Raw genomic sequence first — 115,343 nt, 5'->3', positions numbered from 1 at the left:
GCGCTGCTGCTGGCCGCCGGAGAGGTTCGACGGATAATAGTCCAGGCGATCGCCTAAGCCCACTTTCTCCAGCATCTGCTGCGCCAGCTCCCGGCATTCGGCAGCGCTTTTCTTCAGCACCCGACGCGGGGCGAGCATCACGTTTTCCAGCGCGGTCATGTGCGGGAACAGGTTGAAGTTCTGGAACACCATCCCGACCGATCGGCTGATTTCACGCGCCTGAGAGTCCCGGTCGGTGATGGTCATACCGCCGAGCTTGATGCTGCCATCCTGATACCCTTCCAGGCCGTTGATGCAGCGTAGCAGCGTGCTCTTGCCGGACCCGCTGCGCCCGATTATCGAAATCACCTGGCCCATGTCGATATCCAGATCCACGCCCTTGAGCACGTGGTTATTGCCGTAGAACTTCTGCACCTGATTAATGGTGATGAGAGGCATTGAATTGAGTCTCCAGATAACGGCTGTAGCGCGACAGCGGATAACACAAAATAAAGTAGCCCAGCGCCACCAGCGCAAAGACTTTAAACGGCTGATAGGTCACGTTGGTGAGCATCGTTCCGGCTTTAGTCAACTCGATAAAACCGATAATCGACGCCAGCGCCGTACCCTTGATGACCTGCACGGCAAAACCAACCGTCGGCGCGATGGCGATGCGTAACGCCTGCGGAGCGACCACCCGGAACAGCGTCTGACCAAAGCTCAGCCCCAGACAGCGCGAGGCTTCCCACTGTCCTTTTGGCAGTGCCCGAATGCTGCCAAACCAGATATCGAGTAAAAAGGCGCTGGTGTAGAACGTCAGTGCCAGCGACGCGGCCGTCCACGGCGAAACGTCGATGCCAAACAGCGCCACGCCGAAGAAGGCCAGGAACAGCTGCATCAGCAGCGGTGTGCCCTGAAACAGCTCAATATAGCCGCGGATCAGACGTTTTACCGTGCGCCCGCCCGTCAGCCGCAGCAGCAACAGCGGCAGCGTCACCAGCGCTCCGCCGACAAACGCCACCAGCGACAGCAGCACCGTCCAGCGCCCGGCGAGCAGCAGGTTGCGAATAATGTCCCAGTCGGTAAAGGTGGTCATCATGCCTGCACCCCCAGCCATTTCCGTCCTGCCGCCATCATCAGCTGGCGCAGGGTAATCGACAGTACTAAGTAAATCCCGGTCGTCACCAGATACACCTCAAAGCTCAGAAATGTTCTGGACTGGATGAGGCTGGCGGCAAAGGTCAGCTCTTCATACGAGACCTGAGACACGACCGATGAACCCAGCATCACGATGATGCACTGGCTTACCAGCGCCGGATAAATACGCTGCAGCGCGGGTGGCAGTACCACGCGGATAAAGGTCTGTAAGCGGGTTAGCCCCAGCACGCGCCCGGCTTCCCACTGCCCTTTTGGCGTGACCTGAATACCCGCGCGGATGATTTCGGTGCTGTAGGCCCCAAGATTCACCACCATCGCCAGCAGCGCCGCTTCACCCGCCGTCATTTTCAGCCCCATGTTAGGCAGGCCAAAAACAATAAAGAACAGCTGCACCACAAACGGCGTATTGCGGATAACCTCCACGTAACCGCCCCAAATCCGGCTGAACCACGTCGCCCGCCCGCTGCGAATGGCCGCCCCGAAAATACCGATCGCCAGCCCGCCGATAGTCGCCATCACCGTCAGTTGAATGGTGATCCAAAGTCCTGCCAGCAGCTCCGGCCAGTACGGCCAGAGCGCAGAAAAATGAAGTTGTTCTGTCATTCACAGGCCTTATGCGCCAAGGCTTGCCGGTAACGGTGCTTTCAGCCACTGCTCAGAGAGTCCATTCAGCGTGCCGTCCTTGATACCCTGCTCAATCAGCGCATCCACTTTCGCTTTCAGGGCTGGTTCGTTTTTCTTCAGACCGATAAAACACGGCGAGTCTTTCAGCATAAAACTCGGGACCGGGGCTTTATCCGCGTTCTGCCGTGAAATCGCTGCCACCACAAGGTTGCCGGTAGCCACATACTGCACCTGACCGGAGAGATACGCCGACAGCGTGGTGTTGTTGTCTTCGTAGCGTTTCACCTCGGCATCTTTCGGAGCCAGGCTGGTCAACACCATGTCTTCCACCGCACCGCGCGTCACGCCAATGGTTTTCCCGCTCAGCGCGGTGGCATCTTTCAGCTCCGCCCCTTTCGGGCCAAATACGCCGAGGAAGAATGGCGCATAGGCGCGGCTAAAATCGATCACCTTTTCGCGTTCAGCGTTTTTACCGAGGCTTGAGATAACCAGATCCACCTTATCGGTTTGCAGATACGGTACGCGGTTAGCGCTGGTTACCGGCACCAGTTGCAGCCTGAGCTTCATCTGCTTTGCCAGATAGCGCGCCATGTCGATGTCGTAGCCCTGCGGCTGGAGGTCGGTTCCCACTGAGCCAAACGGCGGAAAATCCTGCGGGACGGCAATGCGGATGGTGCCGCGTTTCTCAATATCCTGGAGCTGGTCAGCTTTTGCTGGCAGTTGTGTGAACAGACAAGCGGCCCCGGCCAGTGCAATCAACAGTTTTTTCATGGTGTTTACCCGTTACGTTAACATGAAACAAAAGATTCTTTAATTTAACTTTTGCAACTAATGTGCCATACACGGCAAAACCATAAAATTTGTTTGAATGGCAGGTAAATAGCGGAGAAAAAGAAAACGGGGTGAAAACACAAACTGTTTTCACCCCCGTTTTTTTGCACTGATTTAATGCAAAGCACCAGCCTGATGCCCCATTATCGTTGCTCCAGCTCATCCAGTTGCTGGTACAGTGAGGCAATCTCATGAATGCGCGGACGTCCTTTATCAAGAATTTCATGCAGGAAAGCGTTGGCCAGCAGGTTAATCAGGCTATTGACTGAGGAATAGCTGTCATAGGCCGAGACGCTGTCCAGCGGGGCGCACAGCTGCCAGTTTGCCAGCGGAAACAGACTGTGAGCCTGTGGCTCACACATCAGCAAAACCGGAATACCGCTGTCCTGAAGCTGCTGTAGCAGCGGGCGAATAATGCGCGGACGGCGACGAAAGGCCATCATCACCACCAGATCGTCGGCGGTTAAATCCACCAGCTCTTCACTCAGGCTTTGCCCCGGCTGCGGCAATACCAGGACCTGGCCGCGCGCCTGCAACAGCTGCTGACGCAGGTGTAGCGCCGCAGGATAAGCATTTCGCATTCCGATTATCACAATCCGCCGCGCCTTAACCATACAGGCCATCGCGTCGGCAAACTGCTGTGCATCCAGGGCATTCACCCACTGGGTCAGGTTCGCCATCTCCTGCTTATAGTGACGCGCCAGTAGCGTGTTGCCCTGCACTGCATCCCGGTTATCGGTCAACGGCATACCGCTCTGGCGCAGCGTGCGCAGCTCGTCACGCATGTCCTTATACTTCTCATAGCCCAGACGCTTAAACAGACGGCTTACCGTGGCTTTCGACACCCCACTCAGCTGCGCCAGCTCAGCGCTGTTGTAGCTAATAAGGTCGTCAAAGTGATCGAAAATAAAATCAGCCACGCGCTGCTCCTGCGGTGACAATGACGCATACTGCCCTTTCAGACGTTCATCAAGCTGTTCCATAAAGCCTCTGTAACTTTTGTTTCACCCAACTATACCTTTCATTATGCATGCCAGCTTATTAAAAAGATGCGTGATGACTGACATGAAACTTTTCATTCATAACTGGAACAGCTTTTGCAATGCCTTGTGACTCTTTGGGTTACGAGGACTCTCCATGCAAAGTAATGTCTGTACACACGGAATGGCCGTTGCTCCCCATCATCTTGCCAGCCAGAGCGCGCTGGCTGTCCTGCGTGAAGGCGGGAGTGCAATTGAAGCAATGGTGGCTGCCGCTGCCACCATTGCCGTGGTTTACCCTCATATGAACGGCCTCGGGGGAGATGGCTTCTGGCTCATCGTGCCGCCAGACGGTGAACCGATTGCCATTGACGCCAGCGGTGCGGCAGGTTCACTGGCCACGCTTGCCGCCTATAGCGACCTGACGCAGATCCCCCATCGCGGTCCCCGCGCGGCGCTGACCGTGGCCGGAACCGTCAGCGGCTGGGACGATGCGCTGAAGGTTTCACACGCACTGACCGGCAACGCGCTGCCGCTGGCTCGCCTGCTGGCGGACGCCATTGATTATGCGCAGAACGGCACGCCGGTCACGGCATCCCAGGCCAGCGCCACGGCCAGCAAATTCGACGAACTTAAAGACATACCCGGCTTTGCGGAAACCTGGCTGGTAGACGGTAAGCCGCCGCAAGCCGGAAGCCGTTTTTACCAACCGGCTCTCGCCTCGACCCTGAAGCGCCTGGCTGAAGAGGGTCTGGACAGTTTTTATCGCGGTCCGCTGGCCGAATGCCTGGCGCAGGGTATGGCGAAACTGGGTCTTCCCGTTACGCTTGCGGACTTAAACCAGCACGTTGCGCGACGAACCACACCGCTGAAATTGCAACACCAGCAAGGAGAGGTCTGGAACCTGGCTCCTCCGACGCAGGGGCTGGTGTCTCTGGCGATCCTGGGGATAACCGACCGTCTGGCGATGGCCGATGCCGACGAGGCAATGACCGTTCACCGCATAGTGGAAGCCACCAAACTGGCCTTTGGTCTGCGCGATGCCCACATCACCGATCCACGCCAGCTGAAAACCGATATCCAGAGCCTGCTGGAATCCGCTCCCCTTCAGGCGTTCGCTGACAAGATTGACGACAGCCAGACTGCGCCGTGGGGGATGGGCAAAGGCCCTGGTGATACGGTGTGGATGGGCGTAATGGATAACAGCGGTCTTGCCGTTTCGTTTATCCAGAGTATTTACCACGAGTTCGGCAGCGGTGTGGTTCTGCCCGATACCGGGATAGTCTGGCAAAACCGGGGAGCCTCGTTCAGCCTCAACCCCGACCATCTTCTGGCGCTCGCACCAGGCAAGCAACCGTTCCATACCCTGAACCCGGCAGCCGCACGCCTGAACGACGGTCGCGTGATGGTTTACGGATCAATGGGCGGGGACGGACAGCCGCAAACCCAGGCAGCACTGTTTACCCGCTATGTGGTGCAGGGTGTGCCGCTGCAGGAGAGCGTCACCCGCCCGCGCTGGTTGCTGGGGCGCACATGGGGGCAAACCTCCGACACCTTAAAACTCGAAGGTCGCTTCTCATCACACACCCTCGCCCGTTTAAACGCACTGGGCCACGACGTGGAAATATACCCGGACTTTAGCGAAGTCATGGGTCACGCAGGGGCGATAGTCCGCCACGCTGACGGCCTGTTCGAAGGGGCATTTGACCCGCGCAGCAACGGCTCCGCCGCCGGATTCTGAGGAGATCACGATGAATACCACGCAGCCCGACTGGAGTGCATATCTTGCTCAGATGGAGTCCGTTCTTGACATTGAACTGGATGACGCCCGCCGCGCAGAGCTTCAGCTTCAGTTCAACCGCATTGCCAGCATGGCCGCCCCGCTGATGGCGCTGCCGCTCGATGACCGTCTGGAGATAGCAGGAGTATACAAAGCATGACGCTACACGAGATGAGTATCAGCGCTATCCAGCAGGCACTGAGTGCTGGAGACCTGAGCGCCCATGAGATAGCCCGCCATACGCTGGATGCGATAACACGCACTCACCCGCAGCTCAACGCATGGACAACGATCACCGAAGAGCGAATGCTGGCCGAGGCCAACAACATCGATACATTGCGTCGGGAAAAGCGCCCTTTGCCACCGCTGGCGGGTGTCCCCTACGCGGTGAAAAACCTGTTTGACGTTGCCGGACATACCACCCTCGCCGGAGCAGAGCTGTTCAGCCAGCGCCCGGTCGCCGCCACTGACAGTTTTGCAGTGCGCCAGCTGCAGAGCGCGGGAGGGCTACTTTCGGGAATGGTCAATATGGATGCCTACGCCTACGGGTTTACCACCGAAAACAGCCACTACAGCGCAACGCACAACCCGCACGACCTGGCACGCATTGCGGGAGGATCGTCCGGAGGATCTGCCGCCGCGGTTGCCGCCGGGCTGGTCCATTTTTCACTGGGCACCGATACCAACGGATCGATTCGCGTTCCGGCCTCCCTGTGCGGGATATTCGGGTTAAAGCCCACGTTTGGCCGCTTGTCACGTTCCGGTAGCCATCCATTTGTCGCAAGCCTCGATCATATCGGGCCGTTTGCCCGTCGCGCTAGCGATCTGGCGTCCGTGTACGATGCGCTTCAGGGACGTGATACCAGCGACGGTTTTCAGGCCGACAGCTCGCGCGAGCAGACGCGGTCCTTACTTGATCGCGGGCTGGATGGGCTGCGCTGCGCGGTGCTCGGTGGCTATTTCAACACCTGGTGTGATAATGATGCCCGCGAAGCCGTAGCGCGGGTCGCGAAGGCGCTCGAAGTGCAGGATGAGCTGCAGTTCTCCGATGCAGAACTTGCCCGTTCGGCAGCGTTTATCATCAGCGCATCCGAAGGGGGAAATCAGTATCTGCCCCTGCTTCGCAGCCAGCCTGAACGCTTTGAGCCTCACTCCCGGGAACGGCTGTTGGCAGGCTCCATGATCCCTTCGGCCTGGTATATTCAGGCGCAGCGTTTCCGCACCCACGCCAGGCTGGCGTTTAAGGCGTTATTTTCCCGGGCCGACGTGCTGATCGCCCCGGCGACACCGCGCAGCGCCACGCTGATTGGCGAGCAGATGATGGAAATTAACGGACAACCGCTGCCGGTTCGGGCCAGCATGGGGATGCTCACTCAACCGATTTCATTTTTAGGTTTGCCCGTCACCACCGTCCCGTTGCGTACTGCGCAGGGCGCACCCATTGGCCTGCAGCTGATTGCTGCGCCGTTTAATGAACAGGCCTGCCTGCGGGTGGCGCGGGTACTGGAAGAGCGTGGCATAACCGATGCCCGTCCTGCGGAGATTGCATGATGATAAACCACGATGACGTTAATCGCCCGTGGGTGGTTGCTGAAGTCACGGCAGCCTTTTACCGCTATGAAGACGCGCTGGTGAGCAATAACATCGCGGTACTGGATGAACTGTTCTGGCACGATAAAAATACCGTACGCCTGGGGGCAGGAGAAAACCTGTACGGTATTGATGAGATCCGCGCCTTTCGCGCCGCACGTCCGTCCGCCGGGCTACAGCGGACGTTACGCCATACGGTGATCACCACCTTTGGGGAAGATTATGCCGTGTGCAGCACCGAATTTACCCGCGAAGGGACAGAAAGGATTGGTCGCCAGCAGCAAACGTGGGTGCGGTTTCCGTACGGGTGGCGGATTGTGGCCGCGCAGGTGAGTTTGATGTCACAGGCGTAGCCGCTACCCGGCAAAACCCACCGCTATTTGTTAAACGGATGCACGTCCCGCCAGTGATCGGCAATCTGCTGGCGGGTACAGACCCACACCCGATCGTGCTGCTGAATATAATCGAGGAACCGCTGCAGCGCGCGAAAACGCCCCGGACGCCCCAGCAGACGGCAGTGCATGCCGATGGACATCATCTTCGGCGCACTCTCTCCCTCTTCATACAGCACATCAAAACTGTCTTTCAGATAGGTATAAAACTGTTCGGCAGTATTAAACCCCTGTGCGGTCGCAAAGCGCATGTCGTTCGCATCGAGCGTATAAGGCACAATCAGGTGCGGTTTGCGGGTGCCATCGCTGCACGTCACTTCCGTCCAGAAGGGTAAATCGTCGCCATAATAGTCGCTGTCGTAGTCAAAGCCGCCGTGCTCTGCCACCAGCTGACGGGTGTGGGGGCTGTCGCGCCCGGTGTACCAGCCGGTTGGCGGTTTGCCAAACAGATCGGTCAGGACGTGCACCGCCTTTTGCAGATGCTCACGCTCCTGGTGGATATCCATATTCTGATAGTGGATCCAGCGCCAGCCGTGGCTGGCCACGTCGTAATCTGCCGCTTTGATCGCCTCCACGATATCAGGATGACGCGCCAGCGCCATCGCCACGCCAAAGACCGTCAGCGGCAGTCCGCGTTTTTTGAATTCGTTGTGGATCCGCCAGAACCCGGCACGGCTGCCGTATTCGTAGAGGGAGTCCATCGACATATGTTTGTCCGGGTAACTGGCCGCGCCGATGATGTCCGAGAGGAATTGCTCTGACCCGGCATCGCCGTGCAGCACATGGTTTTCTGCACCTTCTTCGTAATTAAGAACAAACTGCACGGCAATTCTCGCCTGCTGCGGCCACTGCGCATGCGGCGGGTTGCCCGCGTATCCACGCAGATCGCGCGGGTAATTCGGTTCAAAAAGCGCCATCACCAGCCCCCTCAAAATTAAAATGAATTCAATGTCTGAAATTTACCGCTTAACGCTTTGTTCTCCGGGAACGCCAGATCGCCGTGCTTGCTGGTTGACAGCCCCAGCGCCACCAGCGATTCGACCATTTTCACCGCCGCACTGACGCCATCGATGACAGGAACATGCAGCTCACGCGTCAGCTCCTGCGCCAGCGTCGCCATGCCACCACAACCCAGCACAATCGCCCCGCAGCCATCCTCTTTCAGTGCCTGAATACAACGGGCCCGCACCTTCTCTTGCGCCAGACCGCTACCGTCTTCCAGTGCCAGCACCGGGAGATCAATGGCGTGCAGGGCAGCACAGTGGTTCTGAAAACCATACTGATGCAGCAGATGGCGGGCGATAATCAGCGTGCGCGGCAGTGTGGTCACAACAGAAAAACGTGTCGCCACCATCGTCGCCATATGCATGGCCGCTTCAGCGATACCGATGACCGGCCCTTGCGCCAGCTCACGCGCCGCCAGCAAACCCGGATCGCCAAAGCAGGCGATAACGTGACCGTCCACACCCTGCTGCCTGCCTTTTTTGATCTGTTCGAGGACGCCCACGGCAGCAATAGCTTCATCGAAGTGGCCTTCGATAGAGGGCACACCTTCCCCCGGGCACACGGCGAGGATCTCCGTTCCCGGTGCAGCCACCGCACGGGCTGCCGCGCCGATGGTTTCCGTCATTCCGGGGCTGGTGTTGGGGTTGATGACTTGTATACAGACAGACGACATTACGACTCCTTGTGGCCGGCAAACAGCCGGGCAAAATCGGGAAGACACTCGCCCGCCCGTTCAAAACAGAGGCTGGCGACGATATGTTCAAAATGGTGCATTAAGGCATCACTGAGCGGCTGGAGCGCTTTCTGGCGCAGCAGTTCCACAAGCTGTTCATGGTCGTTGCAGCGACAACCCTGACGCCACGGCGCACCCCACGTGGCAATCACCAGCGACGAGCGCTGACTCAGGCTGGTGACCATCTCAGTCAGCACCTGGTTGCCGGAAATGGCCTGCAGCTGGATATGGAAATTGGCGGAGTGGCGGATCGCCGCCGGACCGTCGTAAGCCTCATGCGCCTGCTGCTCCTGACGAATGATGGCGTCCAGTGCGGCCAGATGCGGCGGCTGACAATGCGCCATCACGTCCGGCAGGTTAGCCACTTCCAGCAAAGCGCGCGTGCGAAAGATGTGCTGCGCCTCTTCTACCGTCGGGCTGGCAACATGTGCACCACGTTTGGGCGTTAAGGTGACCATTTGCACAGCGGCGAGCCGTTGCAGCACCTTGCGAATACCCGTGCGGCTCACGCCAAACACCCCGGACAGTGCTTCTTCCGGCAATTTACTTCCCGGCAGCAGCTGATGTTCGACAATTGCGGTCATCAGCGCCTGAAAGATGGATTCGTCTTTGTCATGCAGGTCTGGCGCGGCGTGCAGACTTTTTACGTTGTTCATTAACCACTCCATTTTTTACTTTTCATCCGCAAATCGTATACATAAAAATTAAATATTGCATACAATATTTATTATTTTGGCCTGGATCCTGCAACACCGTTCGCACTCCCACTCAACGGGTTTTCATTCACAGGAGCAGGTTTCATGCCAAATACACAAAACGCGCAGCAAGGTAAGGCCGCTGATTCCAGTGCGGTTTACAGCCCACGGCTTTGCAATGAGGATCTGGCACCAACGCGTGACCAGAACTGGAGCTGGTACAACATCTTTTCTTTCTGGATGTCGGACGTCCACAGCATGGGAGGTTATGTCGTTGCCGCGAGCTTCTTTACGCTCGGGCTGGCAAGCTGGCAGGTGTTGCTTTGCCTGCTGGTGGGGATTTGTATTGTGCAGCTGTGCGCTAACCTGGTGGCCAAACCGAGCCAGATGGCGGGCGTGCCCTATGCGGTGATCAGCCGTCAGGCGTTTGGCGTCTTCGGGGCGAACATCCCGGCGGTGATCCGCGGGCTTATTGCTTTCGCGTGGTACGGTATTCAGACCTGGCTGGCTGCCAACGCCCTGATGCTGGTGGTGCTGAAGTTCTGGCCGTCACTTTCTGGCCTTACCACAGCGTCGTTCCTGGGCCTGTCACATCTTGGCTGGATCTGCTTTGCCATTATGTGGGTGTTGCAGGCGATGGTCTTCTGGCACGGCATGAGCGCCATCAAGCGCTTTATTGATATCGCCGGCCCGGCGGTGTACGTGGTGATGCTGGCACTGGCGGGATGGATTGTATACAAGACCGGATTCGACGGGATCTCCTTTACCCTTGCCAGCAAATCCCTGAGCACCGGTGAGCAAACCTGGCAAATGATCACCGCCACGGCGCTGGTCGTCTCCTACTTCTCCGGGCCGCTGCTCAACTTTGGCGACTTCTCCCGCTATGGGAAAAGCATGGGTGAAATCCGTCGCGGTAACCGCTGGGGCTTACCGTTTAACTTCCTGCTGTTCTCCATCGTGACCGTGGTGATTGTTTCCGGTACGCAGTCGCTGTTTGGCCGCATGATCACCGACCCGATTGAAACCGTCAGCCGCGTGGGTAACGATCTGGCCGTCGCTGTGGGTCTGCTGACCATGATCACCGCCACCATCGGGATCAACATCGTGGCGAACTTTGTCTCTCCGGCGTTCGATTTCTCTAACTGCTCACCGCAGAAGATCAGCTTCCGCACCGGAGGAATGATTGCCGCCGTGGGATCTATCCTGTTAACCCCGTGGAACCTGTTCAACTCACCAGAGCTTATCCACTACACCCTGGATGTGCTCGGCGCGTTTATCGGCCCGCTGTTTGGTATCCTGATTGCGGATTTCTACCTGATTAAGCGCGGGAAGGTTTCCGTAAACGATTTGTTCGATGACACGCCAGAAGGCAAATACTGGTATCGCAACGGGTTTAACCCGAAAGCCATCGGCGCACTGGTACCGTCTGTTGTCGCAGGACTGGTGATCGGCTTTATCCCAGACCTGCATGAAGTGGCGAACTTTAGCTGGTTTATCGGCGTCTTCCTCGGTGGCGTGACCTACCGCTGGCTGGCACGTGAAGATCGTGAGGAGGCCGCCGATCCGCAGTTTACCTCCCGCGTGGCAACGCAGAAAGAGTAACCCTTCCCCACCGGCCGCAGTTTTACTGCGGCCGTCCTCAGGCTGGCACCGTTTTTGCTCATTCTCATGACCCCGCTACGCAAACAATAAGGCAGGAACCATGATGAATTACCAGACGGCGATCCGCGGTGCATTTTTTGATATTACCCAGGTCTGCGACAACGCAGATGCTATCGCCCATCACACGCGCCACCTTGTCGACGGGCTGCTGTTTATTCAGAGCGGTAAAATTCTGGCACAGATGACCTGGCAGGAGGGGGAACAATACCTTGATCCCCACAAAGGCTATACCGACCTGCGTGGCAAGCTGCTGCTGCCCGGTTTTGTCGATACCCACGTCCATTACCCGCAAACGGAGATGATCGGCGCGTTTGGTGAGCAATTGCTGGAATGGCTGACCACCTACACCTTCCCGGTGGAGAGCCAGTTTGCCGATGAGAGCTACGCGAAAGAGATAGCGGAATTTTTCGTTAACCAACTGGTGAGCCACGGTACAACCACTGCGCTGGTGTTTTGCACGCTGCATCCTGAATCCGTCGATGCGCTGTTTACCGAGGCACTGCGCCTCAATATGCGTCTTATTGCCGGAAAGGTAATGATGGACCGGAACACGCCTGACTATCTGACGGAAACCGCCAGACAGAGCTACCGGCAAACGCGGGAGCTGATCCAGCGCTGGCACCACCGGGGACGGCTGGGTTATGCCATTACGCCCCGCTTTGCCCCAACCTCATCACCGGAACTGCTCGCGGCAGTCAGCCTGCTCAGGGAGGAGTTCCCGGACACCTGGATGCAGACCCACCTGAGCGAAAACCCTAACGAAGTGGCCTGGGTGAGCGATCTCTGGCCAGAACACGAGCGTTATCTGGATGTGTATCACCACTACGGCCTGACCGGTGAGCGCTGCGTGTTTGCCCACGGTATTCACCTGCACCACAGCGAGTGGGAGTGTCTGCATGACACGGGTTCGGCAGTGGCCTTTTGCCCTACCTCCAACCTGTTTCTTGGCAGCGGGCTGTTTCGCTTACCCGAATGCTGGCAACGCAAGGTTCGAATGGGTATCGGGACTGACGTGGGGGCAGGAACCACCTTCAGCATGCTGCGTACGCTGGGAGAAGCCTATAAGGTAGGTCAGTTGCAGAGCTACCGCCTGCGCGCCAGCGAAGCGTTTTACCATGCCACACTGGGAGGCGCTCACGCCCTGCGGCTGGACGATAAGATTGGCAACTTTGATCCGGGCAAAGAGGCCGATTTTATCGTTATTGACCCGGCCGTCACACCACTACAGCGCCTGCGTAACGGACGCTGTAAGGATGTCTACGAGCAACTGTTTGTGCTGATGACCCTGGGTGACGAGCGCAATATCAGCGAAACCTGGGTCAACGGTGAGCGGGTGTGGTCAACTGCCGCGGTAGGTTGACCACCCGCCAGGTGCAATCACAAACGGCAGATGAAAGTGTTCGTCTGCCGTCTCCCCAATCACAAAATCAATCTGCGCGCAGGGATAGAGCGTATCGCGTCCGGTTTGGGCAAACCAGGCTCCCAGCTCCGCCACCAGCCGGTAACGCCCCGCAGTCAGAAGCGGGACAAACTCCATAATGCGGCCATTGCCGTTGGTCACGCCAGTGGCGACTAACGCCCCTTCCCGTTCAAGATGAACCGTAACGCCCTGCGCGGGGGTACCCGTCGAAATATCGAGAATATGCGTACTTAGCGTACTCATTCGCTAACCACTCCTTCCAGCCGTAGTAACGTAATTTCCCGCAACTGCGCCAGTGCAGCCTGCACCTCCTGCGCATCGCTGTTCTTCAGCCGCGCATCCAGCGCCTGCAAAATATCCTCCCCGCTACGGCCTTTCGCGCGGATCAAAAAGACGCGGCCAAAGCGGGCCTCATAGCGCGCATTGCCTTCCCGCAGCGCCTGGGCAAGCAGCGCATCGCGGTCATTGACGGCTCCCTGCTCCTGGCGCGAAAACGCCGCCTCGGCCTGTACACCTGCGGGTTTCTCACCGATACGCGGATGAGCAAGAAGGGCAAGCGTTAGCGCGTTCTCATCCCAGGTTTGCGCGCATGCATGGGCCGCGCGGAACAATGCGCCCCGACTGGGATAAGGACGTCCGCGCACGAGCTCATCAGCCCAGCCGGGAATTGCCACGCAGGGGAGTAACCGCGCGCGAGCCTCTTCGTGGCTCAGTTGGTTAAAAATGCGCAGTGTGATCATAGCGGCTCCGTTTCAATCATCGTCCTTAAGCATTGCACAAAACACGCCACCCTTGCCGCGGATGTGAAACTGTCGATTCCGAATATCAGAACCGGAAATTATTGATTCATAAAAAAGCACACTCACCGCGATAACGCACCTTAACAGTGCATAATGGCCTGTCACAACGCCCTTTTCCCCACTCTGCAGCCTGGTACGCAAATTGCTCATTCTCATCACCCCCTGCAAAAGGAGAGAAGCATGAAAGCGATCGTCATTGGTGCGGGAATAGGTGGTCTGAGCGCTGCCGTGGCGTTAAAGAACGCCGGAATTGACTGTACCGTGTTTGAGGCAGTGAAAGAGATCAAGCCCGTTGGTGCGGCCATCTCCATCTGGCCAAATGGGGTGAAATGCATGCAGCACCTCGGTATGGGCGACATGATGGAGATCTACGGCGGGCCAATGCGTTTTATGGCCTACAAAGATCACCGGCGCGGCGATACCCTGACCCGCTTTAGCCTTACCCCGCTGGTCGAACGTACCGGAGGACGCCCCTGCCCCGTATCACGTGCTGAGCTGCAGCGCGAGATGCTTAACTTCTGGGGGCGCGACGCCATTCAGTTCGCTAAGCGTGTCGAACACGTCGTTGAAGATGATGCTGGCGTCACCGTCACTTTCACCGATGGCAGCACAGCCACAGGGGATTTTCTGATTGCCGCCGACGGCAGCCATTCTGCAGTACGTCCCTATGTGCTGGGGTACACCCCTGAGCGCCGCTACGCCGGTTATGTCAACTGGAATGGGCTGGTGAAGATTGATGAAGAGATTGCCCCTGCCCACCAGTGGACCACCTTTGTCGGAGAAGGTAAGCGCGTCTCGCTGATGCCCGTCTCTGGCGGACGCTTCTATTTCTTTTTTGATGTCCCGCTCCCTGTCGGTCTGGCGGAGGATCGCAACACCCTGCGTGCCGATCTCACTGGCTACTTCCGCGGCTGGGCAGCCCCGGTGCAGAAACTTATCGAAGCACTTGATCCAGAAACCACTAACCGCATCGAAATTCACGATATCGATCCCTTCAACAGCCTGGTTCGCGGCAAGGTGGCACTCCTGGGAGATGCCGGACACAGCACCACGCCGGATATCGGCCAGGGAGGCTGTGCAGCGCTGGAAGATGCCGTGGTACTGGGGGATTGCGTGCGTGGAACCCACAACATTGAGCTGGCGCTGCGACAGTACGAAGCGCTGCGCCGCGAGCGGGTGCGTGACCTGGTGCTGAAGGCCCGCAAACGCTGCGACATCACGCACGGTAAAGATATGGCGCTAACTCAGGCCTGGTATCAGGAGCTGAGAGAAGAGACCGGAGAGCGCATTATCAACGGTCTGTGCGACACCATTCAGGGCGGGCCATTAGGCTGAACGTAAGAGGGATAACCATGAAAATACAACCGACTCCACCTGCCCATTGTACGTTTGAGCCAGAGGATTGGCTGCGTCTGGCACAATGCTGGCATCCGGTTGCCCGGGCATGCGACATCGGCGCTGCACCGGTCAAGGCAACCCTGCTGGATGAACCGCTGGTCATCTACCGGATTAACGATCAGGTCGTGGTCGCCCGTGACGTCTGCCCGCACCGTGGTGTACCGTTGACGCTGGGATTTCACGATGAACACGGGATTATCTGCCCCTATCATGGCTTGCGCTTTGGTGAGGATGGTCGCTGCAACCGTATTCCGTCCAGCCCCGATCAGCCCGTTCCGGCGAAGCTCAATCTGATTAACTATGCCGTGGAGGAACGTTTTGGGTTGATCTGGACCTGCCTGGCGTTTGACCCGGATAACCCTGCGCCGCTGCCCACAATGCCGCACTGGAATGACGATGGTTTTCAGCAGATCAACTGCCCGGCGTTTGAAGTTAACGGCTTTGCTGGCCGTCAGGTCGAAGGCTTTCTGGATGTCGCTCATTTCGCGTGGATCCACACCGACACCTTTGCCGACCCGGATAACCAGCAGGTACCGACATATCAGCCACAGGAAACAGCATTTGGCTTTGTCGCCGACTACTGGAGTTCAGTAAGCAATTATCCGGCGAATTCGGATACGCAAGCGCCGGAAGGCTTCCAGTGGTTGCGTCATTTTGAAATGCATCTGCCGTTTACCGCGACGCTGACTATCCACTTTCCGGGTGGATCCCGTCTGGTGATCATGAATGCCGCATCGCCCGTATCATCACGCGTCACCCGTATGTTTGCCCCCATTGCGCGCAATGTTGATCTGCATATCCCCGTGGAAGATGTGCATGCCTTCAACCTGCGCATCTTTGAAGAAGACCGCCTGATGGTGGAATCTCAGCGCCCGGAAAGGCTGCCGCTGGATCTCTCCCTTGAAGCTCACATTCCTGCAGATAAAAGCTCCATTGCCTACCGCCGTGGGCTGAAAAAAATGGGTTTTGGCGCGTTTTTCCTGGTATGACGGAGGGGGTGAGATGGGTGACATGTTGAGCGTTATCGTTGACGGGTTATGGCGTCAGGGCAATAAGAGCCTCGCTGTCAGGCTGGTGGCAGAAAACGGTGAAGCGCTGCCTGACTGGCAGCCCGGGGCGCACATTGATGTCCACCTGCCCTGCGGAATTGTCCGCCAGTATTCGCTGACCGGACCCTGCGGGGACGAGGGCTACCTCATTTGCGTGGGGCGAGAAACTGCGTCACGCGGCGGATCGCGCTATATCCACGAGACGCTGCGCCCCGGACAACGGCTGTTGATCTCTTCTCCTCGCAATGTGTTTCCGCTTCATCAGGCGGAGCGCGTTTTACTGCTGGCCGCGGGGATTGGTATTACGCCGTTGTATGCGATGGCGCTTCAGCTTGAGGCTTCAGGAACCCCCTTCACGCTGCACTATTACGTCAAAAGTCGTGAAAGTGCAGCGTTTATCCGCGAGCTATCGCGTTTATTTCACAATGGTGAGTGCGCTGTTCACGCCTCCTGCGAGGGAGAAAGCCCTCGCACGCATCTTGCACAGGATCTGCCTGCACCACATGCGGGATTACATGTGTACACCTGCGGACCCGCGGAATTTATGGCAAAGGTTCGCGAGGTTGCCACGGCTAACGGCTGGGCAGAAACGCACGTTCACAGCGAGGCATTCCAGCCCGTTGCGCCCCCCGCTGGCGGTGAAACCCACAACGTGTTCACGGTCACCCTGGCGTCAACGGGAGAACGCTGGTCAGTGCCTGCAGATAAAACTATCGCCCAGGTGCTGCTGGAAAATGGCGTGGCGGTACCGCTGTCCTGTGAAATGGGGATCTGCGGCGCGTGCCTGACGCCCGTTATCGATGGCGTGGTGGATCACCGGGATACCGTGCAGTCGGAAGCGGAGAAAGGTGCAGTGGATCAGCAGGTGGCACTGTGCTGTTCGCGGAGTCATTCGGGAGAGCTGGTGATTGGGCTGTAAAACGAAAAAACCCTGCGATATTGCTATCACAGGGTTTTCGAATTTGGCGGAAGCGTAGAGATTCGAACTCTAGAACCCTTTCGGGTCGCCGGTTTTCAAGACCGGTGCCTTCAACCGCTCGGCCACGCTTCCAAAGTGAGGCGCACTATAAACATCTATTAGCGCCTTGTAAAGCAGGAATTTTTCTAATTTTACGCTCTTGCGTTTACACGCCGTATAAAAGCAAAAAACCCTGCGATATTGCTATCGCAGGGTTTTCGAATTTGGCGGAAGCGTAGAGATTCGAACTCTAGAACCCTTTCGGGTCGCCGGTTTTCAAGACCGGTGCCTTCAACCGCTCGGCCACGCTTCCTAAGTGAGGCGAACTATAAACACCTCACTGCACGCTGTAAAGTGGGTTTGCATTCGTTCGCTTTAAAAATAGCCAAAACGCGTTTAATCGGTTGAATAGACAACGCATTGGCCATTTTATCAGCACAAAGTCCACCTGACGGCTTAGTGCTTTTTGATGTACATATCTCTGGTGAAGTAGTAACCCAGTTTATCTGGCGCGAATCCCCCTACCCACGGCTTCACCAGGTGCGTACGGACATAGTGGTAGACCGGGATCGCCGGGACATCACGCCCCAACAGATCTTCTGCCTGCTGGTAGAATTTACCGCGCGCTTCCGGCGTTTTCGCTTTCGCAGCGTTAAGCAACGCCTGGTCATAGTCCGGGTTACTGTACTGACTGGTGTTTTCGCTGTCGCCGGTGCGGAAGTTGTTCAGGAAGGTGGCGGCATCATCATAATCAGCAATCCATGCATAGCGCACCGCATCAAAATCATGGGTGTGCATCGTATCCAGCATGGTTTTCCACTCCTGGTTTTGCAGCTTCGCTTCCACGCCGAGGTTTTTCTTCCACATCGAGCTGGCGGCTATCGCAATACGCTGATGCGATTCGGAGGTGTTGTAGAGCAGATTAAAGCTCAGCGGATGGCTGGCGTTAAAACCGGCTTCAGCCAGCAGTTTTTTCGCCTCCGCGATGCGTTTATCCATCGGCCAGCTGGCGTAATCCGGGGCTTGTAGCTTGACGCCACCAATATCCGGCTGGCTGATAAGCCATGCCGGGCGCTGCCCCTGCCCTAAGACTTTCCCGGCAATGATGTCTTTATCCAGCGCCATGTTCAGCGCTTTACGCACGCGGACATCGTTAAACGGCGGCCGGGTGGTGTTGAACTCGTAATAGTAAGTGGCCAGTTGCGGAGAAACATCCAGCTCACTGCCCAGCGTTTTCCTGAGCTGGGCGAACTGGTTGATCGGCACCGTGTAAGCAATATCAATTTCACCCGCTTTGTAGCGGTTAACGTCTGACGCTTCAGAGGTGATTGGCAGGTACGTCACCTTATTGATGACCGTATGGGTGTTATCCCAGTAGCGCGGATTACGCTCGGCCACAATGCGTTCATTCACCACCCACTGCGACAGCTTATACGCACCGCTGGTGACAATATGCTCTGGCTTGGTCCACTTTTCGCCAAAGCGGCTAATCAGCACTTTATCCACCGGCACCAGCGACGGGTGCGCCAGCATCGCCAGGAAAGCCGCGTTAGGCTGCGTCAGCGTCACTTCCAGCGTGGTGTCATTAATGGCTTTTACACCCAGCGTGTCGGGGGCTTTTTTACCCTGGGCAATATCAGTTCCATTGACGATGTGCATGTTGCCGGGATAACTGGCATATGGAGACGCCGTTTTAGGGTCAACCAGGCGCTGCCAGCTCCATACCACATCCTGTGCGGTGATGGCGGTACCGTCGCTCCAGGTGATGCCCGGACGCAGATGGAACGTCCAGACGGTGTTGTCCTTGTTCTCCCATTTTTCTGCCAGCTGTGGCTGGATTTCACCGTCCCGGGAGACGCTGACTAACCCGTCGAATAAATCGCTGATAATATTGAATTCGACGTCGCTTTCGACTTTATGCGGGTCGAGTGACGCCGGTTCGTTACCATTATTCCTGACCAGCTCCTGTTTCTCTGCCAGCACAGTTCCTGCTGGCACGTTAGCCGCCCAGGCCGCCGTGCTGGCGCACAGAATGGCTGCGGTTAACAAAGAGAGTGTAAAGTGGGTGCGTGCTTGTGGTTTCATTTCCTTCGCCTTATTGTCTGTTTTTTGACGATCCGGAAATAACTCTTAGCGTTCATAGAGCAATAACGCAATATTTTTCAGTAACCTATAAGAGGTTGATCTGAATAAATACGTCAAACCACTGTTCATTCTGCTAAACCGAATTTATATAGAAGAAACAACCAGCTCTGGCGCTATCAGACTGAGTAAAGATGGGTAAAACCACTTTGAGACTGGCGTACCATTTCCTATGCTTGCCGTTAATTACATCTGTCATAGAGAGTGACTCATGGATCGTATCATTACATCTTCACGCGACCGCACATCGCTACTCAGTACCCATAAGGTGCTGCGCAATACCTATTTCATGCTCAGCCTGACGCTGGCGTTTTCTGCAATCACCGCCACGGCGAGCACCGTGCTGATGCTGCCGTCTCCGGGCCTGATCCTGACCCTGGTGGGGATGTACGGTCTGATGTTCCTGACCTACAAAACCGCCGACAAACCGGTGGGTATTTTGTCTGCGTTCGCCTTCACAGGCTTCCTGGGCTACATCCTGGGGCCAATGCTGAACGCATACCTGTCTGCCGGAATGGGCGATCTTATCGGCATGGCGCTGGGCGGTACCGCACTGGTGTTCTTCTGCTGCTCGGCCTACGTGCTGACCACCCGCAAGGACATGTCCTTCCTCGGTGGGATGCTGATGGCGGGTATCGTGGTTGTGCTGGTAGGTATGGTGGCGAACATCTTCCTGCAATTGCCCGCACTGCACCTGGCAATTAGCGCCGTGTTTATCCTGATTTCATCTGGCGCAATCCTGATGGAAACCAGCAACATCATTCGCGGCGGCGAGACGAATTACATCCGCGCAACCGTGAGCCTGTATGTGTCGCTGTACAACATCTTCGTCAGCCTGCTGAGCATCCTGGGCTTCGCCAGCCGGGATTAACCAGGACGAACAAGAAAAAGGAGAATGCCGCTGGCATTCTCCTTTTTTTATGCCTTAATTACCCCGGCAAATATAGGTGGGGTAATGCCGGTCCTGAATCAGCCACACCGAGGGCGATAGCTCTGAGATCGTAAGATAATAGCGTGCGGTCGGAGAGGCAAAGCTCCCCCACTGAGCATCGGGGGTATTGTCATTGTGTCGACGCCAGGTTTTGGTGTAGCTCAGGACAATAACCTTATCATCGTCCCTCCGCTTCCACGTAAAATCTACGTCCCTGTCAATGATCAAGTCCCGACCTTCAGTCTTTGCAGCACCTTTGTACGTAGTCAAACCGGTACCGTTGCGATGAAAATAGAACTGGGCAATGGTATTGACCTTCACTTCATTTGCCTTGCCTTCATTGCGCGTAAAGTTAAACTCAGTGCTGCAGGCCAGGGCATCGCGTTTATACGCTCCACCCGTATAGATAAAGAACGCAAGCGCCCCCCCGACTATTGCTCCCCCCAGTCCGAACAGAAGTTTGATTTTCATTATTCTGCCCCGCTTTTGTAGCGAATAGTTTTACACAGGCTGGTTTCACTGACCGGGCAGGAGCCAATAAATACCTCATCGGCAGTGGCAAGTGAAAAACGGGCGCTGAAATAATAAATGTTGTACTCCTCGCGGTCGCACGCGACGTTATTTTTCTTCAGCAGCTCGGCCATTTTGGATAGCACCAGCGGTCGTCCTTGATCGTTAATAAGCCAGAGGCGGCAACCGGCTATTTTTTCCTTAACGGGTTTTAGCGTCGCGGGTACAGTTATCTCAAGCTGTCGACTGAAAAACAGGCTTCCCCCTACTACTGGTGTGGTTAATAAAGCCAGAACCAGCCACCACCTTTTGGATAAGCGCTGATATCTCGACGGCCGTTCCACTAATGGCTGAAGTGTTAGTCGCGGAGCCTCAGCTAGAGCACTCTCTACGGGATGGGAAATAACGTCGGCGTCAAAGCGGAAGCCATACCGGGGCACGGTCACGATAAACTCGTGATCATCGCCCAGCGCGTGGAAGCTTTTACGTAATTCGCTTACCGCTTTATTTAGATTATTTCCCGACGGGGTAAAGCCATACTCCGCCCATACGCGTGTAATCAATTCTTCCCGGCTCAGATCTCGCCCTTTACATCGAATAAATTCCTGTAAAAGACGAACGGCTGGTGTCGAAAGCGTTAATACAGACTCGGGTTGCCCAACAATACTTATTGCACGTACTTCAGGATCAAATAACAACGAATTATTGCATATAAAAAACATCTTTTATTCTCGGTTGTTACCGCATGCTTTTTAATCCCTGATACATCGACAAGAAAACCGCCTCCTGAACTGCTTGCTTTTTCATCAGAAGGAATTTTTCTCCCCATCCTGGGTCACGGTATTTTCGCTTAACTATACAACACTAAATCCAGAAAATCAGGATAAAAAACTGTATATAAAGAGTTAACCAATACAAATTTTCACAACCTGCTGTTCTGGTTAAAGTTTCCCTGCCCTGAAGCGATACGAATGCTGACGGCATCCTGGTGTTAACACGCCGTGAATGAACCCGGAGCAGGCAGACTGAAAGTGAAACAAAAAAATAGTGTGAATAGGACAAGTGCTTTTTATGTCGCCGCGCTGTCACTGTCATTTTTCTCCGAAATGACAATGGCCAATATGAGCGTGTATCCCATGGAACTTAACGTGGACAGTTCCGGTGCGGCGCAAATAAAAGTGGCATCGAAAACGGATGATATTCAGTTCATTCGGGTGAGGCAAAAGAAAATTCTTAATCCCGGCACCCCCCAGGAAAAAGAGATTGACGTGGCATCGTGGAAAGAAGGCGGCGTAGTGGTCACGCCCGAAAAATTCGCCCTGTCTGCAGGCGCAATGCGCGTGGTTCGTCTGGTCTCCCTTACGCCTCCGGCAAAGGAGAGTACCTGGCGGGTCTATTTTGAGGGTGTAAAACAACCTGACAGCATTATTGCAGGCCATTCTGAAGAATCTGGTGCGACGGCAAAATTAGGAGTCAACGTGATTTGGGGAGCGCTCGTGCACCTCGCTCCGGAAAAAAGCGTGGTTTCGCTGTCAATCTCCCCAACACGGGGGACGTTAAAGAACAACGGTACTCTGCGCGTGCCGCTCAGGGAAATTGGTATTTGTCATACAGATGAATCCTGTAAATGGGTGAAAGAAGACGCCACGATTTACCCGGATACCGAGCGGAAATTAAAAACGCTCACACAGGTTAAAGGCCAGAAATATAAATTCCGCTACTTCAATTGGGTGAAAAAAACAACTGAAGAAGCTGACTTACCCGTCGTGCAATAACACGACATCACTGTAAAAAAACCACGTGTGGTTTGTTTAAAGAGCCAAGGTGCTCATTTGTAAATATGGAGATATCAATGCGTAAATTTATTAAACCTCTGATGATTGCTGCCGCGATGACCACGTCCGTTAGCGTTCTGGCGATCCAAAAAGATATTACCGTCAACGCCAGCGTCGATTCACAGCTGGACCTGACCCAGGCCGATAATACGCCGCTGCCAGCCAGCATCGATATGCAGTATCTACCGGGCCGCGGTCTGGAAAGCTACCGCGTGAATACCAAGGTCTGGTCAAACTCCGCCACCAGTAACGTCAAAGTACGTCTGGTAAGCGCTGCACGGTTGACCAATACGGAAGGTGATCAGGCCGTACCGATGACCGTGAAGCTGGGCGAGAAAACCCTGACCACCGCTGATGCCGAATTTACCGGTGCCGAACTGTTCCCGGGCAGCATTGAAAACGGTTCTGCGGTGCTGCCTCTGACGATTTCCCAGACCACCAAAGGCATTCTGAAAACCGGCCAGTACAGCGGTGTTGTCAGCCTGATGCTGACTCAGGCGACGACCACGGAAGGCGGTGCGTAACACCACAGCACCTAAAAGAATAACGTCAGAGGGTACTCACCCTCTGACGTCAGGATGATGTCGAGGCTTGTTCATGGCGTTTCACAGAAATACTCTCCTCTTAGTTGCTTTGTTACCTGCATCTATCCAACTCGCCTGCGCTGAGATGGCCGTTCCGGCAGGGTTTGAAGACCTCGCGAAAACACAGCGCCTTTGGACAGAAGTCAACCTATACGGCGAGTCGCTTGGCCTTTTTGAAACGGATATCAATCTTGAAACGGTGAGCTTCATCGCGCCAGAAACCGTAGTCGCGGCCATCAAGCGCCAGTTTAATGACAACCCTTCCCTGATTGCCACTGTCTCTGCCGCACTGGCCGTTCCGCTTGCCCGTAACGGCAACCTGGCCTGCAGCAGCAACAGCTCAGCAACGGGATGCGATTATATTGACACTCAACACGCGGCCATTATTTATGACGAAAACAATGCCCGTATCAGCCTGTTTTTGGACAAGAAATTCCTGCCTAAACCGACAGCGGAAAACCAGTGGTATCAGCCCACGCAGGGTACAGAAAATGCGTTGATTCATCAGCAAAATATCAATTTTGTCGCCGACCGGGATTACCAGTCGGCAACGGTTCAGGGCAATGGCGCACTGGCCGTTACCCAGGATGGCTACCTGAATCTGGACTGGACCTGGCTGGGTCAACGTTCACGCCACGAGCAACAGCAGGAAATGACCGTCAATAACGCCTGGTTCCGTCAGGATTTACTGCGTCAATATTATGTGCAGTTCGGCGCGATGGATACCCGTGACCTGTTCAGCAATGCCGGGGGAAATATCACGCTCAGCCAGCTTCCACTGGGGAAAATTCGCGGCCTGCGCACGGGCTCAACGAGAGCATGGATCAATCCGGTTCAGCAGTCGAAGGGAACGCCGATCACCGTTCTGCTTTCTCATGATGCCCGCATCGACGCACGCCGGGGCAATGAGCTGCTGGCCAGTTTTTATCTCAATGCCGGGGCGCAAAACCTGGATACCCGCTCGTTCCCGGACGGGAGTTATACCGTGACGCTGTCAGTCTATGAAAATAACCGGCTGACGCGCACCGAACAGGTTCCGTTTACCCGAACGGGTATTACGCCATTTGACCGCGTCGAGTGGTTCATGCAAGCGGGAGAAACGGACAATAACGACTCACACGAACAACGCCGCGCAGTTGCACAGGCGGGTGTACGCCTGCCCGTCACACCGACGCTGGCACTGACCAGTGGCGCAACAATGATGAAAAAGCAGCGCTTTATTGAAAACGCCCTGGACTGGAGCCGTGGCTTCAATACCGGCCCCATTGACGGTGTATTGAGCACCCGGTTTAGCGGCCTCTACGGCAGCGAAGGTCAGCGCGGCAATATTCAGCAAATCAGCTACAACGACGGATTTTCACTGAGCGTCTATCGCAATGCGTTATCGGCGGACAATTGTAATACCCGCAGCACAGGATTCGACGCGGTAAACGGCTGTTATCGCAGCCTCTCGGTGATGCTCTCCGCCCCTGTCGGTGCCTGGTATGCCAGCCTTGGGTATTCGGATAACCGCAATGAAGGACGTCACGTTTCACGCCGGGAGCTGCCGGATAATGACGATCGCCACGACGCCGGTTTGCCGTGGGAGTCTGTCTATATGGCCCGCTCCCGCACGCGGGCCTGGCAGGCTGGTCTGAGCAATGCGTTTAGCGCCCGCAGCCTGAACATCAACAGCAGCATTAACCTGTTCATGCGCCAGGATGACTCCCGCGAAGGCAAGGATACAGGCGGCTACCTGAGCGTGAGTGTTTCGCTGGCGCATAACCGTCAGGGCGATGCCTCAAGCTATACCTCTCTGGGCGCAACCTGGCAGCACCAGCAGCGGGAAAAAAATCAGCTGAGCTATAACGTGGCGCATAACTGGTATACCGACGCACGCGGCGAGAATGAGTATGGTCTGAGCGCCTCGGGCATTAACGGAGATTCGCTCAACACCTCAGCCTATACGCGCCAGGGTGGACGATACGGCAACGGGAGCCTGACGATGAGCGACGCCTGGGATCGTCAGGATCAACGACATACGCTGAGCAGCAGCGGTAATTACAACTCCACCCTCGCCCTGTCGCGTTCAGGCCTGTGGCTTGGCCGCTGGAGCGACGGACGCCCTGCGTCTGCCATCGCCGTGCGGGTCGCCACGCCCGAAGATTCACAGGATCCTCGCGTCGCCGTGTCGCTGGATAACAGCGGTAGCGCGGATATTCCGGCAAACAGCCGCGCCCTCTTCGCGGTGCCGGGATATCAGCAGACCACGCTGACAATTAACGAATCGCTGAATGTCTCCCAGGGCGTCAGCAGTGAAATCACCCAGGGGTCAGGCAGCCGAACACTCTTTATGGTGCCGGGCAAAATACTCCGTCGGGACGTTCAAACGACCGCGAGCTACACCTGGCTCGGCCAACTCACCGACGAGCGTCATTCTCCGTTTATAGGCGGCGTGCCGCTGAATGTGAACGGCTGGAGCGATCTCGGCAACGGTGGGTTTAGCGCCCACAGCGATGCTCTGCTGCATAACCTTTACCTGGTGCGTCAGCAGCAGTTTTATCAGTGCGAGCTGAACGTGAAAAGTATGCGCGACGTGGTGCGTTATGTCGGATCCATCCCCTGTCGGGAATTAACCTTCTCTGCCCTGCCGGATGCCGTCCAGCAACAGGCGCAGCTGATGCTCGCCGGACGTTCGGTGCCGACTGGCCCAACCGCAATGAACGCAGAGAACTTTACCAAAGGGAAATGATGTGAATAAGTGCCTCTTTATTTTACTGTTCTTAAGCCTGTGGACCGGCCAGACGCTGGCGGGTGCCCCTGCAGGAAGAAACACCAGCGCAGAGATAAGCTACGATCGCTCGTCGCCGCCTGCACGTTTTGACATCTGGGTACATGAGCCGAGCGGCTACGACACCGCCGATCCGCAAAAATGGGGCCGCAATACCCTGACCTGCTTATCCCGCACCGACCCCACAAACGGTGCCTGTATGAGCGCCCCGGTATGGTTCTCGGCGAACCCGGCCGCCCCTTATCCCATTACGCTGCGATTTACGCATGCGCTCACCAAAAAAACAGTGGATATCAAGGTGTACGGCGAACACTACATGTTTATCAACAGTAAAGTCTTTACCTTTGCCAGCTTTGTCACGGGGGGAACGGGCGATATCGCCGCATGGAACAGGGAGCCCTACTTTGATTATTACATCGTGAGAAGCGAACTGGATAAGCTCACCCTGCCTGGCATCTGGACTGCCACGCTGAAGCAGAACCTGCGTCAGTGGGGAGGTGGCAACTGCGGCGGGAACTTTAATGACGTGGATGTCGGATGTCCAGGCTATCTAACCCTCGCCAGCTGGCAGGCGACAGTGCGTATCGAGGTGGTCGATCCGGGCAATCAGCAGATTTATCTGCCTGCATTTCCGCACTCGACGCCCATTGTTAACCTCAACCTGACCAACTTTCCGGGGCGGCCCGGCGGGAGTGAGATCCAGGGTGAAAGCACAGTGGACATGTGTCTGTATGACGGCAATAACAGCGCCAGCACCCGCGCATACCTGCGGTTTGAGGACGATGGGCTCACTGCAACAGGGCGAACCGAAGGGGCATTTTCAATCCGACGCCGGGGGGGAAGCCAGACCGATCCGCGCGATCGTCTTGATTATCAGGTTCTTGTGACCAATCCGATCACCGGCGCAACAGAAACCATTGCAAACGGCAAAACGCTGGTGTGGCAAGGCACGAACGATCCGCAGTATCTGCGTCAGGCTGTGCTGCCCGGCGGTCGCGAAAGCGTGCTTTGCATCCCCGCGCCTATCATATTGAAAACGCCTTCATTTGCCGCCAGCAGCAAAAATGCGGGCGACTACACCGGCACGCTGCGCGTTATCTATACACCCAGTACGTTATAATGAGGTCACCGTGAGTTACGCCATTCTCGACAACAACCGATTTTATGCCGAAGGACTGCGCTATGCGCTGCTGCGCCGGGGCGTTCCACGACAGGTGCAAAGCGACTCCGTGCAATGGCAGCCTGGACTGCTAAACAGACGTGTTCTGGTTATTCGCTGTCGTTTTTCCGTTGCGGGAACACATCAGGCGTTGATTAATATTTTGCTCCGGCTGGAAGCTGTTCGCTGGCAAGGCAGTCTTTATCTGGTCTGTAACGAAAAAGGCTGGGCGCTAGCCACGCATCTGCGCAAACGCTTCAGCACGTTAGTGATTTACATCATTGATGACCGGATCTCCGTTGCGGATGCAGCATATTTGCTGGCAAAAGAACCTCGCCGCGTCCGCAGCCTTGACTGCTGCCTGACCGGTATCGAATTCAACGTGCTTGATTTAATGCTCACCGGGCTGACCGTGCGCCATATTGCCATCGTGACGCACATGTCCGAAAAACAGGTTTCAACGCATAAATGCAATGCCCTGAAGAAACTCAATGCCAACAACCTGCTGCAGCTGCTCCTGTAGGTCGCGGTTTATGCTCACGGCGCTTTTTTGCTACACTGCTGCCGATTATTTTCACACGACAGAAGATTATGTTCATTTTTGCAGGTCAGGAAATTGAGACGGATAACGACGGTTATCTGAAAGAGAGCAGCCAGTGGAGCGAACCGCTGGCGGAGAAAATTGCGGAAAACGAAGGCATTACCCTTTCCCCTGAACACTGGGAAGTGGTGCGTTTCGTTCGTGAATTCTATCTTGAATTCAACACCTCTCCGGCTATCCGCATGCTGGTCAAGGCGATGGCGAACAAATTTGGTGAAGAGAAAGGCAACAGCCGCTACCTGTATCGTTTGTTCCCAAAAGGCCCGGCAAAACAGGCGACCAAAATCGCCGGCCTGCCAAAACCGGTGAAATGCATTTAATAGCGAATACCAAAGTTGACGTATTCCCTGCCGGGTTGATACGGTTCGGTTAACACCTTATCAACCCGTGCGCTACGCGGCCCGCCCGCTTTCAGCCACGCCACCAGCTTCTCAAGCTGCTCCGCTTCACCACAGGCGACCACCTCCACGCTGCCGTCATCCATATTACGAGCGTACCCCGTGAGCCCAAGCTGAACCGCCTCACGCTGCGTGCTGTAGCGGAAACCGACGCCCTGAACGTTGCCGTGAACCCAACATCTGACACAATGACAAGGATCTTTTTCCATTATAAGTACCTCAAATCTGATAGCTTAAGTAAGCTTAGTACTCAACCGTTACTCTCTCACAAGCCACGTGCGGACATTATTAACGCAGCGTTTTGGGTAAACAGCCGTAATGCTGTCGGAAACGAGCAGTAAAACGGGAGCTGGAAAGATACCCGCATTGTATTGCGATTTCACCGATGGGCAATCGGGTAGACTGCAACTGCGACAGTGCTACGGACATCCGAACCTCCTCCACGATTTGCCGAAAACTTTGCGATTCCTCGCGTAATCGCCTGCGTAACGTCGGCACGCTTAATGCCAGGCGGCTGGCGACATCCTGTGCGGTCCATGACCTGCCGGGAGACAGCATGATGAACTGCCGCACCTGCTCTGTCAGGTTAACATTTCGCTCAATGAGAAGCGGTCCTGCGACGCCATCATGCATTAACGCCAGCAAGAGGCCGAAAGCCTGATGTTTTTGCAACTCTTCCGGTAAATCATGGCGCACAGCGTGCAGCAAGGTATCCCACATAAAGGCCAACCCTTCGCTCAGCGGCGCACATAAAGAGTTTAGCGTTGTACGCGGCCAGGATTTCAGATGACGCGTTTTAAATTCCGCGATGATCTCGGGTGACAACATCAACAGGTCTGAATGAAATAATCCCTGCGCAGGCTGATTAATAATCTCCATTGGCGTATTTGCCGGAATAATGATTAATTCATCGGACGTTGCAACGTTGCGGCTCTCGTCCTGAATAATGACCTTGCTTCCATGCGTAATATGGCAGATAGCCGGATAAAATAGTTTTACATGATGCAGACGATGCATTTTTCTGGCACTCACCTCACCAGCGGTCAAATGTTTGTGTTGAAAATGAAAGTCCTGCACCGTGCCACCTTTATCTTCCATATGTTGCGGTTAATTGTGCTTTTTCCAGGGCGTGGCTGTTAAGCATAAAGCCGACCAATGCACCACTGGCATTTTTATCGACAGGGAGTTTATCCGCATCCAGGGCCCAGACGGTAAACTGGTAACGGTGAGGTTTGTCTCCTTCAGGTGGACATGCCCCCCCAAATCCAGAATAACCGAAATCATTCCGTCCCTGCACAGCCCCGGCAGGTAATTTCTCGTTATTCTGGTTCCCTGCCCCCGCAGGAAGATTCAGCGTTTGCACCGGAATATTGACCACTGTCCAGTGCCACCAACCGCTTCCGGTGGGCGCATCCGGATCAAATACCGTAATAGCAAAACTTTTCGTACCTGATGGCGGATTTTTCCATTCAAGTTGCGGAGATTCGTTGCCTCCATGACAGCCAAATCCCTCAAAAACCTGATGTTGCGTTAATTGATGGCCGCCGGGAATATCCCGGCTACTGATGCTGAAAGATGATGCGGCTGAAACATTAACACTCATAATGGTCAGGGCACTTACTGCTATTGCAACGCGCTTTTTCATTTGTGTTTCCTTTGGTGAGCGGGAAGCAACAATGTAAAGCCCGTTGCGATTTTGTAGTGTGCCTAAGCGATTTTATTTTGTGCCGAAACGCTCACAGGTATCCGCAGATGATTGCGTCTTACCTTCTGTGCTAATCTACGCGCCATTTCATTGGAATCGACAGAATAGCAAATTATGAGTGTACGTTTAGTGTTAGCCAAAGGGCGTGAGAAGTCATTACTGCGCCGCCATCCCTGGGTCTTCTCCGGCGCGGTTGCCCGTATGGAAGGCAAAGCCAGCCTCGGTGAAACCATCGATATCGTTGACCATCAGGGGAAATGGTTAGCGCGTGGCGCATACTCACCTGCGTCCCAGATCCGCGCTCGCGTCTGGACGTTCGATAAAGATGAAACCATTGACATCGACTTCTTTGTCCGCCGCCTGCAGCAAGCTCAGCAGTGGCGTGAATGGCTGGCAAAACGTGACGGTCTGGACAGCTATCGCCTGATTGCCGGTGAGTCCGACGGCTTGCCTGGCGTGACCATTGACCGCTTTGGCAACTTCCTGGTGCTGCAACTCCTGAGCGCAGGTGCAGAATACCAGCGTGCCGCGCTGATTAGCGCCCTGCAATCGCTGTTCCCGGAATGCGCTATTTACGACCGCAGTGACGTGGCCGTGCGTAAAAAAGAGGGAATGGAGCTGACTCAGGGCCCAGTGACGGGCGAAGTGCCGCCAGCCCTGCTGCCTATCGAAGAACACGGCATGAAGCTGTTGGTCGATATTCAGGGTGGCCATAAAACGGGCTATTACCTCGATCAGCGTGACAGCCGCCTGGCGACCCGCCAGTACGTTGCCGACAAACGCGTGCTGAACTGCTTCTCCTACACTGGCGGTTTTGCGGTATCGGCCCTGATGGGCGGTTGCCGTCAGGTGGTCAGCGTGGATACGTCGCAGGAAGCACTGGATGTGGCGAAACAGAACGTTGAGCTGAACAAGCTGGATCTCAGCAAAGCTGAATTTATTCGCGATGACGTTTTCAAACTGCTGCGCAAATACCGCGATCAGGGAGAGAAATTCGACGTTATCGTTATGGATCCACCAAAATTTGTGGAAAACAAAAGCCAGCTGATGGGCGCGTGCCGTGGATATAAAGACATCAACATGCTGGCTATCCAGCTGCTGAACCCGGGCGGCGTGTTGCTCACCTTCTCCTGCTCTGGCCTGATGACCACAGATTTATTTCAGAAAATCATCGCCGATGCCGCAATAGATGCTGGTCGTGATGTACAATTTATAGAGCAGTTCCGTCAGGCCGCCGATCATCCGGTGATCGCTACCTACCCGGAAGGGCTGTATCTGAAAGGGTTTGCCTGTCGCGTCATGTAACTTGAAAAGAGAAATATTGCCCACACATGGTGTGTAAGTAATGTTTCCCGGGAGGTGACTATGATTGCCAGCAAATTCGGTATCGGCCAACAGGTCCGCCACACCTTGCTTGGATATTTGGGTGTGGTCGTGGATATCGACCCGGAGTATTCCCTTGATGAACCGTCAGCGGATGAGCTGGCGGTTGACGCAGAGCTTCGCGCCGCGCCCTGGTACCATGTGGTCATGGAAGGCGATGATGGACAACCCGTCCATACCTATCTTGCCGAAGCGCAGCTGAGCGGTGAACTGCAGGATGAGCATCCGGAACAACCCACGATGGACGAACTTGCTCAGACTATCCGTAAACAGCTACAGGCTCCTCGCCTGCGGAACTAAGCGTATAAAAAAGCCCGGTAACGGGCTTTTTTTATTGTTATTTTGCCAGCCCCAGTCGGGGGATCTCAATCGCCGGGCATCGGTCCATCACCACCGCCAGCCCAGCCTCACGCGCCAGCACCGCGGCCTGCTCGTTAATGACACCCAGTTGCATCCACAGCGTTTTTGCACCAATGGCAATGGCCTCCTGGGCAACGCCCCATGCAGCCTCGGAATTACGGAAAACATCCACCATATCCACTTTTTCCGGTATGTCATTTAGCGTGGCATATCCCGGCTGGCCCAGTAGCGTTTTACCGGCAACTTTCGGCGAAACAGGGATAACATGGTAGCCCTGATCGAGAAGGTATTTCATCACCCGATAGCTTGGACGATCGGGTTTATCACTCGCCCCCACCAGCGCAATTGTGCGCGTAGACGTCAAAATCCCGGCAATATCGTTCTCTTTCATGGTCTTTCTCCTGGCTTTTTTCAAAGTGTACGTCAAACCGGACATCTCAACCATCCATCCCACACAGATGTATGAGGGCAAAACGGTGGAATATGTCTATATGTTAGTAAACATGATTATCGAAAAATTTAGATACATTATTACGATGAAAGTAATTTCAACAGGAGCACCCTATGAAAATCGGTATTGCCTCTGCTGTGATTGCGTTAGTAATGCCGGTTTGCGTCTTTGCAACCACGCTGCGGCTTTCTACCGACATTGATCTGCTGGTGCTGGACGGTAAAAAAGTTTCCAGTTCATTACTGCGCGGTGCAGACAGCATCGAACTTGATAACGGGCCACATCAGGTGGTATTTCGGGTAGAAAAAACGATCCGCCTTACTAATCATGAACAGAGTACGTACATCTCCCCACCGCTGATTGTCAGCTTTAACACCCAGCGAATCAGCCAGGTTAATTTTAACCTGCCGCGCCTTGAAACCGAAAAAGAGTCTGCGGCCTTTGATTCCTCACCGCGCATTGAGTTGCTGGATGGGGATTCGATGCCGATCCCGGTCAAGCTGGATATTCTGGCGTTAACGAAATCACCGAAGGACACAAATTACGAAGCCGATACGGAAATTTATAACAAAGCTGGTAAACGCGCTTCTCTTCCCCAGTTTGCAACCATGATGGCAGACGACAGTACATTGTTATCCGGGGTATCGGAGCTGGATGTTATTCCTCCTCAGTCCCAGACGCTTACGGAGCAACGTTTAAAATTCTGGTTCCAGCAGGCCGACCCCGATACGCGGGCCCGCTTTTTACAATGGGCGAAGCAACAGCCTTCGTCGTAAGCCACATTTTTTTCTCCTCCCTCTTGCAGCAAAAGGCGGTTCCCGTCATCGTGTAGCCAGTTAACCCGACGGACGAGATTATGGAACTGACAACACGCACGCTCCCGGAACGCAAACACATTGCCCTGGTTGCGCACGATCACTGTAAACAAATGCTGCTCAACTGGGTTCGCCGCCATCAGCCATTGCTGGAAAAGCACGTCCTTTCGGCAACGGGCACCACCGGTAACCTGATTCACCGCGAAACGGGTCTGGAAGTCAATGCCATGCTGAGCGGCCCAATGGGTGGCGATCAACAAGTTGGCGCACAGATTTCGGAAGGAAAAATTGATGTTCTGATTTTCTTCTGGGATCCGCTGAATGCGGTTCCGCACGACCCGGATGTAAAGGCGCTGCTGCGTCTTGCCACGGTGTGGAATATTCCGGTGGCGACAAACCTGTCCACGGCAGATTTCATCATTGAGTCGCCGCAGTTCAACTCACCGGTTGAGATCCTGATCCCGGATTATCCGCGCTATCTGGCTGAAAGATTGAAGTAAACGGTATTGCCGGGTGACGGTTTCGCCTTGCCCGGCCTACAAAAACCCGCCCTTTTGCCTTACGGCTTCCTCGCCAGCGGCACATCAATACTCTTCAGAATATCAACAAACGTTGATGGCTCATCTTTACTGAACAGCAGCCACACGCGATGACGTGCGCGGGTTAGCGCTACATACAGAAGACGGCGCTCCTCCGCATCCGGGAAATCTTCCGGTGCTGGCAGTAACGCCTGCTCCATTACCGATTCGCGGGCCGGGGCCGGAAAACCGTCGCTGCCCTCTTTTAGCCCTGCCACAATCACATAATCGGCCTGCTGTCCTTTGCTGGCGTGGATGGTCATAAAATCGAGCTTCAGCTTCGGCCAGCGGGTGGCGGCTTTTTCCAGCGCGGCCGGTTTAAGATGGTGATAACGCGCCAGTACCAGAATACGTTCATCAGGCTTTGCATAGCCGCTGAGTTTGTCCAGAAGCGACTCCAGCTGGTCGTCTGCCAGCAGGGTGACTGCTTTTTTATCCCCTGGCGTGAGGCTATTAAGCGGCTTGGCCAACTGGTGGGGGTTTTGCTGAATAAAGCGGTTGGCAATTTCACCAATTCGGGAATTGAAACGGTAGGTCGTGTCCAGATCGCTGCGATCGCCTTCACCAAAATAGTGGTGGAATGCCGTCGTAAGTGAGAGCTGTGCGCCGCTGAAGCGATAGATAGCCTGCCAGTCATCGCCCACGGCAAACAGCGACGTATGCTTATTTTGCGCCCGTAACGCCGCCAGTAGTGCGGCACGTTGCGGAGAGATGTCCTGGAATTCATCCACAAGGATATGTTTCCACGGACTCACAAAGCGCCCTTTTTCCAGAATAATAATGGCCTGGTGAATCAAACCAGAGAAATCGACGGCATTTTCGTCTTTTAACGCCGTTTTCCAGGCTTTCAGCAACGGTGCCATTAATTTGACGCGCTTTGAAAACACGGCGCGGATCGCCTCCGGTGCGCTTTCAATCATCTCCGCCTGAGAGCCGCCGTGCATACGCATCAGGCTCACCCAGCGTTCGAGGCGCGAGCCCAGTCGGCGTGCCAGTTTTTCATCCTGCCAGAAGCTGCCCTCCGGGACATCCCAGAGCAGTTCCTCCTCCAGCCACTGACGCCACCCCTTTGCCTGCGCCTTTTTTTCACTGCACTGCTGCCGCCACGTTTTAATAAATAACGCCTGGCGCGCCTGGGCGTCATTTTCCAGTTTGCTGATGGACGGTACTTTTTTGCTGCCCTGCTGGATAATATGCAGCGCAAGGGCATGGAACGTTCTGGCGGTGATATCCTGCGTGTGCAGACGTTCCTGAATACGTTCGTCCATCTCCTGCGCCGCCTTGCGGCCAAATGCCAGGAGTAAAATCTGATCGGCAACGGCTTCACCGGTTGTCAAAAGCCAACCCGCACGTGCCACCAGCACCGACGTTTTGCCGCTCCCGGCTCCTGCCAGTACCAACAACGATTGTTCGCCATTCACCACGGCACGCGCCTGCGCGGGATTGAGCGGTGACGATTCGATGGTGCTGAAGAAATCGGCATACTGGCTGAGCATGGCGTTAGTCCACGCCTGGTTATGCGCCAGCCGGCTTTTATCAATATCGCTCAGCCAGGCCTGACACTGTTGCCAGGCGTCACGGCAATTCTCAAACTCATTGAGACGCGTCACGGGTAACGGCAGCGCCGTGAGCGCCTGCCTGATCTTTTGCTGCAATCCGGCAGTTTGCTGGCGGGTCAGCCACTTTTGTTGCTCGTTACTCTGTGCAATGTCGTCCAGTACCTGTTGCAGCACCTGGGCTGCAATAACGCTCATGTCATGGCTCCACTGCTGCCAGAGCGTATTCAGATGATGGTGGAAGCGCTGGGTTTCTGCCCACTCGGTGCCGTGGAGGCGCACGACTTTATCGGCAGGCAAAACAAACTCCAGCTCCCCCCACACCAGCCCGCGTTTGCAATGGATCGCCAGAAGCTGGTTAAACGGAATGAGATATTCGTGGCGTTCACCGGAGACTTTCACTCCCGCATTCAGGAGGACCACCTTGTCATATGGGTGTTGCGCCAGGCGTTTGCCTAATGAAGTTGCTTTCAGTTCCATGTCCAGCTAAATCCACGAAGAGATAATTTACCTGACAGTTTAACTGCCAGTTTTAAGGTGCTCCAGCCTAAAAAAACGTTACAATCAGTGGGCGTTAATCATATCGAAAGGAACTGAGGGTTTATGCGTACCGTTCTGAATGTTTTGAATTTTGTGCTGGGCGGTTTTGCCACCACCCTTTCCTGGCTTTTTGCCACGCTGGTAAGCATCGTATTTATTTTTACACTCCCGCTGACCCGCTCCTGCTGGGAAATCACCAAACTCTCATTTATTCCTTATGGGAATGAGGCTGTCCACGTAGACGAACTGAACCCGGAGGGGAAAAACGCGCTGATGAACACGGGCGGCACCGTGCTGAACGTTTTGTGGCTGGTTTTCTTCGGCTGGTGGTTATGCCTGATGCATATTTTTGCGGGTATTGCACAGTGCGTGACAATTATTGGTATTCCGGTGGGGATCGCGAACTTTAAGATCGCCGCCATTGCCCTGTGGCCCGTCGGGCGCAGAGTCGTTCCGGTAGAAGTGGCACAAGCAGCGCGTGAAGCGAATGCGCGTCGTCGTTTTCAGTAAATAAGGACTGGCCGCGCTCATGCTAAGCCCACTGCTTCGCCGTTACACCTGGAACAGCACCTGGCTTTACAACGTCAGGATTTTTATCGCGCTCTGTGGCACCGTTGCGCTGCCGTGGTGGCTGAATGACGTAAAGCTCACCATCCCACTCACACTGGGGGTCGTGGCGGGAGCGCTGGCAGACCTTGACGACCGGCTGGCCGGGCGTCTGCGTAACCTGGTTATCACCCTTGTTTGTTTCTTCATTGCCTCCGCCTCCGTTGAACTGCTGTTTCCGTGGCCCTGGCTGTTTGCCTTAGGCCTTACGCTTTCAACCAGTGGGTTTATTTTGCTTGGCGGTCTTGGGCAGCGCTATGCCACTATCGCGTTTGGTGCCTTGCTGATTGCCATTTACACGATGCTGGGTGTTTCACTTTACGAGCAGTGGTACCAGCAACCTATTCTGCTGTTGCTGGGTGCTATCTGGTATAACCTGCTGACATTAACCGGGCATCTCATCTTTCCGGTTCGAGCTCTGCAGGATAATCTCGCCCGCAGCTATGAGCAGTTGGCCCACTACCTCGAACTAAAATCCAGGCTGTTTGACCCGGATATTGAAGAGGAAAGCCAGGCACCGCTTTACGATCTGGCGCTGGCAAACGGCCAACTGGTTGCCACCTTAAACCAGACCAAAGCCTCATTGCTTACCCGCCTGCGCGGCGATCGCGGCCAGCGCGGCACACGAAGAACGCTACACTACTACTTTGCCGCCCAGGATATTCATGAACGTGCCAGTTCCTCACACGTTCAGTATGCCGCCCTGCGCGAGAAGTTCCGCTACAGTGACGTGATGTTCCGCTTCCAGCGCTTACTGTCCATGCAGTCTCAGGCCTGCCAACAGCTGGCGCGCTCCATTTTGCTGCGTACCCCCTATCAGCATGACCCCCGTTTTGAACGTGCGTTTAACCATCTTGATGCAGCAATCGATCGCGTACAGGCCAGCGGAACCTCGCCAGAACATATCAAAGCACTGGGTTTTCTACTCAATAACCTACGGGCAATTGATGCCCAGCTGGCAACCATTGAGTCCGAGCAGGCGATGGCCCTGGCGGGTAATGATGCGGAAAATCAGCTTGCTGATGACAGCGTTCACAGCTTTAGTGACATGTGGTTACGGCTGAGCCGCAACTTTACGCCGGAATCAGCACTCTTTCGCCATGCGGTGAGGATGTCGCTGGTGCTGTGCGTGGGGTATGCGTTTATCCAGATAACCGGGTTACAGCACGGTTACTGGATCCTGCTCACCAGTCTGTTTGTTTGCCAGCCAAACTATAATGCCACCCGACACCGTCTTGCGCTGCGTATTATTGGTACGCTGGTGGGCGTCGCTATCGGGCTGCCGGTGCTGTGGTTCGTGCCTTCCGTTGAGGGGCAGCTTATCCTGATAGTGATCACCGGTGTGCTGTTCTTCGCCTTTCGTAATGTGCAGTACGCCCATGCCACCATGTTCATCACGCTGCTGGTATTACTGTGCTTTAACCTGTTGGGTGAAGGGTTTGAAGTTGCCCTGCCCCGCGTGCTCGATACGCTGATTGGCTGTGCTATCGCCTGGGCGGCGGTCAGCTTTATTTGGCCTGACTGGCGTTTTCGTAATTTACCGCGCGTGTCAGACAGGGCGATGAATGCAAACTGCCGCTACCTCGATGCCATCCTTGAGCAATACCACCAGGGGCGCGATAACCGACTGGCTTACCGTATCGCCCGCCGCGATGCGCATAACAGCGATGCTGAACTCGCCTCGGTGGTCTCTAACATGTCAACGGAACCTCACGCCACGGCAGAAATTCGCGAAACGGCATTCCGCATGCTCTGCCTGAACCATACTTTTACCAGCTACATTTCTACGCTGGGCGCTCACCGCGAGAAACTGACAAACCCGGGTATTCTCGCCCTGCTGGATGATGCCGTCTGCTACGTAGATGATGCACTTCATCATCTACCTGCCGATGAACCACGGGTTCAACAGGCGCTGGATGAACTGTCTCAACGCATTGCGCATCTTGACCCGGGTAGCGACAGCAAAGCACCGCTGGTTCTTCAGCAGATTGGCCTGCTTATTGCCCTGCTGCCTGAAATTTGCCGACTGCAACAGCAAATCGCTACCTGGAGGAGTGATTCTCCTGTGGCTCAGGCAACGCATTAAACCACTCCGTCAGCTCCCGGCGAATGACCGCCGGGAGCGCCGCCTCATGCATACCGGTGATCGCCCCTTCAAGCGCAAACAGGACTTTCACACTCAGATCTTTGTTTTTCATCCGGATCTTCAGCCAGCTGGCTCTGGCTCCCAACGCTCGTAGCGTTTCCTCATTTGTAATACCGGCTTCGAAGAGCAGAACTTCAAGCTGGAACGTCAGGTTTGGCAGATCCTTAAGACGGTGGCGCTGGTGACGCTGGGAGCGCTCTTTTCTTGCCGCATCGAGTGCAAAAGAGGAAAGCTGAAGCAGCCGTTCTCTGTCCTGCCAGAGTCCGTCATCGACACGATAATAGTTGAGAAGCACCGGACGCCCCCGTTTCATTAACGTCAAAAAAGAAGAGGTGTGTTTTACACAGTACTTAGCACTTTGTTCACAGGCCCGAAGGTAAAGCTCACCCTCTGAAACCATCGCGAAGACGGCATCATCCACGGCAAGGGTATACCCACCGAAAAGTGCACGATGATGAATTTCACCTAATGGGGAGAGGTATTCCTGCGATCTATAAATCCGATCATAAGATATCTTTTTCATGATATTTCCCTTAAAAATCATAAAATAACAACGAAATTTCTTACTAGCGGATCCGTTAGCAGAAAAATAGGCAACTTATCGCCGTTGAGCAAGATGATTTTTCCGGACACGCCAAGAATGAATGAATTTTGCGAGTCGCTTTCCGAAAATGAGGTTGATCTTTATGCATACAGGGGTTACTGTATATTCATACAGTAAATACAGGGCTGGAATGAATATGTACACTTCAGGCTACGCAAATCGCTCAACATCTCTTTCTTCTACCGCAGGCAATGTCGCGCAGAATTCCGTCGGGCGCGTTTCGACAGGGCTTATCAGTGAAGTGGTTTATCGTGAAGACCAGCCTTTGTTGACTCAACTGTTGTTACTGCCGTTATTACAACAACTTGGCCAGCAATCACGCTGGCAGCTCTGGCTGACGCCGCAACAAAAACTGAGCCGGGAATGGGTTCAGTCCGCTGGCCTGCCGTTGGCGAAGGTCATGCAAATTAATCAACTCTCCCCTTGTGATACGGTTGAGTCGATGATCCGTGCATTACGCACCGGGAATTACAGCGTCGTGATTGGGTGGTTATCAGACGAATTGACGGAAGAGGAACATTTCCGACTGACTGAAGCGGCAGAAGAAGGGAATGCGATCGGGTTTATCATGCGTCCGGTTCGACCAGATTCTCACCGCAGAGGACAACTTTCCGGGCTAAAAATTCACTCAAATTTGTATCATTGAGTAAATTTAAGAGTTTTCCTGGAATTTTTTTCGACACCCGAATGAGGATTTAGTTCCAGAAGCTAAATCTGCGGAAAGGCTTGTCTGGTGCGGTTCTCCTTAATTTTATTGCACAATATCCGTTCAAAAAATGTTAAATAATGACTACACGGAACTTTTTTTTTCATATGCCTGACGGACTTCACACTTGTAAGTTTTCAGCGACGTTGTAGACTTTACATCGCCAGGGGTGCTCGGCCTAAACCGAAGATATCGGTAGATTTATATTTGACCACGCCCCCCGGTGAAGGATTTAACCGTGATTTCTCGAATGAGATTTACATGGCGAATTTTGGATGATAACGAGGCGCAAAAAATGAAAAAGACAGCTATCGCGATTGCAGTGGCACTGGCTGGCTTCGCTACCGTAGCGCAGGCCGCTCCGAAAGATAATACCTGGTATGCAGGTGGTAAACTGGGCTGGTCTCAGTTCCATGATACTGGCTGGTACAACAGCAAACTGAACAACGATGGCCCGACTCACGAGAGCCAGCTTGGTGCAGGTGCGTTCGGTGGCTATCAGGTTAACCCGTATGTTGGTTTTGAAATGGGTTACGACTGGTTAGGTCGTATGCCATACAAAGGCGACACCGTAAACGGCGCTTTCAAAGCACAGGGCGTACAGCTGACCGCTAAACTGGGTTACCCAGTAACTGACGATCTGGACGTGTACACCCGTCTGGGCGGCATGGTATGGCGCGCTGACTCCAGCAACAACCAGATCGGCAGCGATCACGACACGGGTGTTTCCCCAGTATTCGCTGGTGGTGTTGAGTGGGCTGTTACCCGTGACATCGCTACCCGTCTGGAATACCAGTGGGTTAACAACATCGGCGACGCTAACACCGTTGGTGTTCGTCCTGACAACGGCATGCTGAGCGTAGGTGTTTCCTACCGTTTCGGCCAGCAGGAAGAAGCAGCACCAGTTGTTGCTCCAGCGCCGGCTCCAGCTCCAGAAGTACAGACCAAGCACTTCACTCTGAAGTCTGACGTTCTGTTCAACTTCAACAAAGCGACCCTGAAACCAGAAGGTCAGCAGGCACTGAATCAGCTGTACTCCCAGCTGAGCAACCTGGATCCTAAAGACGGTTCTGTAGTGGTTCTGGGCTTCACCGACCGTATCGGTTCTGACGCTTACAACCAGAAACTGTCTGAGAAACGTGCTCAGTCTGTTGTTGATTACCTGATCTCTAAAGGTATCCCAGCTAACAAGATCTCCCCACGTGGTATGGGCGAATCTCACCCAGTTACTGGCAACACCTGTGACAACGTGAAAGCTCGCGCTGCACTGATCGACTGCCTGGCTCCAGATCGTCGCGTAGAGATCGAAGTTAAAGGCATCAAAGACGTTGTAGCTCAGCCAGCGGCATAAGTTATCGTCTTATAAAAAAACCCCGCAATGCGGGGTTTTTTATTGCCAGAAGAAACGCAAAAAGTTACTTTTTGCCGAGCAGAGCCTGAAGATCACTCTTCAGCGTCGACATTTGGCTGGCATACTTCTCTTTATGCTCTGCATCTTCAATTAGCTGTACTACCGTTTCCGACAATGTTTTTCCACGCCTTTGTGCAAGCCCCGCCAGGCGCTGCCAGACAATGAATTCCAGGTCGATTGATTTTTTGCGGGTGTGCTGGTGCTCAGCATTGAAATGCCGTTTTCGACGCGCACGGATAGTTTGCTTCATCCGGTTTAACAGTGCCGGATTGATGTGTTTCGCTATCCAGCCGTTCACCTGTACCGGTTCATTTTCGAGGGTCAGCAAAATATCCACGGCGTCTTGCGCTGCGCTGGCTTCGATGTAGCAGGTGATCAGCTCCCCTTCACGGTGCTTTTTGACCAGGTACTTCCATTTCCAGCCGCTTTCGAGATTTTCCAGTTGTTGATATTTCATTGCGATCTCAGTGTTACCACGTAACTCTGTTCAGAATATCAGTTTTTTAGCAATCTGCTGAAAAGAAATCATATCCTGTGAATGAATGCCGCGGATCCACCTTTCGAAAAAGCCAATCCTGCTTGGGTAGTTCCAACCGCTACGGTATACTCCACGGTTTTACATCTGACTAAAAAACATCAACTTTGACCATTACGAAACTTGCATGGCGTGACCTTGTTCCGGATACCGAGAGTTATCAGGAACTGTTTGCACAGCCAGATCTCGCAAAAGAGCACGAATTCATACTTAGCGATACGCAACCGCGTTTGCATTATGCGCTGGAGCAGGTGTTAAGCCCGTGGGCAACGTCTCCCTTCATGCTGCTCAAAGCCCCGGAAGAAGCGGAGTATTTGACGCTTCTGGGGGATGCCATGCGTCAGTTGCGGCCGGAAACACACTCTGCCTTTGGCGGCCAATATCACATCTCGGGGCATGATATCGCTTTCGAACCGGCAAAACAGGCCGATGGCCGTTTTGCTGTTGAGGGTGAAGTGGTTACCGCCAACTGGGTCGAAGCTGAGCAACTTTTTGGTTGCCTTCGCCAGTTTAACGGTGAGTTATCGCTGCAACCGGGGCTGGTACACCGCGCAAATGGTGGCGTATTAATCATTTCCCTGCGCACCCTGCTTTCCCAGCCGTTATTGTGGATGCGTCTGAAAACCATCGTTAACCAGCAGCGTTTTGACTGGGTTGGCTATGATGAGTCTCGTCCTCTGCCGGTTTCCATTCCGTCCATGCCGCTGTCGCTTACCGTCGTGCTGACGGGCGATCGCGAGTCTCTGGCTGATTTCCAGGAGATGGAGCCAGAACTGGCTGAGCAGGCGGTTTACAGCGAGTATGAAGACAACATCCAGATAGCTGACGCTGATGATATGGCGCAGTGGTGCCAGTGGGTAATGGCCGTTGCAGAACGTTTTGCATTGCCAACCCCTGCAGCTGATGCCTGGCCGGGTTTAATCCGTGAAGCGGTTCGCTATACCGGTGACCAGGAGACACTGCCACTCTGCCCACTCTGGATCGGCAAACAGCTACGTGAAGTGGGTGTTATTAGTGGTGAAGGGTCATTCACCGGGGAACAGCTCACTCAGATGCTTGCCCAGCGCGAGTGGCGCGAAGGTTATCTTGCTGACCGCATGCAGGATGAAATTCTGCTGGAGCAAATTCTGGTAGAGACCGAAGGCGAACGCATCGGGCAGATCAACGCCCTGTCGGTGATTGAGTTTCCGGGACACCCGCGCGCGTTCGGTGAACCTTCCCGTATCAGCTGCGTTGTGCATATCGGTGACGGTGAGTTCACTGACATCGAGCGTAAAGCCGAGCTGGGTGGAAACATTCACGCCAAAGGCATGATGATTATGCAGGCGTTCCTGATGTCAGAGCTTCAGCTTGAGCAGCAAATCCCCTTCTCCGCCTCGCTGACGTTTGAACAGTCTTACAGTGAGGTTGACGGTGATAGCGCCTCTATGGCAGAGCTGTGCGCCTTAATCAGCGCTCTGGCGGAAGTGCCGATCAACCAGAACATCGCGATTACCGGCTCAGTCGATCAGTTTGGCCGTGCTCAGCCTGTTGGTGGCCTGAACGAGAAAATTGAAGGTTTCTTCTCTATTTGCCAGCAGCGCGGACTAAACGGTAAGCAAGGTGTCATTATTCCGGCCCCTAACGCGCGCCATTTAAGCCTCAGCCAGGCGCTTCTGGATGCGGTAGAACAGGAACAATTCACCCTCTGGGCCATTGAAGGTATTGAGGATGCACTACCCTTACTGACAAACCTGGTATGGGATGGCGAAGGGCAAACTACCCTGATGCAGACTATCCAGGAGCGCATTGCGCAGGCAACACAGCAGGATGCTCGTCACCGTTATCCGTGGCCGTTACGCTGGTTGAGTTGGTTTAGTCCGAACTGATCGGACTTGTTCAGCGTACACGTGTTAGCTATCCTGCGTCCTTCACTAAAATAAGGCTTACTGAGAACATGGTAGATAAACGCGAATTCTATACAAAAGAAGACCTTCTTGCCTCTGGTCGCGGTGAACTGTTTGGCGCGAAAGGCCCACAGTTACCGGCCCCGAACATGCTGATGATGGATCGTGTCGTGAAAATGACCGAAACCGGCGGCAACTTCGATAAGGGTTACGTAGAAGCAGAACTCGATATCAACCCGGACCTGTGGTTCTTCGGTTGCCACTTTATTGGCGATCCGGTAATGCCTGGCTGTCTGGGCCTCGATGCCATGTGGCAGCTGGTTGGTTTCTACCTGGGCTGGCTCGGTGGTGAAGGCAAAGGCCGCGCACTGGGCGTAGGCGAAGTGAAATTCACGGGTCAGGTTCTGCCTTCTGCGAAGAAAGTCACCTACCGTATCCACTTCAAGCGCGTTGTTAACCGTCGTCTGATTATGGGCCTGGCGGATGGTGAAGTGCTGGTAGACGGTCGTCTGATTTACACTGCGAACGACCTGAAAGTGGGTCTGTTCCAGGACACCTCTGCTTTCTGATTAGCGCGTTAGCCGCTTCAGAAAGGCGAAACCTCCGCACTGCGGAGGTTTCTTTTTTTAAAGAGACGCTATCAAGCAAGTACTGCCCTGTCTCCGATGGCTTCTCGCCAGCCCCCTAACCATTGAGACCTTTGATTCAAAGTCTGATAGGGACACATTTCTTTAGAACGTCCGGCGATGCCAGCCTGATAACCACGTTGATGAGCCCTTTCCAGGCGATCTCGTTTCTGTCTCTTCATGCCTCGTTTCCCTCATTCTTTTGTCTGGTGGAAAGAAAACAGTGATTGCAAAGTGTGCAACCACAGATAACGAATACCCTGAATCCGCCCCAGCGTCAATGTTGAAAATTCATACTGGTGTCATATTTGTGAGCTATACGGAAGATCATTTGTACAAAAAATGTGACATGGCACAAGTAACAATCTGAAGGCAAAACGAAAAAAAAGCCGCAATCAGAGAAACCCTGACAGCGGCTTTTGTCGATGAATTTTACTTATGGAAGCCGGGAAATTTCTCGGGCAATGCTGGTCGACTCTTGCGCCCAGCCCTGTGCCAGAACCTTGACCATTTCATCGTAACCATCTTTTTGCTGCTTCATTTCAAGATGGAAAGGACGTTTAATCAGCTGTCCCTGATGGTTCAGCAGCCACTCACCGCTGACCACAACGTTGCCGTCATAGCGACCGTGGAAGCCGGTCACGGTCACATTCAGCGTATCCTGGTCAGTACCGAGCGGCTGTGAAGCAACCACCCAGCCAGGCAGCTGGCTACCCAGATTCGCCACCAGCGTATTACGTAGCTGTTGATCCAGCGGGCTTGCCCACAGGTTATTTGAGGCAATGACATACTGTACATCGCTGGTCTGGTAGACCACACCGTTACCCGCCAGATAATCCGGTACCGCAACCTGTTCAACCCACAGCAGACGGTTTCCCTGGCTGGCCGTGCTTTGCCCCCCGTTCTGCGTAGCAAGAGGCAACTGATAGTAGCTCTTGTTCTCTACACCCGAACTGCACGCCGTCAAAAGCAGAGCGCCAACAATCAATAGCCACTTATTCATTCTTTTGCCCTCTTCGGCTCAGGATCCTTTTTATCTTTCGCTTCAAACACCAGTGCGTTGCTCTTCTCGTTAAGCGTTTTCAGAACGGGCTGCAGTTCACGCAAGACCTGATCAAGACGTTGCATATCTGCCACCATCTTGTTGTATGCCGCCGAACCCGGCTGGAAGCCCTGCATACTGCGGTTAAGTTCACGCAGCGTTTTCTGCATATCCTGCGGCAGCTGCTGCATGGACTGGCTTGCAGTGATCTTGTTGATGTTATCCAGCGTGGTTTGCAGACGGCGCATCGTCGCCTGACTTTCGCTCAGTGAGTTTGTTGCCGCTTCAATCATCGGATTCAATGGCAGATTGTTAATCTTATCCAGTGTTTCCATCAGACGCTGCTGTATCTGCGCCAGACCGCTGCTGACCGTTGGAATGATCTTGTAACCACCAAATTCGCGGATACCCGTCATCGCAGGTGCTTTAGGATAGAAGTCCATATCCACATACAGCGCACCGGTCACCAGGTTGCCAGTCTTCAGCGACCCGCGCAGACCACGTTCCATCAGTTGGGAGATATGCGTACCAATATCCTGATTTTCACCAATCTGATTAACCAGACGCTCAGGCTCAATGCGAATCAGAACCGGAATGCGGTAATCATCATCCAGCATCTGCTGAAGTCCCGGTACGAAGAAGGGGACTTGTCCCACCGTACCCAGACGAATTCCGCGGAACTCAACCGGTGCACCAGGTTGCAGACCACGTACGGAATCTTTGAAGAACATCAGGAAATCAACGTGATCGGTGTATAGCGCATCCTGAATGCTTTTTTGATCGTCAAAGAGTCGGAAGGCCGTATTCTCAGCAACCGGCTGCCCCAGCTCCAGGCCTTCGGGTACGTCAAAACTCACCCCACCACCAAACAGCGTTGTCAGCGACCCCATTTCAACACGCATGCCAGCGGAGGTGAGATCCACTGCGATACCGCTGTCTTTCCAGAAACGAACATTGCTGGTGACCAGCCGATCGTTGGGTGCGTTGATGAACAGCTGATAGCTGATAGCTCTTTTCTGCGGGTCAAAGGTACTTTTCTCAACCGAACCGACGCGATAACCGCGGAACAGCACCGGATCACCCGCCGTTAACTGGCCCGCTTTTTTGCTGTCGAGGATCACGCGGATACCTTTCGCATCAGGCGGTGCAAGTGGTGGAGAATCAAGAAGCTGGTATTTCCCCGGCGCATTCCCTTTAGAGCCCGGCTGCAGTTCAATATAGGCACCAGACAACAGCGTACCTAAGCCGCTGATCCCTTCTCGCCCGACCTGCGGCTTAACCACCCAGAAAACCGAATCACTGTGCAGGAGTTTTTCCATACCCGCATTCAACCGCGCCTTGATTTCAACATGCGTTAAATCGTCGGTCAGGATTGCGCTTTCAACGACACCCACATCCACACTACGGCTCTTGATGGTCGTTTTACCGCCCTCAATCCCCTCAGCATTGGTGGTAATAAGCGTCACTTCCGGTCCCTGATGGCTGTAATGATAAAACAGGATCCATGCACCGATCAGCGCAGTCACGATGGGGAAAATCCACACCGGTGACCAGTTCTTGACCTTCTGCACTTTCGCCTCTCCACTCTTATTTTCCATGCTCTTACTCTTCCTCATGGCTTGATTCAGGCTCACGATCCCACGATAAACGAGGGTCGAAGGTCATGGCCGCAAACATGGTCATAATCACGACCAGTGCAAACATTGATGCCCCCATCGCCGGATAAATACTCATCAATCCGCCCATCCGCACCAGTGCAGAGAGAACGGCAATAACAAACACGTCAATCATTGACCAGCGTCCGACAAACTCGACCACTTCATAGATCAGGTGCATTCGTTCGCTGTCGCGTTTTCCGTGCCCTTTTGCATCCCAGCAGAGCCACGCAATCGCGATCATTTTCAAGGTTGGCACCATAATACTGGCGATGAAGATAACGCCGGCGACAGGATAAGACCCTTCCCCCCACAGCAATATCACCCCGGCCAGGATCGTCGAGGGCATTTTGTCGCCGAGCAAATCAGTTATCATAATCGGCAAAATATTGGCGGGCAGATAAAGCATAATGGACGTCACCAGCAGCGCCATTGTCCACTGCAGGCTATTTTTACGGCGCACATGACCTTTCGTTTCGCAGCGCGGACACACGTCCAGATCTGCCGGCAGCACAGCGGTGCAGCACGGGCAAGAACGAAGCCCCTGACGGATACCTGGCACACCCACTTTCACCGTCTGCGCCAGCGTGGGAGCTGGTGCAATATCGTCCCACGCCCAGCGCCGGTCAACGCACTGGAAAGCGCGTAACTGCAGTACGCAGTACAGGCACCAGGGAATAAAGCTACTGCCAATCCCAACGTCACCGTAAGCCATCAGCTTCACGAAGCTGACCAGAATACCGGCCAGAAAAATCTCGGCCATCCCCCAGCTTTTTAACTGGAACAGGATCCGTGCAAGTTTAATCTTAAGGGAAGATGGCATCCGGACACGGTTGACCAGAAGCAGGATCACCACCAGACAAAACGCCGGGACAATCTGTACGAAGAGCAGGAAAAAGGTGCCAAGACTGCGTAATCTTCTGAGAACATCACGCCCGGGATTTCGAGTAAATCCACCTGGCTGGTGATCCCTCCCACCTTCATATAAATGAAGGGGAAGAGATTGGAGAGCAACAGCATAAACAATGCTGCCAGAGCATAAGCAGTGGGACGCTGCCGTGGCGCGTCCCACTCGGTTGTCAACGTTGCGCCGCAGCGTGGACACAGTGCTTTATGTCCGTGACCAAGCTCTGGCAACGCCACGAGCATATCGCATTGCGAGCATAATATATGCCTGTCGGCGTGGTGCTGGTCACACATATTTTATCCCTGGTTATGCGCCGTTTTTCAGAGACTCAAGGTACTCCCAGCGCTCAAATGCTTCTTCCAGCGCCTGCTCGGCCTGGGAGAGTTCAGCCAATACTTTCTGAGTATAGTCGTGTGGCTGCGTAAAGAATGACGCATCTGCGACCTGGGTTTGCAACGCTTCAACGGAGGCTTCCAGCTCTTCAAGGCGTTGTGGCAACCCTTCCAGTTCGCGCTGCAGGTTATAGCTCATTTTAGCAGGAGATTTTTTAACAGTTTCTGCTTTTGCGACAGCAGGTTCAGGTACATTTCTGGATTTTGCCTGTTTTTGCGCCAGAGATTGCGACTGCTGCCCTTTTGCATCGTGATAACCGCCTACATACTGTCCAATTCGGCCTTCACCTTCGAAGATCCAGCATTCGGTCACGGTGTTATCAACAAACTGACGATCGTGGCTAACCAGCATCACGGTTCCCTGATAGCCGTCAATCAGTTCTTCCAGTAATTCCAGCGTTTCGACATCCAGGTCGTTCGTCGGTTCATCGAGGATCAACAGGTTGCTTGGCTTCAGGAACAGACGCGCCAACAGAAGACGATTTCGCTCACCGCCGGACAGCGCACGCACAGGTGTCATCGCGCGTTTAGGGTGGAACAGGAAATCCTGCAGGTAACCCAGCACGTGGCGCGGCTTACCGTTAACCATGACCTCTTGCTTACCTTCGGCCAGGTTATCCATCACCGTTCTGTCCGGATCCAGTTCTGCACGGTGCTGGTCGAAATAGGCCACTTCAAGCTTCGTACCGCAGTGAATTCGGCCACTGTCGGCCTGCAGTTGCCCCAGCATCAGCTTCAGAAGCGTGGTTTTACCGCAACCGTTCGGACCGATAAGGGCAATTTTGTCCCCACGCTGTACCTGGGCGGAGAAGTCTTTCACCAGCACTTTGCCGTCAACCTGATAATTGACGTTTTCCATTTCAAAGACAATCTTACCGGAACGGGATGCCTCTTCGACCTGCATTTTGGCACTGCCCATCACTTCGCGACGCTCGCTGCGTTCACGACGCATGGCTTTCAGGGCGCGAACGCGACCTTCGTTACGGGTACGGCGGGCTTTGATACCCTGACGGATCCACACCTCTTCCTGCGCCAGCTTGCGGTCAAACTCCGCATTTTGCAGCTCTTCAACACGCAGGTTTTCTTCTTTTTCCAGCAGGTAGGTGTCGTAATCGCCCGGATAGGTGACCAGCTTGCCGCGATCGAGATCGACAATGCGCGTCGCCATATTGCGAATAAATGAACGGTCGTGCGAGATAAAGATGATGGTGCCGCTGAAGGTTTTCAGGAAGCTTTCCAGCCAGTCAATCGCTTCAATATCCAGGTGGTTCGTGGGTTCGTCCAGCAGCAGCACTTTCGGCCCGCTGACCAACGCACGCCCCAGCGCCGCTTTACGCAACCAGCCGCCTGACAGCGACGACAGCTCCATATCCGCTTCAAGACCAAGCTGTGCCAGTACCTCGTTAATGCGGTTTTCCAGCTGCCACAAGCCGTGGTGATCCAGCATCTCCTGGACTTTCGCCAGTTCGTTGAGGTTCTTGTCGCTTGGATCGGTCATCACCAGATGTGAAATCTCGTGATAACGCTTCAGGTATTCAGCCTGTTCAGAAATACCTTCGGCCACGAAATCGTAAACGCTGCCAGTCACATGACGCGGAGGATCCTGTTGCAGGCGGGAAACAATAAGATCCTGCTCGTAAACAATACGTCCGTCATCCAGACCCTGTTCGCGATTAAGAATTTTCATCAGCGTGGATTTGCCTGCGCCATTACGACCGACCAGACAGACACGCTCGTTATCTTCGATATGCAGTTCCGCATTATCAAGAAGCGGTGAATCGCTGAAAGAGAGCCATGCACCGTGCATACTAATTAAAGACATTTATTTTTCCTTTCAGGCCGCGGTAATCAACCAGCAGTTATGGATCTGACGGTTACGGGCGAAGTCCTGAGACAGCGTTTTTTGGCTGATTTCTTGTGCTTTCAGTCCCAGCGCCGCCAGGCCGTCGTGATCCATACGGAAGCCGCGTTTGTTGTTCGAGAACATAATAGTGCCGCCTTTACGCAGCAGGCGTTTCAGGTCCGTCATCAGGCGCAGGTGATCGCGTTGAACGTCAAAGCTATCTTCCATGCGCTTGGAGTTAGAGAACGTTGGCGGATCGATAAAGATCAGGTCGAACTGTTCATCAGTATCACGCAACCAGCCCAGCACGTCGGCCTGCATCAGACGATGCTGACGGCCAGTCAGGCCATTAAGGCGCAGGTTACGCTCTGCCCACTCCAGATAGGTACGGGACATATCCACCGTGGTGGTGCTGCGTGCGCCGCCCAGTCCTGCATGCACGCTGGCGCTGCCGGTATAAGAGAACAGGTTCAGGAAGTCTTTGCCTTTGCTCATCTGGCCCAACATACGACGGGCGATACGGTGGTCAAGGAACAGGCCGGTATCGAGATAATCGGTCAGGTTCACCCACAGGCGTGCGTTATATTCGCCCACTTCGATGAAATCGCCCTTTTCGCCCATCTTCTGGTACTGGTTTTTCCCTTTCTGACGCTCACGGGTTTTCAGCACCAGTTTGTTCGGCGCGATACCCAGCACTGCGATGGTTGCGGCAATCACGTCCAGCATACGCTGACGCGCTTTTTGCGCATCGATAGTTTTTGGCGGCGCATACTCCTGCACCACAACCCAATCGCCGTAACGATCAACCGCCACGTTGTACTCCGGCAGATCGGCGTCATACAGGCGATAGCATTCAATACCTTCCTGCTTCGCCCATTTTTCAAATTTCTTCAGATTCTTGCGCAGGCGGTTGGCGTAATCTTCCGCCACGCCAGATGGTTTACTGTCTGCCGCTTTTTCTGCCAGATGGTAGTTCTTCTGCACACAGTCCAGCGGGCCGTTTTTCGCTTTAAACTGGCGATCGGCACGCAATTGCAGGCAGCTCAACAGCTCTGGCGAGGCGCTGAACAGGGACAGATTCCAGCCGCCAAAATAGTCTTTCATATTTCGGCCCAGCAGGCTGTGCAGGGCAATCAGCGCCGGTTCGCTATCGAGACGCTCGCCGTACGGCGGGTTGCTGATAACCGTACCGTAAGGCCCTTTTGGCAGCGGATTGGTTAAGTTCGCGACGTCTTTCACTTCAAAGGTAACAAGCTCACCAATCCCGGCACGACGGGCGTTGCTGCGCGCACGTTCAATAACGCGAGGGTCGCTGTCAGAGCCGTAGAAATGGGAGGTGTACTCCGCCAGACCTTTACGCGCGCGGGTCTGTGCTTCGGCTTTGACCTCTTGCCAGATAGCTTCATCGTGCTGTGCCCAGCCACCAAAGCCCCAGTGGCCACGGTGTAACCCTGGCGCACGATCGGTTGCCAGCATCGCCGCTTCAATCAGCAGCGTACCGGAACCACACATCGGGTCGAGCAACGGCGTACCCGGCTGCCAGCCGGAACGCATCACAATGGCGGCGGCCAGGGTTTCTTTGATAGGTGCCATACCGGTGCGATCGCGGTAGCCACGCAGGTGCAAGCCCGCCCCGCTCAGATCCAGGGAAATACTGGCAGTATCACCGTTAAGCCACACGTTAATACGCAGATCCGGGTTTTCGCGATCGACGTTCGGACGTTCCTTATTTTTACGCGTGAAGCAGTCAACGATGGCATCTTTCACGCGCAGCGCACCGTACTGGCTGTTGCGGATCTCATCGTTCACGCCGTTGAAATGCACGGCAAAGGTGGCATTCGGGGTGAAGATCTCTGTCCAGTCGATCATCTGTACGCCGGTGTAGAGGTCAAGATCGCTATAGACCTTGCACTCTTTCATCGGCAGCATGATGCGCGACGCCAGACGGCTCCACATCAGGCTCTGGTAAATAAGCCGCGTGTCGCCCTCAAAATGGACACCACCCTGAACCACCTGGCACTCTTGCGCACCCAGGGTTTCCAGTTCAGTTTTTAACAGCTCTTCCAGCCCACGGGCCGTACTGGCAAACAGAGAATTCATATCGTCACTTTTACTCTAAGAAAATTGTCGCGCATTATAGCTAATATGGCGTGTATGTCATAAAGTTGAAGGCTTATTTTCATTCGAGGGACTGTGCAGTGGCGACGTTATCCAGGCTTTTTATCCATCCAGTGAAATCCATGCGCGGTATCGGCGTATCTCACGCGCTGGCCGACATGAGCGGATTTGCCTTCGATCGTATTTTTATGGTCACCGAGCCTGACGGCACGTTCATTACGGCGCGCCAGTTCCCACAAATGGTGCGTTTTACCCCTTCCCCACTTCATGACGGTTTGCACCTGACCGCGCCGGATGGTGAAAGTGTGGTGATTCGCTTTGCTGATTTTGCACCTGTCGATGCGCCAACGGAAGTGTGGGGTAACCATTTCACCGCGCGTATCGCACCCGATGAGATTAACCGTTGGCTAAGCGGGTTTTTCTCCCGTGATGTCCAGCTACGCTGGGTGGGTCCGGAGCTGACACGGCGCGTGAAGCGCCACGATGCGGTCCCGCTCTCATTCGCTGATGGCTTCCCTTTCCTGCTGACCAACGAAGCCTCGCTGCGTGATTTGCAAAGCCGCTGCAACGCCAGTGTCCAGATGGAGCAGTTTCGACCAAACCTGGTGGTGACCGGTACGGAAGCCTGGGAGGAAGACACCTGGAAAGTGATCCGCATCGGCAGCGTGATTTTTGACGTCGTGAAGCCCTGCAGTCGCTGCATTTTTACAACGGTAAGCCCGGAGAAAGGCCAAAAGCACCCTTCCGGTGAACCGCTGAAAACCCTGCAGTCATTCCGTACCGCGCAGGATAATGGCGATGTGGATTTCGGCCAGAACCTCATCCCGCGTTCAAGCGGCGTGATCCGCGTGGGTGATGAAGTGGAAATTCTCGCCCGTGGGTCCGCCAGGGTTTACGGCTCAGGCAATGAAGAAGAATCAACCGACGTTGAAAGCGAAGCCGAGTCTGTGGTGGATATTCACTGGCAGGGTAATGTCATCCGTGGCAACAATCAGCAAGTGTTACTTGAACAACTGGAGCAAGCGGGGATCCGCGTACCTTACTCCTGTCGGGCAGGTATCTGCGGGTGCTGTCGGATCAAACTGGTCGAGGGCGAGGTCAGTGCGCTGAAAAAATCAGCCATTGGCGATGACGGTACCATTTTATGTTGCAGCTGTATCCCGAGAACGTCGGTGCAGCTGGAAGCTTAAACAGCCTGTTCGAGGCTGAACGAATCCACATGAAGCTGCGGCTTCAGTCTGTCGTTCATCACCTTAATCGCATCACCAAGCTGCATCATTCGCCCGGCAATGGTTACGCCGGGCTGTGCCAGCAAACAGAGGGCGGCATTTTCGCCAGGCTCAACCACCAGCAGGTTAACCTCTTCTGCAGTATCACTCAGGCTCACACTGGCCGCATCGCCTGTTGCTGGCGTCCAGCTCATGCCATGTGCCAGAAAATGCCAGCTTTTCGGCATTTGCGGTTTCAGGAAACGGATCGCTACCAGCGCATTTAATACCAGCTCAGCGCGCTGTTCTTTGGACAGCACCAGATCCCGGCATTTTTCTTCAAACGAGAAATAAAGTGCAGCATCGTCAACGCAAAAGCCTGACGGTGAGAAAGCGTCCGGAGTTAACATTCGGCGTGCAAAACGAGAACGAAACAACATGCCATTGGCTAAATCGAGCATCATTCGATCATGCTCGTCGCAAAAATACCAGCGCCAGTTATCGTCAGGTTTAATTCGCATGTGTCTCTCCCGTCCCCAAACACCCTGTTCTAAAAATGTCCTGATTGTTGCTTCATTTATAGCGTCATTTAATAAAAGACCATAATGTCTAAATAAGCAACAATGACGGAATATAAAACAACCAGGGCTGGAAATAAAGCCCTGGTTGTCTGATTAGGAGAAAAGATTAGATGTAAGTAACGATTTCTTTAATCAGAGGCGGCCCTTTAAAAATAAAGCCGGAATAGATTTGCACCAGTGACGCACCCGCCGCCATCTTCTCACGGGCAGCAATCACGGAGTCGATCCCCCCCACACCAATAATCGGCAGACGACCTTTTAATTCGGCGGACAAGGCACGAATAATTTCTGTGCTTTTTAATTGTACCGGACGACCACTTAACCCACCCGCTTCGTCGCAGTTTTTCATTCCCTGAACGAGAGAACGATCGAGTGTCGTATTGGTCGCAATCACACCGTCGATATTATGGCGGACTAAACTATCAGCAACCTGGATCAATTCTTCAGCAGAAAGATCCGGGGCGATCTTAACCGCGACCGGAACATATTTATGGTGGATCGCCTGCAGCTCATTTTGTTTATTTTTTATGGCGGTCAAGAGATCGTCCAGCGCTTCGCCATATTGCAAAGTGCGCAGGCCCGGAGTATTCGGTGATGAAATATTCACCGCAATATAACCAGCATAGGCATAGACTTTTTCCATACAAATCAGGTAGTCATCTTTACCATGCTCAACCGGCGTGTCTTTATTTTTACCAATATTGATGCCTAATACGCCATCAAAATGGGATCTTTTGACGTTCTCAACCAGGTGATCAACGCCGAGGTTATTAAAGCCCATGCGGTTGATCAGCCCCTCTGCTTCAACCAGACGGAACAGACGCGGCTTGTCATTACCCGGTTGCGGGCGTGGGGTGACAGTACCGATTTCAATGGAGCCGAACCCCATTGCACCCAGAGCATCAATACACTCGCCATTTTTGTCCAGACCAGCCGCCAGACCCAGCGGATTCTTAAAGGTCAGGCCCATGCATTGCACAGGTTTTTCCGGCACGCGTTGACGCACCAGTGCAACCAGTGGTGTACCGGTAATACGGCGTAATTGCTGGAATGTAAATTCATGAGCGCGCTCAGGATCGAGCTGGAAAAGGGCTTTACGAACGAAGGGGTAGTACATGAACTCTCCTGGATTCCCGGTGTGCAAACCGGGAGGGGATTATGTGCGATCCTGCCCGGAAAGGGAATTGACCTGCGGCAAAAAATCAACGGAAAACGCAATCGTTTACCTCTGCGTACACTTCTTATGCAATTTTCTGCATTTAAATTTCATATAAATCATTTAGTGGAATAACCCCGCAATGTCACACTCCTGAAAATTGTTATCAATGTTAGATAAAAGCAAACAATTAGTTATAAGGAGCAATCATGCGCGTCATTACCCTGGCAGGAAGTCCTCGCTTTCCTTCTCGTTCCAGCGCACTACTGGAATATGCCCGCGAAAAGCTCAATGCCCTGGATGTGGAAGTGTGCCACTGGAACCTGCATAACTTCGAACCCGAAGATCTGCTCTACGCGCGCTTTGACAGCCCGGCACTCAAAACCCTGACAGAACAGCTCAAAGACGCTGACGGGTTAATCGTGGCGACGCCCATTTATAAAGCCTCTTTTTCCGGCGCGCTGAAAACCCTGCTCGACCTGCTCCCTGAACGCGCCCTGGACGGTAAGGTGGTTTTGCCGCTGGCAACAGGCGGGACAGTTGCCCATTTGCTGGCGGTGGACTACGCCCTGAAGCCGGTACTGAACGCGTTAAAAGCGCAGGAGATCCTGCACGGTGTCTTCGCTGATGACTCGCAGGTTATCGACTACCAGCACAAACCTCACTTTACGCCGAACCTACAAACCCGCCTCGATGGTGCGCTGGAAACCTTCTGGCATGCCCTGCACCGCCGGGATATCCAGGCACCTGCGTTTGGTCTGCCGCAAGGAGTCGCACATGTTTAACACCCTGACACGTATCGGGCTGGCAGGTCTGATTGCCCTCTCGTCGCTGGCTCATGCAGCACCGGAAAGTCTGCGCATCGGCTACCAGAAAGGCAGCATCAGCATGGTGCTGGCAAAAAATCATCAGCTTCTGGAAAAACGCTTCCCGGGCACAACATTTTCCTGGGTTGAGTTCCCGGCAGGGCCGCAGATGCTCGAAGCGCTTAACGTCGGAAGTATCGACCTCGGCAGCACCGGAGATATTCCGCCGATCTTTGCTCAGGCTGCCGGGGCCGATCTGGTTTACGTGGGTGTTGAGCCTGCAAAACCGAAAGCGGAAGTGATACTGGTTCCTGAAAATAGCGCGATTAAGAACGTTGCGGAACTCAAGGGTCACAAAGTGGCATTCCAGAAAGGTTCCAGCTCACACAACCTGCTGCTACGCGCCCTGCAGGAAGCCGGGCTGAAGTTCACCGACATTCAGCCCGTCTATCTGACACCTGCCGATGCGCGCGCCGCATTCCAGCAAGGTAACGTAGATGCCTGGGCTATCTGGGATCCGTACTATTCCGCCGCATTACTGCAGGGTGGTGTCCGGGTGTTAAAGGATGGTACCACGCTGAAACAGACCGGCTCGTTCTACCTCGCCGCGCGTCCGTATGCAGAAAAGAATGGTGCTTTTATCCAGGGCGTCCTCGATACCTTTACGCAGGCCGATGCCCTGACGCAAAGCCAGCGGCAGGAAAGTATAACTCTGCTGGCGAAAAGCATGGGATTACCTGAGCCAGTGATCGCCAGCTATCTTGACCACCGCCCCATCACCACTATCCGCCCTGTGGACGCACATGTTGCTGCACTCCAGCAACAAACCGCCGATCTCTTTTATCAAAATCACCTCGTTCCAAAGCAGGTGAACATTCGCGAACGTATCTGGCAACCCGCTGGCACTGAAGGAACCCAATTATGAGTCTGAATCTTTTCTGGTTTTTACCCGCCCACGGTGATGGACACTATCTTGGCACAGAAGAGGGTTCCCGCCCGGTTGATCACGCTTATCTGCAACAGATTGCCCAGGCAGCGGACAGGATCGGTTTTACCGGCGTGCTGATCCCCACCGGACGCTCCTGCGAGGATGCCTGGCTGGTCGCTGCATCGATGATCCCGGTGACTCAGCGTTTGAAATTCCTGGTCGCGCTGCGTCCTGCCGTGGTCTCCCCTACCGTGGCAGCACGTCAGGCCGCCACGCTCGACCGGCTCTCCAACGGGCGGGCGCTGTTTAACCTGGTCACGGGAAGCGATCCCCAGGAGCTGGCGGGCGACGGTGTGTTCCTCGATCACACGGAACGCTATGAAGCATCCGCCGAGTTCACCCGCGTCTGGCGACGTCTGCTTGAAGGCGAAACCGTCACCTTTGAAGGTAAACATGTGCATGTTCGCGATGCAAAACTCTACTTTCCGCCGGTACAACAGCCGCGCCCACCGCTCTATTTTGGCGGTTCTTCCGATGTGGCGCAGGATCTGGCCGCTGAGCAGGTTGATCTCTATTTGACCTGGGGCGAACCACCTGAACTGGTTAAAGAAAAAATAGCTCAGGTACGCGCCAAAGCAGCAGCTCATGGTCGCACCGTACGTTTTGGTATTCGCCTGCACGTGATTGTGCGTGAAACAAATGCAGAAGCCTGGCTGGCGGCCGACCGGCTTATCTCGCACCTGGATGAGGACACCATTGCCAGGGCGCAGGCAGCCTTCGCCAAAACCGATTCCGTGGGGCAGCACAGGATGGCGTCATTGCATAACGGTAAGCGCGAGGATCTGGAAATCAGCCCCAATCTGTGGGCAGGTGTGGGCCTGGTTCGCGGCGGTGCAGGTACCGCACTGGTGGGCGATGGCCCAACCGTCGCGGCGCGGATTAATGAGTACGCTGAGCTGGGCATCGACAGTTTTATTCTCTCCGGCTATCCGCATCTGGAAGAGGCGTACAACGTGGGCGAGCTGTTGTTCCCACATCTGGATGTCGCCATCCCGGAAATTCCGCAGCCTCGTTCGCTCCAGCTTCAGGGCGAAGCGGTCGCCAACGAGTTTATTCCGCGAAAAGCAGCACAAAGCTAAGGAGCACCTATGTCTGCCACCGCGCAAAAATGGCTGCTGCGTGCTGCCCCCTGGTTTTTACCCGTCGGTATTGTGGTGCTATGGCAACTGGCCTCCTCAACCGGCTGGCTGTCGAGCCGCATTCTGCCCTCTCCGGAGGGCGTTGTAGAAGCGTTTTGGACGCTGAGCATGAGCGGAGAGCTGTGGCAGCACCTGGCCATCAGTTCGTGGCGTGCCGTGATTGGCTTTTCAATTGGCGGAAGTATCGGCCTGATCCTCGGCCTTATCAGCGGCCTTTCCCGCTGGGGAGAACGGTTACTGGACACCTCCATTCAGATGCTGCGTAACGTGCCACATCTGGCATTGATCCCGCTGGTCATTTTGTGGTTTGGCATTGATGAAAGCGCCAAGATTTTTCTTGTGGCGCTGGGGACGCTGTTCCCCATTTATATCAATACCTGGCACGGGATCCGCAGTATCGATCGCGGGCTGGTGGAGATGGCGCGCAGCTACGGTTTATCCGGTTTAGCCCTCTTTATTCATGTGATCCTGCCGGGTGCTCTGCCTTCTGTTATGGTTGGCGTGCGTTTCGCACTCGGCCTGATGTGGCTAACGCTGATCGTGGCTGAAACTATCTCGGCCAACTCCGGTATTGGTTATCTGGCGATGAACGCCCGCGAGTTCCTGCAAACGGACGTGGTGGTGGTCGCCATCATTCTTTATGCCCTGCTCGGCAAACTCGCCGACGTCAGCGCCCAGTGGCTGGAGCGTAGCTGGCTGCGCTGGAACCCGGCTTATACCACTCTGGAGGCCAGAGCATGAATACTGCCCGACTGAATCAGGGGACACCGTTGCTGTTGAATGGCGTCACTAAACGCTACGGTGAAAACACCATTCTTAATGCACTGGATCTGCATATTCCCGCCGGGCAATTTGTGGCCGTTGTCGGTCGTAGCGGCGGCGGAAAAAGCACTTTGCTGCGCCTGCTGGCCGGTCTGGAGACTCCCAACGGCGGGGAGATTCTGGCGGGCACGACACCGCTGGCGAATATTCAGGACGATACCCGCATGATGTTTCAGGACGCACGCCTGCTGCCGTGGAAAACGGTTATCGACAACGTCGGGCTGGGTCTGAAAGGCAACTGGCGGGAAGAGGCCAGGCAGGCGCTGACCACCGTTGGGCTGGAAAATCGCGCGGGTGAATGGCCCGCAGCATTATCAGGCGGACAAAAACAGCGCGTGGCGCTGGCGCGGGCACTGATTCATCGCCCTGGCCTGCTGCTGCTGGATGAACCGCTTGGGGCACTCGACGCCCTGACGCGTATCGACATGCAGGATTTGATTGTCTCTTTATGGCAGGAGCACGGATTTACGGTATTGCTGGTGACACATGATGTCAGCGAAGCCGTGGCGATGGCCGACCGCGTACTGCTGATAGAGGAGGGAAAAATTGGGCTGGATCTGACTGTCGATATTCCGCGCCCACGTCGCGTGGGGTCAGCAAGACTGGCAGAGCTGGAAGCGGAAGTGCTGGATAGAGTGATGAAGCGTGGAGAAACTGAGTTACAGCGAGTGAAAGCTAATGCCTGATGCCCTCTCCCCAGCCCTCTCCCACAGGGAGAGGGCGGGTTAACTTTTATATCAGGCCAGTGCCTTGGTGATCTTCTCAAACAGATCGCCAGACAGGTTTTCCAGCCCTTTCAGTTGCTCAAGCGCGGCACGCATTTTCGCCTGACGCTTCGCATCGTAGCGTTTCAGACGGATCAGCGGCTCAATCAGACGAGACGCCACCTGCGGGTTACGGCTGTTCAGCTCGGTCAGCATCTCTACCATGAACTGATAACCGCTGCCATCTTCTGCGTGGAAAGCTGCCGGGTTGCTGCTGGCAAACGCACCAATCAGGGAACGCACGCGGTTCGGGTTGCTCATGGTGAAGGAGCGGTGCTTTAACAGACTGCGTACGGTACTCAGAACATCGGCAGACGGGCTGGTAGACTGCAGAATGAACCACTTGTCCATTACCAGACCATCCTGGTGCCATTTGTCATCGTACTCCTGCATCAGCGCATCACGGCACGGCAACTCAGCGGCAACGCTTGCAGCCAGAGCCGCCAGGGCATCGGTCATGTTATCGGCTTCGTGGTACTGCTTGCTCACCAGCGTGTTTGCCAGTTCCACTTCACCGAAGGCCAGATAGCGCAGGCAGGTGTTGCGCAGGGAACGTTTGCCGATATCAGCATGTTCCACGCGATACTCATCCAGCTTGTTGGCGTTGTAAATCGCCAGGAATTCGTCTGCCAGCTCGGTCGCCAGCGTACGGGTCAACGCTTCACGCACCGCCACGATAGCAATCGGGTCGATAATTTCGAACAGTTCAGCGATTTCGCTCGCAGAAGGCAACGTCAGAATTTCAGCCGCCAGCGCCGGGTCAATCTTCTCATCCAGCAGAATAGCGCGGAACGCGTCAGCAACATGCACAGGCAGAGACAGCGGCTGACCCTGTTGATGGCGGTTCACGTTCAGCTTGATGTAGGTCGCCAGCAGACTTTGTGCCGCATCCCAGCGAGAGAAGTCGTTGCGCGCGTGACGCATCAGGAACGTCAGTTGTTGATCGCTCCACTTGTACTCCAGTTTCACCGGTGCGGAGAATTCGCACAGCAGCGCTGGCACCGGCTGGAAGTAGACGTTATCAAAGATAAAGGTCTGCTCTGCCTGGGTCACGTTCAGTACATGATGTACCGGATGACCGCCCTTCTGCAGGGGGATCACTTTACCTTCGTTATCGTACAGTTCAATGCTGAACGGGATGTGCAGCGGATGTTTCTCTTCCTGCTCAGCCGTTGGCGGCGTGCGCTGGCTGATAGTCAGGGTGTAATGCTCGGTTTCCGGGTTGTAATCATCTTTGACGGTCACAACGGGCGTACCGGCCTGGCTGTACCAGCGGCGGAAGTGAGAGAGATCGACGTTAGACGCGTCTTCCATCGCCTGCACAAAGTCGTCACAGGTGGCTGCGCTGCCGTCGTGACGCTCGAAATAGAGCTGGATCCCTTTCTGGAAATTCTCTTCGCCGAGCAGGGTGTGGATCATGCGGATAATTTCAGATCCTTTTTCATACACCGTCAGGGTGTAGAAGTTGTTCATCTCGATGACTTTATCCGGGCGGATCGGGTGTGCCATTGGGCTGGCATCTTCCGCAAACTGCAGACCACGCATGGTACGGACGTTGTTAATACGGTTCACCGCACGCGACCCCAGATCGGAGCTGAACTCCTGGTCACGGAAGACGGTTAAGCCCTCTTTCAGGCTCAACTGGAACCAGTCGCGGCAGGTCACACGGTTACCGGTCCAGTTATGGAAATACTCATGGCCGATAACACGTTCGATATCGAGATAATCTTTATCGGTTGCGGTATCGGTACGCGCCAGCACATATTTGGAGTTGAAGATGTTAAGCCCTTTGTTCTCCATCGCGCCCATGTTGAAGAAGTCGACGGCGACGATCATATAGATATCGAGATCGTATTCGAGGCCAAAGCGCTCTTCGTCCCACTTCATGGAATTAATCAGCGACGTCATCGCCCACGGCGCACGGTCGAGGTTACCACGGTCAACAAACAACTCCAGCGCCACATCGCGGCCGGAACGAGTCTTGAAGGTATCGCGCAGCACGTCAAAATCACCGGCCACCAGCGCAAACAGGTAACACGGTTTCGGGAACGGATCCTGCCACTGTACCCAGTGACGACCATTTTCCAGCTCGCCTTCACCTACACGGTTACCGTTGGAGAGCAGGAAGGGATAGAGGGTTTTATCAGCGATAATTTTGGTGGTAAAGCGCGCCAGCACATCCGGACGATCCAGATACCAGGTGATGTGGCGGAAACCTTCCGCTTCACACTGAGTACACAGCGCCACACCGGACTGGTAAAGCCCTTCCAGCGCAGTGTTCGCGGCGGGGCTGATTTCATTCACGATGCGCAGCGTAAAGTGTTCCGGCAAGTTGTTAATAACCAGCTGGTTGCCTTCTTCTTTATAGTCAGACCACGCTTCATCATTAATGTGCAGGGAAACCAACGTCAGATCTTCACCATCAAGACGCAGCGGGACGGCCGTCGCGCTGTGGCGCGTCACCTGGCTTACCGCCGTTACAACGGTTTTTGTGGCATCCAGGTCAAAAGTCAGATCGATATCGCTAATCAGGTAATCCGGCGCACGGTAGTCGTGGCGGTATTTGGCTTGTGGCTGTTGTGTCATAGAAAACCTTATGCATCGTTTGTCGAGTAACGATTCAATATATTCCTGTTGTGTAAAACGCGCTATGCAGAATGTTCATCTTTTCAGGTGCAAGCACCTTTTTTCGCTACATTTTTATAACATGGGGGCACAAAATGCCCTCGACCATAAAGGCAGCTTATGTTGTGATCGGGGTTCAATAAATCACTAAACAAGGTATACTCCGGAGTTGTTTATTGTACTAAACGCTCCTGTGAGAGGATGCTACTGCGCACCTATGACTCAATTCGCTTCTCCTGTTCTGCATACGTTGCTGGATACCGACGCGTATAAACTGCATATGCAGCAAGCCGTTTTCCACCATTATTATCATGTCCATGTCGCGGCGGAATTCCGCTGTCGGGGCGACGACTTGCTGGGTATCTACGCAGACTCTATTCGTGAACAGGTCGATGCTATGCAGCACCTGACGCTGCAGGACGACGAATATCAGTGGCTTTCCGGCCTGCCTTTCTTTAAAGCTGACTATCTGAACTGGCTGCGCGATTTTCGCTATAAGCCGGAGCAGGTCGTCGTCACCAATGATAACGGTAAGCTGAATATTCGCCTTGAAGGTCCGTGGCGTGAAGTGATCATGTGGGAAGTGCCGCTTCTGGCGGTGATCAGTGAGTTGGCTCACCGCTACCGCTCTCCGGAGATGGGTGCTGAGCAGGCGCTCGCCTCGCTGGAGAATAAACTGGTTGAGTTCTCGCAGTTAACCGAAGGGCTGGATATATCCCGGTTCCGGTTGATGGACTTTGGCACGCGCCGCCGCTTCTCGCGCGACGTTCAGCAGGCTATCGTTGAGCGTCTGCAGCAAGAGCCCTGGTTCGTTGGCACCAGTAACTACGATCTTGCCCGCCGCCTGAACCTGACGCCAATGGGTACCCAGGCGCACGAATGGTTCCAGGCCCACCAGCAAATCAGCCCCGATCTGGCTAACAGCCAGCGTGCTGCATTGGCCGCATGGCTGGAAGAGTACCCGAATCAGCTGGGAATTGCCCTCACCGACTGCATTACGATGGATGCTTTCCTGCGGGACTTTGGCCCTGTGTTTGCTGAGCGTTATCAGGGTCTACGCCATGACTCCGGAGACCCGGTTGAATGGGGTGAAAAAGCGATAGCCCACTACAAGAAACTGGGTATTGATCCGATGAGCAAGGTGCTGGTCTTCTCCGATAATCTCGATTTAGCAAAAGCGGTCGACCTCTATCGTCATTTCGCCTCAAGAGTGAACCTGAGTTTCGGGATTGGTACCCGTTTGACCTGTGACATCCCCCAGGTGAAACCTCTGAACATCGTGATAAAACTGGTGGAATGTAACGGCAAGCCTGTCGCGAAGCTCTCCGACAGCCCGGGTAAAACCATCTGCCACGATAAAGCATTTGTGCGTGCTTTGCGTAAAGCCTTCGACTTACCGCAGATAAAAAAAGCCAGTTAATCCCCTCGGGAGCCTTGCAGGCTCCCCTTCTCTTATTTATTTCCGATTTCTTCTCTTTTGACTGCGAAATCTGCTTGTCTGATGGCAGATGCCAGGTAACATAGATATCCCCCCCATGTAAGGGCGGACAAGTGTTTATTTTTTCCGACTATTAACAGAGAGAATATTATGAGCGTTGTGCCTGTAGCCGACGTACTCCAGGGCCGTGTCGCCGTTGACCAAGAAGTCACCGTGCGCGGATGGGTGCGTACTCGTCGAGATTCTAAAGCTGGCATCTCCTTCCTCGCCGTCTATGACGGTTCCTGCTTTGATCCTGTACAGGCCGTCATTAATAATTCTCTGCCCAATTACAATGATGACGTTCTGCACCTGACAACGGGCTGCTCCGTTATTGTCACCGGGGTTGTTGTTGCCTCTCCTGGTCAGGGTCAGAGTTTCGAAATTCAGGCATCTGCGATTGAAGTGACTGGCTGGGTTGAAGATCCGGACACCTACCCGATGGCGGCAAAACGCCACAGTATCGAGTACCTGCGTGAAGTCGCGCACCTGCGTCCGCGTACCAACCTGATTGGTGCGGTTGCTCGCGTCCGCCATACTCTGGCACAAGCGCTGCACCGCTTCTTCGACGAGCAGGGCTACTTCTGGGTGTCGACCCCACTGATCACCGCCTCCGATACCGAAGGTGCTGGCGAAATGTTCCGCGTTTCTACGCTGGATATGGAAAACCTGCCGCGGACACCGGAAGGGAAAGTGGACTATGACAAAGATTTCTTTGGTAAAGAGTCCTTCCTGACGGTCTCCGGCCAGCTCAACGGCGAAACCTATGCCTGTGCGCTGTCGAAGATCTACACCTTCGGCCCAACGTTCCGTGCGGAAAACTCTAACACCAGCCGTCACCTGGCGGAATTCTGGATGCTGGAGCCAGAAGTGGCATTCGCCAACCTGGACGACGTGGCAGGTCTGGCAGAAGCGATGCTGAAATATGTCTTCAAAGCGGTGCTTGAAGAACGCGCTGATGACATGAAATTCTTCGCTGAGCGCGTAGACAGCGATGCGGTTGCTCGTCTGGAACGTTTCGTCTCTGCCGACTTCGCGCAGGTTGATTACACCGACGCGGTGGCAATCCTTGAAAAATGCGGTGAGAAATTTGATAACCCGGTTTACTGGGGTGTTGACCTGGCTTCCGAGCATGAACGCTATCTCGCAGAGAAGCACTTCAAAGCGCCGGTTGTCGTGAAAAACTACCCGAAAGACATCAAAGCCTTCTATATGCGCCTTAACGAAGACGGTAAAACCGTTGCCGCGATGGACGTACTGGCTCCGGGCATTGGTGAAATCATCGGTGGTTCACAGCGTGAAGAGCGTCTGGATGTGCTGGATGCACGTATGGCGGAAATGGGTCTTAATAAAGAAGACTACTGGTGGTACCGCGATCTGCGCCGCTACGGCACCGTTCCACACTCTGGTTTCGGTCTGGGCTTCGAACGTCTGATTGCCTATGTGACTGGTGTTCAGAACGTCCGTGACGTTATTCCGTTCCCACGTACGCCACGCAGCGCGACCTTCTAATCCCCGCGCAATTTAAAATGGCCAGTTTCTACTGGCCATTATTTTATTCTGCATTGTCAATTTTCGTCAGCTCAAAGTCAGCATCTTTAAACCACAACCCCGTCATAACCACTACCTGTTACGTTTTGTTTCCGTGAAATATCTGTGAACAAAAAATAAACCACACTCTTATTGCAGTTAATCCATCTCTGATTCTTTAGCACAAAATTCAACCAAATTCATAGCCATCCAGAAGGCTGAATAAGATCATAAGAAAAAATGAGCCGTTTAGCCTCTGTTTATAGGAATTGCCTTTAGCCAAATTAAATATAAGAAATTCATATAGATAGCAATAAACACGTCGTTTAATTAGCCAACTAGTTCTGAAATTTGAGATGGTTCACAAAGTTCCCTAAAATACACATTTAGTTACACATAATTTCTTTTTGTTACCTAATCTTGAGGGTTGTAGCATTTTCAGGCTAGCGAAACGGTTCTATGAATGGAAAGATGCCTGTCAGATACATAAAGACACCAAACTCTCATCAATAGTTCCGGAAATATTTATTGACAGAATTTATTGACGGCAGTGGCGAGTGTCATAAAAAAACCAATGAGGGTAATAAATAATGATGAAGCGCAATATCCTGGCAGTGGTTATCCCTGCCCTGCTGGTAGCCGGTGCAGCTAACGCTGCAGAAATCTATAACAAAAACGGCAACAAACTGGACTTCTACGGTAAAGTTAACGCCGAGCACGATTTCGTGACCTCTGGTGACAACACCAACAACAACGACGCAACTTATGCGCAGCTTGGTTTCAAAGGCGAAACTCAGATCAACGACCAGTTGACCGGTTATGGCCAGTGGGAATACCGCTTCATGGCGAACCAGGCTGAAGGTACTGCTCAGTCAAACAAAAACCGTCTGGCCTTCGCAGGTCTGAAAGCGGGTGACGCTGGCAGCATCGACTACGGTCGTAACTACGGTATCGTATACGACGTAGAATCTTACACCGATATGGCTCCGTCCTTCTCCGGTATGACCTGGGGCGGTAACTATGTTGATAACTTCATGACCAGCCGTAGCACCGGCCTGCTGACCTACCGTAACAGCGATTTCTTCGGTCTGGTTGACGGTCTGAGCATGGGTATTCAGTACCAGGGTAAAAACGACCGTACTGACGTTAAAACCGCTAACGGTGACGGCGTAGGTTACTCTCTGGGTTACAACTTCGGCGAAGGCTTCGGTGCAATCGCATCTTACAGCAACGCTAACCGTACTCTGAAACAAAAAGCTGACGGTGAAGGCGACAAAGCTGAAGCATGGGGTCTGGGTCTGAAATATGACGCCAACAACATCTACCTGGCAACCACCTATGCTGAAACCCGCAACACCACCCGTACCGGTACTGACGGTGACGCTGGCTTCGCGAACAAAACTCAGAACTTCGAAATCGTTGCTCAGTACCAGTTCGACTTCGGTCTGCGTCCTGCAATCTCCTACGTTCAGACCAAAGGTAAAGACCTGGCTGGCGTGACCAACTCTAAAGGTACCTTCAAAGGTGGTGATGCAGATCTGGCTAAATTCGTCCAGGTTGGCGCAACTTACTACTTCAACAAAAACTTCAACGTGTGGGCTGACTACTACATCAACCTGCTGGACAAAGACACTGCATATGCTGAAACCGTTGGCGGCCTGAACGGCAACGACGACATGGCAGCTGTTGGTGTGACTTACCAGTTCTAATCAGTACACCACTTTGTTATATGCTTAATGAACAGGGCTTCGGCCCTGTTTTTTTTATGCCTGATAGTAAAAAATGGCGACTTTTGAAAAGCCGCACGCTTTTCGTCGCAAACGGTTGGCATTTTGTAAATCTACCGTTAACCTGATAGCGGATTTCACTTCTGTCATCACAATGGAACTTCGTCATGTTTGAGAACATTACCGCCGCTCCTGCCGACCCTATTCTGGGCCTGGCCGATCTGTTTCGTGCCGACGACCGCCCTGGCAAAATCAACCTGGGTATTGGTGTATATAAAGATGAAACCGGCAAAACTCCGGTACTGACCAGCGTTAAAAAAGCTGAGCAGTATTTGCTGGAAAATGAAACCACCAAAAACTACCTCGGTATTGATGGTATCCCTGAATTTGGTCGTTGCACTCAGGAACTGCTGTTCGGTAAAGGCAGCGCAATTGTGAGCAGCAAACGCGCTCGCACAGCACAAACCCCTGGCGGTACCGGTGCACTGCGCGTTGCGGCGGATTTCCTTGCGAAAAACACCGCGGTTAAGCGTGTGTGGGTAAGCAACCCGAGCTGGCCGAACCACAAGAGCGTCTTTAACTCTGCAGGTCTGGAAGTGCGCGAATATGCCTATTACGATGCGGCAAACCACGCTCTGGACTTCGATGGCCTGCTGGCAAGCCTGAGCGAAGCCCAGGCGGGCGACGTGGTACTGTTCCACGGTTGCTGCCATAACCCAACCGGTATCGATCCGACGCTGGCGCAATGGACTCAACTGGCTAAACTGTCCGTTGAAAAAGGCTGGCTGCCACTGTTCGACTTCGCATACCAGGGCTTTGCTCGTGGTCTGGAAGAAGATGCAGAAGGTCTGCGCGCGTTCGCGGCCGTGCATCAGGAGCTGATTGTTGCGAGCTCTTATTCCAAGAACTTTGGCCTGTACAATGAGCGCGTAGGTGCCTGTACGCTGGTCGCCGCTGACGAGCAGACCGTTGACCGTGCGTTCAGCCAGATGAAGTCTGTGATCCGCGCCAACTACTCTAACCCACCGGCACACGGTGCATCTGTCGTTGCAACGATCCTGAGCAATGACGCGCTGCGCGCTATCTGGGAACAAGAGCTGAACGATATGCGTCAACGCATTCAGCGTATGCGCTTGTTGTTCGTGAACACCCTGGCAGAGAAAGGGGCTGACCGTGACTTCAGCTTCATCATCAAACAGAACGGCATGTTCTCTTTCAGCGGCCTGACAAAAGAACAGGTTCTGCGTCTGCGTGAAGAGTTTGGTGTGTATGCTGTGGCCTCTGGTCGTGTGAACGTTGCAGGCATGACGCCGGACAATATGGCACCACTGTGCGAAGCGATTGTCGCAGTGCTGTAATCTGCACCCACAAAAAAGCCTGCATCATGCAGGCTTTTTTTTATCTCATTCAGATTTACCAGACAGGCATTTCATCCTGAAGGAACGGGTTATGTAATCGTTCATAACCCAGCGTCGACATCGGGCCATGCCCAGAGATAAACGTCACGTCGTCACCCAGCGGCAATAACTTCTGTTTAATCGACTGAATCAACTGCCCGTGATCGCCGCGCGGGAAATCACTGCGTCCTACCCCACCTTTGAAAATCACATCGCCGGAAATCAGCAGACGAGACTGGTCATCAAAGAAGACGATATGGCCTGGCGTGTGTCCAGGACAATGCAACACCTGTAAAGTCACATTCCCTACGTTAATGCGATCTCCTTCGTTCAGCCAACGATCGGGCGTCAACGGCAGACACTCATCAAGACCAAACATGCGGCTTTGGGCGGGTAAACCCTGCAGCCAGAACTCATCTTCTTTTTCCGGGCCAATCACCGGCACACCATAGTGCTGCGCCAGCTCTGCCGCTGCGCCAACGTGGTCGAGATGACCATGCGTCAGCAAAATCTGCATCAGCGTTACACCACTGGCGGCGACTTCCTGCTTGATTTTCTCAGCGTCACCGCCGGGATCGACAAGCGCGGCCAGTTTGGTTTGCTCGCACCAGATTAATGAACAATTCTGGGAGAACGCGGTAACCGGAATAATACGATAGTTCATACTGCTCCTGTGTTTCGTTATTACCAGTGCCGAACTGGACCGGTATCAATATGCACAAAGTTGCTGCTAGGGTAATATCCTACACCACCTGCGCGCATAGATAACGCAGCTTTGCGAATATTGGCTAACGAAACGCCTTCAATATGGAAGTCCATTGCCTGTCCCTTCGTGTGATAGCTTTTTTTCGCTACCCCGCGACTGTGGGCGCGCAGTTCGTTATTGGTATCAATGGAACGATAGCCAGAAACGAGCTGTACCGGCTTGCTGGTACCCAGCAGGCCCTGAAGGCGGAACAACTGATCAAATAATCCTGGGTCGATGGCTTTTATTTTATTCGCGCGGAAATCACGGAAAAAATGGTTTAGTCTTGCTAATTCATCCTGAATATAGCCTCTGCCATCGAAGAACTCCGCTTTTAGCGACTCACCGGTATGAAGATTGTTGAGCGTTAAAATACGCGGACGAGGTGTCGAGAGGGTGGCAAATGCTGGCGTCGGCAAGATGGCCGCTGCGCCAAGCGCAACACCACCTAACGCCAGCAGTTTGCGGCGATTAGCGTCAAATTTGTCCATGATAATCAGGTCTACAGGTCAATGTTTATCGTATATATGCTTAGCGCACGAAGGGCACCTTAACTGGCAAAAGCCACTACGTCAAGGCACCCAACCCCAGCAAATACGCGGCCTCCAGCCATATTGCCGCGTATTCGCCATAACTTACGACACCCCATTTTCCCGAACTACTTCATTTACCTGATTAATTGTTCAGCTTTTGACAAAATTTGTGCGCCCGATCGCGCAGTGAGATCATAATTGTAAATATCTGTACGATACTGGGTACGTCCATCTTCGCCAACAAATGCCGTCAGGTAGTAAAGATTGACGGGAATGTTGTGTCGAATATTGACGTAACGTGTATCTCCTTGTTTCAAGGCATCGGAGATACGCGTATCGTTCCAGCCCGCATCCTGCAACAGCATATTCGCCAGTTCCGACGCTTTATTCACGCGCACGCAACCGGAGCTAAGTGCTCGCGTATCTTTCTGGAACAAATTGTGGTTCGGCGTATCGTGCAGATAAATCGCTTCTGAGCTCGGCATGTTGAATTTATAGCGTCCCAGCGAATTGCGCGCGCCAGGAGCCTGCTGGAAACGGAACGGTAGATTAGATGCCGTAATGGTCGACCAGTCTACCATCGATGGATCAATCGCCTCTTTGCTGTTCCAGCCTCGCATCACCGAGTACCCATGACGTTCCAGATACCCCGGGTCGTTCCAGACCTTAGGCAGAATGTCTTTACGCGCCAGCGTTGGCGGCACGTTCCACGGAGGGTTAACCACCACGTTATTCAGCGCGCTGCTCATCAACGGCGTTTTGCGGTCAGGACGCCCGACAATCACCCGCGAGGCCAGCACTTCGCTACCGTTCTGGTAATAAACCAGAGAGTAAGCGGGAATATTGACCATGATGCCTGTAGATAACGTACCCGGCAGCAAACGCAAACGCTGGATATTCAGCGCCAGCACCCCGGCTCGCTGTGCAGGAGAGACATTCAGCCAGTCACGCGTTGACTGACCGATCACACCGTCATCCCCTAATCCCTGAGCGGCCTGGAACTGCTTAACCGCCGCCACCAGTTCGCGGTCGTAAGCCGCCGGTTTATCGCTAAGCGCTACCGTTTTCGTCTCTTTCACCGCTGCGGAGGGGCTGACAACAACGCCTTGCGGGTCATCGCCAGGCAGCGCAATTTTTGGCCCACCGTTCAGAATGCCTGAACGGCGAAGGATCTCGCGCAGTGCCGGAACATCGCTGCTCCACTGCCCCGGACGAAGCGATCCCGTTCCCCGTAACTGCGGCCACGGCCGGGAATCAGCCACCAGCGCAAGTAACGATTGATGCATCGTTGCATATTGTGGATGTGCCGGGGCAAGGCTGGCGATAAAACGCGGCAGCTCGCCATTGTCCAGCGCCAGTTGCCACTGGTTAATGACCGACAGCGCAGGCGTCGCCAGTTTGTACGGTTTGTCACTGTATAACCAGCGGTTGCCATTCACCGGGATCCCCGCCACAAACTGGAGGTAGCCCATCATGGCATCGGAGAGCACAACATCCCGCGCCAGGCCCGTCACGGCAGGGTCGGTCAGGCGTTCAACCCAGGTGGTAAACTGTGGCTGAAAACCGGCAATCGCCACTTCTGCCAGCTGTTGCTGGAAGGCTCGTACCGCCTCGCGATTTTCCCACATCGGTTTCATATCGCGCGCGGCATAAAGCAGCGTGAGCTGGTTAATATAAGCAGGCGTGTAGCCGGATGGCAGCCCGGACTGGAGCTGCTGACGAAGAGATTCTGTGTCGATACCTTCAGGTAGCGGCTTAATACCGGCCATAATGGCCGTCGCGGGCGACTGATCCAGCGGCTGCGACAACGACGTTGGCTGTGCGCCTATCGTCGCAGAACTGTCAGTCGGTACCATTTCAGGCTCGTCGGCCTGTGCGGTGAACAGTGGAGCAAACGTCACTGCCAGGCACAAACTCAGCGCTGACAACTGACGACCACGAATTTTCTTTAGCAACATCCCTTGCCCCCTGTTTTCTCACGACATGCCCATCACATTGGGGCTTTTCTTCATTATAGGTAGGCCAAAAACGGGTTGCCTTACCTTATGTAAAGAAGTTTAAAGATAACGTAGCCGTAAGCACAAGTTAAGTGTACAAAAAAAAGCGGCGCTTATGCGCCGCTCATTGTAACAAAACGCCTCAGGAAGCGTCCGCCGTTCCCGGCAACGACTCCGGTGGTTGCGGTGCAAAACCACGCAACCCGACAACGTGTACATGTTCACTGTTCTGGAACACTTTACGCACCAGCTTATAGGTAGTGCCTTTTTCCGGGCTGATATTTTCTGGCGCGGCAATAATGAGCTGCATATCCAGACGATCGCACAGCTCAAACAGCGTCGCGATGGAGCGGGCGTCAAGACGCGCGGCTTCGTCAAGGAACAGCAGACGGCATGGGGAGATATCTTTACCACGCAGACGACGCGCTTCATCTTCCCAGCTCTGTACCACCATCACCAGAATCGACATACCTGTGCCGATAGCTTCACCGGTAGACAGCGCACCGGACTCCGCACGCAGCCAACCGTCAGAACCACGGTTAACCTCAACTTCCATTTCCAGATAGTTGCGGTAATCCAGCAGCTCTTCGCCGATGGTTTGCGGCGTACGTTGCCCCATATCAATCTGCGGATTCAGGCGTTGATACAGTTTCGCCAGCGCCTCGGAGAAGGTCAGACGGTTGCTGTTGAACAGATCCTGATGCTGTTCATGCTGCTCAGACAACACATCCAGCAGCGTTGCATGCGCTTCGCGTACGTTCACGTTCAGACGCACGCTGTTTACCTGGCCAAACGACACGCTCTGCAGTCCCTGGTTCAGCTGGCGGATACGGTTCTGCTCGCGCTGAATGGTTTTGCGAATGATGTTCGCCACGCTGCGGGAGCTGATAGCCAGTTTCTGCTCGCGGGAGGTCAGCTCTTCCGTCAGGCGGCCCAGTTCGATTTCCATCTGTTCAATGGCTTCAACCGGATCGTCGGTACGGATGATGTCCTGACGAATACGTTCACGCAGATGCTGATAAACGGCAACGAAGAACTGAATTTTACGCTCAGGACGTTTCGGATCTTCTGACATGCGCAACACGTCACGCAGGTGTTCGTTATCCGCCACCGCCAGACGCAGCGCACCCAATGCCTTATCCGACATGGAGCGCAGTTCATCCGCAGAGAGATACGCCAGCTCGCGACGGTGCAGACGACGTTCAACGTTATTGTCTTTCACCATGCGCATCACGGCGCACCAGCCCGCCTTCGCGGACACGACCTGCTCGCGCATTTCGTGATAATCGCGCTCCAGCTTGCGCAGGCGACGGGTCAGGTTATCCATTTCCGCTTCACAGAAGGTCAGCGCTTTTTCCAGCTGGTTGCGGCGCGCACGGTTATTGCTGAGCTGGCTGTGCAGTTCATCACGACGAATACGCGCTCGCTCTTCTGCACCGCTGTCGGCACGCACGCCGATATCCTGCAGCTCTTTTTGCAGATCGTTTAACAGCTCTTTCTTGGTGTCATAAGAACTTTTCAGTGAGGCCAGAACCTGGTTGTACTGACTCAACTGAGCCGCGTGGCTACGCATCGCTTCACGGGCACGGGTACGTTCCGCCTCTGCCTGCTCAAGGCGCTGGCGCAGCTTTTCATTCAGATCGCTGTTGCCGCTCAGCATTTCCGCCGAATCGGAGTAACCGAAGTGAGCACGACGCTGCACGACTTCCGTCAGGGCAAACGCCTGCTGACGCGCTTCGCGCTGCACCTGCTGAGACCAGGCATAATCTTCTTTTAACTGTTCAAACTGCTCCGGATCGCTCTGAAGAACGGAGACAACCGGCTCCAGTTTCGCCAGTTGATTGCCGTGTTGCTGCACGAAACGTGCCGCTTCCTGGGCTTCGTCCAGGCGTTCCTGGATTTCATCCACGCGATCGGCCAGCGTTTCGTCCGCCAGCAGGTTCAGACGCGGCAGAATGCGGTTAAGAGCGGCTACGCCCTCTTTCGCCTGTTCGAACTGAACACGGCTCTGTTGGTTGTCATTTTCATGGTTGGCAATCGCACGCTCCAGCTCACCCCGGCGGGTGTTGAGCTTGCGAATTTCCGCTTCAGGATCAGCGTCAAAGGCCACGGCCAGATGGCTGCCAATAAAGCGGCTGAAGGCCTGGTGCAGACGCTGGGTTTTCTGCACGTCAAACGACAGCGTCGCAAAACGTTCAGACAGCGTTTCACGCTCGGCATGCAGGCTTTCAATGCGGCTTTCACGCGCAGCGCGGCCAAACAGGGGAAGTTCAGGGAAGCGCGAGTAACGCCACTGACGGTCAGCGATTTTCACCACGACCGCTTTTTCCAGCTCGTCAACGCTAAAGACGCTGTCATCGAATGACTGCGGATCTCCTTCGATCAGATAGAGATCTTCCGGGCAATCTTCCAGCCCGGCAAGCTGCTCAGAAATCAGCGACAGATCAGGAACCACAATCGCATTACGCGACGGGCCATACAGCGCAGAGAAGTACGGCGCATCATCCAGACCCACGTCGTCATAAATTTCGGACAGCAGTACGCCGCCAAAACGTTCCGCCAGGGTATTCAGGCGTGCATCTTCTGCGCCACCCGGCTGGCTTAAGCGTTCAATCTCTTCGTCGACGTCACGTTTACGTGCGCCGACTTCGTCACGCTCAACAATCGCTTCACGCTCTCGCTCCAGCAACTGCTGCAGATATTCGGTCACTTCCTGGCTGGATGCAAACTCAGCACTGCACTGCTCGCTGAGCTGGTTCAGGCTACTTTGTGCGGCAAGCCAGACTGGCGCACGCTGCAACAGCGTTTGCGAGCGGGACTGCAGCTGCTCCATCTCCTGGCGCAACGTCATTCGCTGTTCGCTGGCGCTGGAGACGGTGTCAGAAAGTGCCGCAATGCGCGCTTCCAGCTCCTGATGCAGCGCCTCGAGATCGTCGATGTTGTAATGTTTACCCTGGCGCTTGCAGAATTCCGCCAGCAGACGCTCGGCTTCCTGCTGCTCGCGCAGGCGCTGTTCCAGCTCGTTCAGACGCATACGCAGCGGCTGAACCTGCTCGGCCAGATGGCGCTGGTTAACACCGTCGCGCAGCAGTTCACGGGCAACGTCCCACGCTTCGTTACGCGCCAGCGGGCCGTTAATCGCCACCACCAGTTGGTAAGCTTGCTCAAACTGGCTGTGCGCCGTTTGTGCCACGCTCATTTTCTGATCGAGCGACAACAGTTTCTCGGTGGCTTCCTGTTCTTTCGCCTGGAAGGTATCCAGCCATTCGTCGGCGCTGTCCGGCGTTAAATCCGGCAGATGGCACAGCTCTTTCGCACGCTGTAGCGCCTGCAATGCCTGGGTGTACTGAATCGCACGGGTCTGCTGCACGTCCAGCGCCTGCTGGTAATCGGCAAGCTGGCTTTTCAGCTCATCCACTTCCAGCTCAGCGGCTTCGGCGCGGGCTTCGTTCTCTTCCTGCATATCGGCGGCTTCGGCCACCACTTCATTTTGCTCTTCGAGACGAATTTGCAGCTCATCGAGATCTGCTTCGTAGCGCTCGATTTTTTCCTGCTGGCGCAGTGCGGTTTGCACCAGGTTCAGATGATCGCTGGCGGCCTGGTAATCCGCTTCCAGATCGCCCTCGGCACCGTTGTGCTCACCCAGCTCACGCGCCATTTCGACATGCTTATACTGCTCGGCCACCAGCTGTTTGCGCGAGGTAAACAGTTCACGGCGGTACTCTAAGGCCTTATCGAGATGAACCCGGCGCTCATTGGCGTGACGCATATAGTCCGCCGCCACATAGTTGGTGGCTTCGCTGATCAGGTGTTTAAACAGGTCGCGGTCGGACTGGGTAACGCGGATGGCTTCCAGCGTCATGCGGTTTTCACGCAGCGCGGCTTCCATGTCCTGGAACGCCTTACGCACGCCGCTGTTTTCCGGCAACAGGTAGTCACGCAGGGAACGGGTAATGGCGCTGGAGATACCGCCATACAGGGAGGCTTCAATCAGACGGTAGTATTTACTACGGTCAGAGGCGGTACGCAGACGACGAGCCACAATCCCCAGATCGAACATCAGGGAGTGATAGTCGGTAATCGAGTTAAACTGCTTAAACTGTACGCCTTCAATGGTTTCGAGCTTGTCTTTCAGCTCCTGCAGCGTCAGCACGCGCGCCTGACGTTCGTTCAGGGTTTCAGTCAGCAGTGCCGTTGGCTGCATGGACGTTGGCAGCCCCTGGATCGCGAACGGTTTGATATCCACTTTACGGTCGCGACCTGCAACCTGTTGCAGACGCACGCCCACGACCACGCGCTGATGACGGGAGTTGATCACGTCCAGCACCGAATAACAGACGCCCGCTTTCAGCTTACCGTGCAGACCTTTATCGCGGGAGCCGCTTGTCGCCCCCGCTTCGGTGGTGTTACGGAAGTGCAGCAGCGTCAGATCGGGGATCAGCGCCGTAACAAATGCCGCCATTGTGGTGGATTTACCCGCACCGTTACCGCCGGAGAGCGTCGTCACCAGCTCATCCAGATCGAAGGTTCGGGCAAAGAAGCCGTTCCAGTTAATCAGCGTTAGTGAGCGAAATTTACCGCGTTCAATCATTACTCTTCCTCCCCGCTATCCGGCTGATTGTCTTCATGCTCATCATTGAGCTGCAAATGGTTTTCCACCGGCATCGCTTCCCCGTCGCGGATCATGCGCAGCTGCGCTTCACGCGCGTCGTCGCCCGCACGGACATCGGCACCGAAGCGGAAGACAGATTCCGTAATACGAAATTTGCTGCTGTCGTGACCCATAAACCAGACCATACCCAGACGGCGCAGACGGTTCAGAGAAGAGCGAACTTTTTCCTGTAGCTTCTGACGGTCAAGATCCGAGCCCGTTGAACGGTTGTTCACCAGCTTGAGCAACTTGTTCTCATCAGCCAGTGTTAACAGCTCATCGTAAAGCTCCTGCTGGGTGAAAATACCTTCATTCGCCAGACGCTCCGGGCTGAGATAGAGGTAGCACAAGATTTTGCCAACCATCATCTCCAGTTCGGAGAGCACAGAACGCGGAATAAGCGTCGTGGAGCGTGGGCGCAGGTAGAAAAACCCTTCCGGCGCGCGGATAAGCTCAACGTTATAGCGTGCGTAAAACTCTTCCAGGTACTCCTGGAAGTCCATCAAAAAGGCGTGATTATCCAGCTCGTCAAGGCCAATGTGACGACCGGCACGCAGCTGGCTGTCCAGCGCCGGAAATAACGGATTCGCCAGCGCCTGTGCCAGCTTAAGTGGCATCACTTGTTCAATATTTGTCAATGACATGCGCCTGTACCTTGGCTCCGTAATCGTTAATCGGCTGCCACTTCGGCGGCAGTCCGGTGAAATCTGCTTGTGCGACCCCCAGGCGTACCGCCTGGTCTACAACAATGCGGGCAATGTCGAAGTGGCGCGCACGAGGATATTGCGCCAGATAGTCGCGCACCACGAGCCCAAGATCCAGAGGCACTTGTCTGGTTTTATAGACAGCGAGCTGTTCTTCGATCATGGCCGCAAGTTGCTCGCGAATTTCGTTAAATTCTTCGAATTCCAGATCCGGTGGCAGTTCACCGGTAACCTCTTCATCGCGCAGCGCCATCTCTTCGTCACGCATATCGAGCAGACGATCGGCATTGGCGTAGGTGAGCGCCCACGGTGCATCGAAATAGCTTTGTACCGACTGACGCAGACGCTGAGCAAAGACGCGGTTTTTATCCATATCAATCGCGGTACGGATAAATTTGTGCACGTGGCGGTCATAGCCGATCCACAGGTCGATCGACTGCTGACCCCAGCTAATAATGCGATCGAGTTTGCTCTGCAAATCGAAGACCAGACGGTCGATAAAATGCAGGTCATCGTGCGCCAGAGTCGCATCCTGAATGCGCAGCAGGTTAGCCTGAAGCTTATCTCCCGCCGCCTCCAGCGTATCCTGCAGTTCTCGCAGCGTGCCGGAGGTTTCTGACAGTAACAGTTCACAGCTGGAAATGGCCGCACGCCAGTCTTTATTCAGCAGCTGCGCGATATCGTCTTTCACCTGTTGTTGCTGTTCGTCCATCAGACGCTGGGTCAGATCGATACTGTCGAAGATCTCCGCCACCGAGTATTTCAGCGGCGCATAAACATTGCGGTGCCAGTGGAATTCATCACCGTTTTCATCCGCTGCATCGGCGGCACGCTTAAGTTCGCCCGCAACAATAGAGAGCTGCATGGACAGGCGCAGCGTGGAAAACTCGCGCTGGCGGATGTAGTAATCGGTAATGCCGATACCCAGTGGCGTCAGACGATAGATGGCGTTTCCTTCCGCCTGCTCGCTGGTAAAGCGGTTCAGCAGACGTTGACGCACCATATCGTTGATTGCGTTGTTGGCACGCACGCTAATGGTTTCGCTGGTTTGCTCAAACGCATCACTGACATGGCGGAACGCGTCCACCAGTTCACCCTCGCTCATTTCGCCATCCAGCCGTTCGCCGTTCAGCGTGGCAACCGCCAGCAGGAAAGAGAGTCTGTCTACCGGCAGCGAGATGGAGAAATCGTTTTTCCTGGCCCAGGCAACCAGTTCGGGGACTGTCTGGGAAAATTCACTCATAGGTTATCCTTGCATCTGCGGCTTGTGCGCGGTGACGTGAATATAGCGGCCAAGGCTGACAAAAGGCTCCTGACGGCAATACCGCGTTTCTAATTCTGTTAAGGTGTCAAAACAGTCACGCTGTTTGTGTTTTTCACGCAGATAATCATGAAACACCCTGACGCCCGTCTTCCCGGTTACCTGCCAGCCAATCTCTTCCAGCCAGCCATAGACCTGCTGGGGATCGCGCGGGTAGTCCGGGGAAAGCGTGCGCTTTTTCTTTTTTGGCATCCCGACCTGAACATAATCGAAGTTACCCGCGACCATGTTGTGCATCAGGAAGCCGTTAGCATTGTAGAACATCAGCGACAACGTGCCGCCCGGGCGCAACATCGACCAGAGCGTCTGTAACACGCTTTGTGGATCGGCAACCCATTCCAGCACAGCATGAAACAATATCAGATCAACCTGGGTTTCCAAATGCTGTGCAATGTCCTGAGCGGCGCATTGTATAAAATGCATGTTGTCGCTCACACCTTTCTCTGCCGCCGCACGCGTCGCCCGCGCGACCATCTCGGCAGAAAGATCGCAAAGCGTGACGTGATGACCGCGCTGCGCCATTTTTATGGCCGTCTGCCCTTCACCGCCTCCGGCGTCCAGCACACGCAACGTTTGACCACCGAATGTAGCCAGGATTTTGTCCAGATCCTGCCAGAGGATCGTCTGACGTAGCTGCCCTTTCGTGGTGCCATAAATGTTGCGCGAAAATTTTTCCGCGATGTCATCAAAATTGCGATCCCGCATTGGGAGAGTTCCACTCGCTAACTGCAAAACCGCTATTTTGTCACACCCGAGCGGAGAATGAACCTCTCTGGTGTAATATCACTGACAATCGCCTGCTATATGGTTAAAAAAGGAACCAAAAAGGATGCTTTTTACCCTGAAGAAATACATTGGAGGGATGATGCTCCCCCTTCCACTGCTCCTGCTCCTCATCGCGCTGGGGCTGGGGCTGGTGTGGTTCAGTCGCTTTCAGAAAAGTGGCAAAATACTCATTACGCTGGGCTGGCTGGCGCTGTTGTTGCTGAGCCTGCAACCGGTCGCGGATGGCTTATTACGCCCGGTCGAAAATAAGTACCCGACATGGCAGGGAAATCAGAAAGTGGAGTACATTGTGGTGCTGGGCGGCGGGTACACCTGGGATCCGAACTGGGCACCCAGCTCAAACCTGATCGGCAATAGCCTGCCCCGGCTGAACGAAGGCATTCGCCTGTGGCTGGCCAATCCAGGATCAAAAATGATCTTCACTGGCGCGGCAGCAAAAACGAACCCCGTCAGCACGGCTGAAGCGGGTGCAAGAGTGGCTGAATCACTCGGGGTTCCGCGTGCCTCTATCATCACGCTGGATAGCCCAAAAGATACCGAAGAAGAAGCCGCAGCCGTGAAACAGGCGATCGGCGATGTCCCGTTTTTACTGGTAACGTCTGCCTCACACCTGCCAAGGGCAATGATTTTCTTTGAAAAACTTGGGCTTCATCCACTCCCCGCCCCTGCTAATCAGATGGCCATCGACGCACCGCTCAACCCGTGGGAACGGGCGATACCGTCCCCGATGTGGTTGATGCATAGCGATCGCGTCGGCTACGAGACGCTCGGACGCCTCTGGCAGTGGCTCAAAGGCACGTCAGGCGAGCCAGGGCAGGAGTGATTTTTTCGCAAGATCGAAGTTGGCGCGATTGAAACGGCCGGTATTCACCAGTTGCGCCACTTCATCCCAGAGCAGGTAGAGCCAGCGCCGCCAGAGGAACGCTTCCGCGACGGGCGCGCGCTGTAAATAATGCCACAGCAACCCCTCTGCTGACCCGCTGTCGCTCAACCGGAACAACTCATATTCACGCGGTGCCCAGAGCATAACCCCTGGCCCCAGCATTGCCAGCAGTTGGTCACTGCGGGAGTCTTTCAGCATGCTGCGCAGGGTAAAATTACCGTGTATCAGTACGCAGTTGTCGTTAAATCCGTCGAACAACGCCGGTAAACATTCGCGGGTACGAAACAGAATACGTTTGTCCTGCATCGTTAAACCGGTGTTGCTGAACTGATTGAGCGTCCCCCACAGCACTTCGACCCGCTGGCGATACCACAGCGGCCACAGGTTTTCCTGGGTGCTGTCGACTGGGCCAACCAGCCCACGACTGTCCTGCCGGTGCCAGGCGAGTAGTGCTTCAACAATCTGGTCTTTCAGCTGTTCCCAACGTTCTGGCGTACGCGCCGGAGCCTCAACGGACACCCCGCGTAAACGCTCAATCAACAGAACATCCGGACCGGGGTGTTCCTCATGCGTCATCACGCCGTAAACTGTCGGCATGCGGACTGTTCCTTCCCGTGCCAGCATCGAAATTTTCCAGGCGAGTTGTCTGGCGACACCCGGCGAGGTAAAACTTCGGGCCATCAGTGGCATCGGGTTTCCCTGACTGTCATACAACGACCAGAGTGCGGTATCTGCCTTTTCATTGACACACTCAACCCGGCTTAATTTCTCACCAAGTAAATGGCTAAGTTCGGCACGCAACTGTTCCATATGAGATTACCCCCATTAAGACTACTGCTTTTATAATGAGCGTGCAGACGGCAGATGTCACCCGGAAGAGATCAATTATGGATAAGAAAGGGGAAAAATAGCCAGGCGGGAGAACATCCCCCCAAAAGGAGGGATGCAGGCGTTATTAACGCAATTCTGCGCGAACACGCTCGAGATCGTCAGGGGTATCAACGCCCGTGCCAGGAACTTCCTGCGCCACTGCGACGTGGATTTTTTCGCCATACCAGAGCACGCGAAGCTGCTCCAGCATTTCGATATGTTCCAGCGGGCTGGGTGCCCAGGTAACATAACGACGAATAAAGCCTGCGCGATAACCGTAGATCCCAAGATGACGCAGGAACGTGTCGCCAATCGTTTCTTTGGACACGGCAAAGCGATCGCGATCCCACGGAATGGTGGCGCGGGAGAAATAGAGCGCATAACCCTCTGCGTCCATCACCACCTTCACGGCATTCGGGTTAAATGCTTCTTCCGCGTGATGAACAGGTACCGCAAGCGTAGCCATACCGACCTGACGCTGCGCCAGGTTTTCCGCCACCTGACGGATAATGACCGCCGGGATCATCGGCTCGTCGCCCTGCACGTTCACGATGACCGTATCATCGCTGAAACCGCATTTTTCGACCACTTCAGCCAGACGCTCAGTACCGGACTGGTGATCGGCGCGGGTCATGCATACTTCTCCGCCAGCCGCTTCAACCGCACGCGCGACGTCCGGGTGATCGGTTGCCACAATAACGCGGTCAGCACCGGATTCACGGGCACGCTCAAGCACATGCACAATCATCGGCTTACCGTTGATATCCACCAGCGGTTTACCCGGCAGGCGCGTTGACGCATAACGTGCCGGAATAATGACGACAAAACTCATGGTTTGCTCTCTTCTGCCACCAGGGAACGGGCTTCATTTTCCAGCAGGACCGGAATACCGTCACGCAGCGGGAAGGCCAGACTGTCCAGCTTGCAAATCAGCTCTTGTTTATCCTGGCTGTAGTAAAGTTTGCCGTTGCACACCGGGCAGGCAATAATTTCAAGTAAACGGTGATCCATAGTTCCTCCGTATGGGTAATCACTAAAGCTTAACACATTCCCTTTTCAGGGAGTGCCTGTTTCCCAGCCACTTCGACAGGTTGTAAATAACCCGTCTGGAACACGACCCAGCGTCACGTTGCTCGCCCCCTGCCAGAGCGCAAAGTCGCTAATGGCGGACGTTAACCCTTTTTCCAGGGCTGCCGTCACTTTTACCCCGTCTTCAAGATAGAGCGCGATAATTTCAAGCGTGCCGGTTTTACGGTGCATTTTGGCATCCATACGCCCCACCAGTTGCCCTTTATGCAGCAGAGGTAAAACGAAGTAACCGTACTGACGTTTTGGTGCGGGGGTGTAGCACTCCAGCCGGTAGCTGAAATCAAACAGCTGTTCGGCGCGTTTTCTGTCCCATACAACCGGATCGAAAGGCGACAACACCGCGCTGTGGGTAGCCTGAAGTTTTCCTTCCTGAGCCTGCGGCAACAGCGGAAGTAGATCCGTATGCAGCCACATATCACCCAGCGTTTCCACAGAAACGGGAACCACACACTGCTCGCGTTGCCACTTCTCGAGCAACGGCTTCAGCGCAGGCTGGCGAAGGCGATAGTAATCCGCCAGCCATTGTGGCCGGAAAATCCCCAGACTACGGGCACTGTTTTCCAGCATGAGAGCTTCGGCAGAATCCTGGGTGAGCAGATCGCGTCGATCGTCCCAGTGTGGCATTACACGGTGTGTCAGGTCATACACGCGCTGAAAATTACGTCGCTCAACCACCATCACTTTGCCTGATGTAAATAACCCTTCAAGATGACGTTTGTGCGGCTTCCACTCCCACCAGCCGCTCGCACCTTTTCGTGGATGTTCAAAATCAGCGGAGCGTACCGGGCCGTTTTCCTGAATATGCGCGATAAGCTGCTCAATTTCAGCCGCGTGCTCGTGCATCCATTCCTGGCGGTATTTCCAGCCCATCTTGTCCGGGGAGAGCATACGATGGCGAACCAGCGCAAAATCGCTACGCGGCAGGAAGCAGGCCTCGTGCGCCCAGTATTCCATGAGGTCGCCCTGGCTAAGCGCATTGTCCAGCCACTGTGGCTGATAATGTCCCAGACGACTAAACAGCACCAGATAAGGGCTACGCGCCACAATATTAATGGTGTCTATTTGCAGCAATGACATGCGTTGCACGGTAGAGAGGATATCGGCGGGTTGCGCACGGCGACGGGGCTTTTTAAGCAGCCCCTGCGCGGCAAGGTGAAGATTACGTGCAGCTGAAAGCGAGAGTTGCGGTAAAGACATGCGTTTTCCTGTCAGTCAAAGCGCCACCAGAACCGTGTAGGCTGTTAATGCACTAACGCAATCAGTTCCTTAAGCAATTGTTCCGGCTGCTCACCGCTGAGTTCAGCGTCAACCGGCAGATACCACCAGTTTTCTTTCGCAAAGGCGCGGCATTTCACCGCATCTTTTTCTGTCATGATCAGCGTCTGTCCGGGTACCGTCAGCGCATCCACCTGCTCTGCCACCAGCGCCTGATGGTCGGCCAGCGGCACACATTTATCCAGACGAGCACCGCACTGTTCCAGCGTCGAAAAGAAACGTGGTGGATGACCAATACCCGCCATCGCCACCAGCGCAGGCAATTGGGCGACGGCCTGGCGTTCTCCGGTCAACAGGTTCACCGCCATTCCCGGGTGAAGATGCATCGGGATTTCACCCGACTTTGCAACGCCTCCGTTAACAATCACCGCATCAACGGAGCGCAGACGCGAAGCGCGTTCACGCATTGGCCCGGCGGGCAGCCACCAGCCGTTACCGAAACGGCGAACCCCGTCGATCACCACAATCTCTTTATCACGCGCCAGGGCGTAATGCTGCAGGCCATCGTCAGTGATAATTATTTGTACTTCATGTTCAGCAAGAAGCGCCTGAACAGCGTCGCTGCGCAGCGGAGAGACCGCCACCGGCGCGCCGGTACGTTGGTAAATCAATACCGGTTCATCCCCCGCTTCGGCGGTGGTTGTTTCCTCCGCCAGCAGCAGTGGGTATCGCGCCGCTTTACCACCATACCCACGCGAGACAACACCCGGGCGGATACCGCGTTTTTGCAATTGTTCGACGAGCCAGATCACCACCGGCGTTTTACCGTTGCCGCCGGCCGTAAGATTACCCACAACCACAACCGGAACCGGTGCGCGCCAGGCACGCTTGATCCCCAGACGGTAAAGCTGACGAATGATGCCGCTCACCAGGCCGTACAGCCACGAGAGCGGCAAAAGCAGCAGCCACAGCGGGGATTCACCGGACCAGATGCGTGCAATCATTGGCCGAACTGCATCTTGTGAAGCTGGGCGTAAACGCCACGGTGTTCCAGCAAATCAGCATGGCTTCCGCGTTCGACAATCACGCCATCTTCAACCACGACGATTTCATCAGCCTGTTCGATCGTCGACAAACGGTGCGCAATCACCAGCGAGGTACGGTTCTTTTGCAGTTCATCCAGCGCCGACTGAATGGCACGTTCAGATTCCGTATCCAGTGCAGAGGTCGCTTCGTCCAGAATCAGGATTGGGCTATCACGCAGCAGAGCACGGGCAATGGCGATACGCTGACGCTGGCCGCCGGAGAGCAGTACACCGTTCTCACCAATGATCGTATCCAGGCCGTTATCCATCTTATTGATAAAGTCCATCGCATACGCCATGCGAGCGGCATTCTCAATCTGTTCGCGGCTGTACTCTTCGGTACGCGCATAGGCGATGTTGTTCGCGACCGTATCGTTGAACAGATGCACGTTCTGAGATACCAACGCAACCTGGTTACGCAGCGACTGCAGGGTGTACTCCCGCAGGTCGTGACCATCTAACAGGATCTCACCTTCGTTAATGTCGTAGAAACGGGTGATCAGGCTGGCAATGGTGGATTTACCTGAGCCGGAACGCCCCACCAGGGCAACGGTTTTACCCGCCGGAATGGTCAGGTTGATATTACGCAAGGCGGGTGTTTCGCGGCCAGGATAGCTGAAGGTCACATTACAGAACTCAACATCCCCACGGGCACGCTCAATCACACGTTTACCTTCGTCTTTCTCCTGTTCGGAATCCAGAATGCTGAACAGGGTCTGACAAGCTGCCATCCCACGCTGGAACTGGGCGTTAACGTTAGTCAGCGACTTAAGCGGACGCATCAGCGCAATCATGGATGAGAAGACAACGGTGATAGTCCCCGCCGTCAGGGTCTCCATGACGCTCGGGAAGCTCGCCGCATACAGAACAAACGCCAGAGCCAGAGAAGCAATCAGCTGAATCACCGGGTCAGAGATGGAAGAGGCCGAAACCATTTTCATCCCCTGCAGACGCATTTTGTTGCTGACCTTATCAAAGCGGTGGGTTTCGACTTCCTGGCCGCCGAAAATCAACACTTCTTTATGCCCTTTCAGCATCTGTTCAGCGCTGGTGGTCACCTGCCCCATTGTGTTCTGCATATTCTTACTGATGTTGCGAAAACGCTTCGAGACAACGCGAATAGCAATAGAAACAACCGGTGCCAGCACGATAAGGATGATTGACAGCTGCCAGCTGTAATAGAACATCATCGCGAACAAACCGATAATTGATGCCCCTTCACGCACAACGGTAATCAGCGCACTGGAGGACGATGAGGCCACCTGCTCTGAGTCATACGTGATACGAGACAGCAATGTCCCGGTCGATTGCTTATCAAAGAAAGAGACCGGCATGCCCATCATGTGACTGAACAGACGACGGCGCATGGTCATAACCACTTTTCCTGATACCCAGGAGATACAGTAACTGGAAATATAGCTGGTGATACCGCGTAAGATCATCAGTCCGATAACCACCAGAGGCATCCATAGCAACACTGAGCGATCCGTTTTACCAAAACCGTCGTCCAGTAACGGTTTAAGAAGCGATAGCATAAAAGTATCGCTGGCTGCGTTGAGGATTAACGCTACACCCGCCACGATCAAGCCTGGTTTAAAAGGTGCAATCATCGGCCAGAGTCGGCGGAATGTTTGCCACGTGGAGAGATCTTTGTCGTTATGCATTCAAAAAACCAGCATTTGTTGAAATAGCCGCATATTCTACCCGTTATCTACGGGCGCGCCAAACCACTGATGATACCAACGTGGTAAATATTGATCTCGCAAACGTCGGATTTGCCAGTCATGTTGTGAAAAAGTCACAGATATTTGTCCAGATTGGGGTGTATCGTACCAAATATAGCCCTCTTTTCTGTAACGTCTGACCACTTTGCCTGACGGAAATCGCCACGCGTTATAACGTGCTGCCGAGGCCAGCGCGATTTTTCCTTCCACCCGCTGTACCAGGGGGGCTGATGAAGACGTATTACTGCCATGATGGGGTACCTGAATGAGTGTTGATGCAAGATAACGCCAGCGGTGACTAAGCATCGCAAGTTCAGCCTCTGCCTCAATATCACCGGTCAGTAGCACGCTTTGTTCACCATCATCAATTTTAACCACGCAAGAACGCTTATTGCCTTTAGCAGACAGATTTTCAGGTGGCCAGTGGACGGTGAATGTTAACCCCTGCCACTGCCATTGCTGCCCACGAAAACACGGAAGATGCCCCACCCAGCGTAATGAACTTCTTACCCACAAATCGGGCCATGTCTTTTGCAACGACGCCAGCCCTCCAGCGTGGTCGAGATGCTCGTGACTCAGAATGATGCCTTCAGGCCGCAGGTGGTGCCAGCGAAGCCAGGGAACGAGCAGTTGTTGTGCGCTATCACCACCTGGCCAGGCCAGACCGGTATCATATAAAATCGCTTTACCCTGCCGTTCAATAACCATTGCCAGCCCCTGCCCCACATCCAGCATATGCAACGTCCAGCTATCGGTTTTAACCGTTCGCCAGAAAGGGGATGCCAGCATCAGTGTTCCTGCCATGCAAACTGCCTGAACCGTTTTCCAGGCACAAAAACGCCAGCCGATCAGAGCAAGCCAGGGCAGCAATGTCAGGTATTGCCAGCGTTCATCAACATTCTGCCAGCCATCCGGTAAACGCATCAGCAACCAGAACAATCCTTCCAGAGATTTATCTGCCGCAAACCAGATGGCCGTTTCCAGTGACGACAGCGGGAGCAAATGTAGCAACATACCGGCCAGGATCAACGGAACAGAGATAAACGTGACCAGAGGAACGGCAAAGAGATTCGCCACCAGAGAAGAGATGCTGAAACCATGGAAAATCAACACCTGTAATGGCAGGAGCAACAGTAGCATTCCGACCTGTAAATAGATCATATTCACCAGCGGTCGCATATGGCCAAACCGGTGCCAGCGCGGAAGTGGCAGCCACTGATACCAGAAAATCAATGCCGCCACGGCAAAGGCTGACAAGGCCAGGCTTTGCGAAAGTACGGCTAAAGGATCGAAGATCAGAATCGCTGCCACGCAGCAAAACCAGACTTGCCAGGGGGTCCAGCGACGGGCGCTTATCCGCAAGGCCGCCAGCACCGCAAGCGAGATGACGGTGCGCAGTGCAGGTGGTTGCAATCCGGTGAGCCATGCATAAAAGGCCGCAAAGAACAGTCCGCCCAGAACGGGCATCTGCCAGTAAACCCAGTTGCACGGCAAGAAAAACTGGATACCCCGGACAAGTAACCAGGCGATGGATGCCGCCAGCGCAATATGCAGGCCCGAAATCGCCATCAGATGCAGTGTGCCTGTTTCACGCATCAGGTTTTTTATTTCTCGCGGTACATCCAGGCGCTCCCCCATTCCCAGCCCCAGGATCACCGCTCCCCACGGATATGAAGACAACGTATTTTGCAGTGACATCAGATATCGGGCACGCAGGCTGCAGCGATCGTCGACAATTTCAGCCTGAGTAAACCGGCCGCTCAGCGTTTGATGTCGGGCAAAAGCGCTTTGTTGCGCATCATAACCGCCGTCGTTTAGCTCACCGTGTACTGCCCTGAGGTGCAGCGTCATGGCCCAGCGCTGACCAGCACACACCTTTTGCGGCAGGTAATTGCCATACAGCATTACCCCCGTGGAAGCACTCCAGCGTTTGCCGTTGAGAGTCACAATCTTCCCCTGATGCATCATTGCCCCATCGGTGGCCGTAATCTCTACCACTGCCCGCTGTACACCCGTGGTTAAATGCTGCATCGGCCATACGCTTTCTTGCGCAGCAAGAATACCCCAGACGCAAAATAACAACCCAATACCGACAAACCTCAGCTCAACTTTTCGCTGGATAGCCAGCACTATTCCGCCAGCAATCATTATCCAGACGATATGGCGTGCTGGCAGTTCAGGTAGCCAGAGTAACGGTACTATCGCCAGAATGGCGCACACACTAATAACGGGAATTCCCATTGCTACCTCCCTGTTTCAGGGCGGTAGTATGTAAGCAGGCAGGGAAAGCGTCAGTGGGAAAAAATACGGGTTACAGCAGACGCTGTAATGTTTTTAACGGGTTGCAGAAAAGCGAGGCTGAAATTGCGGCGCATCTTCAGAATGAAAGTGAGACAGACAAAAAAAGCACCCGCAGGTGCTTTCTCTTTTAACCCAGTTTACACCTGACGGTTAAACTCAGTTGCCGTAAATATTGGCGCGATCGCGCAGTTCTTTACCCGGCTTAAAGTGTGGAACGTACTTGCCTTCCAGCTCGACTTTATCGCCAGTCTTCGGGTTACGCCCGGTACGTGGAGCACGATAGTGCAAAGAAAAACTACCGAAACCGCGGATTTCAATGCGCTCGCCCTGGGCAAGAGTGGTGGCCATATGCTCCAGCATCTCTTTTACGGCATCTTCCACTGCTTTTGCAGGGATGTGCGGTTGCTGACTGGCAAGTCTTTCAATCAATTCTGACTTGGTCATGATTCCTCCGGTTCCTTTCAAACCAATTAGCTGAACAGCTCATTAAACAAGGGCGGCCGTAGCCGCCCTTTGTTATTGATTACAGGACGAATCCTGCAATCTGTCAAGTCTGCTCCTCATCCTTATCGCTGTAAATGCGTTACAGCTCAAATGATGTTGAGAACTTGATATTACTCGCCTTTAGCTGCTTTGAAAGCTTCAGCCATTGCGTTGTTAGAGAAGTTTGCATCTTCCTGTTTGTTAACAGTTGCGATTGCATCTTTCTCATCAGCTTCGTCTTTAGCACGAACAGACAGGCTGATTGCACGGTTCTTACGGTCAACACCGGTGAACTTAGCTTCAACGTCGTCGCCAACGCTCAGAACCAGAGTTGCATCTTCAACGCGGTCACGTGAAGCTTCAGAAGCGCGCAGGTAACCTTCAACGCCGTCAGCCAGTTCTACGGTTGCGCCTTTAGCGTCAACTGCAGTCACTTTACCGTTTACGATTGCGCCTTTCTTGTTCAGTGCAACCCAGTTGTTGAACGGATCTTCTGCGAGCTGTTTAACGCCCAGGGAGATACGTTCACGCTCTGCGTCAACCTGCAGAACAACTGCAGCGATTTCGTCGCCTTTTTTGTATTCACGAACTGCTTCTTCGCCTGCAACGTTCCAGGAGATGTCAGACAGGTGAACCAGGCCGTCGATGCCGCCGTCCAGGCCGATGAAGATACCGAAGTCAGTGATAGACTTGATTTTACCTTCAACACGGTCACCCTTGTTGTGGGTTTCCGCGAACTGCTGCCATGGGTTGTTTTTGCACTGTTTCAGGCCCAGGGAGATACGACGACGTTCTTCGTCGATATCCAGAACCATCACTTCCACTACATCACCAACGTTAACAACTTTGGATGGGTGGATGTTTTTGTTGGTCCAGTCCATTTCGGAAACGTGTACCAGACCTTCAACGCCTTCTTCGATTTCAACGAAGCAGCCGTAGTCAGTCAGGTTGGTAACGCGACCAGTCAGTTTAGTACCTTCTGGGTAACGCTTAGCGATAGCAACCCATGGATCTTCGCCCAGCTGTTTCAGGCCGAGGGATACACGAGTACGTTCGCGGTCGAACTTCAGCACTTTAACAGTGATTTCGTCGCCAACGTTCACGATTTCGCTTGGGTGCTTAACGCGTTTCCACGCCATGTCGGTGATGTGCAGCAGGCCATCAACGCCACCCAGGTCAACGAATGCGCCGTAGTCAGTGAGGTTCTTAACGATACCTTTGACTTCCATGCCTTCCTGCAGGTTTTCCAGCAGCTGATCGCGTTCTGCGCTGTTTTCGGATTCGATAACGGCACGACGGGATACAACAACGTTGTTACGCTTCTGGTCCAGCTTGATTACTTTGAACTCAAGCTCTTTGCCTTCCAGGTGCAGGGTGTCACGAACTGGACGAACGTCTACCAGTGAACCTGGCAGGAACGCACGAATACCGTTCAGCTCAACAGTGAAGCCGCCTTTAACTTTGCCGTTGATAACACCGACCACAGTTTCAGCTTCTTCGTAAGCTTTTTCCAGCGTGATCCAGGCTTCGTGACGCTTAGCTTTTTCACGGGACAGCAGGGTTTCACCGAAGCCGTCTTCCACTGCATCCAGTGCAACGTCAACTTCGTCACCAACCTGGATTTCCAGCTCGCCCTGGGCGTTTTTGAACTGCTCTGCCGGAATGGCGGACTCAGATTTCAGACCGGCGTCAACCAGTACTACGTCTTTGTCGATAGCAACAACAACACCACGAACGATGGAACCCGGACGGGTTTCGATTTCTTTTAAGGATTCTTCAAACAGTTGAGCAAAAGATTCAGTCATGTTTAATCTTCAGGTTAATATTAACGTCCACCTGGCTCCGTGCCGGATGGGGTTGTTTCACATACCCGCCGTCAATCCATTGCAGCGGGGGTACTGCTAAATCGGTCGCGATTACGCGAGTGCCAGTTTTTGGCGCGCATATTGTAGCGCTTTTTCAATCACTTGCTCAATAGTTAAACTGGTTGAATCCAGCACTAATGCATCTTCAGCAGGAACAAGTGGAGCGACAGCGCGGTTACGGTCGCGATCGTCGCGCTCTTTTATCTCGGACAAAAGGCGATCAAAGTTAACACTAAACCCCTTCTCCTGCAACTGAAGCATGCGGCGTTGAGCACGTTCTTCCGAGGAGGCGTCAAGGAAAATTTTTACTGGTGCATCAGGGAAGACCACGGTTCCCATATCACGTCCGTCGGCGATCAAACCCGGGGCTTCACGGAATCCACGCTGGCGACGTAAAAGTGCCTCACGAACACGCGGGAACGCTGCCACCTGGGAAGCCGCGTTAGCAACTTCCTGGGTACGAATTTCGCCACTGACGTCTTCCCCTTCCAGGATCACTTCGAGGTTACCGTCGGTCGAAACAAAACGCACATCCAGATGCGCAGCCAGCGGTACCAGTGCCTCTTCAGACGCAACATCAACGTGGTGATGCAGCGCAGCCAGAGCCAGCACGCGATAGATTGCTCCCGAATCTAAAAGATGCCATTGCAATGCTTCCGCCATCGCTTTGCACAGAGTACCTTTCCCTGCGCCACTAGGCCCATCAATGGTGATTACCGGGGCAACTGCCGTCATCTTTTTCTCCTTAATTAAGGCATACCGTTAACATGAACGCCGCGCATTATACGCGCCAACGTGTGCAACTGTTACCCTTGCGTGCAAATTACGGAATGATTGAAGCAGAGTGTAGAAGAAACGGGCGAGGATGAACGTCAGAAAGCGTAAGGAAATGCCGCATCGGATGATGCGGCAGGGATCCATCAGGCCAGCGTGCTAATACGCGCCAGCTGCTCGAAATAGTCCGGGAAGGTTTTTGCCGTACATTTCGGATCGAGGATGGTCACTGGCGTGTCGGACAGCGCCACCAGCGAGAAACACATTGCCATACGGTGATCGTTATAAGTGCCGATTTCCGCGAACTGCAGTTTTGTCGGAGGCGTGACGCGAATGTAGTCTTCGCCCTCTTCCACTTCAGCACCAACTTTACGCAACTCGGTTGCCATCGCGAACAGGCGGTCAGTCTCTTTTACGCGCCAGTTGTAAATGTTACGCAACGTCGTGGTCCCTTTCGCGAACAGCGCAGCCGTCGCAATGGTCATCGCCGCATCCGGGATATGGTTCATGTCCATATCGATGGCATTCAGCTCGCCGTGAGTACAGGAGATAAAGTCATCGCCCCAGGTGACGACAGCACCCATTTTCTCCAGCACATCCGCAAAGCGGATATCGCCCTGTACGCTATTACGGCCAATACCGGTCACTTTTACCGTACCGCCTTTAATCGCACCGGCCGCCAGGAAGTAGGACGCCGAAGAGGCATCGCCTTCAACAAGGTAGTGACCCGGAGACTGGTACTGCTGCGCACCGCGAACCACAAAGCGCTGATAAGACTGGTTTTCAACCTCAACACCGAAGGTTTTCATCAGGTGCAGCGTGATATCAATGTACGGCTTAGATACCAGATCACCTTTAATGGTGATGACCGTATCCTGCGGAGCCAGCGGTGCGGTCATCAGCAGTGCGGTCAGGAACTGGCTGGAGACGCTTCCGTCAACCTCAACGTTACCGCCGGTAAAGCCACCACGCAGACGTAACGGTGGATAATTTTCCTGCTCCAGATACGTAATTTGTGCGCCGCCCTGACGCAGGGCATCCACCAGGTGACCGATTGGACGCTCTTTCATGCGCGGCTCGCCGGTCAGCACAATGTTGTTACTGCCCAGACACAAGGCAGCCGCCAGCGGACGCATCGCCGTTCCGGCGTTGCCCAGGAACAGTTCAAGCTCTTCAGCCGAACGCAATGCACCGCCGTTGCCGGTCACTTCGCAACGGGTACGATCGTCAGACAGCGTGTAATGAACTCCCAACGCTTTCAGCGCATTGAGCATATGGCGTACGTCATCACTGTCCAGCAGATTCGTGAGGACGGTGGTGCCGTTTGCCAGAGCTGCCAGCAGCAGAGCGCGGTTCGAGACACTTTTTGAACCAGGCAGATTAATGGTGCCATCTACCCGCGCGATAGGTTGTAACGTCAGGGATTCCATGAAACTTAACTCTCAACTCGACATAATAAAAACCCCGCAGCACAAGCTGCGGGGGTGAAAACAGCGCAATTAACCGTGACGACGTTCGAAGTCGACCATGAAGTCGGTCAGTGCTTTTACGCCTTCCAGCGGCATGGCGTTATAGATAGAGGCGCGCATACCCCCTACCACGCGGTGGCCTTTCAGCGCATGCAGGCCCGCTGCAAACGACTCTTCCAGGAAGACTTTATCCAGATTGCTGTCTGCCAGCTGGAACGGCACGTTCATGCGGGAACGGTTCGTTTTCGCCACGTCGTTGCGGTAGAAATCACTCTTATCAATCACACCGTACAGCAGTTCCGCTTTTTGCTGGTTGATCTTGTCCATCTGCGCCACACCGCCGTTTTGCTTCAGCCATTTAAAGACCAGGCCCGCCAGATACCAGGCAAACGTCGGTGGGGTGTTGAACATGGAGTCGTTATCGTTCAGCACGGTGTAATCCAGAATCGACGGGCACGCAGTGTGTGCTTTGCCCAGCAGATCTTCACGCACAATGACCAGCGTCAAACCCGCCGGACCAATGTTTTTCTGTGCACCGGCGTAGATCACACCGTAGCGGCTCACATCAATTGGCGCGGAGAGAATGGTGGAGGAGAAATCGGCTGCCACCACCACATCTTTGCCAAAATTCGGCGTTTCATCGATGGCAATACCGTCGATGGTTTCGTTCGGGCAATAGTGCAGATAGGCTGCGTTATCAGAAAGCTGCCACTCGCTCATTGGCTTCACGGCACGCAGGCCATCAACGGTAATTTTGCCGTCAATAACATGTGGCGAGCAGTATTTTTTGGCTTCTTTCACTGCGCTTGCAGCCCAGTAGCCAGCGTCAACATAGTCAGCGGTCGTTTTGCCGCCCAGAATATTCAGCGGAACGCCAGCAAACTGACCGCGTCCACCGCCGTGGCAGAACAATACTTTGTAGTTCGAGGGAATATTCAGCAGATCGCGAAAATCCTTTTCTGCCTCTTCCGCCACCTGAATAAACTCTTTACCACGGTGGCTGATTTCCATCACCGATGTACCAAGACCGTTCCAGTCACAAAGTTCCTGTTGAGCCTGTTTAAGCACGTCTGCCGGTAACATCGCCGGACCTGAACTGAAATTAAAGACTTGAGCCATTTCCCCTCACCACGCTAAAAGCCATAAGTTATAACTGTGGATATCGGTTTTATCATTCAGTGACACGCGCCGCAATGTCTAAAACTTATGACCGGCGAAATGTGTCTGTCGTCACACAATACAATCTGCCACCTTGCTGTCACAAAACCGATAAAATGGCTGCCAGGTGATCGATTTGCCCCGGCTAACCTTCGTCCATCCTGGATTCACGCGGCGTGGACATTATTGATTGTTCTTCTGCCCTATAGCCCTGCCTTTTATTTTCGCCGAAGATAGCACCTGTCATGCAAAACCCGTATCATTGCGCGCTTTACGTACGATAAAAGTGAACGCCATGACTCAAACGTTTATCCCCGGCAAAGACGCCGCTCTGGAAGATTCCATCGCTCGCTTCCAGCAGAAACTGACCGACCTGGGCTTTAATATCGAAGAAGCCTCCTGGCTGAACCCGGTGCCTCACGTCTGGTCTGTGCATATCCGCGATAAAGACTGTGCACTGTGCTTTACCAACGGTAAGGGCGCGACGAAAAAAGCGGCTCTGGCCTCTGCGTTGGGTGAGTATTTTGAACGTCTGTCGACCAACTATTTCTTCGCCGACTTCTGGCTGGGTGAAACCGTCGCAAAAGGCCCGTTCGTTCACTATCCAAATGAAAAATGGTTCCCGCTGACCGAAGACGACGAACTGCCAGCAGGCATTCTGGATGCACGTCTGCGCGCGTTCTACGATCCGGAAAACGAACTGACCGCCAGCATGTTGATTGACCTGCAGTCCGGCAATGAGGAACGTGGTATTTGCGCCCTGCCGTTTACCCGCCAGTCCGATGACCAGACCGTCTATATCCCAATGAATATCGTCGGCAACTTGTACGTGTCTAACGGCATGTCCGCCGGTAACACCCGCAACGAAGCGCGCGTGCAGGGTCTGTCTGAAGTCTTCGAACGCCACATTAAAAACCGCATTATTGCCGAGTCTATCAGCCTGCCTGAGATCCCGGCTGACGTCCTGGCACGCTATCCGGGCGTGGTAGAGTCCATCGCTAAGCTGGAAGCGGAAGGTTTCCCAATCTTTGCCTATGACGGCTCTTTGGGCGGTAAATATCCGGTTATCTGTGTGGTGCTGTTCAACCCGGCTAACGGAACCTGCTTTGCTTCCTTCGGTGCACACCCGGACTTCGGCGTAGCGCTGGAGCGTACCGTGACCGAGCTGCTGCAGGGTCGCAGTCTGAAAGATCTCGACGTGTTTACCCCACCAACGTTTGACGACGAAGAAGTGGCCGAGCACACCAACCTCGAGACGCATTTCATCGACTCCAGCGGTTTGATCTCCTGGGATATGTTTAAGCAGGACGCGGACTACCCGTTCGTGGACTGGAGCTTCGCCGGCACCACTGAAGAAGAGTTCGCCACCCTGATGGCTATCTTCGACGCAGAAGATCAGGAAGTCTATATTGCTGACTACGAGCACCTGAGCGTCTACGCATGCCGCATTATTGTTCCAGGCATGTCCGACATTTATCCGGCGGAAGATCTGTGGCTGGCGAACAACAGCATGGGCGCACATCTGCGTGAAACGCTGCTGGCCTTGCCGGGCAGCGAGTGGGAAAAAGAAGATTATCTGAACCTGATCGCCCAGCTGGACGATGAAGGTCACGATGACTTTACCCGCGTACGCGAACTGCTGGGTCTGGCGACCGGTAAAGACAACGGTTGGTATACCCTGCGCATTGGCGAGCTGAAAGCGATGCTGGCGCTGGCTGGTGGCGACCTGGATCAGGCGCTGGCCTGGACCGAGTGGACAATGGAGTTTAACCAGTCCGTCTTCTCTGCCGAGCGCACCAACTACTACCGTTGCCTGCAAACCCTGCTGCTGCTTGCGCAGGAAGAAGATCGTCAGCCACTGCAATATCTGAATGCATTCGTGCGTATGTACGGTGCAGAAGCGGTGGAAGCAGCCAGCGCGGCGCTGAGTGGTGAAGAGCCGTTCTACGGACTTCAGGCTGTTGATAACGATCTGAAAGCCTTCCCGGCGCATCAGTCGCTGTTGAATGCTTATGAGAAACTGCAGAAAGCTAAAGCGACTTACTGGTCAAAATAAGCGCACATAACATGAGTAGCAGTAGGCGTATTCAATCGTCTGGGCTATATTACGGGGCGATTTCATTGCCCCGTTTTTTATTTTCTTCGGCAATGACTGTTAATTGTAATAATAAAGTTAAACACGGGTAAATATAATAATGCTTACCCGGGCTTTGCTGTTACTTTTTATGGTAAATACTCCATTTTAATTAACTGTCCAGGAGATGGTCGAACGAAAAAATTCAACTCTTTTCATAACTTTTAAAATTTATTTTTATACGGATAATCAAATACTTACTCCGCATTTGTTGTAAAACCATACGCATTGCGGGCCTATAAGCCAGGCGAGATATGATCTATATCAATTTCTCTTCTATAATGCTTTGTTAGTATCTCGTCGCCGACTTAATAAAGAGAGAGTTAGTGTGAAAGCTGACAACCCTTTTGATCTATTACTCCCAGCTGCGATGGCCAAAGTTGCCGAAGAAGCGGGTGTCTATAAAGCAACGAAACATCCGATGAAGACGTTCTATCTGGCGATCACGGCCGGTGTGTTCATCTCTATCGCTTTCGTCTTCTACATCACTGCGACCACCGGTACTGCCGCGATGCCTTTCGGCATGGCCAAGCTGGTTGGCGGTATTTGCTTCTCACTGGGTCTGATTCTTTGCGTGATCTGCGGTGCCGACCTCTTCACCTCAACGGTGCTGATTGTGGTGGCGAAAGCCAGCGGAAGAATTACCTGGGGCCAACTGGCGCGCAACTGGCTTAACGTCTATGTTGGTAACCTGATTGGTTGTCTGCTCTTTGTTCTGTTGATGTGGCTCTCTGGCGAGTACATGACCGCCAACGGCGGCTGGGGACTCAACGTCCTGCAAACCGCTGACCACAAAATGCACCATACATTTATCGAAGCTGTTGCTCTCGGCATCCTCGCAAACCTGATGGTCTGCCTGGCGGTCTGGATGAGCTACTCTGGTCGTAGCCTGATGGATAAAGCCATGATTATGGTTCTGCCGGTTGCGATGTTTGTTGCCAGCGGCTTTGAGCACAGTATCGCAAACATGTTTATGATCCCGATGGGTATTGTAATCCGCAACTTTGCGAGCCCGGAGTTCTGGACTGCAGTTGGGTCAACTCCGGAAAGTTTCTCTCACCTGACTATTATGAATTTCATTACTGATAACCTGATCCCTGTCACTATCGGGAACATTATCGGTGGGGGTCTGTTAGTTGGGTTGACATACTGGGTCATTTACCTGCGTGGCGACGACCATCATTGATGGTTATCTCAGGCAGTAAATAAAAAATCCACTTAAGAAGGTAGGTGTTACATGTCCGAGCTTAATGAAAAGTTAGCCACAGCCTGGGAAGGTTTTGCGAAAGGTGACTGGCAGAATGGAGTAAACGTCCGTGACTTCATTCAGAAAAACTATACCCCGTATGAAGGTGACGAATCCTTCCTGGCTGGCGCAACCGACGCGACCACCAAGCTGTGGGACAAGGTAATGGAAGGCGTTAAACTGGAAAACCGCACTCACGCGCCAGTTGATTTTGACACCTCCGTTGCTTCCACCATTACTTCTCACGATGCTGGTTACATCAACAAAGCCCTTGAGAAAATCGTTGGTCTGCAAACTGAAGCGCCACTGAAACGTGCAATCATCCCGTTCGGTGGTATCAAAATGGTTGAAGGTTCCTGCAAAGCGTATAACCGCGAGCTGGACCCAATGCTGAAAAAAATCTTCAGCGAATACCGCAAAACCCACAACCAGGGTGTATTCGATGTTTATACCAAAGACATTCTGAACTGCCGTAAATCTGGCGTTCTGACTGGTCTGCCAGATGCGTATGGCCGTGGCCGTATCATCGGTGACTACCGTCGTGTTGCACTGTACGGTATCGACTTCCTGCTGAAAGACAAATACGCTCAGTTCGTTTCCCTGCAGTCTGACCTGGAAAACGGCGTAAACCTGGAAGCCACTATCCGTCTGCGTGAAGAAATCGCTGAACAGCACCGTGCGCTGGGTCAGATCAAAGAGATGGCTGCTAAATATGGCTGCGATATCTCTGGTCCTGCTACCAACGCTCAGGAAGCTATCCAGTGGACTTACTTCGGCTACCTGGCTGCTGTTAAGTCTCAGAACGGTGCAGCAATGTCCTTCGGTCGCGTATCCACCTTCCTGGACGCTTACATCGAACGTGACATCAAAGCAGGCAAAATCACAGAACAAGACGCTCAGGAAATGATTGACCACCTGGTCATGAAACTGCGTATGGTTCGCTTCCTGCGTACGCCTGAATATGATGAACTGTTCTCTGGTGACCCAATCTGGGCAACTGAGTCTATCGGTGGTATGGGCGTTGATGGCCGTACTCTGGTTACCAAAAACAGCTTCCGCTTCCTGAACACCCTGTACACCATGGGTCCTTCTCCGGAGCCGAACATCACCGTTCTGTGGTCTGAAAAACTGCCTCTGAACTTCAAGAAATTCGCCGCTAAAGTGTCCATCGACACCTCTTCTCTGCAGTACGAGAACGATGACCTGATGCGTCCGGACTTCAACAACGATGACTACGCTATCGCTTGCTGCGTAAGCCCAATGATCGTTGGTAAACAAATGCAGTTCTTCGGTGCGCGTGCAAACCTGGCGAAAACCATGCTGTACGCAATCAACGGCGGCGTTGATGAAAAACTGAAAATGCAGGTTGGTCCTAAGTCTGAACCAATCAAAGGCGACGTGCTGAAGTTCGACGAAGTGATGGACCGTATGGATCACTTCATGGACTGGCTGGCTAAACAGTATGTTACTGCGCTGAACGTTATCCACTACATGCACGACAAGTACAGCTACGAAGCCTCTCTGATGGCGCTGCACGACCGTGACGTTATCCGCACCATGGCGTGTGGTATCGCTGGTCTGTCCGTTGCTGCTGACTCCCTGTCTGCAATCAAATATGCGAAAGTTAAACCAATTCGTGACGAAGACGGCCTGGCTGTTGACTTCGAAATCGAAGGCGAATACCCGCAGTTTGGTAACAACGACTCTCGCGTTGATGACATGGCGGTTGACCTGGTAGAACGTTTCATGAAGAAAATTCAGAAACTGACTACTTACCGTAACGCTATCCCGACTCAGTCTGTTCTGACCATCACCTCTAACGTTGTGTATGGTAAGAAAACCGGTAACACCCCAGACGGTCGTCGTGCCGGCGCGCCATTCGGCCCAGGTGCTAACCCAATGCACGGTCGTGACCAGAAAGGTGCAGTTGCCTCTCTGACCTCCGTTGCTAAACTGCCGTTTGCTTACGCTAAAGATGGTATCTCTTACACCTTCTCTATCGTGCCAAACGCGCTGGGTAAAGACGACGAAGTGCGTAAAACTAACCTCGCAGGTCTGATGGATGGTTACTTCCACCACGAAGCGTCCATCGAAGGTGGTCAGCACCTGAACGTGAACGTCATGAACCGTGAAATGCTGCTCGACGCGATGGAACATCCTGAGAAATATCCTCAGCTGACCATCCGTGTATCTGGCTACGCAGTACGTTTTAACTCCCTGACTAAAGAACAACAGCAGGACGTTATCACCCGTACTTTCACTCAGTCCATGTAAGTGGAATTGACTGAAATCACGCGTTAAAAAGCGTACAATAAAGGCTCCACGCAAGTGGGGCCTTTTTAGCACCCTCTCCACACCAGTCTCTTTTGTCCGCTATCTATACTTTATGGATAACAGCCAAAACAGACTTAAACACAGCCGGTTTTGAGCTGTGCATACACAGGCCCCGGACGGGCCGATGCTGGAGATATCACCGCAATGTCAATTATTGGTCGCATTCACTCCTTTGAATCCTGTGGCACTGTCGATGGCCCGGGTATCCGTTTTATTACCTTCTTCCAGGGCTGCCTGATGCGTTGCCTGTACTGCCATAACCGTGACACATGGGATACCCACGGTGGCAAGGAAGTGACCGTTGAAGATTTGATGAAAGAGGTGGTGACCTACCGCCACTTTATGAACGCGTCCGGCGGCGGCGTGACTGCATCCGGCGGTGAGGCGATCCTTCAGGCTGAATTTGTACGCGACTGGTTCCGCGCCTGCCACAAAGAAGGTATCCATACCTGCCTCGACACCAACGGGTTTGTGCGCCGCTACGATCCGGTCATCGATGAATTGCTTGAAGTGACCGATCTGGTGATGCTCGATCTCAAACAGATGAACGATGAGATCCACCAGAATCTGGTGGGTGTTTCCAACCATCGTACCCTGGAGTTCGCGAAATACATCTCAGGGAAAGGTATCAAAACCTGGATCCGCTATGTTGTTGTACCCGGCTGGTCAGATGATGATGATTCTGCGCATCGTCTGGGCGAATTTACCCGGGATATGGGTAACGTTGAGAAAATAGAACTTCTGCCCTATCACGAGCTGGGTAAACATAAATGGGTGGCGATGGGTGAAGAGTACAAACTCGATGGCGTTAAGCCGCCGAAGAAAGAGACGATGGAACGCGTTAAAGGTATTCTTGAGCAGTACGGCCACAAGGTCATGTATTAATAAAAGGCCCGGTGAGAACCGGGCCTTTTTGTATTCTATTTGAAGACGCCATTGATAATGCTGGTCACAATCGCCGTACTCAATGCAACTAAGACCAGATCATCACCTACCACTCGCCACTCATAACCCGGATACGAAGGAAGCTGATCCAGCATAGAGGCAGGGACAGTTTTCTTAGCAATCCCCGGAGGAAGCGGTTTGCCACGAGCAAGGTTTTTCGCAATGCCCGGAGGCAATGAATCATACCCCGTTAAACCATAGTTCAACGCCAGATGGCGGGCATGATCGAAGCTGACGCGTGCATCAACATCATCGCTGACGTTTTTGCTCGATTTACCATGCACCTGGCTTGCGTTATTTTGTTTATTACTATGATTGCCAGAATTTCCGTTCCCATTATCACCGGAATTCCCGTTTCCATGATTGCCGCCATTGCCTTGTCCACCGCTGTTGCCGTGGCCACCACCATTCCCGTTTCCTGGGTTAGCCATGACCGGCGCAGTTGCGAACGTTAAAGACAACACTACTGCCAGAGCTGTAGTGGAAAAACGACGTATAGACATGATTACTGCCTTTTAGTGGTAGAACGTATTTGAATTATCGCCTCGCGCAATAAACAAACAATACGTAAAACTCTTATATGTGATGAGAACAAAAAAGCCTGTCATTGACAGGCTTTCATTTAATCAGGCATGTGCCACTGGGGTTGGATGCTCACCCGCTTTGCGCAGCAGCATTAAGAGGTATATAAACGACACGCTGGCGATCATAATAAAGAGCAGGTTGTCGGAATAATTCTGCATCAGCATGGCGGTAAACGTCGGCCCCAATAAGCTGCCGATGGTATAGCTTAATAACAGCGCCTGGTTCATCGCCACCAGTTGGTGATGTTCCACCTTCTCACAGGCCCATGCCATTGCGACCGGATAGAGCGTGAAACCCGCGGCTCCCAGAATAAACAACGCGGGAGCCATCGCAGCGTTGCTGAGCATGGCGAGACACCCCATGATCACCACAAAGACCTGCACGCGCAGCACCAGCAGGCGGCCAAAACGGTCCGCCAGACGGCCAACTGGCCACTGCCCGACAATACCTGCACTGACCATCACGGCCATCCAGAACCCGATCCCGGAATCACTAACCCCCTGATGGTTCAGCCAGAGCGGCATCAGGCCATAGAGCGACCCCAGCACAATGCCAGAGATAATACAGCCGTTCACTCCCAGACGCGCCTGACGCAGCTTCAACATCGGCCAGACGTGGGTCGTCGCTTCCTGATGCTCACTGCTCTGGTTCACAATACGCGTGAAGAGCAGTGGCAGGATCGCCGCCAGCGTCATACCCGTGACCCACGGCAGAACACTCATCAAATCAGTTGGCAGTTTGTTGACCATCAACTGCCCGAGCACGGTACCGACATAATAGACCATCATATAAGCCGCCAGCAGGCGGCCACGGTTGCGCGAAGTGCCACTGCACATTAGCGCACTTTCTACGACTACCCAGATCATCGCGCAGCCTACACCGGCAATAAAACGCCAGGCCATCCAGCTCCAGAAGCCAACCATCAGCCCCAGCCCGGCGCACCCGGCGGCGAAAATCAGCGACGCCAGATAATAGCTACGGTTAAAACCAAAACGTTTAATCAGGTTCCCTGTCACCAGGGTTCCCAGCAGGTTTCCCGTAAAAAACGACGAGCTAACCATACCCACCTGCCAGGTCGGTAAGTTTTCATGGGCGAGCCACAGCGGGACGAGCGTGTTTAACACCGCGATCGCCAGGGTCAGCAAAAGCAGGCCACAGAGCAACAGAAGCACTGGCCGGGTATAGGTGGTCATGGATTAAAAACCGTGAGGAAATTCAGATTTCGTGCGCATCATGCCACTGGCAAAAACAAAGTCAATCCACCGGTTCTGGCTGTGCGCACGATAAGTCCCTTGTCGATTTAAAAAACTCATCCTGCTACTGCAATATCTGTCATTAATATTAATTATGTATATGTTTTTATTTATTAATGGTCAGAATCTACACCTGATGACAGTCGAAAAATTTCATGATCGGAAAAAGAAAAGCCGGGCACTAAGTCCCGGCTTTATATAACAAAAACTGGAGTTAACTGGCGACGGCCATCCCAACGGTCATATGCAAACCGTAGAACACCCCACGGCCAATCAATTCACCGACCAGCACCAGCACAAACGCCAGTGACAGCAGCGGCAGCGCGGGTTGATAGCCCTTGATCTGAGGCGTAATCCAGCAGACTAATGCCGCCACCAGCAACACCACGCGCCAGGCCATCAGCGAACCGTAATCCGGCACCAGTGCAGAAGCCTGTTGAATGGAGCTGTGAATGGTTGCCAGTTCTGCCCCCTGCATCAGAGCAACAACCGCACTCACCACCAGCGCCAGCAGCGAAACAACCGGCAGTAAACGCATTGCCCAGCCATCAACACCCGCAACGCGTAACAGCAGGAAGCCGAGAAGCGGCCCGCCGATAAACATCGTCAGGAAGAAGCTCATCGGTGTCCAGACGCTGTACCAGGTCGGTACGGTGTCGATAGTGTTATAAACCCGCACCATCATCCACACGAACACCACGCCCAGCACCATCGTGACCACAAGCCACACGCTACGCAGACCCGCAGGCAGTTTTTTCAGCGCGGCCAACAGCCAGCCCAGACCACCCACAGCAAAGAAGATTGCCCCGCTAGCGATTTCGTTACTGAGCGAAGACGCACCTACGCGGTTCAGGGAGTTGAACGCGCGCATTGGCGAGCCGAGGTGTAACGTAGAGGCGATAAACCCGATCCCCATCAATACCCACAGGCCAAACATGCTCAATACCAGACGTTGCTGTTGTTCGGCATTCAGATTGCCTTTTAACAACGCAAGGGCGAGAACAATGAAACCGCCCGCAACGCACTGTCCAAAGACCGTGAAGATCATCAGCGGCCATTCATGCCATCCACTTCCCATCTCACACCTCCTTCGGGTTTGCCAGATAGCCGGTGGTATCACCCGTCGGGCGGCTGTTGGCGTTAGGTTTAATCACAATGCTCGGCTTCGTGAAGTGCGCCGACGGCAGCGGCGCGACGGCAGCAAGCTGGCCGTGTTTTTTACGCAGCTCTTCTATCGGGCCGAAGTCCAGCGCACGCAGCGGACAGGACTCCACGCAGACGGGCTTTTTGCCGTCTGCGACGCGGGTATAGCAACCGTCGCATTTGGTCATGTGGCCTTTGGCGGCATTGTACTGCGGCGCACCATAAGGACAGGCCATATGGCAGTAGCGACAGCCGATGCAGACATCTTCGTCCACCACCACAAAGCCGTCCTCACGCTTATGCATCGCCCCGCTCGGGCACACTTTGGTACACGCCGGATCTTCGCAGTGGTTGCAGGCAATCGACAGGTAATAAGCAAAGACATTCTGATGCCAGACGCCATTGTCTTCCTGCCAGTCGCCGCCCGCGTATTCGTAAATACGACGGAAGCTGACGTCCGGGGTTAAGTCTTTGTAATCTTTGCAGGCCAGCTCGCAGGTTTTGCACCCGGTGCAACGGCTGGAATCAATATAAAATCCATACTGGGTTGTCATCGGTTACTCCTTACACCTTTTCAACCTGAACAAGGTTCGTGTGGGACGGGTTGCCTTTCGCCAGCGGTGATGGGCGCTGCGTGGTCAGTACGTTAATACTGCCTGCCTGGTCGATACGGTTTGCATCCGGGTTGTACCAGGCCCCTTCCCCCAGCGCGACAACGCCTGGCATCATGCGCGGTGTAACCCTGGCTTCAATGTGTACCTCTCCACGACCGTTAAAGATGCGTACGCGATCGCCATTGCTGATACCGCGCGCTTTCGCATCTATTGGGTTGATCCACATTTCCTGACGGCAGGCGGCTTTCAGTACGTCTACGTTGCCGTAGGTTGAGTGTACGCGTGCCTTATAGTGGAAACCGGTCAACTGCAGCGGGAATTTCGCCGTCAGCGGATCGTTGTAGTTTTCGAAACCAGGCGTATAGATTGGCAGTGGATCGATAACGTCCCCGTCCGGAAGCTCCCAGCTGGAGGCGATTTTCGCCAGCGCTTCCGAATAGATTTCGATTTTGCCTGACGGCGTCGTCAACGGGTTGGCGTGAGGATCTTCCCGGAATGCCTTATACGCCACGTGGTGCCCTTCCGGGTCACGCTGTTTATACATCCCCTGCTTGCGGAAGGTATCGAAGTCCGGCAGGTCAGGGATGGCTTTACGGGAGAGTTCATGCAGATGACGCATCCACCCTTCCTGAGTACGCCCCTCGGTAAACTGCTGCTCAACGCCAAGGCGTTTTGCCAGCTGGGAGGTCATCTCATAGATGGTTTTGCACTCAAAGCGCGGTTTGATGGCCTGATCGGTGAAGATCACATAGGACATGTTGCCGCAGGAGGCATCAAGCGCAAAATCCATCTGCTCAGAGGCGGTGCAGTCCGGCAGCAGAATATCGGCATATTTCGCCGACGAGGTCATGTGGCAGTCGATCACCACAATCATCTCGCACTTCTTGTCATCCTGCAGGATTTCATGGGTACGGTTAATTTCAGAGTGCTGGTTGATAAGACAGTTACCGGCATAGTTCCAGATCATCTTGATCGGCACATCCAGCTTGTCTTTACCCCGCACACCGTCACGCAACGCGGTCATTTCCGGGCCACGTTCAATTGCATCCGTCCACATAAACATGGAGATACTGGTCTGAACCGGGTTATCCAGCGTCGGCATACGCTCAAACGGCACGTCATAAGAGCCTTCGCGCGCACCGGTGTTACCGCCATTAATACCAACGTTGCCGGTCAGAATGGAGAGCATCGAAATGGCGCGGGTCGCGATTTCACCGTTTGCGTGACGCTGCGGCCCCCAGCCCTGGCTGATAAAGGCCGGTTTGGCTAAACCAATTTCACGCGCCAGTTGAACAATACGTTCGACCGGAATACCGGTGATGGTAGAGGCCCACTCTGGGGTTTTCGCCACACCGTCACTGCCCTGACCGAGAATGTACGCTTTGTAATGCCCGTTAGCCGGTGCGCTGGCGGGCAGGGTTTTCTCGTCATAACCAACGCAGTATTTATCAAGGAATGGCTGATCGACAAGGTTTTCGGTGATCATCACCCACGCCAGCGCGCTGACTAATGCGGCATCGGTACCAGGACGGATAGGGATCCACTCATCTTCACGCCCTGCACCGGTATCGGTATAGCGTGGATCGATAATAATCATACGTGCATTGGATTTCGCGCGAGCCTGCTCAAGGTAGTATGTCACCCCGCCGCCGCTCATGCGCGTTTCACCCGGGTTATTACCGAACAGCACCACCAGCTTACTGTTCTCAATATCAGAAGGGCTGTTACCGTCTGCCCAGCCACCATAGGTGTAGTTCAGACCTGCGGCAATCTGTGCAGAAGAGTAGTCACCATAGTGATTGAGATAACCGCCGCAGCAGTTCATCAGACGTGCTACCAGCGTTTTTCCCGGTGGCCAGGAACGCGTCAGCGTACCGCCAAGAGTCCCGGTACCATAGTTCAGGTAGATGGATTCGTTGCCATACTCTTTGATCAGACGCTGCATGTTGGTGGCAATGATATCGTAGGCTTCATCCCAGCTAATGCGTTCGAACTTCCCTTCCCCACGCTGACCGACGCGTTTCATCGGATACTTCAGGCGATCCGGGTTATAGACGCGGCGGCGCATTGAGCGGCCACGCAGGCAGGCACGAACCTGATGTAATCCATCGTAGTTATCGTCGCCAGTATTGTCGGTTTCGACATACTTAATTTCACCATCCACCACATGCATACGCAATGGACAACGACTACCACAGTTTACGGTACAGGCACTCCACACCACTTTTTCCGGGGCTGTCGCCGGGGACAGAGCATCCGCCGCTGATGCCAGTCGGGTAAAGGGGAGCGTGAAGGCACTGCTGGCAACAGCCAGGCCGCCAATTGCCGTGGTTTTCATCAACCCACGGCGAGTGACCTCGGCAGCCATTAACGCATCAGGCGCTTTGATTTTCATAGAGACTCACTTTGGTTGCTCACAAAAAAAAGAGAGGCGGCCCAGGCCGCTATATAGCCTTATATACAACGTATTTCTTCGTTATCAGCGCGTTATGCTGACTTTCATTCGGAGGAGTATTACCACTTTAGAGGGAGGGGTTATTGCTTCGTATCAAATCAGAGGCATAAAAAAAGCGCCCTCAGGCGCTTTTTTGTTTTACGACAAATTAACCGATGTACTGCTGGCCTTTCATGTACGGGCGCAGCACTTCAGGGATCTCAATACGACCATCCGCCTGCTGGTAGTTTTCCAGCACCGCGACCAGCGTACGACCCACTGCCAGACCAGAACCGTTCAGGGTATGCACCAGACGGGTTTTCTTGTCAGACTTGTTACGGCAGCGTGCCTGCATGCGACGCGCCTGGAAATCCCAGACGTTAGAGCAGGAAGAGATTTCACGGTAGGTATTCTGCGCAGGAACCCAGACTTCCAGGTCGAAGGTTTTGCAGGCACCAAAGCCCATGTCACCGGTACACAGCGCCATACGGCGGTACGGCAGACCCAGCAGCTCCAGCACTTTTTCAGCATGGCCGGTCATCTCTTCCAGCGCATCCATAGACTCTTCAGGACGCACGATCTGCACCATCTCCACTTTGTCGAACTGGTGCATACGGATCAGACCACGGGTGTCACGGCCATAAGAGCCCGCCTCTGAACGGAAGCACGGAGAGTGCGCCGTCAGTTTGATTGGCAGGTCATCTTCGTCGATGATCTCATCGCGCACGAGGTTGGTCAGCGGTACTTCTGCCGTTGGGATCAGCGCATAGTTGCTGCTGTCAGCTTCCTCGTCCAGCGGACGGGTATGGAACAGATCGCCAGCAAATTTCGGCAACTGACCTGTACCGTACAGCGTATCGTGGTTCACCAGATACGGTACGTAGGTTTCGCTGTAGCCGTGCTGTTCAGTGTGCAGATCCAGCATGAACTGCGCCAGTGCGCGGTGCAGGTGGGCAATCTGACCTTTCATCACTACAAAGCGAGACCCCGTCAGCTTAACCGCTGCGGCAAAGTCCAGTCCTGAGTGCATTTCACCCAGCGTCACGTGATCGCGAACGTCGAAGTCGAACGCGCGAGGAGTGCCCCAGCGTTTCACTTCAACGTTGTCGTTTTCGTCTTTACCGACAGGCACGCTGTCGTCAGGAATGTTCGGGATCGCCAGAGCAATATCACGAATCTCTGCCTGAAGAACGTCCAGTTCCGCTTTCGCCTGGTCCAGCTCTTCACCCAGTTTGTTCACTTCCAGGCGTAATGGCTCAATGTCTTCCCCGCGCGCTTTCGCCTGGCCGATGGACTTCGATCGAGAGTTACGCTCTGCCTGCAGATTTTCAGTTTGTACCTGCAGAACTTTACGACGCTCTTCAAGAGCGCGCAGCTTATCTACATCCAGCTTAAAGCCCCGGCGTGCCAGTTTGTCAGCGACTGCGTCTGGCTCATTACGCAGCAGATTGGGATCGAGCATGCTTATCCTGTGCTTATCGAATTAAAATAGGGAAATGTAACCACAGCCTGCGGTCACAGGGATACTATGCCAACATTACCGCAACGATTGAACTAACGGTAGCGTTTTATAGGGCTATTTTGATCCTGTCCGGCGAGCCAGGCGAGCTTTTCGCCAATCTTGCCTTCAAGACCTCTGTTTGTAGGGTGATAATAGCGGGTTTGTGCCATCTCCTGAGGGAAATATTCCTCTCCGGCAGCGTAGGCATTGGGTTCATCGTGGGCGTAGCGGTACTCCTGCCCATAACCCATCTCTTTCATCAGTTTGGTCGGTGCATTACGCAGATGAACCGGAACATCATAGTCCGGACGTTCACGCGCGTCAGACATGGCCGCTTTAAATGCAGTGTAAACCGCATTACTTTTCGGTGCACAAGCCAGATACACAATCGCCTGCGCAATGGCGCGCTCACCTTCCGCTGGCCCGACGCGGGTAAAACAGTCCCACGCGGAAAGTGCCACCTGCATGGCGCGCGGATCGGCATTGCCGACATCTTCAGAGGCAATCGCCAGGCAGCGACGCGCAACATACAGAGGATCGCCACCCGCACTGATAATGCGCGCGTACCAGTAGAGCGCCGCATCCGGCGCACTGCCGCGCACGGACTTATGCAGAGCAGAAATCAGATCGTAAAAACGATCGCCTTTATTATCAAAACGCGCGCTGCGTTCACCGGCAATTTCAGTAAGCAACTCCGGTTTCAGCATTCGCTTACCAGCATCGTCAACTTCAGCCATATCGGCCATCATTTCCAGCGTGTTCAGTGCCCGCCGCGCATCACCGTTGACCAGCTCCGCAATTGCCCGCCGCGTCTCGTCCGGCAGAACGATATCCTGCCCGCCGTAGCCGCGCGCTTTGTCGTCCATCGCCTGCGTCAGAACCTTTTCGATATCGTCAGTCGTGAGCGATTTAAGCAGGTACACACGGGCGCGGGAAAGCAGCGCCGAATTCAGTTCAAATGACGGGTTTTCCGTGGTCGCACCGATGAAGAAAATTGTGCCGTCTTCAATGTGCGGCAGGAAAGCATCCTGCTGGCTCTTATTGAAGCGGTGGACTTCGTCCACAAAGAGGATGGTACGACGTCCTGCATTACGGTTCTGCCGCGCTCGCTCGATCGCCTCGCGGATCTCCTTCACGCCAGAAGTGACGGCAGAGATGCGTTCCACATCGGCGTTCGCATATCGGGCGATCACTTCCGCGAGTGTCGTTTTACCGGTTCCGGGTGGGCCCCAGAGGATCATCGAGTGCAGATGCCCGGCCTCAATGGCACGCGGCAATGGCTTGCCCGCAGCCAGCAAGTGCTGCTGGCCGATGTACTGCGCTAAATTTTCTGGCCGCATACGGGCGGCCAGAGGTTGAAACGCATTATCTGAAAAATCGAGCGACAGGTTGCCCACTCACGCCTCTTACTTACGTTGGTCGTCCACCGTTACGCCCTTCGGCGGGGTAAAGGTGAATTTTGATGCATCAACAGCGCCGTTTTGCTGAGATTTAAGCTGATAGCTGCTGCGCTGATCGTCCTGCTCAACAGCACCAAACTGATTGATGGTGCCATTGGTGCTCACGTTAATCGTGAACTGCTTAAGGTTGCCGTTGCTGCCTTTTGGCGTCAGGACAAACTCATCACCGCTTTGTTTGATATTGTACTGCTGCCAGTCGCTGGACTGGTTACGGGCAATCAGCATAAAGGGTGTATTGCTGGTCGCATCTTTCAGCCAGGTGGCGGTCGCCTGCTCAACAAACGGGTTGAAGAACCACAGGGTCTTACCGTCAGACACCAGGATGCTCTCATCCGGCTGGGTCATATGCCAGTTAAACAGATTCGGGCGTTTTACCCACAAATCACCCTGGCCTTCCTGCACCGCGTTGCCGCTGCCGTCAGTCACTTTTTGCGTGAAGCTGGCATGGAAGCTGCTCACTTTATCCAGTCGGCTTTTAAGGTCGCTGGCGGCATCAGCCCAGACGCTGCTGGCAACAAAACTGGTGAGTAATGCACAAGCGATTGCAATTTTTTTCATTGTTATTCCTTAAAATACGTCATCCCGATACGGGGTTCTGTCATCTATTGTGAACCTGCCCGCAGGCAGGTGACAGAAGAAAATGCTTAAATTTTGCTGATTTACCCTTCTTTGCAATCGATGAAAGGTCAATCAAACGGCGGTGGAGCCAGTACCTCACGGTTACCGTTATGCCCCTGCTCGCTCACGATGCCCTGGGCCTCCATCTGCTCGATGATACGCGCCGCACGGTTGTAGCCAATGCGGAACTGACGCTGTACCCCGGAGATAGACGCTTTACGTTTTTCGGTGACGAAGTTAACCGCCTGGTCGAATAACGGATCCAGCTCTTCGCCGCCGTCAAAGCCACCACCACCGCCTTCGCTTTCGCTGTCGGAGGTAATACCGTCAACGTACTGCGGACGGCCACGCGCTTTCCAGTCCTGTACCACCGCATGCACTTCCTGGTCACGAACGAACGCGCCGTGAACACGCACCGGAGAGGTTGAGTTCGGGCCGGAGTAGAGCATATCCCCCATCCCCAGCAGTGACTCTGCACCGCCCTGGTCGAGGATGGTACGCGAGTCAATTTTACTCGATACGGTAAACGCAATACGGGTCGGGATGTTTGCTTTAATCAACCCGGTGATGACGTCTACTGATGGACGCTGCGTCGCCAGAACGAGGTGAATACCGGCCGCACGCGCTTTCTGCGCCAGACGCGCAATCAGCTCTTCCACTTTCTTACCGACGGTCATCATCAGGTCGGCGAATTCATCCACCAGCACAACGATGTAAGGCAGTTTTTCCAGCACCGGATGCTGGGCATCCATGCTGTCACCCGGCTTCCAGTATGGGTCCGGAATCGGACGGCCCATACGCGCCGCCTCAGCGATTTTCTCGTTATAACCGGCCAGGTTACGCACGCCCAGCGCCGACATCAGCTTATAGCGACGTTCCATCTCATTGACGCTCCAGCGCAGGGCGTTGGCGGCGTCCTTCATATCGGTCACAACTTCAGTCAGCAGATGCGGGATGCCTTCATAAACCGACAACTCCAGCATTTTCGGGTCAATCATGATGAAACGCACATCTTCAGGCTGCGCTTTATAGAGCATGCTGAGGATCATGGCGTTCACCCCAACGGACTTACCGGAGCCGGTGGTACCCGCGACCAGCAGGTGAGGCATTTTCGCCAGATCGGCAACCACCGGATCGCCCGCGATATCTTTACCCAGCACCACGGTCAGTGGAGATGGATTATCGCGGAAGCGGGTGTTGTCCAGCACTTCTCGCAAATACACGGTCTGACGTTTCTTATTCGGCAGTTCAAGCCCTACGTACGGCTTACCCGGGATAACTTCTACCACACGCACCGCCACGGTCGACAGGGAACGCGCCAGGTCGCGGGACAGGTTAGAAATACGCGCCGCTTTTACGCCAGGGGCCAGGTTCAGTTCGAAACGGGTGATCACCGGGCCAGGAGAGTAGTTCACCACATCCGCCTTGATGCGGAAATCAGCCAGACGCGCTTCGACCAGACGCGCCATCTGCTCCAGCGCAAAGGTATCAACCGGTTCAACTTCAGACGGTGGCGGCGTTAACAGATCCAGCGACGGCAATGGCGTACTCGGGCGTTGCAGCGGCCGGCTATCACCGTTACGCATCAACAATGGATGAATAAGGCTTTCCTGCGGCTGTGCCGGAGGCTGCTGGAACTGCGGCTGCTGTGCGTGAGTCTGCGGAGTCGGCTGTTGCGGCTGCGCATACGCCTGCTGTGCAGGAGCATGCTTTGCCAGAGGCTGCTGCTGGCGCACCGGTTGCTCAGCTTCCGGCATCACGCTCGGGGTGAATAACGGCTCACCAGGGCCATCATCCACCAGATCTTTCATTGGCGAGAATTCAAAATCTGACAGCGAGAACGGGTTCGCACCGGCAGGTTGTTCACCGGAATAGCGCTGCTGCTGCGTTGCCGCAAACTGGCGCGCTAACTCGGCTTCCGCCGCATCCTCTTCGTCTTCAGGAACATGAGGCGATGGCGCATCGTGCTGATACTCTTCACCGTAGCGCTGATGCTGCTGCGCGGCGAACTGACGTGCCAGCTCATCCTGCTGCAGTTCATCGGCGTCGTCTTCATATTCAGACTCGCGCGCTTTTTCCTCAGCCATACGCTGGGAAGGCAGCTTGATGCCGTAAGAGGCCAGCTCACGACGCGTTGGTACGCGAACACGATTAGGACGAGGCAACTGCGGGCCAATCCCCTCTTTCACCTGAGGACGTGGCGCGCCACCTGCTGCCAGGCTAAAGACTGGCGCAGCAACAGCGGCCGCTGCCGTGGCTTGCTTCACGCTTTCAGCCACCGGAGCAACAACAGGTGTAGGATCAACGGAAGGAGCAGAAACAGCAGGAACCTGTACGGCAGGTTCAGGAACGGGCTGATACCAGGCCGCCAGTTGCTCGCGCTCACGGGCCCGACGCTCTTCAACTTCTTCAAAGTAGTACATTGGCGGACGGGACGGTTTCGTCTCTTCCACCACTTCAGGTTCGGACTGCGGCTCTACATATGGCTGCACAGGTTCGACCGGTTCAGGCACATATGCCTGATACGGCTGGGCGGCAGGTTGCTCGTATTCCGGATACCCCTGCGGTTCATACGCAGGTTCAGGCGGCTGATAAGGTTGTTGCCACTGTTCCTGCTGTACCGGCACATAGCTTTCTGGCTCCGGTGCGATGACCGGCTCCGGCGTATGGACACCCGGCGCACTCTGCCAGTCAACCTGAGGCTGCTGCATAGCCAGCTCTGGTGCAGGAACCGGCGCGGATGGCATGACGGCTTCAGCAGGTGCAGCAAACGCCTGCGCTGCCGTGGTGGCCGCTGCAGCGACCGCAACCTGCCCGGTGACAGAGTGACCATTGAGTAGCGGATCGTACTCGTCAAAATCACCTGGCGTGGCGCGGCTCCCGGAGAAGAGCACATCATCAGGATCGACGGCCTTACCTGCAGCACGATATTCAACCTGCTCCTCTTCATCCATGCGTTTGCCGGAGAAAAGTGCAGCATCGGTTTTACGGCCCAGCGGGTTGGCAAATTTTTCGGCTACGCGCTGACGGCGCGCCAGCGCCCCACGCAGAATACGGGCACGGCGAGATTCGCGACGCTGCACCGGGGCATCGTCGTCCTCATCGTACTCATCTTCATTGTCGTCTTCATCAACCCATGTGTCATCACGACGGGTACGGTTGCTGGCAAAAGTGAGAATATTAAGGATAAAACTGCCGATCTTTTCGGCGATACTCACCCATGACCAGCCCGTGAACAACGTCAACCCAGCGGCCCAGATGCAGAGCAATGCCAGGGTTCCGCCACTACTGTGGAGCATCGGCTGTAGCGCGGTGCTCAGCAAGCTGCCGATCACCCCACCGGAAGCAAAGTACCAGATATCATCGGCGTTAATCGCCGCCAGCCCGCAGGAGGTCAGGATCAGTGCCAGCGCGCCAATCAGGCGCAGCGAAACAGCGAAATAATCGATGTAGTCATCGTTCTGCCGATGACGCCAGGCAAACCAGCATCCGCCAATCATAATGACGGGAAGGGTGTAGGCCATCACACCGAAAATGAAAAAGAGCGTATCCGCAAGCCAGGCTCCGGGAATGCCGCCTAAATTATGAATAGGCTCATGCCATGCGGTTTGTGACCAGCTTGGATCGGAGGGGTTGAAACTGAGTAAGGCTGCCATCAGCCAGACGGCAAAAAGGGCAATAACAATCAGCAACGCCTCAAGGAGACGACGTCCGCTGCTTAGCTTCGATAGTGTGACTTCTTTGTCTTCAGTGTATTCCTGGCTCAAGAAAGGCTCTCCAGGTATCAGGCATATCCTGCCTGTTTGCTAAAACGGACAACAGCGCCGGGTATCCCCGGCACTGTTGCTGTATGGATTAACAGGAGTGTAATCAAACTACGCTGATTTTGCACCTGTTCCGTGTTAGCGCGTCTTAATAACCAGACGATTGCTCTGTTTGACCTCTTCCATCACCACATAGGTACGGGTGTCGTTCACACCAGGCAGTCGCAGCAGGGTTTCACCCAGCAGCTTACGGTAGGCGGACATGTCTGGCACACGGGTTTTCAACAGGTAGTCAAAATCACCGGAAACCAGATGACACTCTTGAATTTCTTCAAGTTTTTGTACAGCGGCGTTAAATTGCTCAAACACATCCGGCGCACCACGATTCAGAGTAATCTCAACAAATACCAGAAGTGAGGCATCCAGATAATGCGGGTTCAGCAGAGCCGTATAGCCCTGAATAAAACCCTGTCTTTCCAGTCGACGTACACGCTCAAGGCACGGCGTCGGGGAAAGTCCCACACGTTTTGAAAGCTCGACGTTGGAAATACGCCCATCCTTTTGCAATTCATTAAGAATGTTACGATCGATACGGTCGAGGTCTTTGCCAGGGCGCTTCTTGCTATCTACCATTATTATTGTCTCTCTGTATTCCTTCCCTACTCCTGCCTGGACCCTGTGCACATCACTGTTCAGAGCCTGTACCCGTTATTCATCACATCGCCTGGTTATGTATTATATCCGTCATACTTCAAGTTGCCTGCGCGTTGGCTTTTCTCACTCACCCCAGTCACGTACTCATGTACGCTCCCGGGGATTCGCTGCGTCGCCGCCTTCATGCAACTCGAATTATTAGGCTATAGACGCGATGCGGATTCGGGTTCTGTTGGTAAGAAGTCCGTTGCCCGAAGGGCAGTCACCGACATCACGTATGGCGTCTGTCCACACCATGCGTAGATTTCACTAACCCGGTAAAAATGGCATTTACGTGCATGCCTATGCGGCACACAGTTAATGCGTTTTTTTTCTTCCTTGAATGTTTTCGCAAAAGCGCAGGTGATTGTCAAAGCAAAACATCGATTTTTAGTACAACATGCCGGATATTCATTGCGGTCGGGTATTAATCCTCATTTTATTGCCTTATAAACAACCGGTTTTCAATAGCACACAGTATGTTATCGCCCGCCATTCATCGTCAGCGTCTATTGCACATATTGATATCAAAATTGCTGTGCTCTTTTTTTACGGCAACAAATTCCCTACAATCCTGCCAAATGTCTGCCAACAACAATGGGGATCTCATGGGCACGGCCAAACACAGTAAGCTGCTAATTCTTGGTTCTGGACCTGCGGGATATACCGCGGCGGTCTACGCTGCACGCGCTAACCTGCAACCGGTGTTAATTACCGGCATGGAAAAAGGCGGTCAGCTGACCACCACCACCGAAGTGGAAAACTGGCCAGGCGACCCGAACGACCTGACCGGGCCGCTGTTGATGGAACGTATGCACGAGCATGCGACCAAGTTCGAAACCGAAATTCTGTTCGACCATATTCACAAGGTCGATCTGCAGAACCGTCCGTTCCGTC

Annotated in this window: 99 protein-coding genes, 2 tRNA genes and 1 pseudogene (2 of these 102 cut by a window edge); 42 read left to right on the top strand and 60 right to left on the bottom strand. The window is 54.1% G+C overall.

Annotation, left to right across the window (positions count from 1 at the left end; genetic code table 11):
- The 5 genes from HV318_RS22135 to hpxU all read right to left on the bottom strand — a co-directional run.
- Positions 1-438, bottom strand: partial view of an amino acid ABC transporter ATP-binding protein gene (locus HV318_RS22135; RefSeq protein WP_182274457.1) — the 5' portion only. Its footprint begins 300 nt before the window's first position; 438 of the gene's 738 nt are visible here — the first part of the coding sequence; the start codon lies at positions 436-438; the stop codon falls past the left edge of the window.
- On the bottom strand, positions 419-1,075 hold the full coding sequence (locus HV318_RS22130) for an amino acid ABC transporter permease (protein WP_182274653.1): 657 nt from the start codon (positions 1,073-1,075) through the stop codon (positions 419-421). Before HV318_RS22130 ends, HV318_RS22135 begins: the two co-directional genes overlap by 20 nt.
- Positions 1,075-1,740, bottom strand: coding sequence for an amino acid ABC transporter permease (locus tag HV318_RS22125; protein ID WP_182274456.1), 666 nt, complete (start codon positions 1,738-1,740; stop codon positions 1,075-1,077). The genes HV318_RS22130 and HV318_RS22125 overlap by 1 nt, the downstream gene beginning before the upstream one ends.
- 9 nt (positions 1,741-1,749) lie before the next feature.
- Entirely contained in the window at positions 1,750-2,532 is a 783-nt protein-coding gene (locus HV318_RS22120) for a transporter substrate-binding domain-containing protein (RefSeq protein WP_182274455.1), read from the bottom strand.
- Positions 2,533-2,735: 203 nt separating this feature from the next.
- On the bottom strand, positions 2,736-3,575 hold the full coding sequence (gene hpxU / locus HV318_RS22115; protein ID WP_182274454.1) for a MurR/RpiR family transcriptional regulator HpxU: 840 nt from the start codon (positions 3,573-3,575) through the stop codon (positions 2,736-2,738).
- A gap of 154 nt (positions 3,576-3,729) precedes the next feature.
- Here hpxU and hpxW point away from each other — a divergent pair, with 154 nt between their 5' ends.
- From hpxW to hpxZ, 4 genes are read left to right on the top strand one after another with little or no spacing between them, the layout of a single operon-like run.
- Entirely contained in the window at positions 3,730-5,313 is a 1,584-nt protein-coding gene (gene hpxW / locus HV318_RS22110; RefSeq protein WP_182274453.1) for an oxamate amidohydrolase, read from the top strand.
- 10 nt (positions 5,314-5,323) lie between these two features.
- Positions 5,324-5,512 (top strand): oxalurate catabolism protein HpxX, encoded by a 189-nt coding sequence (hpxX, locus tag HV318_RS22105; RefSeq protein WP_182274452.1) that lies wholly within the window; start codon positions 5,324-5,326, stop codon positions 5,510-5,512.
- The gene (locus HV318_RS22100) at positions 5,509-6,903 is read left to right on the top strand and encodes an AtzE family amidohydrolase (protein WP_182274451.1); all 1,395 of its coding nucleotides are present in this window, start codon (positions 5,509-5,511) and stop codon (positions 6,901-6,903) included. The genes hpxX and HV318_RS22100 overlap by 4 nt, the downstream gene beginning before the upstream one ends.
- Positions 6,903-7,295 (top strand): oxalurate catabolism protein HpxZ, encoded by a 393-nt coding sequence (hpxZ, locus tag HV318_RS22095; RefSeq protein WP_182274652.1) that lies wholly within the window; start codon positions 6,903-6,905, stop codon positions 7,293-7,295. Before HV318_RS22100 ends, hpxZ begins: the two co-directional genes overlap by 1 nt.
- Positions 7,296-7,318: 23 nt before the next feature.
- Here hpxZ and puuE read toward each other — a convergent pair whose 3' ends face one another.
- The 3 genes from puuE to HV318_RS22080 are packed head-to-tail and all read right to left on the bottom strand — an operon-like array spanning position 7,319 to position 9,728.
- Positions 7,319-8,251 carry an allantoinase PuuE gene (puuE, locus tag HV318_RS22090; RefSeq protein ID WP_182274450.1) on the bottom strand — a complete coding sequence of 311 codons (933 nt, stop codon included), beginning with the start codon at positions 8,249-8,251 and terminating at the stop codon, positions 7,319-7,321.
- A gap of 17 nt (positions 8,252-8,268) precedes the next feature.
- On the bottom strand, positions 8,269-9,012 hold the full coding sequence (gene hpxA, locus HV318_RS22085; protein ID WP_182274449.1) for an allantoin racemase: 744 nt from the start codon (positions 9,010-9,012) through the stop codon (positions 8,269-8,271).
- Positions 9,012-9,728 carry a GntR family transcriptional regulator gene (locus HV318_RS22080; RefSeq protein WP_182274448.1) on the bottom strand — a complete coding sequence of 239 codons (717 nt, stop codon included), beginning with the start codon at positions 9,726-9,728 and terminating at the stop codon, positions 9,012-9,014. The genes hpxA and HV318_RS22080 overlap by 1 nt, the downstream gene beginning before the upstream one ends.
- Positions 9,729-9,872: 144 nt before the next feature.
- Between HV318_RS22080 and HV318_RS22075 the strand changes: the two genes are divergently transcribed.
- Both HV318_RS22075 and guaD read left to right on the top strand, forming a co-directional pair.
- Positions 9,873-11,369 (top strand): NCS1 family nucleobase:cation symporter-1, encoded by a 1,497-nt coding sequence (locus HV318_RS22075; RefSeq protein WP_182274447.1) that lies wholly within the window; start codon positions 9,873-9,875, stop codon positions 11,367-11,369.
- A gap of 103 nt (positions 11,370-11,472) precedes the next feature.
- Positions 11,473-12,789, top strand: coding sequence for a guanine deaminase (gene guaD / locus HV318_RS22070; RefSeq protein ID WP_182274651.1), 1,317 nt, complete (start codon positions 11,473-11,475; stop codon positions 12,787-12,789).
- On the opposite strand, the gene uraH is transcribed toward guaD, so the two are convergent.
- Positions 12,769-13,092, bottom strand: a complete 324-nt coding sequence (gene uraH, locus HV318_RS22065; RefSeq protein ID WP_182274446.1) for a hydroxyisourate hydrolase — start codon at positions 13,090-13,092, stop codon at positions 12,769-12,771. The genes guaD and uraH overlap by 21 nt on opposite strands.
- Positions 13,089-13,589 (bottom strand): 2-oxo-4-hydroxy-4-carboxy-5-ureidoimidazoline decarboxylase, encoded by a 501-nt coding sequence (uraD, locus tag HV318_RS22060; protein ID WP_182274445.1) that lies wholly within the window; start codon positions 13,587-13,589, stop codon positions 13,089-13,091. The genes uraH and uraD overlap by 4 nt, the downstream gene beginning before the upstream one ends.
- 240 nt (positions 13,590-13,829) lie before the next feature.
- Here uraD and hpxO point away from each other — a divergent pair, with 240 nt between their 5' ends.
- Genes hpxO through HV318_RS22045 form a run of 3 tightly spaced genes read left to right on the top strand, consistent with a single transcriptional unit; the run spans position 13,830 to position 17,015 of the window.
- Positions 13,830-14,984 (top strand): FAD-dependent urate hydroxylase HpxO, encoded by a 1,155-nt coding sequence (gene hpxO, locus HV318_RS22055; protein ID WP_182274444.1) that lies wholly within the window; start codon positions 13,830-13,832, stop codon positions 14,982-14,984.
- A 17-nt stretch (positions 14,985-15,001) separates the two neighbouring features.
- On the top strand, positions 15,002-16,036 hold the full coding sequence (gene hpxD / locus HV318_RS22050; RefSeq protein ID WP_182274443.1) for a molybdenum cofactor-independent xanthine hydroxylase subunit HpxD: 1,035 nt from the start codon (positions 15,002-15,004) through the stop codon (positions 16,034-16,036).
- Positions 16,037-16,049: 13 nt separating this feature from the next.
- A complete protein-coding gene (locus HV318_RS22045; RefSeq protein ID WP_182274442.1) occupies positions 16,050-17,015 on the top strand; it encodes a PDR/VanB family oxidoreductase in 966 nt (321 codons plus the stop codon).
- Between the two features lie 44 nt (positions 17,016-17,059).
- Here HV318_RS22045 and HV318_RS22040 read toward each other — a convergent pair.
- The 3 genes from HV318_RS22040 to HV318_RS22030 all read right to left on the bottom strand — a co-directional run bounded on the left by HV318_RS22040 (position 17,060) and on the right by HV318_RS22030 (position 19,139).
- Positions 17,060-17,147, bottom strand: a tRNA-Ser gene (locus tag HV318_RS22040).
- A 132-nt stretch (positions 17,148-17,279) separates the two neighbouring features.
- Positions 17,280-17,367 (bottom strand) — tRNA-Ser (locus tag HV318_RS22035).
- A gap of 143 nt (positions 17,368-17,510) precedes the next feature.
- Positions 17,511-19,139 carry an ABC transporter substrate-binding protein gene (locus HV318_RS22030; protein ID WP_182274441.1) on the bottom strand — a complete coding sequence of 543 codons (1,629 nt, stop codon included), beginning with the start codon at positions 19,137-19,139 and terminating at the stop codon, positions 17,511-17,513.
- A 268-nt stretch (positions 19,140-19,407) separates the two neighbouring features.
- On the opposite strand from HV318_RS22030, the gene yccA reads away from it, so the two are divergent.
- Complete coding sequence (yccA, locus tag HV318_RS22025) at positions 19,408-20,067, top strand: FtsH protease modulator YccA (RefSeq protein ID WP_182274440.1); 660 nt, start codon at positions 19,408-19,410, stop codon at positions 20,065-20,067.
- 54 nt (positions 20,068-20,121) lie between these two features.
- Here yccA and HV318_RS22020 read toward each other — a convergent pair whose 3' ends face one another.
- On the bottom strand, positions 20,122-20,598 hold the full coding sequence (locus HV318_RS22020; protein ID WP_182274439.1) for a hypothetical protein: 477 nt from the start codon (positions 20,596-20,598) through the stop codon (positions 20,122-20,124).
- Entirely contained in the window at positions 20,598-21,359 is a 762-nt protein-coding gene (locus HV318_RS22015) for a winged helix-turn-helix domain-containing protein (protein ID WP_182274438.1), read from the bottom strand. The genes HV318_RS22020 and HV318_RS22015 overlap by 1 nt, the downstream gene beginning before the upstream one ends.
- 309 nt (positions 21,360-21,668) lie before the next feature.
- Here HV318_RS22015 and HV318_RS22010 point away from each other — a divergent pair, with 309 nt between their 5' ends.
- The 6 genes from HV318_RS22010 (at position 21,669) to tusE (ending at position 27,906) form a co-directional block, all read left to right on the top strand.
- Positions 21,669-22,412 (top strand): fimbrial protein, encoded by a 744-nt coding sequence (locus tag HV318_RS22010; RefSeq protein ID WP_182274437.1) that lies wholly within the window; start codon positions 21,669-21,671, stop codon positions 22,410-22,412.
- Between the two features lie 77 nt (positions 22,413-22,489).
- Positions 22,490-22,996, top strand: coding sequence for a CS1 type fimbrial major subunit (locus HV318_RS22005; RefSeq protein ID WP_182274436.1), 507 nt, complete (start codon positions 22,490-22,492; stop codon positions 22,994-22,996).
- A gap of 73 nt (positions 22,997-23,069) precedes the next feature.
- On the top strand, positions 23,070-25,787 hold the full coding sequence (locus HV318_RS22000) for a TcfC E-set like domain-containing protein (protein ID WP_182274435.1): 2,718 nt from the start codon (positions 23,070-23,072) through the stop codon (positions 25,785-25,787).
- 1 nt (position 25,788) lies between these two features.
- Positions 25,789-26,946 (top strand): CblD like pilus biogenesis initiator family protein, encoded by a 1,158-nt coding sequence (locus HV318_RS21995; RefSeq protein WP_182274434.1) that lies wholly within the window; start codon positions 25,789-25,791, stop codon positions 26,944-26,946.
- Between the two features lie 10 nt (positions 26,947-26,956).
- Positions 26,957-27,508 (top strand): LuxR C-terminal-related transcriptional regulator, encoded by a 552-nt coding sequence (locus HV318_RS21990; RefSeq protein ID WP_182274433.1) that lies wholly within the window; start codon positions 26,957-26,959, stop codon positions 27,506-27,508.
- 68 nt (positions 27,509-27,576) lie between these two features.
- A complete protein-coding gene (gene tusE / locus HV318_RS21985; RefSeq protein WP_182274432.1) occupies positions 27,577-27,906 on the top strand; it encodes a sulfurtransferase TusE in 330 nt (109 codons plus the stop codon).
- On the opposite strand, the gene yccX is transcribed toward tusE, so the two are convergent.
- The 3 genes from yccX to HV318_RS21970 all read right to left on the bottom strand — a co-directional run bounded on the left by yccX (position 27,903) and on the right by HV318_RS21970 (position 29,629).
- Positions 27,903-28,193 carry an acylphosphatase gene (yccX, locus tag HV318_RS21980; RefSeq protein WP_182274431.1) on the bottom strand — a complete coding sequence of 97 codons (291 nt, stop codon included), beginning with the start codon at positions 28,191-28,193 and terminating at the stop codon, positions 27,903-27,905. The two genes, tusE and yccX, sit on opposite strands and share 4 nt — an antisense overlap.
- Positions 28,194-28,272: 79 nt before the next feature.
- Positions 28,273-29,082: an AraC family transcriptional regulator gene (locus HV318_RS21975; RefSeq protein WP_411500186.1), complete on the bottom strand. Its 810-nt coding sequence runs from the start codon at positions 29,080-29,082 to the stop codon at positions 28,273-28,275.
- Positions 29,072-29,629, bottom strand: coding sequence for a kinase inhibitor (locus HV318_RS21970; RefSeq protein WP_182274429.1), 558 nt, complete (start codon positions 29,627-29,629; stop codon positions 29,072-29,074). The genes HV318_RS21975 and HV318_RS21970 overlap by 11 nt, the downstream gene beginning before the upstream one ends.
- A gap of 174 nt (positions 29,630-29,803) precedes the next feature.
- On the opposite strand from HV318_RS21970, the gene rlmI reads away from it, so the two are divergent.
- Together rlmI and hspQ are read left to right on the top strand one after the other, a co-directional pair.
- On the top strand, positions 29,804-30,994 hold the full coding sequence (gene rlmI, locus HV318_RS21965) for a 23S rRNA (cytosine(1962)-C(5))-methyltransferase RlmI (RefSeq protein WP_182274428.1): 1,191 nt from the start codon (positions 29,804-29,806) through the stop codon (positions 30,992-30,994).
- Positions 30,995-31,054: 60 nt separating this feature from the next.
- Positions 31,055-31,372: a heat shock protein HspQ gene (hspQ, locus tag HV318_RS21960; RefSeq protein WP_006809336.1), complete on the top strand. Its 318-nt coding sequence runs from the start codon at positions 31,055-31,057 to the stop codon at positions 31,370-31,372.
- 37 nt (positions 31,373-31,409) lie between these two features.
- Here hspQ and HV318_RS21955 read toward each other — a convergent pair whose 3' ends face one another.
- Positions 31,410-31,823, bottom strand: a complete 414-nt coding sequence (locus HV318_RS21955) for a CoA-binding protein (protein WP_182274427.1) — start codon at positions 31,821-31,823, stop codon at positions 31,410-31,412.
- A 173-nt stretch (positions 31,824-31,996) separates the two neighbouring features.
- Between HV318_RS21955 and csgI the strand changes: the two genes are divergently transcribed.
- Positions 31,997-32,659, top strand: a complete 663-nt coding sequence (csgI, locus tag HV318_RS21950) for a curli synthesis inhibitor (RefSeq protein ID WP_182274426.1) — start codon at positions 31,997-31,999, stop codon at positions 32,657-32,659.
- Between the two features lie 80 nt (positions 32,660-32,739).
- Positions 32,740-33,198, top strand: a complete 459-nt coding sequence (mgsA, locus tag HV318_RS21945) for a methylglyoxal synthase (RefSeq protein WP_182274425.1) — start codon at positions 32,740-32,742, stop codon at positions 33,196-33,198.
- 59 nt (positions 33,199-33,257) lie between these two features.
- On the opposite strand, the gene helD is transcribed toward mgsA, so the two are convergent.
- Positions 33,258-35,312, bottom strand: coding sequence for a DNA helicase IV (helD, locus tag HV318_RS21940; RefSeq protein ID WP_182274424.1), 2,055 nt, complete (start codon positions 35,310-35,312; stop codon positions 33,258-33,260).
- A gap of 123 nt (positions 35,313-35,435) precedes the next feature.
- Here helD and HV318_RS21935 point away from each other — a divergent pair, with 123 nt between their 5' ends.
- Positions 35,436-35,882, top strand: a complete 447-nt coding sequence (locus HV318_RS21935) for a YccF domain-containing protein (RefSeq protein WP_182274423.1) — start codon at positions 35,436-35,438, stop codon at positions 35,880-35,882.
- 19 nt (positions 35,883-35,901) lie between these two features.
- Positions 35,902-38,064, top strand: a complete 2,163-nt coding sequence (gene yccS / locus HV318_RS21930) for a YccS family putative transporter (protein WP_182274422.1) — start codon at positions 35,902-35,904, stop codon at positions 38,062-38,064.
- On the opposite strand, the gene HV318_RS21925 is transcribed toward yccS, so the two are convergent.
- The gene (locus HV318_RS21925; protein WP_182274421.1) at positions 38,021-38,647 is read right to left on the bottom strand and encodes a TfoX/Sxy family DNA transformation protein; all 627 of its coding nucleotides are present in this window, start codon (positions 38,645-38,647) and stop codon (positions 38,021-38,023) included. The genes yccS and HV318_RS21925 overlap by 44 nt on opposite strands.
- Positions 38,648-38,864: 217 nt before the next feature.
- Between HV318_RS21925 and sulA the strand changes: the two genes are divergently transcribed.
- Both sulA and ompA read left to right on the top strand, forming a co-directional pair.
- Positions 38,865-39,374 carry an SOS-induced cell division inhibitor SulA gene (gene sulA, locus HV318_RS21920; RefSeq protein ID WP_182274650.1) on the top strand — a complete coding sequence of 170 codons (510 nt, stop codon included), beginning with the start codon at positions 38,865-38,867 and terminating at the stop codon, positions 39,372-39,374.
- 355 nt (positions 39,375-39,729) lie between these two features.
- Positions 39,730-40,785 carry a porin OmpA gene (gene ompA / locus HV318_RS21915; RefSeq protein ID WP_182274420.1) on the top strand — a complete coding sequence of 352 codons (1,056 nt, stop codon included), beginning with the start codon at positions 39,730-39,732 and terminating at the stop codon, positions 40,783-40,785.
- Positions 40,786-40,849: 64 nt separating this feature from the next.
- On the opposite strand, the gene matP is transcribed toward ompA, so the two are convergent.
- Positions 40,850-41,302 carry a macrodomain Ter protein MatP gene (gene matP / locus HV318_RS21910; protein WP_182274419.1) on the bottom strand — a complete coding sequence of 151 codons (453 nt, stop codon included), beginning with the start codon at positions 41,300-41,302 and terminating at the stop codon, positions 40,850-40,852.
- Between the two features lie 185 nt (positions 41,303-41,487).
- On the opposite strand from matP, the gene HV318_RS21905 reads away from it, so the two are divergent.
- Positions 41,488-43,248 carry an AAA family ATPase gene (locus HV318_RS21905; protein WP_182274418.1) on the top strand — a complete coding sequence of 587 codons (1,761 nt, stop codon included), beginning with the start codon at positions 41,488-41,490 and terminating at the stop codon, positions 43,246-43,248.
- A 68-nt stretch (positions 43,249-43,316) separates the two neighbouring features.
- Positions 43,317-43,835: a bifunctional 3-hydroxydecanoyl-ACP dehydratase/trans-2-decenoyl-ACP isomerase gene (gene fabA / locus HV318_RS21900; RefSeq protein WP_182274417.1), complete on the top strand. Its 519-nt coding sequence runs from the start codon at positions 43,317-43,319 to the stop codon at positions 43,833-43,835.
- 71 nt (positions 43,836-43,906) lie between these two features.
- Here fabA and rmf read toward each other — a convergent pair whose 3' ends face one another.
- The 6 genes and pseudogenes from rmf to rlmKL form a co-directional block, all read right to left on the bottom strand.
- Positions 43,907-44,074, bottom strand: coding sequence for a ribosome modulation factor (gene rmf, locus HV318_RS21895; RefSeq protein ID WP_010429337.1), 168 nt, complete (start codon positions 44,072-44,074; stop codon positions 43,907-43,909).
- Between the two features lie 254 nt (positions 44,075-44,328).
- A complete protein-coding gene (gene pqiC / locus HV318_RS21890) occupies positions 44,329-44,895 on the bottom strand; it encodes a membrane integrity-associated transporter subunit PqiC (RefSeq protein ID WP_182274416.1) in 567 nt (188 codons plus the stop codon).
- Entirely contained in the window at positions 44,892-46,532 is a 1,641-nt protein-coding gene (gene pqiB, locus HV318_RS21885) for an intermembrane transport protein PqiB (RefSeq protein WP_182274415.1), read from the bottom strand. Before pqiB ends, pqiC begins: the two co-directional genes overlap by 4 nt.
- 4 nt (positions 46,533-46,536) lie before the next feature.
- A pseudogene (gene pqiA / locus HV318_RS21880) lies at positions 46,537-47,789 on the bottom strand (membrane integrity-associated transporter subunit PqiA).
- Positions 47,790-47,802: 13 nt separating this feature from the next.
- Entirely contained in the window at positions 47,803-49,710 is a 1,908-nt protein-coding gene (locus HV318_RS21875; RefSeq protein WP_182274414.1) for an ABC transporter ATP-binding protein, read from the bottom strand.
- 12 nt (positions 49,711-49,722) lie between these two features.
- On the bottom strand, positions 49,723-51,831 hold the full coding sequence (gene rlmKL / locus HV318_RS21870; RefSeq protein ID WP_182274413.1) for a bifunctional 23S rRNA (guanine(2069)-N(7))-methyltransferase RlmK/23S rRNA (guanine(2445)-N(2))-methyltransferase RlmL: 2,109 nt from the start codon (positions 51,829-51,831) through the stop codon (positions 49,723-49,725).
- Positions 51,832-51,929: 98 nt separating this feature from the next.
- On the opposite strand from rlmKL, the gene HV318_RS21865 reads away from it, so the two are divergent.
- Positions 51,930-53,039 (top strand): YcbX family protein, encoded by a 1,110-nt coding sequence (locus HV318_RS21865; protein WP_182274412.1) that lies wholly within the window; start codon positions 51,930-51,932, stop codon positions 53,037-53,039.
- On the opposite strand, the gene zapC is transcribed toward HV318_RS21865, so the two are convergent.
- The gene (gene zapC / locus HV318_RS21860; protein ID WP_182274411.1) at positions 53,036-53,578 is read right to left on the bottom strand and encodes a cell division protein ZapC; all 543 of its coding nucleotides are present in this window, start codon (positions 53,576-53,578) and stop codon (positions 53,036-53,038) included. The two genes, HV318_RS21865 and zapC, sit on opposite strands and share 4 nt — an antisense overlap.
- A 166-nt stretch (positions 53,579-53,744) precedes the next feature.
- A complete protein-coding gene (pyrD, locus tag HV318_RS21855) occupies positions 53,745-54,755 on the bottom strand; it encodes a quinone-dependent dihydroorotate dehydrogenase (protein ID WP_182274410.1) in 1,011 nt (336 codons plus the stop codon).
- 248 nt (positions 54,756-55,003) lie between these two features.
- Between pyrD and ssuE the strand changes: the two genes are divergently transcribed.
- Genes ssuE through ssuB form a run of 5 tightly spaced genes read left to right on the top strand, consistent with a single transcriptional unit; the run spans position 55,004 to position 59,235 of the window.
- Positions 55,004-55,579, top strand: coding sequence for an NADPH-dependent FMN reductase (gene ssuE, locus HV318_RS21850; protein WP_182274409.1), 576 nt, complete (start codon positions 55,004-55,006; stop codon positions 55,577-55,579).
- Positions 55,572-56,525 carry a sulfonate ABC transporter substrate-binding protein gene (locus HV318_RS21845; RefSeq protein ID WP_182274408.1) on the top strand — a complete coding sequence of 318 codons (954 nt, stop codon included), beginning with the start codon at positions 55,572-55,574 and terminating at the stop codon, positions 56,523-56,525. The genes ssuE and HV318_RS21845 overlap by 8 nt, the downstream gene beginning before the upstream one ends.
- Positions 56,522-57,667 (top strand): FMNH2-dependent alkanesulfonate monooxygenase, encoded by a 1,146-nt coding sequence (gene ssuD, locus HV318_RS21840; protein ID WP_182274407.1) that lies wholly within the window; start codon positions 56,522-56,524, stop codon positions 57,665-57,667. The genes HV318_RS21845 and ssuD overlap by 4 nt, the downstream gene beginning before the upstream one ends.
- Before the next feature lie 9 nt (positions 57,668-57,676).
- Positions 57,677-58,468 carry an aliphatic sulfonate ABC transporter permease SsuC gene (gene ssuC, locus HV318_RS21835; protein WP_182274406.1) on the top strand — a complete coding sequence of 264 codons (792 nt, stop codon included), beginning with the start codon at positions 57,677-57,679 and terminating at the stop codon, positions 58,466-58,468.
- Positions 58,465-59,235, top strand: a complete 771-nt coding sequence (ssuB, locus tag HV318_RS21830) for an aliphatic sulfonates ABC transporter ATP-binding protein (RefSeq protein ID WP_182274405.1) — start codon at positions 58,465-58,467, stop codon at positions 59,233-59,235. Before ssuC ends, ssuB begins: the two co-directional genes overlap by 4 nt.
- A 51-nt stretch (positions 59,236-59,286) precedes the next feature.
- Here the strand turns inward: ssuB and pepN are convergent, their stop codons facing one another.
- On the bottom strand, positions 59,287-61,899 hold the full coding sequence (pepN, locus tag HV318_RS21825) for an aminopeptidase N (protein ID WP_182274404.1): 2,613 nt from the start codon (positions 61,897-61,899) through the stop codon (positions 59,287-59,289).
- Positions 61,900-62,155: 256 nt separating this feature from the next.
- On the opposite strand from pepN, the gene pncB reads away from it, so the two are divergent.
- The 4 genes from pncB to HV318_RS21805 all read left to right on the top strand — a co-directional run bounded on the left by pncB (position 62,156) and on the right by HV318_RS21805 (position 68,030).
- Positions 62,156-63,358, top strand: coding sequence for a nicotinate phosphoribosyltransferase (gene pncB / locus HV318_RS21820; RefSeq protein WP_182274403.1), 1,203 nt, complete (start codon positions 62,156-62,158; stop codon positions 63,356-63,358).
- Positions 63,359-63,526: 168 nt separating this feature from the next.
- The gene (gene asnS, locus HV318_RS21815) at positions 63,527-64,927 is read left to right on the top strand and encodes an asparagine--tRNA ligase (RefSeq protein WP_182274402.1); all 1,401 of its coding nucleotides are present in this window, start codon (positions 63,527-63,529) and stop codon (positions 64,925-64,927) included.
- A 608-nt stretch (positions 64,928-65,535) separates the two neighbouring features.
- Entirely contained in the window at positions 65,536-66,654 is a 1,119-nt protein-coding gene (locus HV318_RS21810; protein WP_269475514.1) for a porin, read from the top strand.
- Positions 66,655-66,839: 185 nt separating this feature from the next.
- Entirely contained in the window at positions 66,840-68,030 is a 1,191-nt protein-coding gene (locus HV318_RS21805; protein WP_182274401.1) for an amino acid aminotransferase, read from the top strand.
- A 55-nt stretch (positions 68,031-68,085) separates the two neighbouring features.
- Here HV318_RS21805 and HV318_RS21800 read toward each other — a convergent pair whose 3' ends face one another.
- From HV318_RS21800 to cmoM, 7 genes are all read right to left on the bottom strand, one after another.
- A complete protein-coding gene (locus tag HV318_RS21800) occupies positions 68,086-68,733 on the bottom strand; it encodes an MBL fold metallo-hydrolase (RefSeq protein WP_182274400.1) in 648 nt (215 codons plus the stop codon).
- A 20-nt stretch (positions 68,734-68,753) separates the two neighbouring features.
- Positions 68,754-69,305, bottom strand: a complete 552-nt coding sequence (mepK, locus tag HV318_RS21795; RefSeq protein ID WP_182274399.1) for a peptidoglycan L,D-endopeptidase MepK — start codon at positions 69,303-69,305, stop codon at positions 68,754-68,756.
- Positions 69,306-69,481: 176 nt separating this feature from the next.
- A complete protein-coding gene (gene ldtD / locus HV318_RS21790; RefSeq protein WP_182274398.1) occupies positions 69,482-71,305 on the bottom strand; it encodes a L,D-transpeptidase LdtD in 1,824 nt (607 codons plus the stop codon).
- A gap of 181 nt (positions 71,306-71,486) precedes the next feature.
- The gene (gene mukB, locus HV318_RS21785; protein ID WP_182274397.1) at positions 71,487-75,935 is read right to left on the bottom strand and encodes a chromosome partition protein MukB; all 4,449 of its coding nucleotides are present in this window, start codon (positions 75,933-75,935) and stop codon (positions 71,487-71,489) included.
- A complete protein-coding gene (gene mukE / locus HV318_RS21780; protein ID WP_182274396.1) occupies positions 75,935-76,639 on the bottom strand; it encodes a chromosome partition protein MukE in 705 nt (234 codons plus the stop codon). The genes mukB and mukE overlap by 1 nt, the downstream gene beginning before the upstream one ends.
- On the bottom strand, positions 76,620-77,942 hold the full coding sequence (mukF, locus tag HV318_RS21775; RefSeq protein WP_182274395.1) for a chromosome partition protein MukF: 1,323 nt from the start codon (positions 77,940-77,942) through the stop codon (positions 76,620-76,622). Before mukF ends, mukE begins: the two co-directional genes overlap by 20 nt.
- A 3-nt stretch (positions 77,943-77,945) precedes the next feature.
- The gene (gene cmoM, locus HV318_RS21770; RefSeq protein ID WP_182274394.1) at positions 77,946-78,725 is read right to left on the bottom strand and encodes a tRNA uridine 5-oxyacetic acid(34) methyltransferase CmoM; all 780 of its coding nucleotides are present in this window, start codon (positions 78,723-78,725) and stop codon (positions 77,946-77,948) included.
- 124 nt (positions 78,726-78,849) lie between these two features.
- On the opposite strand from cmoM, the gene elyC reads away from it, so the two are divergent.
- Positions 78,850-79,629 (top strand): envelope biogenesis factor ElyC, encoded by a 780-nt coding sequence (gene elyC / locus HV318_RS21765; protein ID WP_182274393.1) that lies wholly within the window; start codon positions 78,850-78,852, stop codon positions 79,627-79,629.
- Here the strand turns inward: elyC and HV318_RS21760 are convergent.
- The 12 genes from HV318_RS21760 to serC form a co-directional block, all read right to left on the bottom strand.
- Positions 79,606-80,499 (bottom strand): YcbJ family phosphotransferase, encoded by an 894-nt coding sequence (locus tag HV318_RS21760; RefSeq protein WP_182274392.1) that lies wholly within the window; start codon positions 80,497-80,499, stop codon positions 79,606-79,608. The two genes, elyC and HV318_RS21760, sit on opposite strands and share 24 nt — an antisense overlap.
- Before the next feature lie 145 nt (positions 80,500-80,644).
- A complete protein-coding gene (gene kdsB, locus HV318_RS21755) occupies positions 80,645-81,391 on the bottom strand; it encodes a 3-deoxy-manno-octulosonate cytidylyltransferase (protein ID WP_182274391.1) in 747 nt (248 codons plus the stop codon).
- Positions 81,388-81,570: a protein YcaR gene (gene ycaR / locus HV318_RS21750; RefSeq protein WP_006174474.1), complete on the bottom strand. Its 183-nt coding sequence runs from the start codon at positions 81,568-81,570 to the stop codon at positions 81,388-81,390. The genes kdsB and ycaR overlap by 4 nt, the downstream gene beginning before the upstream one ends.
- A 45-nt stretch (positions 81,571-81,615) precedes the next feature.
- A complete protein-coding gene (locus tag HV318_RS21745) occupies positions 81,616-82,845 on the bottom strand; it encodes a winged helix-turn-helix domain-containing protein (protein ID WP_182274390.1) in 1,230 nt (409 codons plus the stop codon).
- A 44-nt stretch (positions 82,846-82,889) separates the two neighbouring features.
- Entirely contained in the window at positions 82,890-83,867 is a 978-nt protein-coding gene (gene lpxK / locus HV318_RS21740) for a tetraacyldisaccharide 4'-kinase (protein ID WP_182274389.1), read from the bottom strand.
- On the bottom strand, positions 83,864-85,612 hold the full coding sequence (gene msbA, locus HV318_RS21735; protein WP_182274388.1) for a lipid A ABC transporter ATP-binding protein/permease MsbA: 1,749 nt from the start codon (positions 85,610-85,612) through the stop codon (positions 83,864-83,866). The genes lpxK and msbA overlap by 4 nt, the downstream gene beginning before the upstream one ends.
- 36 nt (positions 85,613-85,648) lie before the next feature.
- Positions 85,649-87,913, bottom strand: a complete 2,265-nt coding sequence (locus HV318_RS21730) for a ComEC family protein (RefSeq protein ID WP_182274387.1) — start codon at positions 87,911-87,913, stop codon at positions 85,649-85,651.
- Between the two features lie 216 nt (positions 87,914-88,129).
- A complete protein-coding gene (ihfB, locus tag HV318_RS21725) occupies positions 88,130-88,417 on the bottom strand; it encodes an integration host factor subunit beta (RefSeq protein WP_003858233.1) in 288 nt (95 codons plus the stop codon).
- A 170-nt stretch (positions 88,418-88,587) separates the two neighbouring features.
- Positions 88,588-90,261: a 30S ribosomal protein S1 gene (rpsA, locus tag HV318_RS21720; protein ID WP_003858235.1), complete on the bottom strand. Its 1,674-nt coding sequence runs from the start codon at positions 90,259-90,261 to the stop codon at positions 88,588-88,590.
- A 111-nt stretch (positions 90,262-90,372) separates the two neighbouring features.
- Positions 90,373-91,056: a (d)CMP kinase gene (gene cmk / locus HV318_RS21715; RefSeq protein ID WP_152084089.1), complete on the bottom strand. Its 684-nt coding sequence runs from the start codon at positions 91,054-91,056 to the stop codon at positions 90,373-90,375.
- A gap of 185 nt (positions 91,057-91,241) precedes the next feature.
- Positions 91,242-92,525: a 3-phosphoshikimate 1-carboxyvinyltransferase gene (gene aroA / locus HV318_RS21710; RefSeq protein WP_182274386.1), complete on the bottom strand. Its 1,284-nt coding sequence runs from the start codon at positions 92,523-92,525 to the stop codon at positions 91,242-91,244.
- Positions 92,526-92,594: 69 nt separating this feature from the next.
- Positions 92,595-93,683 (bottom strand): 3-phosphoserine/phosphohydroxythreonine transaminase, encoded by a 1,089-nt coding sequence (serC, locus tag HV318_RS21705; RefSeq protein WP_182274385.1) that lies wholly within the window; start codon positions 93,681-93,683, stop codon positions 92,595-92,597.
- 334 nt (positions 93,684-94,017) lie between these two features.
- Here serC and ycaO point away from each other — a divergent pair, with 334 nt between their 5' ends.
- The 4 genes from ycaO (at position 94,018) to pflA (ending at position 100,321) form a co-directional block, all read left to right on the top strand.
- Positions 94,018-95,778, top strand: coding sequence for a 30S ribosomal protein S12 methylthiotransferase accessory factor YcaO (ycaO, locus tag HV318_RS21700; protein ID WP_182274384.1), 1,761 nt, complete (start codon positions 94,018-94,020; stop codon positions 95,776-95,778).
- 406 nt (positions 95,779-96,184) lie between these two features.
- Positions 96,185-97,042 (top strand): formate transporter FocA, encoded by an 858-nt coding sequence (gene focA, locus HV318_RS21695; RefSeq protein WP_182274383.1) that lies wholly within the window; start codon positions 96,185-96,187, stop codon positions 97,040-97,042.
- A gap of 51 nt (positions 97,043-97,093) precedes the next feature.
- Positions 97,094-99,376 carry a formate C-acetyltransferase gene (gene pflB / locus HV318_RS21690; RefSeq protein WP_182274382.1) on the top strand — a complete coding sequence of 761 codons (2,283 nt, stop codon included), beginning with the start codon at positions 97,094-97,096 and terminating at the stop codon, positions 99,374-99,376.
- Positions 99,377-99,580: 204 nt separating this feature from the next.
- Positions 99,581-100,321, top strand: a complete 741-nt coding sequence (gene pflA / locus HV318_RS21685; protein WP_182274381.1) for a pyruvate formate lyase 1-activating protein — start codon at positions 99,581-99,583, stop codon at positions 100,319-100,321.
- A 35-nt stretch (positions 100,322-100,356) separates the two neighbouring features.
- Here pflA and HV318_RS21680 read toward each other — a convergent pair whose 3' ends face one another.
- From HV318_RS21680 to lrp, 10 genes are all read right to left on the bottom strand, one after another.
- A complete protein-coding gene (locus tag HV318_RS21680; protein ID WP_182274380.1) occupies positions 100,357-100,884 on the bottom strand; it encodes an anti-virulence regulator CigR family protein in 528 nt (175 codons plus the stop codon).
- A gap of 123 nt (positions 100,885-101,007) precedes the next feature.
- Positions 101,008-102,159 carry an MFS transporter gene (locus HV318_RS21675; protein ID WP_182274379.1) on the bottom strand — a complete coding sequence of 384 codons (1,152 nt, stop codon included), beginning with the start codon at positions 102,157-102,159 and terminating at the stop codon, positions 101,008-101,010.
- Positions 102,160-102,433: 274 nt separating this feature from the next.
- A complete protein-coding gene (locus tag HV318_RS21670) occupies positions 102,434-103,297 on the bottom strand; it encodes a dimethyl sulfoxide reductase anchor subunit family protein (RefSeq protein WP_182274378.1) in 864 nt (287 codons plus the stop codon).
- Between the two features lies 1 nt (position 103,298).
- Positions 103,299-103,916 carry a DMSO/selenate family reductase complex B subunit gene (locus tag HV318_RS21665; RefSeq protein WP_182274377.1) on the bottom strand — a complete coding sequence of 206 codons (618 nt, stop codon included), beginning with the start codon at positions 103,914-103,916 and terminating at the stop codon, positions 103,299-103,301.
- A 10-nt stretch (positions 103,917-103,926) separates the two neighbouring features.
- Entirely contained in the window at positions 103,927-106,371 is a 2,445-nt protein-coding gene (gene dmsA, locus HV318_RS21660) for a dimethylsulfoxide reductase subunit A (RefSeq protein WP_182274376.1), read from the bottom strand.
- Positions 106,372-106,579: 208 nt separating this feature from the next.
- Positions 106,580-107,872, bottom strand: coding sequence for a serine--tRNA ligase (gene serS / locus HV318_RS21655; protein WP_182274375.1), 1,293 nt, complete (start codon positions 107,870-107,872; stop codon positions 106,580-106,582).
- Positions 107,873-107,964: 92 nt separating this feature from the next.
- Positions 107,965-109,308 (bottom strand): replication-associated recombination protein RarA, encoded by a 1,344-nt coding sequence (rarA, locus tag HV318_RS21650; protein WP_182274374.1) that lies wholly within the window; start codon positions 109,306-109,308, stop codon positions 107,965-107,967.
- Between the two features lie 9 nt (positions 109,309-109,317).
- Positions 109,318-109,929: an outer membrane lipoprotein periplasmic chaperone LolA gene (gene lolA / locus HV318_RS21645; protein ID WP_182274373.1), complete on the bottom strand. Its 612-nt coding sequence runs from the start codon at positions 109,927-109,929 to the stop codon at positions 109,318-109,320.
- 128 nt (positions 109,930-110,057) lie between these two features.
- Entirely contained in the window at positions 110,058-113,756 is a 3,699-nt protein-coding gene (locus HV318_RS21640) for a DNA translocase FtsK 4TM domain-containing protein (protein ID WP_182274372.1), read from the bottom strand.
- Positions 113,757-113,891: 135 nt separating this feature from the next.
- Positions 113,892-114,386, bottom strand: a complete 495-nt coding sequence (lrp, locus tag HV318_RS21635; protein ID WP_000228469.1) for a leucine-responsive transcriptional regulator Lrp — start codon at positions 114,384-114,386, stop codon at positions 113,892-113,894.
- Positions 114,387-115,054: 668 nt separating this feature from the next.
- Here lrp and trxB point away from each other — a divergent pair.
- Positions 115,055-115,343 carry the beginning of a thioredoxin-disulfide reductase gene (trxB, locus tag HV318_RS21630; RefSeq protein ID WP_182274371.1) on the top strand. 680 nt of this gene lie beyond the right edge of the window, so the window shows 289 of its 969 coding nt (coding positions 1-289); the start codon lies at positions 115,055-115,057; the stop codon falls past the right edge of the window.

Origin of the sequence: Enterobacter sp. RHBSTW-00901, assembly GCF_014103115.1 — a bacterium.
Taxonomy (GTDB): domain Bacteria; phylum Pseudomonadota; class Gammaproteobacteria; order Enterobacterales; family Enterobacteriaceae; genus Enterobacter; species Enterobacter cloacae_P.
This window is presented reverse-complemented; position numbering and strand designations above follow the sequence as displayed.

Coding starts and splice junctions, on each gene's coding strand:
- HV318_RS22130 (WP_182274653.1), bottom strand. CDS start 1,075: ATGACCACCTTTACCGACTGGGACATTATTCGCAACCTGCTGCTCGCC.
- HV318_RS22125 (WP_182274456.1), bottom strand. CDS start 1,740: ATGACAGAACAACTTCATTTTTCTGCGCTCTGGCCGTACTGGCCGGAG.
- HV318_RS22120 (WP_182274455.1), bottom strand. CDS start 2,532: ATGAAAAAACTGTTGATTGCACTGGCCGGGGCCGCTTGTCTGTTCACA.
- hpxU (WP_182274454.1), bottom strand. CDS start 3,575: ATGGAACAGCTTGATGAACGTCTGAAAGGGCAGTATGCGTCATTGTCA.
- hpxW (WP_182274453.1), top strand. CDS start 3,730: ATGCAAAGTAATGTCTGTACACACGGAATGGCCGTTGCTCCCCATCAT.
- hpxX (WP_182274452.1), top strand. CDS start 5,324: ATGAATACCACGCAGCCCGACTGGAGTGCATATCTTGCTCAGATGGAG.
- HV318_RS22100 (WP_182274451.1), top strand. CDS start 5,509: ATGACGCTACACGAGATGAGTATCAGCGCTATCCAGCAGGCACTGAGT.
- hpxZ (WP_182274652.1), top strand. CDS start 6,903: ATGATAAACCACGATGACGTTAATCGCCCGTGGGTGGTTGCTGAAGTC.
- puuE (WP_182274450.1), bottom strand. CDS start 8,251: ATGGCGCTTTTTGAACCGAATTACCCGCGCGATCTGCGTGGATACGCG.
- hpxA (WP_182274449.1), bottom strand. CDS start 9,012: ATGTCGTCTGTCTGTATACAAGTCATCAACCCCAACACCAGCCCCGGA.
- HV318_RS22080 (WP_182274448.1), bottom strand. CDS start 9,728: ATGAACAACGTAAAAAGTCTGCACGCCGCGCCAGACCTGCATGACAAA.
- HV318_RS22075 (WP_182274447.1), top strand. CDS start 9,873: ATGCCAAATACACAAAACGCGCAGCAAGGTAAGGCCGCTGATTCCAGT.
- guaD (WP_182274651.1), top strand. CDS start 11,473: ATGAATTACCAGACGGCGATCCGCGGTGCATTTTTTGATATTACCCAG.
- uraH (WP_182274446.1), bottom strand. CDS start 13,092: ATGAGTACGCTAAGTACGCATATTCTCGATATTTCGACGGGTACCCCC.
- uraD (WP_182274445.1), bottom strand. CDS start 13,589: ATGATCACACTGCGCATTTTTAACCAACTGAGCCACGAAGAGGCTCGC.
- hpxO (WP_182274444.1), top strand. CDS start 13,830: ATGAAAGCGATCGTCATTGGTGCGGGAATAGGTGGTCTGAGCGCTGCC.
- hpxD (WP_182274443.1), top strand. CDS start 15,002: ATGAAAATACAACCGACTCCACCTGCCCATTGTACGTTTGAGCCAGAG.
- HV318_RS22045 (WP_182274442.1), top strand. CDS start 16,050: ATGGGTGACATGTTGAGCGTTATCGTTGACGGGTTATGGCGTCAGGGC.
- HV318_RS22030 (WP_182274441.1), bottom strand. CDS start 19,139: ATGAAACCACAAGCACGCACCCACTTTACACTCTCTTTGTTAACCGCA.
- yccA (WP_182274440.1), top strand. CDS start 19,408: ATGGATCGTATCATTACATCTTCACGCGACCGCACATCGCTACTCAGT.
- HV318_RS22020 (WP_182274439.1), bottom strand. CDS start 20,598: ATGAAAATCAAACTTCTGTTCGGACTGGGGGGAGCAATAGTCGGGGGG.
- HV318_RS22015 (WP_182274438.1), bottom strand. CDS start 21,359: ATGTTTTTTATATGCAATAATTCGTTGTTATTTGATCCTGAAGTACGT.
- HV318_RS22005 (WP_182274436.1), top strand. CDS start 22,490: ATGCGTAAATTTATTAAACCTCTGATGATTGCTGCCGCGATGACCACG.
- HV318_RS22000 (WP_182274435.1), top strand. CDS start 23,070: ATGGCGTTTCACAGAAATACTCTCCTCTTAGTTGCTTTGTTACCTGCA.
- tusE (WP_182274432.1), top strand. CDS start 27,577: ATGTTCATTTTTGCAGGTCAGGAAATTGAGACGGATAACGACGGTTAT.
- yccX (WP_182274431.1), bottom strand. CDS start 28,193: ATGGAAAAAGATCCTTGTCATTGTGTCAGATGTTGGGTTCACGGCAAC.
- HV318_RS21975 (WP_411500186.1), bottom strand. CDS start 29,082: ATGGAAGATAAAGGTGGCACGGTGCAGGACTTTCATTTTCAACACAAA.
- HV318_RS21970 (WP_182274429.1), bottom strand. CDS start 29,629: ATGAAAAAGCGCGTTGCAATAGCAGTAAGTGCCCTGACCATTATGAGT.
- rlmI (WP_182274428.1), top strand. CDS start 29,804: ATGAGTGTACGTTTAGTGTTAGCCAAAGGGCGTGAGAAGTCATTACTG.
- hspQ (WP_006809336.1), top strand. CDS start 31,055: ATGATTGCCAGCAAATTCGGTATCGGCCAACAGGTCCGCCACACCTTG.
- HV318_RS21955 (WP_182274427.1), bottom strand. CDS start 31,823: ATGAAAGAGAACGATATTGCCGGGATTTTGACGTCTACGCGCACAATT.
- csgI (WP_182274426.1), top strand. CDS start 31,997: ATGAAAATCGGTATTGCCTCTGCTGTGATTGCGTTAGTAATGCCGGTT.
- mgsA (WP_182274425.1), top strand. CDS start 32,740: ATGGAACTGACAACACGCACGCTCCCGGAACGCAAACACATTGCCCTG.
- helD (WP_182274424.1), bottom strand. CDS start 35,312: ATGGAACTGAAAGCAACTTCATTAGGCAAACGCCTGGCGCAACACCCA.
- HV318_RS21935 (WP_182274423.1), top strand. CDS start 35,436: ATGCGTACCGTTCTGAATGTTTTGAATTTTGTGCTGGGCGGTTTTGCC.
- yccS (WP_182274422.1), top strand. CDS start 35,902: ATGCTAAGCCCACTGCTTCGCCGTTACACCTGGAACAGCACCTGGCTT.
- HV318_RS21925 (WP_182274421.1), bottom strand. CDS start 38,647: ATGAAAAAGATATCTTATGATCGGATTTATAGATCGCAGGAATACCTC.
- sulA (WP_182274650.1), top strand. CDS start 38,865: ATGTACACTTCAGGCTACGCAAATCGCTCAACATCTCTTTCTTCTACC.
- ompA (WP_182274420.1), top strand. CDS start 39,730: ATGAAAAAGACAGCTATCGCGATTGCAGTGGCACTGGCTGGCTTCGCT.
- matP (WP_182274419.1), bottom strand. CDS start 41,302: ATGAAATATCAACAACTGGAAAATCTCGAAAGCGGCTGGAAATGGAAG.
- fabA (WP_182274417.1), top strand. CDS start 43,317: ATGGTAGATAAACGCGAATTCTATACAAAAGAAGACCTTCTTGCCTCT.
- rmf (WP_010429337.1), bottom strand. CDS start 44,074: ATGAAGAGACAGAAACGAGATCGCCTGGAAAGGGCTCATCAACGTGGT.
- pqiC (WP_182274416.1), bottom strand. CDS start 44,895: ATGAATAAGTGGCTATTGATTGTTGGCGCTCTGCTTTTGACGGCGTGC.
- pqiB (WP_182274415.1), bottom strand. CDS start 46,532: ATGGAAAATAAGAGTGGAGAGGCGAAAGTGCAGAAGGTCAAGAACTGG.
- HV318_RS21875 (WP_182274414.1), bottom strand. CDS start 49,710: ATGTCTTTAATTAGTATGCACGGTGCATGGCTCTCTTTCAGCGATTCA.
- rlmKL (WP_182274413.1), bottom strand. CDS start 51,831: ATGAATTCTCTGTTTGCCAGTACGGCCCGTGGGCTGGAAGAGCTGTTA.
- zapC (WP_182274411.1), bottom strand. CDS start 53,578: ATGCGAATTAAACCTGACGATAACTGGCGCTGGTATTTTTGCGACGAG.
- pyrD (WP_182274410.1), bottom strand. CDS start 54,755: ATGTACTACCCCTTCGTTCGTAAAGCCCTTTTCCAGCTCGATCCTGAG.
- ssuE (WP_182274409.1), top strand. CDS start 55,004: ATGCGCGTCATTACCCTGGCAGGAAGTCCTCGCTTTCCTTCTCGTTCC.
- HV318_RS21845 (WP_182274408.1), top strand. CDS start 55,572: ATGTTTAACACCCTGACACGTATCGGGCTGGCAGGTCTGATTGCCCTC.
- ssuD (WP_182274407.1), top strand. CDS start 56,522: ATGAGTCTGAATCTTTTCTGGTTTTTACCCGCCCACGGTGATGGACAC.
- ssuC (WP_182274406.1), top strand. CDS start 57,677: ATGTCTGCCACCGCGCAAAAATGGCTGCTGCGTGCTGCCCCCTGGTTT.
- ssuB (WP_182274405.1), top strand. CDS start 58,465: ATGAATACTGCCCGACTGAATCAGGGGACACCGTTGCTGTTGAATGGC.
- pepN (WP_182274404.1), bottom strand. CDS start 61,899: ATGACACAACAGCCACAAGCCAAATACCGCCACGACTACCGTGCGCCG.
- pncB (WP_182274403.1), top strand. CDS start 62,156: ATGACTCAATTCGCTTCTCCTGTTCTGCATACGTTGCTGGATACCGAC.
- asnS (WP_182274402.1), top strand. CDS start 63,527: ATGAGCGTTGTGCCTGTAGCCGACGTACTCCAGGGCCGTGTCGCCGTT.
- HV318_RS21810 (WP_269475514.1), top strand. CDS start 65,536: ATGATGAAGCGCAATATCCTGGCAGTGGTTATCCCTGCCCTGCTGGTA.
- HV318_RS21805 (WP_182274401.1), top strand. CDS start 66,840: ATGTTTGAGAACATTACCGCCGCTCCTGCCGACCCTATTCTGGGCCTG.
- HV318_RS21800 (WP_182274400.1), bottom strand. CDS start 68,733: ATGAACTATCGTATTATTCCGGTTACCGCGTTCTCCCAGAATTGTTCA.
- mepK (WP_182274399.1), bottom strand. CDS start 69,305: ATGGACAAATTTGACGCTAATCGCCGCAAACTGCTGGCGTTAGGTGGT.
- ldtD (WP_182274398.1), bottom strand. CDS start 71,305: ATGTTGCTAAAGAAAATTCGTGGTCGTCAGTTGTCAGCGCTGAGTTTG.
- mukB (WP_182274397.1), bottom strand. CDS start 75,935: ATGATTGAACGCGGTAAATTTCGCTCACTAACGCTGATTAACTGGAAC.
- mukE (WP_182274396.1), bottom strand. CDS start 76,639: ATGTCATTGACAAATATTGAACAAGTGATGCCACTTAAGCTGGCACAG.
- mukF (WP_182274395.1), bottom strand. CDS start 77,942: ATGAGTGAATTTTCCCAGACAGTCCCCGAACTGGTTGCCTGGGCCAGG.
- cmoM (WP_182274394.1), bottom strand. CDS start 78,725: ATGCGGGATCGCAATTTTGATGACATCGCGGAAAAATTTTCGCGCAAC.
- elyC (WP_182274393.1), top strand. CDS start 78,850: ATGCTTTTTACCCTGAAGAAATACATTGGAGGGATGATGCTCCCCCTT.
- HV318_RS21760 (WP_182274392.1), bottom strand. CDS start 80,499: ATGGAACAGTTGCGTGCCGAACTTAGCCATTTACTTGGTGAGAAATTA.
- kdsB (WP_182274391.1), bottom strand. CDS start 81,391: ATGAGTTTTGTCGTCATTATTCCGGCACGTTATGCGTCAACGCGCCTG.
- ycaR (WP_006174474.1), bottom strand. CDS start 81,570: ATGGATCACCGTTTACTTGAAATTATTGCCTGCCCGGTGTGCAACGGC.
- HV318_RS21745 (WP_182274390.1), bottom strand. CDS start 82,845: ATGTCTTTACCGCAACTCTCGCTTTCAGCTGCACGTAATCTTCACCTT.
- lpxK (WP_182274389.1), bottom strand. CDS start 83,867: ATGATTGCACGCATCTGGTCCGGTGAATCCCCGCTGTGGCTGCTGCTT.
- msbA (WP_182274388.1), bottom strand. CDS start 85,612: ATGCATAACGACAAAGATCTCTCCACGTGGCAAACATTCCGCCGACTC.
- HV318_RS21730 (WP_182274387.1), bottom strand. CDS start 87,913: ATGGGAATTCCCGTTATTAGTGTGTGCGCCATTCTGGCGATAGTACCG.
- ihfB (WP_003858233.1), bottom strand. CDS start 88,417: ATGACCAAGTCAGAATTGATTGAAAGACTTGCCAGTCAGCAACCGCAC.
- rpsA (WP_003858235.1), bottom strand. CDS start 90,261: ATGACTGAATCTTTTGCTCAACTGTTTGAAGAATCCTTAAAAGAAATC.
- cmk (WP_152084089.1), bottom strand. CDS start 91,056: ATGACGGCAGTTGCCCCGGTAATCACCATTGATGGGCCTAGTGGCGCA.
- aroA (WP_182274386.1), bottom strand. CDS start 92,525: ATGGAATCCCTGACGTTACAACCTATCGCGCGGGTAGATGGCACCATT.
- serC (WP_182274385.1), bottom strand. CDS start 93,683: ATGGCTCAAGTCTTTAATTTCAGTTCAGGTCCGGCGATGTTACCGGCA.
- ycaO (WP_182274384.1), top strand. CDS start 94,018: ATGACTCAAACGTTTATCCCCGGCAAAGACGCCGCTCTGGAAGATTCC.
- pflB (WP_182274382.1), top strand. CDS start 97,094: ATGTCCGAGCTTAATGAAAAGTTAGCCACAGCCTGGGAAGGTTTTGCG.
- pflA (WP_182274381.1), top strand. CDS start 99,581: ATGTCAATTATTGGTCGCATTCACTCCTTTGAATCCTGTGGCACTGTC.
- HV318_RS21680 (WP_182274380.1), bottom strand. CDS start 100,884: ATGTCTATACGTCGTTTTTCCACTACAGCTCTGGCAGTAGTGTTGTCT.
- HV318_RS21675 (WP_182274379.1), bottom strand. CDS start 102,159: ATGACCACCTATACCCGGCCAGTGCTTCTGTTGCTCTGTGGCCTGCTT.
- HV318_RS21670 (WP_182274378.1), bottom strand. CDS start 103,297: ATGGGAAGTGGATGGCATGAATGGCCGCTGATGATCTTCACGGTCTTT.
- HV318_RS21665 (WP_182274377.1), bottom strand. CDS start 103,916: ATGACAACCCAGTATGGATTTTATATTGATTCCAGCCGTTGCACCGGG.
- dmsA (WP_182274376.1), bottom strand. CDS start 106,371: ATGAAAATCAAAGCGCCTGATGCGTTAATGGCTGCCGAGGTCACTCGC.
- serS (WP_182274375.1), bottom strand. CDS start 107,872: ATGCTCGATCCCAATCTGCTGCGTAATGAGCCAGACGCAGTCGCTGAC.
- lolA (WP_182274373.1), bottom strand. CDS start 109,929: ATGAAAAAAATTGCAATCGCTTGTGCATTACTCACCAGTTTTGTTGCC.
- lrp (WP_000228469.1), bottom strand. CDS start 114,386: ATGGTAGATAGCAAGAAGCGCCCTGGCAAAGACCTCGACCGTATCGAT.